Origin of the sequence: Arenibacter algicola (assembly GCF_018860365.1) — a bacterium.
Classification (GTDB): Bacteria; Bacteroidota; Bacteroidia; order Flavobacteriales; family Flavobacteriaceae; genus Arenibacter; species Arenibacter algicola_B.
In genome coordinates this window covers 1-115343 of record NZ_JAHKPO010000013.1, presented here as the reverse complement: position 1 = coordinate 115343, position 115343 = coordinate 1, and the positions used below count along the sequence as shown (strand labels likewise).

The 115343-nt window shown below is 38.1% G+C and carries 92 protein-coding genes (1 of these 92 running past the window's edge); 46 read left to right on the top strand and 46 right to left on the bottom strand.

Annotation, left to right across the window (positions count from 1 at the left end; genetic code table 11):
* From KO529_RS09190 to trhO, 5 genes are all read right to left on the bottom strand, one after another.
* Window positions 1-53 carry the 5' end (the start) of a CoA transferase subunit A gene (locus KO529_RS09190; protein ID WP_215947612.1) on the bottom strand. Its footprint begins 649 nt before the window's first position, so the window shows 53 of its 702 coding nt (coding positions 1-53); the start codon lies at window positions 51-53; its stop codon lies beyond the left edge, outside the window.
* A 120-nt stretch (window positions 54-173) separates the two neighbouring features.
* On the bottom strand, window positions 174-2516 hold the full coding sequence (locus tag KO529_RS09185) for a penicillin-binding protein 1A (protein ID WP_215947611.1): 2343 nt from the start codon (window positions 2514-2516) through the stop codon (window positions 174-176).
* 4 nt (window positions 2517-2520) lie between these two features.
* Complete coding sequence (locus KO529_RS09180; RefSeq protein WP_215947610.1) at window positions 2521-3006, bottom strand: gliding motility lipoprotein GldH; 486 nt, start codon at window positions 3004-3006, stop codon at window positions 2521-2523.
* Entirely contained in the window at window positions 2999-4168 is a 1170-nt protein-coding gene (locus KO529_RS09175) for a PSP1 domain-containing protein (RefSeq protein WP_215947609.1), read from the bottom strand. Before KO529_RS09175 ends, KO529_RS09180 begins: the two co-directional genes overlap by 8 nt.
* A 314-nt stretch (window positions 4169-4482) precedes the next feature.
* Window positions 4483-5514, bottom strand: coding sequence for an oxygen-dependent tRNA uridine(34) hydroxylase TrhO (gene trhO / locus KO529_RS09170; protein WP_215947608.1), 1032 nt, complete (start codon window positions 5512-5514; stop codon window positions 4483-4485).
* Window positions 5515-6082: 568 nt separating this feature from the next.
* Here trhO and recA point away from each other — a divergent pair.
* From recA to KO529_RS09150, 4 genes are all read left to right on the top strand, one after another.
* Window positions 6083-7090: a recombinase RecA gene (recA, locus tag KO529_RS09165; RefSeq protein ID WP_215947607.1), complete on the top strand. Its 1008-nt coding sequence runs from the start codon at window positions 6083-6085 to the stop codon at window positions 7088-7090.
* Window positions 7091-7276: 186 nt separating this feature from the next.
* Complete coding sequence (locus KO529_RS09160) at window positions 7277-7750, top strand: hypothetical protein (protein ID WP_215947606.1); 474 nt, start codon at window positions 7277-7279, stop codon at window positions 7748-7750.
* Between the two features lie 20 nt (window positions 7751-7770).
* A complete protein-coding gene (locus KO529_RS09155) occupies window positions 7771-8313 on the top strand; it encodes an RNA polymerase sigma factor (protein WP_031446191.1) in 543 nt (180 codons plus the stop codon).
* Between the two features lie 38 nt (window positions 8314-8351).
* Window positions 8352-9854 carry an outer membrane beta-barrel protein gene (locus KO529_RS09150; protein ID WP_215947605.1) on the top strand — a complete coding sequence of 501 codons (1503 nt, stop codon included), beginning with the start codon at window positions 8352-8354 and terminating at the stop codon, window positions 9852-9854.
* Window positions 9855-9892: 38 nt separating this feature from the next.
* Here the strand turns inward: KO529_RS09150 and KO529_RS09145 are convergent, their stop codons facing one another.
* Entirely contained in the window at window positions 9893-10633 is a 741-nt protein-coding gene (locus KO529_RS09145) for a lysophospholipid acyltransferase family protein (protein WP_215947604.1), read from the bottom strand.
* Between the two features lie 72 nt (window positions 10634-10705).
* Here KO529_RS09145 and trpS point away from each other — a divergent pair, with 72 nt between their 5' ends.
* Complete coding sequence (trpS, locus tag KO529_RS09140; RefSeq protein ID WP_215947603.1) at window positions 10706-11674, top strand: tryptophan--tRNA ligase; 969 nt, start codon at window positions 10706-10708, stop codon at window positions 11672-11674.
* 242 nt (window positions 11675-11916) lie between these two features.
* On the opposite strand, the gene dprA is transcribed toward trpS, so the two are convergent.
* Window positions 11917-13020, bottom strand: coding sequence for a DNA-processing protein DprA (dprA, locus tag KO529_RS09135; RefSeq protein WP_215947602.1), 1104 nt, complete (start codon window positions 13018-13020; stop codon window positions 11917-11919).
* 104 nt (window positions 13021-13124) lie between these two features.
* Between dprA and KO529_RS09130 the strand changes: the two genes are divergently transcribed.
* Window positions 13125-14072 carry an SPOR domain-containing protein gene (locus KO529_RS09130; RefSeq protein WP_215947601.1) on the top strand — a complete coding sequence of 316 codons (948 nt, stop codon included), beginning with the start codon at window positions 13125-13127 and terminating at the stop codon, window positions 14070-14072.
* Between the two features lie 57 nt (window positions 14073-14129).
* Entirely contained in the window at window positions 14130-14642 is a 513-nt protein-coding gene (locus tag KO529_RS09125; protein ID WP_215947600.1) for an acyl-CoA thioesterase, read from the top strand.
* On the opposite strand, the gene KO529_RS09120 is transcribed toward KO529_RS09125, so the two are convergent.
* From KO529_RS09120 to KO529_RS09035, 18 genes are all read right to left on the bottom strand, one after another.
* Window positions 14639-15475 (bottom strand): aldo/keto reductase, encoded by an 837-nt coding sequence (locus tag KO529_RS09120; RefSeq protein ID WP_289847759.1) that lies wholly within the window; start codon window positions 15473-15475, stop codon window positions 14639-14641. The two genes, KO529_RS09125 and KO529_RS09120, sit on opposite strands and share 4 nt — an antisense overlap.
* Before the next feature lie 12 nt (window positions 15476-15487).
* The gene (locus tag KO529_RS09115; protein WP_247094856.1) at window positions 15488-16690 is read right to left on the bottom strand and encodes a murein hydrolase activator EnvC family protein; all 1203 of its coding nucleotides are present in this window, start codon (window positions 16688-16690) and stop codon (window positions 15488-15490) included.
* A 43-nt stretch (window positions 16691-16733) separates the two neighbouring features.
* On the bottom strand, window positions 16734-17519 hold the full coding sequence (locus KO529_RS09110; protein ID WP_215947598.1) for a DUF4292 domain-containing protein: 786 nt from the start codon (window positions 17517-17519) through the stop codon (window positions 16734-16736).
* A gap of 4 nt (window positions 17520-17523) precedes the next feature.
* The gene (locus KO529_RS09105) at window positions 17524-18456 is read right to left on the bottom strand and encodes a tetratricopeptide repeat protein (RefSeq protein WP_215947597.1); all 933 of its coding nucleotides are present in this window, start codon (window positions 18454-18456) and stop codon (window positions 17524-17526) included.
* A gap of 180 nt (window positions 18457-18636) precedes the next feature.
* Window positions 18637-19071, bottom strand: coding sequence for a dUTP diphosphatase (gene dut / locus KO529_RS09100; protein ID WP_215947596.1), 435 nt, complete (start codon window positions 19069-19071; stop codon window positions 18637-18639).
* Window positions 19068-20531 carry a lipopolysaccharide biosynthesis protein gene (locus KO529_RS09095; RefSeq protein ID WP_215947595.1) on the bottom strand — a complete coding sequence of 488 codons (1464 nt, stop codon included), beginning with the start codon at window positions 20529-20531 and terminating at the stop codon, window positions 19068-19070. The genes dut and KO529_RS09095 overlap by 4 nt, the downstream gene beginning before the upstream one ends.
* Window positions 20532-20693: 162 nt before the next feature.
* The gene (atpG, locus tag KO529_RS09090; RefSeq protein WP_215947594.1) at window positions 20694-21554 is read right to left on the bottom strand and encodes an ATP synthase F1 subunit gamma; all 861 of its coding nucleotides are present in this window, start codon (window positions 21552-21554) and stop codon (window positions 20694-20696) included.
* 102 nt (window positions 21555-21656) lie between these two features.
* Window positions 21657-23231 carry a F0F1 ATP synthase subunit alpha gene (atpA, locus tag KO529_RS09085; RefSeq protein WP_215947593.1) on the bottom strand — a complete coding sequence of 525 codons (1575 nt, stop codon included), beginning with the start codon at window positions 23229-23231 and terminating at the stop codon, window positions 21657-21659.
* 58 nt (window positions 23232-23289) lie between these two features.
* Complete coding sequence (gene atpH, locus KO529_RS09080) at window positions 23290-23829, bottom strand: ATP synthase F1 subunit delta (RefSeq protein ID WP_215947592.1); 540 nt, start codon at window positions 23827-23829, stop codon at window positions 23290-23292.
* A gap of 10 nt (window positions 23830-23839) precedes the next feature.
* On the bottom strand, window positions 23840-24340 hold the full coding sequence (locus KO529_RS09075) for a F0F1 ATP synthase subunit B (protein WP_215947591.1): 501 nt from the start codon (window positions 24338-24340) through the stop codon (window positions 23840-23842).
* An 88-nt stretch (window positions 24341-24428) separates the two neighbouring features.
* Window positions 24429-24620 (bottom strand): ATP synthase F0 subunit C, encoded by a 192-nt coding sequence (atpE, locus tag KO529_RS09070; RefSeq protein WP_031446173.1) that lies wholly within the window; start codon window positions 24618-24620, stop codon window positions 24429-24431.
* A gap of 33 nt (window positions 24621-24653) precedes the next feature.
* Entirely contained in the window at window positions 24654-25730 is a 1077-nt protein-coding gene (gene atpB / locus KO529_RS09065) for a F0F1 ATP synthase subunit A (RefSeq protein WP_215947967.1), read from the bottom strand.
* A gap of 124 nt (window positions 25731-25854) precedes the next feature.
* The gene (locus tag KO529_RS09060) at window positions 25855-26241 is read right to left on the bottom strand and encodes a DUF6168 family protein (protein WP_215947590.1); all 387 of its coding nucleotides are present in this window, start codon (window positions 26239-26241) and stop codon (window positions 25855-25857) included.
* Window positions 26241-26471, bottom strand: coding sequence for an AtpZ/AtpI family protein (locus KO529_RS09055; protein WP_072860080.1), 231 nt, complete (start codon window positions 26469-26471; stop codon window positions 26241-26243). The genes KO529_RS09060 and KO529_RS09055 overlap by 1 nt, the downstream gene beginning before the upstream one ends.
* Window positions 26449-26880: a bactofilin family protein gene (locus tag KO529_RS09050; RefSeq protein ID WP_215947589.1), complete on the bottom strand. Its 432-nt coding sequence runs from the start codon at window positions 26878-26880 to the stop codon at window positions 26449-26451. The genes KO529_RS09055 and KO529_RS09050 overlap by 23 nt, the downstream gene beginning before the upstream one ends.
* A gap of 19 nt (window positions 26881-26899) precedes the next feature.
* Complete coding sequence (locus tag KO529_RS09045; RefSeq protein WP_215947588.1) at window positions 26900-29443, bottom strand: tetratricopeptide repeat protein; 2544 nt, start codon at window positions 29441-29443, stop codon at window positions 26900-26902.
* Window positions 29444-29691: 248 nt separating this feature from the next.
* Window positions 29692-30387, bottom strand: coding sequence for an ABC transporter ATP-binding protein (locus KO529_RS09040; RefSeq protein ID WP_215947587.1), 696 nt, complete (start codon window positions 30385-30387; stop codon window positions 29692-29694).
* 12 nt (window positions 30388-30399) lie between these two features.
* Window positions 30400-31872 carry a DUF5687 family protein gene (locus tag KO529_RS09035; RefSeq protein ID WP_215947586.1) on the bottom strand — a complete coding sequence of 491 codons (1473 nt, stop codon included), beginning with the start codon at window positions 31870-31872 and terminating at the stop codon, window positions 30400-30402.
* A gap of 128 nt (window positions 31873-32000) precedes the next feature.
* Here KO529_RS09035 and KO529_RS09030 point away from each other — a divergent pair, with 128 nt between their 5' ends.
* A complete protein-coding gene (locus KO529_RS09030; protein WP_215947585.1) occupies window positions 32001-33050 on the top strand; it encodes a ferredoxin--NADP reductase in 1050 nt (349 codons plus the stop codon).
* A 47-nt stretch (window positions 33051-33097) separates the two neighbouring features.
* Here the strand turns inward: KO529_RS09030 and KO529_RS09025 are convergent, their stop codons facing one another.
* From KO529_RS09025 to KO529_RS09015, 3 genes are all read right to left on the bottom strand, one after another.
* Complete coding sequence (locus tag KO529_RS09025) at window positions 33098-33883, bottom strand: patatin-like phospholipase family protein (RefSeq protein WP_215947584.1); 786 nt, start codon at window positions 33881-33883, stop codon at window positions 33098-33100.
* Window positions 33884-34288: 405 nt separating this feature from the next.
* Window positions 34289-34687 carry a DoxX family protein gene (locus KO529_RS09020; protein ID WP_215947583.1) on the bottom strand — a complete coding sequence of 133 codons (399 nt, stop codon included), beginning with the start codon at window positions 34685-34687 and terminating at the stop codon, window positions 34289-34291.
* Between the two features lie 29 nt (window positions 34688-34716).
* Window positions 34717-35868, bottom strand: coding sequence for an ATP-binding protein (locus tag KO529_RS09015; protein WP_215947582.1), 1152 nt, complete (start codon window positions 35866-35868; stop codon window positions 34717-34719).
* Between the two features lie 231 nt (window positions 35869-36099).
* Here KO529_RS09015 and KO529_RS09010 point away from each other — a divergent pair, with 231 nt between their 5' ends.
* The 3 genes from KO529_RS09010 to KO529_RS09000 all read left to right on the top strand — a co-directional run bounded on the left by KO529_RS09010 (window position 36100) and on the right by KO529_RS09000 (window position 40048).
* Entirely contained in the window at window positions 36100-37290 is a 1191-nt protein-coding gene (locus KO529_RS09010; RefSeq protein WP_215947581.1) for a phosphoglycerate kinase, read from the top strand.
* Window positions 37291-37405: 115 nt separating this feature from the next.
* Window positions 37406-39043, top strand: a complete 1638-nt coding sequence (locus KO529_RS09005) for a lytic transglycosylase domain-containing protein (RefSeq protein WP_252734358.1) — start codon at window positions 37406-37408, stop codon at window positions 39041-39043.
* Between the two features lie 12 nt (window positions 39044-39055).
* A complete protein-coding gene (locus tag KO529_RS09000; RefSeq protein ID WP_215947580.1) occupies window positions 39056-40048 on the top strand; it encodes a DUF4837 family protein in 993 nt (330 codons plus the stop codon).
* Window positions 40049-40274: 226 nt separating this feature from the next.
* Here the strand turns inward: KO529_RS09000 and KO529_RS23665 are convergent, their stop codons facing one another.
* The 3 genes from KO529_RS23665 to KO529_RS08990 all read right to left on the bottom strand — a co-directional run bounded on the left by KO529_RS23665 (window position 40275) and on the right by KO529_RS08990 (window position 44303).
* Window positions 40275-40445: a DUF6747 family protein gene (locus KO529_RS23665; protein ID WP_348646971.1), complete on the bottom strand. Its 171-nt coding sequence runs from the start codon at window positions 40443-40445 to the stop codon at window positions 40275-40277.
* A 442-nt stretch (window positions 40446-40887) separates the two neighbouring features.
* Window positions 40888-43536, bottom strand: coding sequence for an OmpA family protein (locus KO529_RS08995; protein WP_215947579.1), 2649 nt, complete (start codon window positions 43534-43536; stop codon window positions 40888-40890).
* A 581-nt stretch (window positions 43537-44117) separates the two neighbouring features.
* On the bottom strand, window positions 44118-44303 hold the full coding sequence (locus KO529_RS08990) for a Sec-independent protein translocase subunit TatA/TatB (RefSeq protein WP_031446154.1): 186 nt from the start codon (window positions 44301-44303) through the stop codon (window positions 44118-44120).
* A gap of 198 nt (window positions 44304-44501) precedes the next feature.
* On the opposite strand from KO529_RS08990, the gene KO529_RS08985 reads away from it, so the two are divergent.
* From KO529_RS08985 to purD, 26 genes are all read left to right on the top strand, one after another.
* A complete protein-coding gene (locus KO529_RS08985; RefSeq protein WP_215947578.1) occupies window positions 44502-45371 on the top strand; it encodes a M23 family metallopeptidase in 870 nt (289 codons plus the stop codon).
* A gap of 6 nt (window positions 45372-45377) precedes the next feature.
* On the top strand, window positions 45378-46886 hold the full coding sequence (locus KO529_RS08980; protein WP_215947577.1) for a GH3 auxin-responsive promoter family protein: 1509 nt from the start codon (window positions 45378-45380) through the stop codon (window positions 46884-46886).
* A gap of 148 nt (window positions 46887-47034) precedes the next feature.
* Window positions 47035-48720, top strand: coding sequence for a DUF6909 family protein (locus KO529_RS08975; RefSeq protein WP_215947576.1), 1686 nt, complete (start codon window positions 47035-47037; stop codon window positions 48718-48720).
* A gap of 3 nt (window positions 48721-48723) precedes the next feature.
* Window positions 48724-49782 (top strand): hypothetical protein, encoded by a 1059-nt coding sequence (locus KO529_RS08970; protein ID WP_215947575.1) that lies wholly within the window; start codon window positions 48724-48726, stop codon window positions 49780-49782.
* A gap of 3 nt (window positions 49783-49785) precedes the next feature.
* Window positions 49786-50829 carry a dTDP-glucose 4,6-dehydratase gene (rfbB, locus tag KO529_RS08965; protein WP_215947574.1) on the top strand — a complete coding sequence of 348 codons (1044 nt, stop codon included), beginning with the start codon at window positions 49786-49788 and terminating at the stop codon, window positions 50827-50829.
* A 123-nt stretch (window positions 50830-50952) separates the two neighbouring features.
* Window positions 50953-51816: a glucose-1-phosphate thymidylyltransferase RfbA gene (gene rfbA / locus KO529_RS08960; protein ID WP_215947573.1), complete on the top strand. Its 864-nt coding sequence runs from the start codon at window positions 50953-50955 to the stop codon at window positions 51814-51816.
* Between the two features lie 197 nt (window positions 51817-52013).
* On the top strand, window positions 52014-52559 hold the full coding sequence (rfbC, locus tag KO529_RS08955; protein WP_215947572.1) for a dTDP-4-dehydrorhamnose 3,5-epimerase: 546 nt from the start codon (window positions 52014-52016) through the stop codon (window positions 52557-52559).
* Window positions 52538-53344 carry a dTDP-4-dehydrorhamnose reductase gene (gene rfbD / locus KO529_RS08950; RefSeq protein WP_215947571.1) on the top strand — a complete coding sequence of 269 codons (807 nt, stop codon included), beginning with the start codon at window positions 52538-52540 and terminating at the stop codon, window positions 53342-53344. Before rfbC ends, rfbD begins: the two co-directional genes overlap by 22 nt.
* A gap of 15 nt (window positions 53345-53359) precedes the next feature.
* Window positions 53360-53995: a hypothetical protein gene (locus KO529_RS08945; RefSeq protein WP_215947570.1), complete on the top strand. Its 636-nt coding sequence runs from the start codon at window positions 53360-53362 to the stop codon at window positions 53993-53995.
* Window positions 53982-54617, top strand: a complete 636-nt coding sequence (locus KO529_RS08940) for an HAD family hydrolase (RefSeq protein WP_215947569.1) — start codon at window positions 53982-53984, stop codon at window positions 54615-54617. Before KO529_RS08945 ends, KO529_RS08940 begins: the two co-directional genes overlap by 14 nt.
* Window positions 54604-55335, top strand: coding sequence for a glycosyltransferase family 2 protein (locus tag KO529_RS08935; RefSeq protein ID WP_252734357.1), 732 nt, complete (start codon window positions 54604-54606; stop codon window positions 55333-55335). Before KO529_RS08940 ends, KO529_RS08935 begins: the two co-directional genes overlap by 14 nt.
* Entirely contained in the window at window positions 55322-55666 is a 345-nt protein-coding gene (locus KO529_RS08930; protein WP_215947568.1) for a nuclear transport factor 2 family protein, read from the top strand. The genes KO529_RS08935 and KO529_RS08930 overlap by 14 nt, the downstream gene beginning before the upstream one ends.
* A gap of 6 nt (window positions 55667-55672) precedes the next feature.
* The gene (locus tag KO529_RS08925) at window positions 55673-56005 is read left to right on the top strand and encodes a hypothetical protein (RefSeq protein WP_215947567.1); all 333 of its coding nucleotides are present in this window, start codon (window positions 55673-55675) and stop codon (window positions 56003-56005) included.
* Window positions 55995-56735 carry a glycosyltransferase family 2 protein gene (locus tag KO529_RS08920; RefSeq protein WP_215947566.1) on the top strand — a complete coding sequence of 247 codons (741 nt, stop codon included), beginning with the start codon at window positions 55995-55997 and terminating at the stop codon, window positions 56733-56735. Before KO529_RS08925 ends, KO529_RS08920 begins: the two co-directional genes overlap by 11 nt.
* 411 nt (window positions 56736-57146) lie before the next feature.
* The gene (locus tag KO529_RS08915) at window positions 57147-57527 is read left to right on the top strand and encodes a hypothetical protein (RefSeq protein WP_215947565.1); all 381 of its coding nucleotides are present in this window, start codon (window positions 57147-57149) and stop codon (window positions 57525-57527) included.
* A 1408-nt stretch (window positions 57528-58935) separates the two neighbouring features.
* The gene (locus KO529_RS08910) at window positions 58936-61392 is read left to right on the top strand and encodes an acyltransferase family protein (RefSeq protein WP_215947564.1); all 2457 of its coding nucleotides are present in this window, start codon (window positions 58936-58938) and stop codon (window positions 61390-61392) included.
* Between the two features lie 25 nt (window positions 61393-61417).
* The gene (locus KO529_RS08905) at window positions 61418-62500 is read left to right on the top strand and encodes a glycosyltransferase (RefSeq protein ID WP_215947563.1); all 1083 of its coding nucleotides are present in this window, start codon (window positions 61418-61420) and stop codon (window positions 62498-62500) included.
* A gap of 9 nt (window positions 62501-62509) precedes the next feature.
* On the top strand, window positions 62510-63814 hold the full coding sequence (locus KO529_RS08900; RefSeq protein ID WP_215947562.1) for an O-antigen ligase family protein: 1305 nt from the start codon (window positions 62510-62512) through the stop codon (window positions 63812-63814).
* Window positions 63804-65036, top strand: a complete 1233-nt coding sequence (locus KO529_RS08895) for an O-antigen ligase family protein (protein WP_215947561.1) — start codon at window positions 63804-63806, stop codon at window positions 65034-65036. The genes KO529_RS08900 and KO529_RS08895 overlap by 11 nt, the downstream gene beginning before the upstream one ends.
* Window positions 65033-66079, top strand: coding sequence for a glycosyltransferase family 4 protein (locus KO529_RS08890; protein WP_215947560.1), 1047 nt, complete (start codon window positions 65033-65035; stop codon window positions 66077-66079). The genes KO529_RS08895 and KO529_RS08890 overlap by 4 nt, the downstream gene beginning before the upstream one ends.
* The gene (locus tag KO529_RS08885) at window positions 66076-67224 is read left to right on the top strand and encodes a glycosyltransferase (RefSeq protein WP_215947559.1); all 1149 of its coding nucleotides are present in this window, start codon (window positions 66076-66078) and stop codon (window positions 67222-67224) included. The genes KO529_RS08890 and KO529_RS08885 overlap by 4 nt, the downstream gene beginning before the upstream one ends.
* A gap of 6 nt (window positions 67225-67230) precedes the next feature.
* Window positions 67231-68265, top strand: coding sequence for a GDP-mannose 4,6-dehydratase (gmd, locus tag KO529_RS08880; protein ID WP_215947558.1), 1035 nt, complete (start codon window positions 67231-67233; stop codon window positions 68263-68265).
* Window positions 68243-69148, top strand: coding sequence for a GDP-mannose 4,6-dehydratase (locus tag KO529_RS08875; RefSeq protein ID WP_252734356.1), 906 nt, complete (start codon window positions 68243-68245; stop codon window positions 69146-69148). Before gmd ends, KO529_RS08875 begins: the two co-directional genes overlap by 23 nt.
* Window positions 69149-69469: 321 nt before the next feature.
* The gene (locus KO529_RS08870) at window positions 69470-70822 is read left to right on the top strand and encodes an exopolysaccharide biosynthesis polyprenyl glycosylphosphotransferase (protein ID WP_215947557.1); all 1353 of its coding nucleotides are present in this window, start codon (window positions 69470-69472) and stop codon (window positions 70820-70822) included.
* Between the two features lie 183 nt (window positions 70823-71005).
* Complete coding sequence (locus tag KO529_RS08865; protein WP_215947556.1) at window positions 71006-71992, top strand: UDP-glucuronic acid decarboxylase family protein; 987 nt, start codon at window positions 71006-71008, stop codon at window positions 71990-71992.
* 122 nt (window positions 71993-72114) lie between these two features.
* Window positions 72115-73386, top strand: a complete 1272-nt coding sequence (gene purD / locus KO529_RS08860; RefSeq protein ID WP_215947555.1) for a phosphoribosylamine--glycine ligase — start codon at window positions 72115-72117, stop codon at window positions 73384-73386.
* Window positions 73387-73547: 161 nt separating this feature from the next.
* Here purD and KO529_RS08855 read toward each other — a convergent pair whose 3' ends face one another.
* The gene (locus tag KO529_RS08855; RefSeq protein ID WP_215947554.1) at window positions 73548-73769 is read right to left on the bottom strand and encodes a DUF6341 family protein; all 222 of its coding nucleotides are present in this window, start codon (window positions 73767-73769) and stop codon (window positions 73548-73550) included.
* A 39-nt stretch (window positions 73770-73808) separates the two neighbouring features.
* On the opposite strand from KO529_RS08855, the gene KO529_RS08850 reads away from it, so the two are divergent.
* The 3 genes from KO529_RS08850 to KO529_RS08840 all read left to right on the top strand — a co-directional run bounded on the left by KO529_RS08850 (window position 73809) and on the right by KO529_RS08840 (window position 76686).
* Window positions 73809-74747 (top strand): hypothetical protein, encoded by a 939-nt coding sequence (locus KO529_RS08850; protein WP_215947553.1) that lies wholly within the window; start codon window positions 73809-73811, stop codon window positions 74745-74747.
* Window positions 74748-74909: 162 nt separating this feature from the next.
* A complete protein-coding gene (locus tag KO529_RS08845) occupies window positions 74910-75512 on the top strand; it encodes a DUF4254 domain-containing protein (RefSeq protein WP_215947552.1) in 603 nt (200 codons plus the stop codon).
* A 46-nt stretch (window positions 75513-75558) separates the two neighbouring features.
* Entirely contained in the window at window positions 75559-76686 is a 1128-nt protein-coding gene (locus tag KO529_RS08840; protein ID WP_354667772.1) for a glycosyltransferase family 9 protein, read from the top strand.
* A 52-nt stretch (window positions 76687-76738) separates the two neighbouring features.
* Here the strand turns inward: KO529_RS08840 and KO529_RS08835 are convergent, their stop codons facing one another.
* The 5 genes from KO529_RS08835 to KO529_RS08815 form a co-directional block, all read right to left on the bottom strand.
* Window positions 76739-77353 (bottom strand): TetR/AcrR family transcriptional regulator, encoded by a 615-nt coding sequence (locus KO529_RS08835; RefSeq protein ID WP_215947551.1) that lies wholly within the window; start codon window positions 77351-77353, stop codon window positions 76739-76741.
* A 211-nt stretch (window positions 77354-77564) separates the two neighbouring features.
* Window positions 77565-78620, bottom strand: coding sequence for an arsenosugar biosynthesis radical SAM (seleno)protein ArsS (arsS, locus tag KO529_RS08830; RefSeq protein WP_215947550.1), 1056 nt, complete (start codon window positions 78618-78620; stop codon window positions 77565-77567).
* A gap of 131 nt (window positions 78621-78751) precedes the next feature.
* On the bottom strand, window positions 78752-79087 hold the full coding sequence (locus KO529_RS08825) for an arsenosugar biosynthesis-associated peroxidase-like protein (protein ID WP_072860116.1): 336 nt from the start codon (window positions 79085-79087) through the stop codon (window positions 78752-78754).
* A gap of 206 nt (window positions 79088-79293) precedes the next feature.
* Entirely contained in the window at window positions 79294-79992 is a 699-nt protein-coding gene (locus tag KO529_RS08820; protein WP_215947549.1) for a TIGR04282 family arsenosugar biosynthesis glycosyltransferase, read from the bottom strand.
* Window positions 79993-80224: 232 nt separating this feature from the next.
* Complete coding sequence (locus KO529_RS08815) at window positions 80225-82504, bottom strand: Ig-like domain-containing protein (protein WP_215947548.1); 2280 nt, start codon at window positions 82502-82504, stop codon at window positions 80225-80227.
* Window positions 82505-83443: 939 nt separating this feature from the next.
* On the opposite strand from KO529_RS08815, the gene KO529_RS08810 reads away from it, so the two are divergent.
* Window positions 83444-84604 carry an iron-containing alcohol dehydrogenase gene (locus tag KO529_RS08810; protein ID WP_215947547.1) on the top strand — a complete coding sequence of 387 codons (1161 nt, stop codon included), beginning with the start codon at window positions 83444-83446 and terminating at the stop codon, window positions 84602-84604.
* 121 nt (window positions 84605-84725) lie between these two features.
* Here the strand turns inward: KO529_RS08810 and KO529_RS08805 are convergent, their stop codons facing one another.
* The 5 genes from KO529_RS08805 to KO529_RS08785 all read right to left on the bottom strand — a co-directional run bounded on the left by KO529_RS08805 (window position 84726) and on the right by KO529_RS08785 (window position 92732).
* Complete coding sequence (locus KO529_RS08805; protein WP_215947546.1) at window positions 84726-85232, bottom strand: OmpH family outer membrane protein; 507 nt, start codon at window positions 85230-85232, stop codon at window positions 84726-84728.
* A gap of 275 nt (window positions 85233-85507) precedes the next feature.
* On the bottom strand, window positions 85508-86359 hold the full coding sequence (locus KO529_RS08800; RefSeq protein ID WP_215947545.1) for a class I SAM-dependent methyltransferase: 852 nt from the start codon (window positions 86357-86359) through the stop codon (window positions 85508-85510).
* A gap of 642 nt (window positions 86360-87001) precedes the next feature.
* Entirely contained in the window at window positions 87002-88870 is a 1869-nt protein-coding gene (gene mnmG, locus KO529_RS08795; protein WP_215947544.1) for a tRNA uridine-5-carboxymethylaminomethyl(34) synthesis enzyme MnmG, read from the bottom strand.
* A gap of 6 nt (window positions 88871-88876) precedes the next feature.
* Window positions 88877-89296 carry an rRNA maturation RNase YbeY gene (gene ybeY / locus KO529_RS08790; RefSeq protein ID WP_215947543.1) on the bottom strand — a complete coding sequence of 140 codons (420 nt, stop codon included), beginning with the start codon at window positions 89294-89296 and terminating at the stop codon, window positions 88877-88879.
* Window positions 89289-92732: a hypothetical protein gene (locus KO529_RS08785; protein WP_215947542.1), complete on the bottom strand. Its 3444-nt coding sequence runs from the start codon at window positions 92730-92732 to the stop codon at window positions 89289-89291. Before KO529_RS08785 ends, ybeY begins: the two co-directional genes overlap by 8 nt.
* Before the next feature lie 110 nt (window positions 92733-92842).
* Here KO529_RS08785 and gltX point away from each other — a divergent pair, with 110 nt between their 5' ends.
* Together gltX and KO529_RS08775 are read left to right on the top strand one after the other, a co-directional pair.
* A complete protein-coding gene (gene gltX / locus KO529_RS08780; protein ID WP_215947541.1) occupies window positions 92843-94354 on the top strand; it encodes a glutamate--tRNA ligase in 1512 nt (503 codons plus the stop codon).
* A 154-nt stretch (window positions 94355-94508) separates the two neighbouring features.
* Window positions 94509-95438, top strand: a complete 930-nt coding sequence (locus KO529_RS08775; RefSeq protein ID WP_215947540.1) for an SPFH domain-containing protein — start codon at window positions 94509-94511, stop codon at window positions 95436-95438.
* Between the two features lie 87 nt (window positions 95439-95525).
* Here the strand turns inward: KO529_RS08775 and KO529_RS08770 are convergent, their stop codons facing one another.
* The 4 genes from KO529_RS08770 to KO529_RS08755 form a co-directional block, all read right to left on the bottom strand.
* Window positions 95526-95741, bottom strand: a complete 216-nt coding sequence (locus tag KO529_RS08770; RefSeq protein ID WP_215947539.1) for a DUF6327 family protein — start codon at window positions 95739-95741, stop codon at window positions 95526-95528.
* 6 nt (window positions 95742-95747) lie between these two features.
* Window positions 95748-96092, bottom strand: coding sequence for a phage holin family protein (locus KO529_RS08765; protein ID WP_215947538.1), 345 nt, complete (start codon window positions 96090-96092; stop codon window positions 95748-95750).
* An 11-nt stretch (window positions 96093-96103) separates the two neighbouring features.
* On the bottom strand, window positions 96104-96433 hold the full coding sequence (locus KO529_RS08760; protein WP_215947537.1) for a YtxH domain-containing protein: 330 nt from the start codon (window positions 96431-96433) through the stop codon (window positions 96104-96106).
* Window positions 96434-96771: 338 nt separating this feature from the next.
* Complete coding sequence (locus KO529_RS08755) at window positions 96772-98457, bottom strand: glutamine--tRNA ligase/YqeY domain fusion protein (protein WP_215947536.1); 1686 nt, start codon at window positions 98455-98457, stop codon at window positions 96772-96774.
* Window positions 98458-98708: 251 nt separating this feature from the next.
* Between KO529_RS08755 and KO529_RS08750 the strand changes: the two genes are divergently transcribed.
* The 3 genes from KO529_RS08750 to KO529_RS08740 form a co-directional block, all read left to right on the top strand.
* Window positions 98709-100976, top strand: a complete 2268-nt coding sequence (locus tag KO529_RS08750; protein ID WP_215947535.1) for a gliding motility-associated C-terminal domain-containing protein — start codon at window positions 98709-98711, stop codon at window positions 100974-100976.
* A 6-nt stretch (window positions 100977-100982) separates the two neighbouring features.
* On the top strand, window positions 100983-103070 hold the full coding sequence (locus tag KO529_RS08745) for a PorP/SprF family type IX secretion system membrane protein (protein WP_215947534.1): 2088 nt from the start codon (window positions 100983-100985) through the stop codon (window positions 103068-103070).
* Between the two features lie 691 nt (window positions 103071-103761).
* Window positions 103762-115343: beta strand repeat-containing protein (locus tag KO529_RS08740; RefSeq protein ID WP_215947533.1), on the top strand; the 11582-nt coding region annotated here is incomplete at its 3' end.

The following is a 115343-nucleotide window of genomic DNA, read 5'->3' as shown; positions in this document are numbered from 1 at the left end:
TTCTTTACCCCCTGTAAGGCCTCCTCCACGTTGGCAACTGTTTTTTGTATCATATAAAACCGACTTAATTTAACTTATTTCCTTGCTCTCTCTAAAATACGGGTTTTTAACGAAAAATGCCCTTAACTTTTAGATAAAAGCAAGGGCATTTTTGGCATTAATTTTTTAGGGTACTAAAAATCCAAATCGTCTTCTAAATCTATTTTATTATCCTCCTCCATAGAGGTCTTGGAACAATCTACATTAATGGATAAATTTTCGGGCTTTTCAAATTCTCCATCGGAAATACCCAATTCCTTGTTGGCATAATTCTTTTTCATATACAAGCCCCAAATTGGCAAAGCCATGGAAGCTCCCTGTCCGTAAGTAATGGTCCTAAAATGAACCGCTTTATCATCTCCACCTACCCAAACTCCCGTTACCAAATTAGGAACCATTCCCATAAACCATCCATCACTTTGGTTCTGGGTAGTACCCGTTTTACCTGCAATAGGATTTTTAAATTCATAAGGATAACCAGTTATGATCTCCTTATATTCCGCTCTATATTTATCTGCTCCAGTGGTTCTTAATCTTGTCCCAGATCCTCCTTGGGTTACCCCAGACATAAGGTCTAACATAGCATAGGATACATCCTTGCTCAAAACATCTTTTGTTTCCGGTACATACTCGTACAATACCGTCCCATTCTTGTCCTCGATCCTGGTTACCATGACCGGTTTAACATATACGCCTTGATTGGCAAAGGTACCATAGGCCCCCACCATCTCATACACATTAAGGTCTGCCGTACCAAGGGCTATGGAAGGCACCTCTGGAATATCTCCAGTAATACCCAAATTTCTAGCAATGGAAACCACGGATTTGGGCCCCACCTTGTCTATTAATTGAGCGGTTACGGAATTTACGGAATTGGCCAAAGCGTTTTTAAGGGTTAGCATTTCCCCAGAATATTCTCCGTTAGAATTTTTTGGACACCATGGGTCTGGATTTCCGTGTTTATTGGCCTCTATACAATAGAGATTGTCCGGCAGCATGTCACAAGGCGACAAACGCAATTGGTCAATAGCTGCAGCATATACAAAAGGTTTAAATGTAGATCCCACCTGCCTGGCCCCTTGGATAACGTTGTCATATTGAAAATGCTTATAATCTATACCTCCTACCCAGGCTTTTACATGTCCTGTCTGTGGCTCCATGGACATCATAGCGGTCTTCAAAAAGGATTTATAATATTTAATGGAATCCATAGGAGTCATAACCGTATCCTTTTCCTTGGTCTCGCTATTCCAATCAAAAACCGTCATCTCTACCGGCTCGTTAAAGGAAGCCCTTATTTCCTTTTCATTCTTCCCTTGATCCTCAAGGTTGTGCCATCTTTGAGAGGATTTAATAGCTCTCTCCATAATTCGATCTATTTCCCCATCGACCTCTTCAATAAAGGGTGCCGTTTTATTGCGATCGGGAGTGTTTTGATGAAAAAACTCGGCTTGTAATCTTTTCATATGTTCCGCTACGGCATCCTCCGCATTTTTTTGCATGCGCGAATCTATAGTGGTGTAGATACGCAACCCGTCCAAATAAATATTCCATTTATCACTTTCTCCCTTCAATGCCGGCTTGGGGTTATCCTTAATCCATCTGTTCATAAACCCTTGAAGGTACATCCTAAAATAGGTAGCCAAGCCTTCTCTGTGCGATTCAGGACTAAAATTAATATCCATTTTCAAGGCCTGTAAGGAATCCTTTTGCTGTTCCGTTATAAAATCATATTTAGCCATCTGGGACAAGACCGTATTTCTACGGTTTAAAACCAATTCTTCACGCCGGATGGGGTTGTAATACGAAGAATTTTTAAGCATACCCACCAAAACTGCAGACTCTTCTATTTTTAGATTTTTGGGCTCTTTTCCAAAATAAATACGGGAGGCAGATCTAATACCATCGGCATTATAGTTAAAATCGTATATGTTAAGATACATCTTAACTATTTCCTCCTTGGTATAGCTGCGCTCCAATCTAATGGCAAGCACCCATTCCTTTATTTTTTGGGTAATAGTTTCAAAAATGTTTTTGGAACGCACCCCAACAAACAATTGCCTTGCCAATTGTTGGGATATGGTACTGGCTCCTCCCTTTTTGCCCAAATAGACAAAAGCCCTTAAAGTACCGCGGGCGTCTATTCCCGAATGTTCGTAATACCGTGCATCTTCAGTAGCTACCAAAGCCTGCACCAAAGTTTTGGGCAATTCTTCATAAGCAACATCAGTTCTATTATCGTCTAGATAAAACTTACCAAGGGTCTCACCATCGGAAGAAATAATTTCACTGGCCAAGTTGGTCTGTGGGTTCTCCAAACGCTCATATTCCGGCATGGCTCCGAAGGCTCCCCAAGAAGCCAAAAGGAAGATCAAAACTACGGATAGGGCGCCTAAAAAAAACAGTACCCAAAACCATTTAATGAATTTAAAAAAATTGTTGCTGCTTTTTTTCTTCTTCTTGGTAGCTGTTGCCATAAGCCTACTGATTACTTTTTTCGATTAGGTACCCCACATCGGTAATACCTTCCAATTCGACAATTCCATCTACTTGGCCATTTTTGCGCATGGCATGGGAAATTTCTAAGGTATATACGCCTGAAGACGGAAAAACGACGTTTTCCTTATACCATAATTTGTTTTCCTTTAAACTGCCATAGCCCGTTCCCAACCACTGTCCGTCAGGTTTGGCCATTTCATATTCCAAGGTATCCCTTACCATATCGCCATTGGGAAACTTTAACTCCGCAATTAAAAAAAGGTTGCTGTAAGGGTATGTCCCATCATTTCTCAGATTGATGAACATATTATACTTTTGAAGGGTATCCAGTTCCTGGAAGGAAAATTTTACTACACTATCCTTATTCCATCGTCCATTCTGTGTTGGACTATAATCGGACTTTATGGTTTGCTTATCGCAAGAAACCATAAAAATTACTAAAAAAAATACACCTAAACTCTTAAGCATTTTTGGTAGGCCTTTTTTTATAATTGCTTCGCTTCTTTTTCTTGTTATTCCTGTTGGACCTTCTTTTCTTGGGAGTGTCGAATCGCGTTAAGCTGTCCTGCCCTACTACATTTTCAAACACCTTTTCAACTTCTTGAACATTGTCCACCGCATATTCCTCCAAACTGGCTACTTTTTCCCTCTTTTTGTTTTTTTCCAACACCTCCAAAACCTGGTCTTTGGACAAGACATGCCAATTGGCCGGTTCGTCTTTATAGGAAAACCAAAGTGAAGCTTTGAAAATATCTACCTTCTGGCAAAAAGCCATCCCTTTTTCTGTAAATAGTTTGGTGTCCTGCCCAGGAAAATCCTTTAAGGCGTCCAAATAAACGTCCAATTCGTAATTAAGGCAACATTTGAGTTTACCACATTGTCCTGCCAATTTTTGAGGATTAAGCGACAGCTGCTGATAGCGGGCCGCCGAAGTGCTTACCGACCTAAAATCGGTTAACCATGTAGAGCAGCACAATTCCCTTCCGCAAGAACCTATTCCTCCCAAACGTTGGGCTTCTTGACGGTAGCCAATTTGCCTCATTTCAATTCGGATACCAAAAGCCTTGGCCATGTCCTTGATCAGCTGTCTAAAATCTACTCGTTCCTCTGCGGTGTAATAAAAAGTAGCCTTGGAACCATCTCCTTGAAATTCCACATCGGAGATTTTCATCTGCAACTTTAGTACAATGGCAATTTCCCTGGCCCTTTTCTTAATTTCTTCTTCCCTATCCCTACATTTTTGCCAAATGTCAATATCCTTTTGGGAAGCCTTTCGGTAAAGTTTGGGAAGTTCCGGATTATTATAATCTTCCTTCTTTTTTTTCATTTGCACCCTTACCAATTCTCCCGTAAGGGTAACCATACCTACATCATGACCGGAAGTGGCCTGTGTAGCCACTATGTCGCCAATGGAAAGTGAAAGATTTTCGGAATTTCTAAAGAATTCTTTTCTACTATTTTTAAAACGGACTTCCACACAATCAAATGGTTTTTCCCCATTTGGCAGTGACATATTGGAAAGCCAATCAAATACCGTCAATTTATTACAGCCATCGGTGCCACAAGTACCATTGTTCTTGCATCCTTTAGGCTGTCCGTCCTTACCGGTTGAACAACTGCTACAACCCATATTTCGTATCTTGGTTTAGTAAAAATGTAACACTTTTACTAAAAAAGGTTCATAAAATTATTAAACGTAAAGATAGTGTTTTTTTAATGCGATGAAAAGAAAGAGTTTCGTTCGAGGCCTAATGCTCCCTTAAAACAGGGAAAAATAGTCCCAAACAGGAGGTTTTTAACTTATTCTTTGTTGAATTACATTAAATAAACCACTGTTTTATTTGGGCTTATAATTCAGAAAAAATTATATCCGGCATAAAAAAAAGTAATCTCCCAGTTATTGATAAAAATAAACCTTTATGACCTAGCACCTCAACAAAAGGCTTACTTCTTATACTTTAGAACTTCAGATCTGCCCTTTTTAAAAATCTTGTTACTCACCACTTTTCCTTTCCTCAATTTTTTCTGTTCCTCAAAAGGTAGTTCATGAATTTCCTTGCAATCCACTGAACAGCAGTTGTTCATAGACTCCGCACAGGCGTCGCACTGAATAAAAAGAAGATGGCAGGCCTCATTGGCGCAATTTACATGGTTGTCACAAGGGCTGCCACATTGATGGCAATTAGCAATGACATCATCCGTAATCCGCTCCCCCCTACGGTGGTCAAAAACAAAATTCTTGCCTAAAAATTTATTCTCCAAATTAAGGTTATTCACTTGACGGGTATATTCTATAATACCGCCTTCCAGCTGATATACATTCTTAAAACCCTTGTGCTTATAATAGGCACTGGCCTTTTCGCACCTAATACCCCCCGTGCAATACATGACCAATTTTTTATCCTCCTTATGATCCGCGAGGTCCTTCTCTATAATATCCAATGAGTCCCTAAAGGTATCCACATCCGGGGTAATGGCATTTTTAAAATGTCCTATTTCACTTTCATAGTGATTGCGCATATCTACCAAAATGGTTTCGGAATCTTCAATAAGTTCGTTAAACTTAACGGCATCCACATGGATTCCCTTATTGGTGACATCAAAGGAGTCGTCATTTAAACCATCGGCAACAATCTTTTCCCGAACCTTCACCTTTAGTTTTAAAAATGATTTGTTATCCTGTTCAATAGCGATATTCAGCCTAACATTTTCCAAAAAGGTGATGCTATCCAAATGGGCCTTAAAGGCATTGAAATTTACGGCAGGAACAGATAATTGGGCATTGATGCCTTCATGGGCCACATAAATACGACCTAGAACATCAAGATCATTCCAATGAATAAATAAATGGTTTCGAAAAATTGACGGATTGCCAATACGTGCATATTGATAGAAAGAAATGGTTAGGCGTTCCAATCCCGCCTCCTCTATAAGGGCTTCTCTTTCCTTTGCACTTAAGGTATTGTACAGTTGCATGCTATACTAATATTTTAAGTTAAAGAATTATTTTACGAGTGCAAAAATAGGATTTATAGGTCGGGATTAAAAGGATTAACATCTGTTTTTTGATTTCTGGCAAAGCAGATTGTACAAAGTAATAAACAAGAAAATTTATGTATACAGCATTAACACTTGGTGGAAACTTAAAATAAAAAAGGATCTTGAAGTTATCAAGACCCTTTTTAAGGTCAATATTGTTTTTTCTTTTTCATAGAATAAAAATAAAATATTGACCCACAACCCTTATTGTTTTACCAGAACAATAAGCAACCTAATTTGAGTTAGTTAACTCTTAGATGCAACAAACAAAAAAAGGTTGCGTCCAAAGCCATAAATAATTGCTCACAATTAGAGCCATACTGCTAAAATTGGAGAAACATAGTCCGTTAACACTTGTAAATTAGGATATTGGACAATAAATGAGACCAAGAAATAATTTCAATTGAAATAAAATAATGTTCTAATTTCTTCATATAAAATCCGCACCATAGGTGGTTTAATGCAAAAAGAATTGGTATTTTAGCGTCCCTAATATGATATGAAAATGAGTTCCGAAAAAGACGCAAAATTAAAAGCACTTAAACTAACCCTGGATAAATTGGATAAAACTTACGGCAAGGGTGCCGTAATGAAGATGGGCGATAGTGTAGTACAGGACGTAGAAGTGATATCTTCGGGTTCTTTGGGATTGGATGTAGCACTAGGTGTTGGAGGATATCCACGAGGTAGGGTAATTGAAATTTATGGACCTGAATCCTCGGGTAAGACTACACTTACGCTCCACGCCATGGCAGAGGCCCAGAAAAATGGAGGTATCGCAGCTTTTATTGATGCGGAGCATGCCTTTGACCGTTTTTATGCCCAAAAGCTTGGGGTAGATATTGATAACCTTATCATTTCCCAACCAGATCACGGGGAACAGGCTTTAGAGATTGCCGATAATCTAATTCGCTCTGGTGCCATCGACATCGTTGTTATCGATTCTGTTGCTGCATTAACTCCAAAAAGTGAAATTGAAGGAGAAATGGGCGACTCAAAAATGGGACTTCACGCCCGATTAATGTCACAGGCATTGCGAAAACTTACCGGTTCTATCAGCAAAACAAATTGTACCGTAATCTTCATTAACCAATTACGTGAAAAAATTGGGGTAATGTTCGGTAATCCGGAAACGACCACTGGTGGTAACGCCCTTAAATTTTACGCTTCCGTACGTTTGGATATAAGAAGATCTACCCAAATTAAGGATACGGATGGTGGCGTTCAAGGAAACAAGACCCGCGTAAAAGTGGTTAAGAACAAGGTTGCCCCTCCATTCAGAACCGCTGAATTCGATATTATGTACGGGGAAGGTATTTCCAAAGTAGGGGAGATAATCGACCTGGGTGTTGAATTTGAAATTATTAAGAAAAGCGGATCCTGGTTTAGTTACGGCGACACCAAACTGGGCCAAGGTAGGGATGCTGTAAAAAGCTTGCTGCTGGACAATCCGGAACTACTCGAAGAACTGGAAGGCAAAATTAAAGAAGCCATCAAAACAGTAAAGTCATAAACTTAAAAATCCCGATTAAATCGGGATTTTTTATTTCTACACGCAACCTTTATTTCCACTTTACATCTTATAGCAAAAAGCAATTGTTATGAAACCGTCTTGCCGAATGGAATTCGAAAATGTAATTCCTCCATTTAGGGCCAAGGGTTTCCAAAACCATTATAAAACAAATTAAATATTAAGAACATGAAACGAGTATTCTTTTTGCTGCTTGTTGCCTCTTTTACATTATTCACATCTTGCGATATAGATGATGATGTTAACTATCATTTTGAAGCTTTACAGGTAAAATCTGTAGAAATGCCCGAGGCATTTGATTACGGTGAAATCTATAAAATAAAAGTTACTTACTTTAGGCCGAATAATTGTACCTTTTTCGAAGGTTTTGACGTAGTTAAAGAAGATTTAACAACTAGAAAGGTGGTTACCATTGGTACTGTTATTGAAGATGAAGAGGAATGCACCGGAACTGGGGAAGACCTTGTGGCAACATTTAATTTTGAGGTCTTATATGATGAGCCGTATTTATTCAGATATTGGACAGGTGAGGACGCCAATGGTGAGCCCACATATTTAGAAATTACTGTGCCTGTCAATGAAGATAGTTCGGCCACATTAGCACCCGAAAGTGATATGGGCACAACCAATTTAAAGAATTAGTAAATAACCCAATCCATATTTTGAGTAATCTGGTAGAGCTCATAAATAATTGCAAAAAGGGAAACAGACAAGCACAAGAACAGTTGTACCGGGACTATTCCCGGATACTGTTCGGAATTTGTCTCAAATACTCGCGCAATAAAACGGAGGCTGAAGACAATCTACATGATAGTTTTATGACTATCTACAGCAAAATTGAACAGTTTAAACACCAAGGTTCTTTTGAAGGCTGGATTAAGCGTATTACTGTAAATACGGTACTACAAAAATATAGGAAAGAGGAAACCTTAACACTGGTCACAGATAATATAGAGGATGAAATGCCAGAAGATTCGGGCTATTTAAACCTGGATTTGGCCACCTTGCTAAGTTATGTGCAAGAGCTTCCCAATAAATACCGCTTAACCTTCAACCTTTATGTGTTGGATGGCTATAGCCACAAAGAGATCAGTGAAATGTTGGGAACGTCCCTTGGGACTTCCAAATCCAATCTTGCCAGGGCAAGAATGATATTGAAAGAAAAAATTGAGGCAAATAAAGCCGGAATTATAATGGAAGGATAAAACTTCATGATTGTAATCCCCGCTGAACAATTAAAAACATGAGTGAAAATAATTTAGACAAATTATTTCAAGAGAAGTTGGCCAACTTCCAAGAAATTCCTGACGAAAAAGTCTGGAATTCCATAGCCGCTTCCTTGGATAATAAGAAACGATCCCGCAAGCTTGTACCCCTTTGGTGGAAAGTTGGCGGAGCGGCAGCAATACTTGCCATCCTATTTTTTGCTATTGATCCTTTTACCACTTCCGAACAGGTAGCACCGATAATTATTACGGATGTAGAAAATAAAACCCGAAGTGCCAAAGACCCCAATGGCTTTATGGAACCTTCCACGGAAGCTACCAGCATCACTAATAATGAAGGAAAAACTACGGAGGAAAATAAAATTGATACAAGACGCCAAACGGCTGAGGACAAAATTACCAATCCTCTGCCGAACAATGGAAGTATAGTTGCCGAAGGCAGCGAAAAAACCAATAACTCGCAAAAAGGTCGAAAGAATGCTATTACAACCCACCCAGTACCCAAGGAATTGGTAGCAAATGGTGGGGACACTAAGAGTCTTGATAATAAAACGGGCCAAAACCCGGCCTATTCAGTTCAACAAGGACAAGAAGACGACACATTAGCCCCCAAGAAGCTGTCTATCCCCGTTGAGGAAACCATTGTTCTTCAAGAAAACAATAATGCGAACAACCCTATTGGGAAAACTACGGAGGTGACCTATGAAGACCCTCCATCAAATAAAAAATCAATTTTAGAGGCCATAGAAGAAAATGAGATTGTTGAAGTTGAGGAAAGACACAATGGAAAGTGGTCCGCTGGTCCCAGTATAGCCCCTGTTTACTTTAACGGTTTGGGAGAGGGATCCCCAATCAACTCTATTCTTGCTTCCAATAGCAAAACGGGAGGTGTAACCCTAAGTTACGGTATTACGGTGGCCTATGAAATTTCTAAAAAACTAAGCGTGCGTTCCGGTATCCATAAGGTAGATTATGGTTATGATACCAACGACGTCTCCTTTACCTCCTCATTTAATGCTTCCACCGGGAACCAAATAAGTAATATTAATTATTCCAATGATTCCCAATCCATAATTTTGAATAATCCGAATAGCGAAAATGTAATACCCAAACCCGGATCCGTATTTGCTATGGACGTAACTGGCAAAAATCCCACCCGTTTGGGAACAATGGGGCAACAAATGGGATATTTGGAGGTACCCTTGGAACTAAATTATGCTCTCTTGGATCGTAAATTTGGCGTCAATATTATTGGGGGAGTAAGTTCCCTTTTTCTAACGGATAATTCCGTGGTGTTGGAATCCAGTGGACAAACTACAGAGTTTGGGGAGGCCAATAATGTCAATTCCGTTAATTTTAGCACTAACGTTGGTCTTGGGCTTGATTATAAGTTTACCCCGAAGCTTAAATTTAATGTAGAGCCGGTCTTTAAATATCAATTGAATACCTTTTCCAATACGTCGGGCAATTTTAACCCTTATTCCTTGGGTGTCTACAGTGGATTTACTTTGAAGTTTTAATCCCTTAAGCTGTTGATTAACCTAGCGGAATTGCAAGGCTAACAGGTATGCTCCAACTCATTCAATATTACCTCTCTGACAGATTCCCGAAGCTTGATCTTATCTGATTCATTAAGGTTATCGGTGGCAAAAAATTTATGTACCCTAACACGTAACTGCCCCGGACTACCACTATAAAAAGTAAAGGAAAACCGCTTTTTGTTGTCATAAAAGGTCATGGGAACGACCGGAATGTTATGCGCAATTGCCATTTTAAATGCGCCGTCCTTAAAGTCGTCCAAAATAATATGTTCATCGGGCACCCCGCCCTCTGGGAAAATACAAATACTCAAGCCCTGTTGTAATCTTTTTTGTGCTCTTCTATAAACCGCTGTCCTACTTTTAGCACTTTCCCTATCCACCAAAATACATACCTTTTTATAGAAGAACCCGAATAAGGGTATATTCACCAATTCCTTCTTCCCTATAAAAACAAAAGGATTTTTACTGACTTTCAACATCAACATAATGTCCAACATACTGGTGTGATTGGATACCAACATATAACTTTCACCCTTTTTAAGCCTTTGCTCCCATTTAACTACTGGAAAACACCCCATACCATAAAGAATAGTGTTGGCCCAAATATTACGTGCTATCCAAAAGAATTGTGGGTATGTTTTCTCGGAAAGGGTAAAAATCACCAAGAAAGGAAACATTATTAAAATGGGTAAAACCACTAAAATATAGAACCAAATTCTGTAGAGCGTATGGCCTATTTTTTTTAGAAATGATAGCATGTGGTCAAAAGTAATAATTTTAGTCCTTCTTTAGAATTTCTTTTACCTTTGTCCTTCTTTGAAAATAAAATAATGGCAAGAATCTTAACCGGTATACAAAGTACTGGAACCCCTCATCTAGGGAACATTTTGGGAGCGATCATCCCAGCAATAGAAATGGCAAATAATCCAGCAAATGACTCCTTTCTGTTTATTGCGGATATGCACTCACTTACCCAAATAAAGAATGGAGAGCAATTGCGGTACAACACTTATGCCGTAGCGGCTACCTGGTTGGCATTTGGCTTGGACATTAATAAAACGGCCTTTTATCGTCAGAGTGATATACCTCAAACTGCGGAACTAGCTTGGTACCTCAGCTGTTTTTTTCCATACCAAAGACTAACCCTTGCGCACTCTTTTAAAGATAAGGCGGACAGGCTGGATGATGTGAATGCTGGTTTGTTCTTCTATCCCATGCTAATGGCTGCGGATATACTTTTATACGATGCTGAGATAGTCCCTGTTGGCAAGGATCAAATGCAGCACTTGGAAATGACGCGGGACGTAGCCTCAAGGTTTCATGCCCAATTGGGAGAAACCTTTGTAATGCCGGAAGGAAAGGTACAGGAAGAGACCATGTATATCCCGGGCACCGATGGCGCCAAAATGAGCAAAAGCAAAGGAAATTTGATAAGCCTTTTTCAAACCGATAAACAATTGCGCAAACAGATTATGGGTATACAGACGGATAGCACCCCTATGGAAGATCCAAAAGACCCCGATACGGATAATGTGTTTGCCCTGTACAATATTCTGGCTACAGAAAATCAAGTTGCCGAAATGCGGTCCAATTATATAAACGGCAACTATGGCTACGGTCATGCCAAACAAGCGCTTTATGAAGTGGTATTGGAACGTTTTGGAGAGGCAAGGGAAAAGTTCGATTATTATATGAACAACCTAAATGAACTGGATGAAGCCTTGGCCTTTGGCGCCAAAAAAGCCAAGATAGTGGCCGATGGGGTGCTGGAAAGGGTAAGGTTGAAGGTGGGGTATTAATTTTTTTGAAAATATACCCATTGGTCGGTTTACTCCATTCCATGATATCTTCCCAAAAAGATAAATGGGTTGAAGGGTAGTTCATGGGCGATGTAATGCCCAAAAGTCATCATTATTAAATTAAAAATGCCTTATTACAAACTAGTTAGTCGGTAAATTTAAAAAAATATACCCTTAAATGAGGCTTGATAATTAGCATTGAACCATTGATTAACCTCAATATTAGCATATTAATGATGATTTTAAATGGCCTCGAACAATTTACCAGGAAGTGGTCTCACCACTCCCTTCATTTCCATATTCAATAGGGTAGAGGAAACCTTATATATGGGCAACTTACAATCGAGTGCAATATGGTCCAACATTTGTTTGCCCCCCTGTTGTAAATAATCATAAATTGCCTTCTCGGTATCGTCCAGCTCTACAAATAGTTGCTTTTGAATGGTAGTGGGCTCTTTTTCTTCCAATTCCCAACCCAACATATAGATCAAGTCAGCGGCCGATGTAAGCATTTGTGCTTTCTGCTGTTTAATGAGATTATTGCATCCGCTGCTATACTTATCCTGGGTTCTTCCGGGTACGGCAAAAACATCGCGATTATAGCCATTGGCGATATCTGCAGTAACCAGACTACCTCCTTTTTCAGCGGATTCCACTACAATGGTAGCTTCTCCCATACCTGCTATAATCCGATTTCGCTTTAAAAAATTTTCCCTATCGGGTTGGCTCGTACTCCAAAACTCAGTAAAAAAACCGCCGTTCCTGTTTACATCAGGCACATATTTTTCATGCATTTTTGGATAAATCTGATTCAAACCATGGGCCAAGCATCCAATGGTCTGTAAACCATGTTTTACCGCCGCCCTTTGTACACAGATATCCACCCCATAGGCAAACCCACTCACAATAATTGGATCCAGGGGTGCCAATTCCTCAATGAACTGCTCACAAAATGCAGTGCCATAACTGGTAATATTTCTAGTGCCTACAATACTTATGATCTTCTGGCGGTTCAAATCTATATTCCCTTGGCTAAAAAGTATAATAGGGCTATCTATACAGTGTTTTAAATAAGCGGGATAGCTTTCCTCCATAAAATAATGAAGGTTTATTTCCTGACTTCTAATAAATTCATACTCCAACTCAGCAGCCTCCAAGTGCTCCCTATCCAAAAGTCCTTTCAGGATCCCCGAACCAATACCGTCAACTTTTTTCAACCGAGTCATTTTTTCATCAAAAATTGCTGAAGGACTCCCACAACTGGAAATTAATTTTTTTGCTGTTATGTCACCAATATTCGGTACGTTCTGTAACCGAAGAATAGCAATTATTTCATCTCTAGACATTTATGGAAGCGGCTTAGTTGTTCACAAAATACACAAAATATAATGTTAATAAAAAGTTATGTGAAGAGTTTTGAACTTGTGTATTTTTTCCAATCTTTGTTCCTATGGGAACCGAACATTACATAGCGGAATTGCTTTATAGATACAATTGTGTAATGGTGCCTGAATTTGGCGCCTTTTTGACACAGATGAAATCTGCTGTTATCAATGATGCGACGAATTCGTTCTACCCTCCTTCGAAAGTAATATCTTTCAACGAACAACTGACTACCAATGACGGATTGTTGGTATCCTACATGGCCGATGCCGAAAAGATGTCCTATGAGGACATGCAGAAGCAAATAGCCGCAGTATCCCTAAAGTGGAAGAAACTTCTTAAGGAAGGAAATAGATTGAATCTTCCCAACATTGGTGAGTTATGGCTGAACAAAGAAGGAAAAACCCAGTTTCAGCCTTCATATCAGGTAAATTACCTAACCTCATCCTTTGGGCTATCCACTTTTGTATCCAACCCGATCTCTAGGGAAGTTTTAAAGGAGGAAGTAGTTGAACTGGAAGAAAAAATTCCATTTATGATTACCCCTGAGGCTAGGAAAGAATCTACCCTTAGGCCTTATTTAAAGTATGCAGCCGTAATACTATTGGCCATTGCCACAGGTTTTACCGGTTATCGACTTTATAATGAAAAAGTGTACGACCAAGAATTGGTGAGGCAGGAAGCGCATCAGCAAGTCTCCAAAAATATCCAGGAAGCTACATTTTTCAATACTGCTCCACTAGAATTACCAGCTGTATCCTTGAATGCCATCACCAACAAAAAAAGTGGTGTTCACCAAGTTATTGCCGGTGCTTTTAGAATTCAGGAAAATGCCGAAAAGAAAGTCCTTCAACTTAAAGAAAAAGGATACGATGCCTCTTATCTTGGTGTAAACCAATATGGATTGCACATGGTAGCCTATGGCAGTTTTGACGATGCCAAGGAAGCCTTAAATTACTTAAGGAAAATAAAACTGTCCGAATCGCCCGAGGCCTGGTTGCGTTCCGTAAAATAATTCTTACTCTCCTTTTTAGCTTAATATTACCAATGTATCTTTGTCCAAAAGAAATGTATGGAGTCAAAGACGCCCCGTGAATCGCGCACATTAATGACCGATATGGTCCTTCCAAGTGAAACTAACCCTTTAAACAACTTGTTTGGGGGAGAATTGTTGGCCCGAATGGACCGAGCCGCCAGTATTGCTGCCAGGCGCCACAGCAGACGAATAACCGTTACTGCTTCCGTAAACCATGTAGCCTTTAACCAAGCTGTCCCCGTAGGAAGCGTTGTTACGGTAGAGGCAGCTGTTTCCAGAGCCTTCAGGACCTCCATGGAGGTGTTTATAGATGTTTGGATGGAAGACCGGTTTAATGGCGAGAAATCCAAGGTAAACGAGGCTATCTACACTTTTGTGGCCGTAGACGATAGTGGAAAGCCTACATTGGTTCCCGAATTACGACCAGAGACTGACTTGGAGATACTACGATATGAGGCTGCCCTGCGCAGAAAGCAGCTCAGCTTGGTACTTGCAGGCAAGATGAAACCCAAAGATGCCACGGAACTGAAGGCCTTGTTTATGGATTAAAAATCGAAATTATCGGGGTCGGGGCCAAATCTTTTTCCGCGGTCCAATTGCTCTAATTTTTTAACATCCTCAGGAGCAAGTTCAAAGTCAAAAATATCTGCATTGGCCCTAATCCTATCCTTTTTGGAAGATTTTGGAATGGTGATCACCCCCTTTTGCAAATCCCAGCGAAGCACAATTTGGGCAATGGTCTTTTTATATTTTGCAGCTAGATCCTTCATAATATCCAATTCAAAGATATGCCCCTGCATTAAAGGGGACCAAGCTTCATACTGAATGGTATTTTTGTTGCAAAAATCGATCAACCCCTGCTGTACCAAATAAGGATGAAATTCCATTTGGTTCACCATTGGGACAATTTCTGAGGAAGTCATTAAGTCTTCTAGATGGTGTTGCATAAAATTACTTACTCCGATAGCCCTTACCCCTTTGTGCTTGTACAAATATTCCATTGCACGCCAAGTATCCTTATATTTTCCCTTTACAGGCCAATGTACCAGGTAAAGATCTAAATAGTCCAAATTCAACCGCTTTAAACTAGACTCGTAGGCTTTTATAGTGCTTTCATAGCCTTGATCGCTATTCCACACCTTACTCACCACAAATATATCCTTACGGTCAACACCACTTTCCCTGATACCTATACCCACACCCTCTTCATTCCCGTAGATCGAAGCCGTGTCTATATGTCGATATCCGTCCTGTAACGCCCATTTAACGGCATTGGTCACTTCTTTTCCATCCTCACTCAAATAAACCCCTAAACCAAAATAGGGCATCTCTACACCATTGTTTAAAGTAAATGCTCCTTTTAAATCGGTTATATTTTTCAATTTCAAATTATTTTATAGTTGATATATCCATTCCTCAGGATTAAGTCGGGTAGTATCCTTGTACAGATAAAATTTTAATTGGGTAGTGCCGCTGGACTTGCTGGTGTATATATCCCCCAAATCCGATTTAGTGTTTACCTTATCCCCTTTCTTTACGAAAACTCTGGAAAGATTGTAATAGGTACTTATATAGTTTCCATGCTTAATCTGTACACCCTTATTCCCCCCTGGAACGGACAGAATGGCGATAACTTCCCCTTCAAAGATAGCCCTTGCCTTGGATCCTTCATCAGTGGCAATAATTACCCCATTACTTTCGTGCTTTATGCCAGGATAAACGGCGTCATTATAAACACCAAAGCCCTGTCTTTTAATTCCCTTTTCAACCGGCCAGATCAATTTGCCCTTGTTGGCCGAAAAATTATTGGCCACAATGGTAGCCTCGGGAGTCAAAACAAACTTACTGCTACTTGTCGCCGTGGTGTTGGTAGACTTACTAGCCTCTCTATTGGAGGCTGCAATAGCGCTTCTAATTAATCTTTCTATTTGCTCATCGATCCTCTTGGCCTCCTTCTTTTTATTTTCAATGGCCTTGGCATATTTGCTTTCGTTCTTCCTTATACTCTTGAGCAAGTCTTTTTGAGACTGTATTTCCTTATACAACTGATTTTTGATCTGGGTATTTTCCGCCACAAGTTTGTCCTTCTCCTTACGCTGTTCGGAAAGATCCTTGTTCAATTGGGTCAGCTCGTCCGTTTTGGCTACAATTTGCTCCCCCTGTTCCTTTCTATATTGGGTATATTGCTTCATATACTGAAACCGCTTAAAAGCCTGTAGAAAATTCTCGGAGGACAAAAGAAACATTAACCTACTCTGTCTGGATTTATTCTGATAGGACTTTTGGATCATATTCCCGTATTCCTCTTTAAGAAAAGCCAGATCATTACGCAGTTTTCCAATGTTCCTTACATTCGTATTTATCTGCCTATTAAGCAGGTTGGATTGTTGATTGGTAACCCTGATCAATTGTTGGCGAACATTTATTTTTTGATCCATGGCCTCCATCTGCTCCAAGACATTTCCCTTTTCCTTTTTTTCCGCGAACAACAATCGGTTAATTTCCGATATTTCCTTTTGGAGTTGTTCCCGCTTGGATTCCAATGCCTTCTGTTCATTGGTCTGAGCCATTGTTATATTGCTCAAATGAATGAACATAACTAAAAGAAAATAAACTATATAAGAGTGCTTACTTCCCATATTAATTTAATACTATTTCTTTGAAACCATTTGGTATATTATACGGAAAATTCAATGCTCTATTGAACTCCATATTCCTAAATTCTACGGTAATATTATTGGTATTGTTCCCGTCAACGGCCAGAATATCTATCTCCCCGGGCAAAATCCATTTATTCACTTTTTGATAGTTCTTATAGTTGATTTCAAGTAGTCGTTTCTCCCATGGTTGCGACAACTGCTGTATAGCCATTCTATAATTCAAGGGCTCTATTTGAAACAGTGTTTTAAATAGCTCTCCAGCCTTTTTTGGTTTCAACTGATAGTTGTCGTTAGCAATATCCACCGTATACTTTTCTTCCCGTAAATCAATAAGGGGCTCTCCCAAAAGAAGGTTCTGTACTTTTTGAAAATTAAGGTCGGTTCCCAATAATTGAGTCAAATAGGAGAAATTCCCATCAAAATATTCGTTGTCCAACTTATTATAAAACGACACCCTATCCGGAGTAATGTATGCTTTTACGATTCCTAAGGGCGCACTTAACCAAATGGCCTTATCTTTTTCCATCCTAAAACTTACACTTACACTTTGTGTGCTCTCCCCGTCAGAATAATCTATCTTCATCTTTCCACTTAGGGTTTTAAAATTAAAATGGGTGTAGTAGTGGTTTCTAATGACCGCCTTCGCGGTTAAATTCTCATCCACTGTACCGCCTTTAATTACGCTTGTAGACTTACATGAAAACACCAATACTACAAAAATGCCAAGTATAGCCCATTTTTGATGTCTTTTAAAACTGTATACCATAGATTTACGACCCGGATTTTAATTTACTAAGATACATATTTGCTTTGGAAGAATTTCCCAAAGCATTGTTAGCATCCACTAATTCTTTGTACATTTTATTGGCAAGATCAACATCATCCAATAAATAATCCAATCCCGATTCCAAAATAGCAACGGCCTCCTTATGTTTATTGAGTTTATTTAAACTAAGTCCGTAAGTGTAATAAAAATAGGGTTGTGCAGGGAAATTTTCCAACGCCTCCTCACTTACGGATGCCGCATTTTTAAAGTCGCTCTTTACCAAAAAGCCGGAAATATTGGATACATAATTTTCCATAGGGCTTTCCTTTTGAACTTCTACAATAATCGTATCCTTCTGAACTTCAGTGTTTTCCCTGTTCTTGATGGAATTGTTTATTCTTGAGGTAAGATCCTTGGAAAATACAGAGCTTTTCATACCGTTAAGTATTTTCAGGGCGCTTTCAAAATTTTCCTGTTTAAAATAGATTACGGCCAGATTTTCCTGGAGTTTGGTATTATTGTAAGGGATCTTATCCTTTACCACCTCTAGGCCCAACCCTTGGCGCTGGGTAATATCTACCAAGGTATTTAATACCCAAAAATTATCCGGTCTGGCATTCAAAGCTGAAATGCCGTATTGCTGTGCCAAAACCACTTGTTTGGAAGCCAAATAGGCCTTGGCCAGTTCATGGTCCAAAACGGAATTATTAGGGTCTAACTGTTTACATTCCAAAAGGAGATTAACGGCCCTATCGTAGTTTTCAATTCCCTTTTGCTTTAATGCCTCAAAGAATTTCTCCTGAAACTCATCGGTATATTCCTCCAAAAAAACCTCCGCACTCTCTTCTTCCCTAATTTCATTTTCTTGGGCACAACTAGGTCTTGGAATTAAAAATAACCCCAGGGCAAAAATAAATATATAGACCCTCCCTCTCATATTACAATTTTACTCTTATAGGAAAACAGACCTTAAGCCCTAAACAACTTAAAATTCAACATTGGATTGCCTTAAAATCACTTTTATTCCGATAGATTCCTATCTTAAAATAAAAAGACCATTAAAAACCTCCATAAAATTAGTGATTATGCCAGAGTCCTCCCTGTTTATCCCGGGGTTTTATTTTACACCGGTACTACCAAATCCCCCTGCGCCCCTAGAGGTTTCGGAAAGCTGTTCAACCAAGTCCCACTCCGCCCTTTCGTGCTTGGCAATGACCAATTGGGCAATACGTTCACCATTTTCTATAGTGAAAGCTTCGGTGGAAAGATTTATCAATATTACCCCTACTTCCCCCCTGTAATCAGCATCAACCGTGCCAGGAGCATTTAAAACGGTAATTCCTTTTTTCGCCGCCAACCCGCTTCGTGGTCTAACCTGCGCCTCAAAACCAATTGGAAGCTCCAGGAAAAGTCCAGTCTTTACAATGGTTCTATCCATGGGTTGCAATACAATAGATTCTGTAAGATTGGCCCTTAGATCCATCCCGGCAGAAGCCAAGGTTTCGTAGCTAGGTAAGGGATGTACCGATTTATTGATGATTTTTATAGTCATTTTCGTAGAAATATTTGTTTTAGTTTATCACTTTCAAGCCTATATACCATGCCCAAAAATATAATGAAAAATATACTGCCAATAATCAAATTACGATCGAAAACGTAAAAAGATAGCATGGAAAACGAGATGGAAACCACTAGGTAGAAAATTATTTTTCTGTGGTTGTATGGTATAGGGTAATACATTCTGCCAAAAAAGAAGGACAGTATTACCATAGATGCATAGGCTACCAAAGTTGCTACGGCAGAGGCCACATATCCAAAATAGGGAATAAAGGCAAAATTGATAATTATTGTAAGCGTGGCACCGATCAAAGAAATATATGCTCCAAACTTGGTACGGTCGGTTACTTTGTACCATACCGATAGGTTGTGGTAGATTCCCAAACAAAAACTGGCCAAAATAATTATGGGTACTACAGACATGGCCTCCCAATAATCCGAATTGGGGACAATGAATAGTTTAAGGACATCTGCATAGACCACAACGGAAAGTAAAATAACGCTTCCAAGGATTACAAAATAGTTGGTAATCTGCGCATAGGCCCTTTGTGGGTTATCACTTTTGGAGTGACTAAAGAAAAAGGGTTCTATACCCATCCTAAAGGCCGTGGCAAATAGCGTCATGAATAAGGTAAGTTTGTAGCAGGCAGAATATTTACCAATCTCACTCTCGGCAATATCGTTTGGCAAGAGCCAATCCAACATAATTCGATCAAACACTTCATTGATGGTAAATGCAATACCCGCTACTAAAACAGGAGCAGCGTATTTCATCATGTTGGTCCATATAAACCTATCGAATACGTAGGGTCTTCTTAAATAGAGACGCAACATCAAAAGGAGGGTTGTGCCACTAGCAATCAACATAGAGATAAATATGTAGGAGATTTCAAAGTTAGGCTTGTAAAGACCACTTAAAAACGCATTTGGATTGCTTTCTGCAAGAATTGGAAGAATCAATAAGAAAAAACAATTCAAGCCTAGGTTAATTACCACATTTGCAATCTTGACCAAGGCATAGCGCATAGGCTTTTCATTGGCCCTTAGCCAGGAAAATGGAATGATCACCAAAGCATCCAGTACAAGAATCAATATCGCATAAGAGATAAATTGTGGATCAATATCACTTATTGATGAAATAGACCCCTTAAACATAAAAGCTAGGAGCATGAAAATAAAGGAAGAGGCCCCAATAGAAATTAAAGAAGTGGTAACAACTGTTTTCTTATTTAGGGATGTATCGTTGTAAAAACGAAAAAAGGCCGTTTCCATGCCATAAGCCAATAACACATTAAAAATAGCAAACCAGGCAAAAATAATGGAAACCTCCCCGTATTCATCCGTGGGTAGAACAGTGACATATAAAGGCGTTAAAAGAAACGATAGCATCCGGGGCAAGACCGTAGCTAAGCCATAGATAAACGTCTGTTTAAATAGTTTTTTAAGTGGATTCAAAGAAATCTATGAATTAGCTTTAAAATTAGGCATTTAATCGATGCGGGCAAAGTTAGTAAATTAGCTTATGCGACAAATAACTCCATAAATATAAAAACCCCACAATAATGTGGGGTTCTATATTCTGAAACCTATCAATAATGATAGGACTAATAATAACATTTAGTTGTTCAACGCTTCCGCTCCACCAACAATTTCTAAAATTTCGCCAGTGATGGCAGCTTGTCTTGCTTTGTTATATGTAAGTTTCAGCTGATTTCTTAAGTCAGTTGCGTTGTCCGTTGCCTTGTGCATAGCGGTCATACGAGCACCATGTTCACTAGCAAAGGAATCGCGCACCCCTTTGTACAACTGGGTTTTTAATGATTTTGGGATCAATTGTTCCACAATCTCCGCCTTGGAAGGTTCAAAAATATAATCAGCCACCGAATTGGCATCACCTTCTATAGGAACGATTGGCAAAAATTGCTCTGTCATTACTATTTGTGTAGCAGCATTCTTGAATTTGTTATATACAATTTCAATCTTATCGTATGCCCCTGTGGTAAACAGATCCATTAAATCCTCGGCAATGGCCGCCACATTATCAAAGGTCAAATCATCAAAAACCGCACTGTGGTTTGCAATAACCTTGTTCTTTTTCTTTAAAATATCATTGGCCTTTTTACCAATGGCAACAAAATCTACCTGTTTACCAGCATAGGTACTGTTGGCCAAAAGAACGCTTTGTTTTAAAATGTTCGTATTAAAGGCACCACATAAACCCCGGTTAGAGGTTATGGCAACGATCAAAACCTTTTTTACTTCACGATTATCGGCAAACTTGCTTCCGGAATCGGCATCTAGACTTGCGCTAAGACTTTGCAAAAGCTCCGACAATTTATCGGAATATGGACGCATTGCGGTAATGGCATCCTGAGCCTTCTTCAACTTAGCGGCAGAAACCATTTTCATGGCACTGGTAATCTGCATCGTTGAAGATACCGAAGCAATTCTATTACGTATTTCTTTTAAATTGGCCATAGGCTCCACTTAAGCTCCCCAAGTAGAGGAATACTGTGTTAGACATTTATTTATTCAATTTTCTCTGTCTTCTTGCATCAAGAAGACAGAGAAAATACTTTATTAATATTTAGCGGATAGATCTTTGGCTACAGAGCTCAAAACATCTATTACCTCATCTGTTAACTTTCCTGCCTTAAGCTGATCCAAAATTCCTCTATGCTTGGCGTTCAAAAACTCTAGATAGTCCCTTTCAAACTCCTTTATTTTCTCTACAGGAACCTTGTTCAACAAGTTCTTGGAACCTGCATAAATAATAGCCACCTGATCTTCAACAGTAAAAGGATCGTTCTGTGCCTGTTTAAGAATTTCAACGTTTCTACGTCCTTTTTCAATAACATTCAATGTAGCGGCATCCAAATCTGAGCCGAACTTGGCAAAAGCTTCCAATTCACGGAATTGTGCCTGATCCAATTTTAAGGTACCTGCTACCTTTTTCATTGACTTTATCTGGGCATTACCCCCAACACGAGATACTGAAATACCTACGTTGATCGCAGGACGAACCCCTTGGTTGAAAAGATCTTGGGTCAAGAAAATCTGACCATCCGTAATAGAAATTACGTTGGTAGGAATATAAGCGGAAACATCCCCAGCCTGAGTTTCGATAATAGGCAAAGCCGTTAAAGATCCACCACCTTTTACCATTGGTTTCAATACCTCTGGCAAATCGTTCATATTCTTTGCTATAGTATCATCTGCAATAACTTTTGCAGCACGCTCCAACAATCTGGAGTGAAGGTAAAATACATCCCCAGGATAAGCCTCACGTCCCGGTGGGCGTCTTAACAATAAAGATATCTCACGATAGGCAACTGCTTGTTTTGACAAATCATCATAGATAATCAAAGCTGGTCTACCAGTATCCCTAAAATATTCACCGATGGCAGCTCCTGCAAAGGGAGCATATACCTGCATGGAAGCAGGGTCGGAAGCATTTGCAGCTACAATGGTAGTATAGGCCAAAGCCCCTGCATCTTCCAAAGTTTTTGCAATGTTCGCTACCGTAGAGGCCTTTTGGCCAATGGCAACATATATACAATATACAGGTTCCCCTGCATCGTAAAATTCTTTTTGATTCAAAATGGTATCCACACAAACGGTAGTCTTACCCGTCTGACGGTCACCAATGACCAACTCACGCTGACCCCTACCAACAGGAATCATGGCATCGATAGCCTTTATTCCAGTTTGCAATGGCTCTGTCACCGGCTGACGGAAAATAACCCCAGGTGCCTTACGCTCCAATGGCAATTCATATAAATCCCCAGTTATTGGTCCCTTACCATCTATTGGCGCTCCCAATGTATCCACAACACGACCTATAATTCCTTCACCAACTTTAATGGAGGCAATGGTCTGGGTACGTTTTACAACAGAACCTTCCTTAATATTTCTGGATGGGCTCAACAATACCACACCAACGTTATCCTCTTCCAAGTTTAGAACGATCCCCTGAAGTCCACCTTCAAATTCTACCAATTCTCCGTATTGGACGTTAGATAATCCATAAACCCTAGCGATACCATCACCTACTTGTAGAACGGTACCTACCTCGTTTAATGAAGCTGATGCTTCAAACCCCGATAACTGCTTCTTTAATATTGCTGATACTTCAGCGGCTTTTACTCCTGCCATTTGTTATAGATATAAGATTAGGACCACATTGAAACCCAACATCGTCCAAAAAAATTATTTATAGACTATTTGTAAACTCTCTTTTCAAATTACTTAATTTGTTGGCTATGCTTGCATCATACTGCAAATCCCCAACACGCAAAATAAACCCTCCGATAATGCTGTCATCCACTTTGTTCTCAATAGTAGATTCATTTCCGGTAAGTTCAACAACCTTGCCCAATATCTTTTTCTCCAGATCGGCGCTTAAAGGAACCGCGGTGGTTACCAAAGCTACACCCTGACCTTTACGAGCCTCATTCAAAATGATGAACTTCTCGGCAACATCGTTCAGAATTGAAATTCTCTTGTTATCCACCAATGTGGAAATAAGTCCCTCAGTAACGCTATTGCTTCCACTGAAAATTTCGGATAAGGCCTTCTTTTTAAGTTCGCCTTTTAAAACAGGGCTCCCCAACATTTCCTGAAGTTCATTGCTATCAGCAATAGTAGATAGTATACTTCGGAAATCCTTCTCCACCTGTTCGGTAGCTTTATTATCTACCGCCAGATCCAATATTGCCTTTGCGTAACGTACGGCTGCTCTAGCTTCGTTCATATCCCTATTCCTAATTTAGCTTAATGTCCCCGATCATTTCTTCGACCAACTTCATTTGTTTGGCCTTATCGGAAAACTGTCCTTTAATGACTTTTTCCGCAATCTCCAAGGATAGGGTAGCCACTTCGTTCTTTATATCGGCTACGGCTGCTTTCTTTTCACTTTCAATGGCAAGTTGCGCCTGCTTGATCATTTTATCGGCCTCGGCCTGCGCCAAGTCCTTTGCATCCGTAACGATTTTCTCCTTCATTTCACGGGCCTCTTTGATCATAGCCTCACGTTCTACCCTTGCCTCCTGTAAAAGACGTTCGCTATCGGCAGTAACATTTTGCATTTCCTTTTTGGCGTTTTCTGCTGCAGCCAATGCGTCTTTAATACCAGACTCACGATCCTCAACGGCATCAAGAATAGGTTTCCACGCAAACTTACGCAACAATAAAAGCACTGCTATAAATAATAACAATTGCCAAAAAAACAATCCAAATGAAAACTGCTCTATTAATTTTTCCATGTCCTAATATATGAAATGTAAACGTTTAATTTTTAATTGTAAGGAACAGCTATAACCAACCGTTATAGCCGTTCCTTATTTTGTTTGACTAAGATGCGAAAAGCGCAGCAAAACCAATACCTTCGATAAGTGCAGCAGCAATCAACATTGCTGTTTGAATCTTACCTGAAGCCTCTGGCTGACGTGCAATGGCATCCATAGCAGAACCACCAATTTTACCAATACCTAAACCAGCACCGATAACGATCAAACCAGCTCCTACAATAGTTGGGATTTCCATAATATATATAATTAATTATTAAACATTCTACTCTTAGTGATCGTGATGTTCTTCAACGGCCGAACCAAAATACAGGGCGGACAACATCGTAAATATATAGGCCTGTAAGGCCGCTACCAACAACTCCAACAAAGAAAGTGCAAATGCCAAACCAAATGACAATGGACTTCCGATCCAGTTTTTGAAGATAAACATCATTCCCAAAATACTCATTAAGACCACGTGACCCGCCGTAATGTTCGCATACAAACGAATCATAAGGGAGAAGGGCTTTATAAAAGTTCCCAAAAGCTCAATCGGTGCCAAAACAACCTTCATAAAAACAGGTACATCCGGCATCCAGAAAATATGCTTCCAGTAATTCTTATTAGCGGTAAAGGTGGTAATCAAATAAGTAAGGATGGCCAAAGCAAAGGTTACCGCAATATTGTTGGTAACGTTTACACCAAGTGGGGTAAGCCCCAAAAGGTTAATGATCCAGATAAAGAAAAACACAGTCAACAAATAACTCATGTATTTCTTATAGTGTTTCTTCCCAATGTTTGGAATAGCAATATCATCACGTATATAAAGAATAATAGGCTCCAACATACGGCCTATGCCTTTGGGCATAGCATTGGTTTTGTATGACTTGGCCATTCTGCCGAACATAAACAACATTAAGGCCGAAACCAAAAATATAAAAACAACATTCTTTGTAATGGAAAAATCCAACGGTTTTACATTGGTTGCATGATGATCTTCATCGTAGTTGATGGTTCCTTCTGCATCGGTCTTCACTATTTTGCCGTGGTATAGGGCATAATAATTCCCATCCACTTCCGCCACGGATTCCCCATGGTGAAATTTGGCAGATGAGAACACCTTTAGACCGTTATCCCATAAAATTACGGGTAGCGGAAAACCTACGTGTTCATTTTTTTCCTCATCTATGGTAAAAAGAGTGAAATCATGGGAATCCAACAAGTGATGTCCAATAAATTCCTTGATTTCGGTTTTTAGGCTTCCTTTTTCCTCGCTGGACGAATGGTCCTTTTCTTGTGCGAAAGCATTGATACCCAGAAGAAGTGTAACAACTAAAAGAACTTTGACGTAAAATGGTTTTTGCATATCGCTTAAAATATCGGTCTCAAAAAATCCGTGCAAATGTACGCTTTTATCTCAAAAAGAAAAAAGCATTAATCGGTTTATTTTGGACCATAACTTAAAAGTAATATGGAAAACAAAATTGAAGCTAACTATTTAGCATTCTGGCAGTAAAGAATGTCTCCAAAAGAAGGCACACCAAATAGGGAACAAAAAAAGTGGTAAACTCCAAAGATTCCATGTTCCCATCTGCATTATAGAAGGGATAAAAAACGAGAAAGAAAAATAAAAACTTGAGCATGCTTCCCCCTAAAAAAAGAAATCCTATCTGATCTCTCCATTTCTCCCGAAACCAGTACAGTACCGAAAATATGATCAAGGCCAGAACCACATTGAGCAAATAGGCCAAAACGATCATATGGTCCAATAAAGGAAATCCGAACAAATAAAGTATAAAGAGGTGAAGGCAGAAAACCAACAGGCTCAAAAGTACCAAGGAAAAGTAAAAGGAAAAAAGGAATTTATTCTTGGACATTAATACTTTATGCGTTTCAATTGCTGCAAAACCAAATAAATAGCAACGGCCACTCCTAGTAGAGTAAGCACTATAACAAAGGTCTTGGACTCCATTTCAAAATATTCATCCAACCACTTTCCTCCCTGGGCAGCCAAAAAAATTATTCCGCCCATTTCAATGGCAACACCTGTAAGGATTGCCGCATTTTTTAAACCATTATTATTTTTAGGAGGCTTTTGCTGGCTCATTGGTGGTTGCTGAATGTTTTGTTGGGCTATTTACAGCCCCTTTTCCTTCCTTGCCCTTCATGGTACAGGACGCGTTGAAGGTGGCACCGGGCTCAACCGCCAATTTGGATACTATGACAGTGCCCTCAATTACAGCAGAAGACTTTAAGGATAAGAGGTCGGCTACGATTAACTCTCCATTAAAATTACCTTCAATATCAGCATTGACACACTCCACTTTACCATGAATATAACCATCGATTCCAATGACCACTTTTCCTGAAGTTTTTACGTTACCATCCAATTTTCCATCAATTCGAAAATCGGCTTCGGAGACAATGTCACCTTTGATTTTGGTGTTTTTTTCAATTCTGTTGGGTTGTCCGCCTAATTCTGTCATAACACGAGGTTTTTTGTTATCTGAAAACATTTTGCTAAGGTTTTGGGGTTTACTGTTGCGCTTTATAATCTGCTATATTCTTATGTACTTGAATTATTTTATAGTTGTTGGATAAAATTACGAAATTCTCATCATCGATACGGTAATCCTTATTGTTTTTTATCAATTCTGCATAGCCTAGAGCGAAGTCCTTGGATTTAAAGCCATGAACCACTACAAATTGATCCTCCAGATTATAGATATCCTTGGAGACCACATTCTTATACCTTAGATCCTCAATGGATTTTTCTAAAAGTTCCTTGAGCCTAAGGGCCTTTTTATCGTCCCTAATTTTAAGTGGAAACACCACCTTCCAATTTCCTGTACCTGTAGATTCAGTTTCAGTAGAAAACACCTTGGGTTCCAACTTTGGCAATTGTTCCGCCACCATGCTCTGCGCCTTTTTTCCTTCGGGATTATTGGGATAGTTCAAGGCCACATAATTCAATGCCTCCTTAAAATCCTCAAACCCTTGTAACCTACCAATGGCATTGGCCTTCAACATTTCAAATTTTGGAACAATGGGGTCACCGGTATATTTACTGATGTTTTCTTCGGCCCCTGTAATTACTTGTAAAAATTCCTGATTTTGGAACATCTTGTACAGGCGTTGGTACTTGGCATCCGGACTATCGGCACTTCCCGTTAAAACGGCCTGTGGGTTTAAAAGGATTTCTGCATATCTGGATTCGGGATGGTTTCTAATAATGTCATATTTCATATCGGTTGCCAACGAACTTCCAGACTCTTCGTATATCTTGTACAGGTTGTATTTTGATGGAATTATTAGTCTTTCCTCCGGATTAGATTTAAGGACACTCTCCAATTTACCGGCAGCCAAAAGGTTTTCCTTAAATTTTTCCTTATAGATCAAGCCCAATTGATAATTGGCGAAGTTACGCTCGGTCCTTAAGCTGTCTATCAGCAATGGGTCTGTAGGTATTTGACCAAGGTAGAACTCTACGCTGTATTTTTCCTCTTCCCCAACTGCAGCAACATTATTGGCTGCCGTATTGGACGGATTTTCACCATTTACCTCCAGATTTTGCGCTTTGGATTTGTTAGACCAGCGCCAGTCATCTTCCAGGGTTCTCTTCCCCCATCTGGTCTTAAAATCGTTCTTGCCATAACCCAATGTGGTTATGTTATAAAAATAAAACTTGCCCTTGTTCTCCTTTCCTCCCTTTGTTTTACTGAAGGCGGCAAAGCCGGCATTGGCCATAGTTTCCTCTTTCTTTCTTTCTTTTTCAGCAACTGACTTTAATTCGGCTATATACTTCTCAAAATAGGATATCCTATCATCAATTGAAAACTCATATAAGGTAATTACACTATCCGTGTACTGTACTACCTCCTCATATTTAATAACATCTTCCAGATTATCCAGTTTCTTTTTAACCTCCCTGTACTTTTTGGTATTTTCATTTAAATTTTGCAATACACTGTCATAATAAGCCCCGGAAGGTTTGTATTCATTCTGGTCAAAATTATAAATTGCCAAATTCTCATAGTTCAGGGCGTTCAATTGGGGCATATTCTGGGTGGCCCTCAAGGATTTGTTATAATACACCAAGGCCAGGCTATCGGATTTATTTGCCAAATGGAATTCTGCTACCTGACGGTATATTTTATTCAGGAAGGGCCTATTTTCCCGGTCTTCCTCCAATTCTGTAAGATACTCGTACATCTCCTCCCTATTGTCATCGGTAAGTTCGGTGTTCTGAATTTTTTGTAAATGGGCATTGATCATATATACCCTGGGCGATTTTCTATTTAGATCGATGACCTTATCGAAGGCATAATTGGCACTGTCCTTATACCCCAATTCATTGTACAATTGACCAATAATATACAAGTAGCGGCCTTTTTCTGGATTTTTTTTGGTGTATACCGATGCAATCTTTAACTGCTGAATGGCGGTATCCTGAATTTTAAGGTTGATGTAAGCCTGACCCATCATGGCACGGGCATCTGCATATTCTTGGTCACTTAAATATTCCTGCTTAATTAAACGCTTTAAATTCTTCAGGGCAAGCTCTTCATTTTCTAAACGAATATTAACCTTTTCCCTCCAAATGGTTGCCTCGTTAAGCTTATCGCTCTGTGTATATTTATTTAGGATATAATTGAAGGATTCCAAGGCGGGCATATAACGCTGGTCAAAATACCTGGCCTTGCCCAAAAGCAAAAAAGCCTCATCGGTCTGGGGATTGCGCTCCTCATCCTTAATGTCCATACTGTGTTTTTGTATGGCTTTGGTGGCCTTTTCCTCTGCAATCAGGAAATTTGGATTGTTGTCTTCGGAATCCAGCTTTATATCTTCAGTGACCTCCAGTCTTTCCACGGGCAAAATTTCCCAATAATTATCCTGATAAACGGCATTGAGACCCTCTCGCCCTTCCTCAAAGGCAATGTTACCATTGTACAAGGTATTATACTTGGTATTTAGGGCGTGCCAATTACGGTTTAAAAAGGCATCTTTCTTGGTGGAACAGGCATTAAAAACCAATCCTCCAAAAACAACTGAAAATATAAGTCTATTGCGAAGCTTCAAAATTCTATGTATTCGTACGTATCCTTAACTTAAAAACGACCGGATTATTATGTAGTTGGTCGACAAAAGCTGCATTATTTTTAGTTATTGGATAATTCCTAACCTAGCCAATGAAATGATCAAGGGCAAAATTCTTGGCAAAAACAACAACTTCTTTTTGCCAATCATAAAACGAGCACGAAACCATATTAAATAAAAATAGGGAAAATAGCCTTGATCCATAACACCGTCATGGACTCCAAGACAATTTATCCTCCAAAAAAAACTTCCAACTCTTTAAGGGTTTCCGTAGAAGTCTGTATATCCCTTACCAACTCTCCCTTATTAAGCACAACAATCCGCTCGCAAACCTCGGTAACATGAATAAGGTCATGACTGGAAACCAAAACGGTAACTTCATTGCTTGCCGCCAAATCCTTAATAATACCTTTTAGCTTAATCTGGGTGGTTGGATCCAAGTTGGCAAAAGGTTCGTCCAATATAATTACTTCGGGATCACCAATGAAAGAGGCAACAATACCGGCCTTCTTCTGATTTCCCTTGGACAAGTCCCTCAAGTATTTTTTCTGACCTAAAATTTCATCGTGAAAAAAATCCTTGAACCTCTCCAGAAGCGCATCTACATCGGCCTTGTTCCGGCCTCTTAGTTCCCCGATAAAATAGAAATATTCCTCTGGGGTCAAATATCCAATCAAAAATGTTTCATCAATAAAAGCTGATGTAAAAGGTTTCCATTCCTCACTGGAATCTACCTGCACCCCGTTATTAACGATATGTCCGGTAGTCGGCTGAATTAAATCGAGCATTAAACTAAAAAAAGTAGTCTTCCCAGCTCCATTATTTCCAACCAAACCAAAGCTTTGCCCTTTTGGAATTTCCAAATTTTCAATATTTAGAACAATGGATTCCCCGTACTTTTTAGTTAAACTTTGGACTGAAATCATAGATATATCCTTTTATGCTTTTTGTTTGTATGCCGCTATGGTCTTATATTTTTCTTTTTTGTAGATGCCTTCTATCAGAGCAAATACTCTATTTTTAAATCCAAATCCGATAATCCCCGCCATCCCAACAAAAATATAGCCCGCAGTTGGACTAATTAGATAATGGCCCAATGCATAAACTCCCAAAGGCAATATTAGCTTAGGTAATGTCAACAACAAGGTTTTTGAATTAAAAGCCTGCTTGTCCCCAAACGCTTTTTTATTGGATGTTAAATCTATGGGTGTTTTAATATAGGCGCCACCCCATAGAACCAAATAGGAATTAACGCCAATATTGTAAATGGCCCCTACAATCACGGCCAAATAGGCATCCCACCCAAAATATAAATAGAAGGAGGCTAGAATAGTACTTGCCGCGGTAGCTATGATTATCAAATACCATTTGGAAGTTAAATACTCCCTATAACTAATATTCTGACTCATCATTAAAGGATAGTAGGCGCTGTCCCAACTAGGCACGAACTGACCAAAACTGAATAAGAACCCTCCGGAAATAAAAATACCTGCAAATATCTTCCAAACTGGACCATCGTAAGCCTCTACGGCACCGGTAAAAAAGAACAGTCCATAAAAAATAAAGAAAAAACTCATGATTACTGAGGTTTTGGACCGCTTGTTCCTCCTGATCAATTTTATATCGTTTTTTAGAAAAGTACCCAAGTTCCCAAAACGGTTCAACCAGGCATAGTCCTCCGTTTTGGCCATAGATTTCTTTCCTGCCAACCCGGCATCCAGATACATATGCCTTTTAAAATAGGTAAAAGCGGAAGTTGCCAGTGCTATTAGCAATCCCCAAGTTAAAAAGGCCATCCAAGGTAGGTCATAGAGTGTGTTAAAAAATGGCGAGGTGTAGTCCGTTATATTAAACAGTTCATAATACTGACAAACTCCCAGGAGCGAAAAAATGCCCAGCAGCATGTAAAAAACATTGTCTTTATTATTGACCAGTACGTTTAAAAAATTATTGCATAAAAACAGCGCCATGATTGCCAAATGCCAACCAACGACTCCTATGGGCGAGTAACCCTCAACCAATAATACAACAGAAAAGGGCACAAAGAAAAAAGCATGTGACCAATTAAAAAATGAAACTACCGTTTTCCCCAAGGAATACGCCACTATCTTACTTTTGTTGATAGGAAGGTAGAGTAAGGGCTTAATATTGGTAATCGGCATTTTCTGCAGCATATACCTAATGTACAGATCCCCCACCAAATAATAAATCATGAACCTATTGACTACCAAAAGGGGATCTCCCCAACCTTGCCTTTCTATGATATAAAAAGCACCTATTCCTAGGCCCAGGAATACGGCCATAAAATAGAGAGCCCCAAAAACCATAAAAATCTTTATGGCAAGATTGGACTTAAAAGAGGCGGATCTAAAAAAGGATTTCCATTCAAGCGTAAGAAAGTGCTTTAGCATTCTTTTGGATAGTTAAACCTGATAGATTAGTGCCTAATTTAGGGTATTTGTTACAAACAGCTGGTATTTTTTTAATTTCCCGTTTTAAATCCTCCCTGCTTTGCTTAATTTTGCATCAAAGATTTAATATGGCCCACTTTCATTCGCTTACCGTTCAAAAAATTAAACCGCTTACCCCAAACTCAGTTGCAATAACTTTTGCTATTCCTAAAGAACTGATTCAGACCTTTGCCTTTACGGCAGGTCAGTACATCACCATTAAAAAGGAAATAAAGGGCAAGGAATTGCGAAGGGCCTATTCTATTAGTTCCTCTCCCAAGTGTGAGGGCATTACGATTGGTGTAAAGAAAGTGGACAAGGGCGGATTTTCAGATTTTGCACACAACAAACTTAAGGTAGGGGATGTATTGGAGGTAATGCCACCGGAAGGCCGATTTGTTTTTAAACCCTCTCCGAATCCAAAAAACATCGTGGCCTTTGCCGCGGGTAGCGGTATTACTCCGATAATGAGTATTGCCAGAACCGTATTGGAATCCAATTCCAAAAACAATTTTGTGTTGGTCTATGGGAATAAATCCTATAAGGAAACCATGTTCTATACTGATTTGGTTAAGCTTCAGTTGGAATATACCAATAGGTTTCATGTCTATTTTATTTTGAGTCAAACCCAAGAGGACGAATCCATTTTTGGACGTATAGAAGCCTCCACGGTGAATTACGTGCTTAAAAACAAGCATAAAAATCTAGAGTTTAACGATTACTATCTGTGTGGTCCGGAGGCAATGATACAGTTGGTGACCGAAAATTTAAAGGAAAAGGGCATCTCTGAGGATAAGATTCATTTTGAATTGTTTACCTCCACTGAAATAAAGGATGAGCTTCCTGAAAAATTGGAAGGGAAAACCCAACTTACCGTTATTGTGGACGATGAGGAATTCTCCATATCCATGGATAAAGGTACCTTGGTACTGGATGCCGTTTTAAAAGAGAATATAGATGCTCCATATTCCTGTCAAGGGGGAGTATGTAGTAGTTGCATTGCCCGTATCAAGGAAGGAAAGGCCGACATGGTAAAAAACCAAATTTTAACGGATAGTGAAATTGCCGAAGGATTGATCCTGACTTGTCAGGCGCACCCCACAACCCCTACTCTAACAGTAGATTATGACGATGTGTAAATACTTAGGGTTGTTTGCTAAATTCCAGGTCCGCACTAAATAGTCGACTAAGACTGCTTAAATACCTGTTCCATTACTCTTGAGGCATGTTCGTAACCAATGGTATAGGCTTTTTCAATACCTTTTTTGTCCAATATTCCAATCAGTTCCAAGGCTTTGGGCTCAAATAATAGGTCACATTTATTCACTTTATTCCTGTTAATGGCATAAATCATTAAAGAGGTGGTCCTATTGGCCAACTGCAAGGACGATTTTATTCCATCTTTGGGAATTTCCTTGATCCCGGAAACATTACTCCCAATCACAAAATCTGATGTAACGGCAACCTCATCATAGGGGAAATTGTTCATTATACCTCCATCGGCATATAAGCGGCCATTGATAGCCACTGGACTAAAAACAGGTGGCAATGCCGCAGAAGCCAACAAAGGTTTAATTAATTCCCCTTCAGAAAATATTTTTTCATCCCCTTTTTGCAAGTCGGTAGCCACTACATAAAGCTTGCGCTGCAAGGACTCAAAGGCATTTCCGGGAAAATATCTCGCCAAAAGATCAAAATACCTTTCTGTATCCAGAAGGCCGGGCTTTAAAATCGTCATAAAATGATAGCGGAAAAGAGGTGTTTCCTTAAAGAACTGTAGCATTTCCGAAACAGAATTGCCGTTGGCATACAAGGCCCCGACCAAGGCCCCAACACTGGTGCCAGAAACGGCCCGGGTGCTAATGCCAAATTCTTTTAGGGCTTGGATCATCCCTATATGGGCCATACCCTTTACACCCCCTCCGGACAATACCAGTCCAACCGATTTTGATTTAATTTCCGATAAATCCATTTCAGTCCCAGTTTATCATAGCCGTTTTATAACAGGAATTCCCTGCCAAACATTAGCTCAAAATTACCTATAACAGCCCAAACTATAAAAAATTCAATTAGAAATAAATACTGTTCTACAAACTAGCCAGTTGGTAAGCCGGCTCTGGCCAGGCCGATTTTGATAAATTTCCACTTTTAATCGACCCATTAGTTCCATAAATCGGATTTTTAATTTCATTACCACATCGTTTTGGCGCAAAAAACCGACCGTACAGTATGTTCGGCTCAATCATTATAATTATTTACTTTTCCGGATATGAAAGGAAACTGTAGCCCAAATGAAAGAAATAAACCCAGCTTATTGGTATAGCTTTGTATTCTGTGTTGGCATAGGCAAGACAAGAAACCCTTGGCCCTTAATTTTTTAGGAATGCAACAAAAACACCAGGAAAATAGCCGGCATAAAATATATGGCTATGGTTCTAGCCCCATCGTAATCCTTTGCCATACGCTGACCCAATAGCAACATCAACAAGGCCAGACATGCAAGAATAGCACCGGCCAAGGCAATAGAGCCATCCCCTTGAGCCATGAGCAAATAAAATCCTACTGTACACAGAATCCCTGCCACAATTTCCGTTACCATTACCGTACCTAATAATAAGGGTACCATATTCTTAAAAGGCGTTTGGGAAAAATGACTTTTTAACCATGATAAATTGCCCTTCCAGTCCAGGATTTTATCCAATGCACTTTGAAGAAAAGTTATAATTAGAAAAAGAAGAAGAAGTAATTCTGTAGGATAGGTCAATACGTTGTCCATGTTAATGTCTTTAAGATTATACAATTCCTTTACGCGGCTTTTTTGTGTAATAATCGCGTTAATTTTATAGATAAATCCATCAATATTAGTTTGGAATTACCATTCCTTTCAATGTGATAAATAGCGTCCTCCAATTCCTTCACAATGGGAACTATATTATTTTCATGTATAAATGGCGCAAATTTTTCCAATTGAAATCCCTCTACATGAATCCTCATAAATGCCAATTCGTGGGTATTGTAATTGATCAAAAGGGCCTGCCTCATGACGGACATGCAATAATTCAAGAACTTTTTCTGGGTCTCCCTACCGGTCTTTGCCACCACATCGCTCCAAGAAATAAGATCGTGGATCGCGGCCTTGTTGCCCTTGGCCTTAAAGGCGCTTCTGACCCATTGCACAAACCACTTCTCAAATACCAAATCTTCGGAATCGTTGTTCATGAAATCGAGGGCCTTATTAAAATTGCCGTTGGCTTCATGCGATATTCTATGGGCATCCTCCTTGGAAACCCCCCTGTCTATCAGGGCCTGTGAAATGGCTTCTTCCGCCAGCCGGGGAAAATGCAATATTTGGCACCTAGATCGTATCGTCTGAATAATTTGTTCTTCATCTTCAGCAATTAAAATCAATACCGTTTTGTCCGGTGGTTCCTCAATCAATTTCAGAAGTTTGTTGGCGGTAGAGGTATTCATTTTTTCGGCCATCCAAATAATGAGGGCCTTATATCCACCTTCGTATGATTTCAGGGAAAGTTTCTTTACCACATCCTGAGCCTCATCCACACCGATCTGTCCCTGTTTATTTTCAATCCCTATTAATTTATACCAATCAAAAAGATTTCCATAGGGCTGCTCCTTTATAAATTGGCGCCATTCCTCCAAATAATGATCACTAACGGCATGACTTTTTACTTTGTCCGAATTGGATACCGGAAAAGCAAAATGCACATCCGGATGGGCCAAGGAGTTAAATTTGGTGTTGCAGGCGCTATTGCCGTTAATATTTTCGCCCTCACTGTTGCCACAAAGCAAGTACTGCACATAACACAAAGCCATGGGCAAAGTACCACAGCCCTCTGGGCCAACGAATAATTGGGCATGGGGTATACGACCTGCATCGGCACTGGATACCAGATGATTCTTTATATGGGAAAGTCCTAAAATATCCTTGAATAGCATGGCCCAAATATAGCGGTTTTTATCCGAAATTTACTTGCTGCACGGTCTTTGGAAATTATAGGAATAAACGCCATGACATTTCTAAATACCACTTCACATTTTGCCTGACGTGCAACTATTTACAATTCTAAAATCAACATTGTGCCATAAGACATGCAAATAAATGGAATAGTCTCTTTAAACACTACCTATAAATCTTTACATTTGTCACTCTCTAAAAAAAAGTGGCAAATGAAAACCATCAACGATTTTAATTTTAAAGGTAAAAAAGCATTAATAAGGGTAGATTTTAATGTTCCATTGGATGCGGATTTTAATGTAACCGACGACAATAGAATTGAAGCTGCAAAGCCTACTATCATTAAAGTACTGGAAGATGGCGGAAGTGCCGTACTAATGAGTCATTTAGGAAGACCCGACGGAAAAGTAAATCCTGATTTATCACTAAAGCATATCTGTAACAAGGTATCCGAAGTACTTGGGGTAAAGGTTAAATTTGCAACTGAAAGCATCGGTCCAGTAGCAGAAAAGGCTGTGGCCGAATTAAAGAGTGGTGAAGTTCTTTTGTTGGAAAACCTAAGGTTTCACGCCGAAGAGGAAAAAGGAGATAAAAACTTCGCTGAACAATTATCCAAACTAGGGGACATTTATGTAAATGACGCCTTTGGAACTGCACATAGAGCACATGCCTCTACTACCATAGTTGCCCAATTTTTTCCAGAAAAGAAATGTTTTGGGTTCTTGTTGGCCAAAGAAATAGAAGCCATAGAAAAAGTAATGCGAACAGGAGAAAAACCTGTGACCGCAATTTTGGGAGGTGCAAAGGTGTCTTCAAAAATTACGATCATCGAAAACATTTTGGATAAGGTAGACCATCTTATTATTGGTGGTGGAATGACTTATACCTTTGTTAAGGCCAAAGGAGGAAAGGTTGGAAATTCTATCTGTGAAGATGATAAAATGGAATTGGCCTTGGAAATTCTTGACAAAGCCAAGAAAAAAGGAGTAGAAGTGCATATTCCAGTAGATGTTTTGGCAGCGGACGACTTTAACAACAATGCCAACACCAAAGTGGTCAACTCCAACGAGATTCCAGATGGTTGGCAAGGTTTGGACGCAGGGCCCAAAACCTTGGAAATATTTAAGGAGGTAATCTTAAAATCGAAAACCATTTTATGGAATGGTCCTATTGGAGTTTTTGAAATGGAAAGCTTTGCCAAGGGTACTATTGCCATTGGTAATTATATTGATGAAGCAACAAAAAAAGGTGCCTTTTCATTAGTGGGTGGCGGAGATTCTGTTGCCGCGGTCAAGCAATTTGGTTTTGAAAACAAGGTAAGCTATGTTTCCACTGGCGGAGGAGCCATGTTGGAAAGCCTTGAAGGCAAAACCCTTCCGGGAATAGCAGCAATATTGGCATAAATAAGACGTTATTTAATATGGGTTATCTGTTTTTTGGTCAGCTTTTAAAAATTAAATTTTAAAGTTTAGAAAAAAATCACGATTTTAGTCTGCCCCGCTTAAAAAAACAAACCTTATGAATACATCCAGATATATATTATTGGGAGTCTTGTCTATGGGTTTCTTTGTTACAGGCGTAGCACAGGAATTTGACTCAATACCCGCTGCGAAGCAAGGCCTTAATGTCTTGAAGACACAAGAAATTACAGTGGATACTACGGCCATGGAAATGGAAGGTGTTGAGCAGATGGAAACAATGGAAGCCAAGGATGATATTCAGGACAATCCGTTGCTTTTGGTGAAAGGTCAGAAAAAATATGATTTAAAGGACCGTCCAGAAACTGCCAAGTTCGATAGCCTATGGATGAAGGAATTGTACGACAGTTCCTCTTTATTCGATTCCATTTATCAGGACATAACTGCCCTGGAAATAGATTCTGTTTATCATTTCAATGTAGATACGGACACCTTAAAGGCCAGACTGAAGCTCCTAAATCAAAAAACACCCTTTAACATTGTTTACAATCCCTCGTTGGAAAATGTAATACGATACTTTCTTACCCGTAAAAGGGATATGATGAGCAGAATGTTGACTATTAGCCAGTTTTATTTCCCCTTGTTCGAACAGGAGTTGGACAATCAAAATGTACCCTTGGAACTTAAATATTTGGCCATTGTTGAATCTGCACTAAATCCGAGAGCCCGTTCGCGGGTCGGCGCCACCGGTTTGTGGCAATTTATGTACGGTACCGGGAAAATGTACGATTTGGATGTAAGCAGTTATGTGGATGAACGCAGCGATCCCATTAATTCTACCAAGGCAGCCAGTTTATATCTTAAAAAACTACATGGTATTTTTAACGATTGGGATTTGGCTCTAGCGGCATATAATTCTGGGCCTGGTAACGTAAACAAGGCTATAAGAAGATCTGGGGGCTACAAGAATTACTGGAATATAAGAAGAAACCTTCCCAGGGAGACAGCGGGATATGTACCGGCATTTTTGGCTACCATGTATATTTTTGAATATGCGGAAGAACATGGATTTACAAGACAAGTCACTGATCGTCCTTATTTTGAGACCGATACCATACATGTGAAGAGCACTATTACCTTTAATCAAATTTCGGAATTGGTAGATGTTAGCGAAGAGGAATTGATGTTTTTGAATCCTGCTTACAAGTTAAAGGTAATTCCCTATGTCAAGGATAAGAATTATGCCCTGCGGCTCCCAGTGGATGCATTGGGGAAATTTGTCGCCAATGAGGAGGCAATCTATGCCCATGTACAGAATCAACTAAAATCCAAAGAAGAGCCCTTACCACAAATAGTACAGTCTAAAGACCAAATTACATACAAGGTTCGCAGTGGCGACTTCTTGGGAAAGATTGCAGAAAGGTACGGAGTAGGTGTTAGCCAAATTAAAAATTGGAACGGTCTACGAAGCAACAACCTTAGAATAGGTCAAAGATTAACTATTTATCCAAGAAAAATTCCATCATCGATAAGCTCAACAAATACCAGCAAAAGCTCAACAAATTCAGTGGCTGCGGCAGGTAATAAGGTACATACGGTTAAAAGTGGGGACTCCCTTTGGACCATTTCTAAAAAATATCCTGGAATTAGTATAGATAATTTACGAAAATGGAACGGTATTAGTGGTAATGACATAAAACCGGGCACAAAGTTAAAATTGTGCGATTGTTCTTCGTAAATAAATAACTATATGAAAAAAATTACCGCAGTAGTATTATTACTTTCTTTGATCATTGTCTCTTGTGAAGAAAAAGAGAAAAAGAAATATCTGCCAGAGTCCATCGGTGCCATAAATTCCTTGGCGGTTGTAATGGACAATGAACTATGGGAAGGGAAAGTTGGGGACCGGGTAAGACAGCATTTTGCAGCGCCTGTTCTGGGCCTTTCTTGGGAGGAGCCCCTGTTCACTATAAATCAAATGCCCCAAAAAGTCTTCTCTGGCACCATTTTACAAACCCGTTCGGTGCTTTTTGTTGAAAAAGATACATTGAGCCTTGCCCACATTAAAACCGATGTTTATGCCACTCCCCAAAAAGTTGGTGTCATCAAGGGAAGAACGGATGAAGAAATTATTTCAAATTTGGATGCTAAAGCCGATGAGATTATCAAAGCTTTTAAGGAGGTAGAAATCCAGGAGTCACAAAAGCGTTTCTTAAAATCACTTAGTAAAGAAACAGTATTGAACGATAAGTTGGGCATAACCCTGTCCCTACCCTCTATTTATAAGGTAGGAAAGCAGGAGAACAATTTTATATGGATCGATAGACAGATTCAAAAAGGGAGTATGAATATTATAGCATATGATATTCCCAATGATTATTTTAAAAACGACTCCACCTTTGTTAAGGATATTGTGGCCATGCGGGATTCTATAGGAAAACAATATATTCCGGGGCCCGATGTACCTGGAAAAATAACCTATATGATGACCGAAAAAGCCTTTGCTCCTTATGTTTTCCCCGTGGAAGTTGCCAATAGAAAGGCTGCCGAAGTTAAGGGCATATGGGAGATAAACGGATATCCCATGGCGGGACCTTTTCTTACCTATATCATCAACGACGACAAAAACAATAGGAAAGTGGTCATTGAAGGTTTTGTTTTTGCTCCAGCTACTGAAAAAAGGGACGATATGTTCCAGCTTGAAGCCATTTTAAAAACAGTGAAGTTCTCGGACAGTAAATAATGACATTGTAAAAAATAAATATACTGTATAGGGCCCTTTTACGGGCCCTATTTTTTTTGACATAAACTTGCACCGCATAATAATACAAACACCGATAAAACGCATCAAAATAGCTTTGAACCCCGCTCCTCAAATTGGTCTAAGCCAAAGCAAGGGATAAGAAGGCCTATAGGAAACAAAAAAACGCCCTTGAGGGCGTTTTCTGGTTTGGTTGGTTTTTATGGTTTTAATCAAATGCAAAGCCCGTAGTAATTCTGAATATAAAGGCATAGAGTACGATTAAGAAACTAGCAAAACAAAACCAGCTCATCACCTTAAAAAAGGATTTAACAAAAGCGTGACCTAGGTTTCTAAATGCCTCTAAATAAATTTCTCTAACTAATAGAACGTTTTTCATAATATTTGGTTTGGTTATATGGTTGGTTATTAGACTTATATAACTCAAAATATAACGATTAGGTATTTCATCGGACTTTTTTGTTGTAAATAGACCCTTAAACGTTGTGAAAACGGATTTGACTATTTATTATAACTTCTACGTTGGCTGCCATACCCACTAAGCACAACCTTAGAACCAAAGGGATACAACTATATACAGCAATAGATTTCTACATGTTCAAAAAAAAGTCTAAATATGGCAAACACTTACATTATGATAAGTCCTCCGTATAATATTAAAAACATCTACTAAATGGACTCCGCACGGTCTAGCTCGGGAATTTGGTTAAGTCAAAAATAATACTCAACAGTATATTTGTTGAATTGAAAGTATAAAAAAACCGCCTTATCCATAAAGGAAAGGCGGCTATAACCCTATTGATTTAGGGTATGTCTTGAAATTACATCTTTACAATTATAAATTCTGAACGCCTATTAAGTTCGTGTTTCTCCCTGCTACAACGAACTCCATTTCCACATTCGTTGATCAAACGCTCCTCACCATAACCAATGGCACTTTCAATACGGTCTGCAGAAATGCCTTTGGAAATAAGATAGGCCTTCGTAGACTTGGCTCTTTTGTCCGATAGATATTTATTGTAGACATCAGGACCTCGGGAATCGGTATGGGATTCAATCTTTATTACCATATCCTTATACTCGGTCATCACTTCCACCAATTTATCAAGTTCCAACGATGCGTCCTTTCTTATGTAGGATTTATCAAAATCGAAGAAAATCATATCGGTCTTAAGCTTTTTAATCCCGTCTTCAATTACAATGAGCTCTTTTAGCTTTTTCATGGTAATATCCACATTTACCACCTCATTTTTCTTGGTTTCGGCTGTAACTACATTTTCAAAGAATTCGCTCCTAGTTGTTTTGATCGTGTATTTGGTATTGGAATCCAAATCTTCAAAGACAAAGGAACCGTCATCTTCCGTAACCATTTCCTTTAATTTAATATTATTCTCATCCAAGAGGGTGACCAGGGCCTTGGGCATTAAATCGCCGGTAATCAACTCGGTAACTACACCCGAAATGGCATTCTTAACTACTTCTTCAAGTACGAGTCTTTCAAAGGAATAAATATCATCATCCCCTTTACCTCCACGTCTATTGGAGGCAAAATATCCTTTTTGGTTTTCTTCATTTACGATATAGGAAAAATCATCCTTATTACTGTTAATTGGCTGACCCATATTGGTTACCTCTTTAAAACCTTCCTCATCATAAGCCACTTCAAAAACATCCAATCCTCCTAGTCCAACATGGCCATTGGAAGCGAAGTATAACTTCTTATCGTTGATAAATGGAAACATTTCCTTCTGCTCCGTATTAATACCAGGACCTAAATTTTTGGGCTCCGAGTAACTTCCATTATCCAAAACATCTACCACAAAAATATCGGTATCCCCAATGGTTCCCGGCATATCCGAAACAAAATAGAGTTTTTTCCCATCCGGACTTAATGCTGGATGCCCGGTAGAATAATCATCGCTGTTAAAGGGCACTTCTTCAGCTTCGGTCCATTCTCCATCAACTTTATTGGAAACATATATTTTTAAATGATTGACCCCATTTTTGTCCCTTTTTAGTTTTTTACCATAATTATTTCTTGTGAAATACATGGTTGAATTATCCGGGGTAAAGGTTACTGAAGCTTCGTGATACTTGGAATTTATTTTTTTCGAAAACCTAATTGCTTCCTTAAGGTCTTGGGATTCCTTATTTACTTTGGAGACGTATAGATCCAAATAAGGTTGATTATTCCATTTATACCGTCTGGTATTAAAAATGGAGGAGTCTTTAGCGGATGCAAATACGATTTCGTCATCATTGTAAAACATAGGCGAAAACTCTGAATACTTAGTATTTACTGCCAAGTTTTTAAGTCCAAATTTAAGTTCCATATTAAGAATATTGTCTAGGACGGCTTCCTTTTGGCTTGCATTAAAATCCATTTTAGAACCTACATTACCTTTTTGAACCTCCTTGTCATAGAGACGCATCATTCTCTTGGATTTGGAATATTTACCGGTCCCCTTTAAGGTATGGGCATATTTAAAAATTTGGTCGGGCGACACTTCTTCTTCATATCTTTCAAATATGATATTGTAATAATAATAGGCCCTTTCCATATTCGTATTGTAATAATGGGAATCTCCTGCCTTTTGAAGTATTTCAAGGGAATAATTATTGGAGTCTTTTTTAAGTGCTTCCTCGTATAGTTCGGCAGCTTCAGCATACCACATTTTATCAAAATATTGATCAGCTTTATTTATAAGCCTTGCAGCATTGGGGTTTAAATTTTCATTTAAACTGTTTCCCCTTTCTTTATTCTTTACCATTGGTTCCTCCGCAATAGGACTTAGCATTTCATAAGTAACCTCTTCAACGGATAATTCCTCCTTGGGCGCAGTATTATTGGTCTTTGGCTCGGGTTTTTCATCTTGATCCAGAGCTCTAACCCCTTTCGGATAATCCTTTACCGCTTGATCTGAATTCTTGTCCAAAGCTATATTAGGTAAAGGCAAATTTGAAACAGTACCATTGCCGTTTATCCCTATCTTTTTTGATGTACCACCATTATCCACATTCATTAGCCAAAATGGATCAGTATAGGTACCATTCAACTTGGAATTGCAAGCAGCTATAGCGCTATCCAATGTATCATACCTACTTAAATAGACGTAGTTAAGACCATTACTGGGGTTACTAATATAACCTGCTGCAAAACCTTTTCTTTTTAAATTTTGAGCCAAATTTTGAGCATTTCCTAAATCGGAAAATACACCAGAGACAATATAAAAGCCTTCAACTGCCCCTTTAATATTTTTAAAAGTCCTGCTTTTTATACGATTTGCAGCAGCCCTCTTTCTAAAAAATTCAGGGGTAACCCTAATGTTGGAAGAATTGGATCCATTACCGGCGCTTATATCTATATTGGAATACCGTTTATCCATAACGGAGGCAACGTTATTCCTTATTCCTTGGGCACTGCCAATAATAGCAAAAAGGAGCAAGCAGGCTGTTAGAAGTTGTTTCATGTTTATTCTATTAAAAAATCTTGGGGGTCCAATATTCAAATAATATAGCGGCATTTGTAAAATTCATAATTAACTTCCCTAGTGAATTACAAATACCTTATATTTTATTACCAACGCTAAAACTAGAGCGGTTAGTGCCGTGAAAAAATAATTTGTTGTGAATCCTCTGTTTTCAATGGTGTAATAGCCATTTACAGAGATTTATTTAGCTTTCAACGGGAAAAACCACAGCATATTAAACACGAATAAACAGAAGAAAATTATAAATTGGTTCCGTTTCCATCTATTGTTGACCAATTTTTTAAGACTAAAGATATGGTAATCAAGCGCTACAAATATAGTTGGGAAGTATAACCAAAATTCCAATTGGTATTTTTCCTTTTTATGAAGAAATAAAATGGGACATCCCTTACACGATAGATCAGCTATATATTTTACAAGAAATTTCGGGCATTAAATTATCCACTTATCAAGTCCTTCAAGCGGCATTGATTGAAAAGAAATGTGAATTTGGTCAGTTGTATAAACAAAAAAACACCTGCACTATGGCAGATGTTCTTTGTAAATATTTAAAATATGAACTATTTTTCCTTTTTCTCTTCCAATTTATCATCTTCCTTGGAAGCATCTTTAAATTCTTTAATGCCGCTTCCCAATCCACGCATTAATTCCGGAATTTTTTTACCTCCAAATAATAGTAGGACGATGGCCACAACCAAGGCGATTTGCATTGGCCCAATGGCTAAGAATGTATTTAAAGTTATCATGGTATAATAATTTAAGAATAACAAAGGTACTAAAAAAGATGTTAGAATGCTGTTAATTTTAACGTCTATAATATATTTTAATTATTCTAATTTAGAATATATTTTCCTAATAGATACTTTTGCAGTGAAAAAATTGTGGGAAATCAAAATCTACAATAAAGGAATTAAAGTTAAATACTAACCCTATCTTTGTTCATTATGGCCAAAAAGGTAAAGAAAAGAAAGGAAATTAAGCAGAAACTTTTACACAAGTATCGTCTGGTGATTTTGAATGAAAGTACCTTTGAGGAAAAAATTTCATTTAAGCTGAGCAGGATGAATGTTTTTGTAACTGGATCTCTGTTCATTATTGGGTTGATTGGATTCACCATATTGCTAATAGCCTTTACACCATTGCGGGAATATATTCCGGGATACTCTTCCACTAAATTAAAGCGACAAGCCACCGAACTTACCTATAGGACTGATTCTTTGGTTGCTACACTAAATTATACCAACAGGTATTTAGAAAATATAAGAAAAGTACTAAGGGGTGATGTCGAAAATAATGAAATTAATAGGGACTCCCTATTCGACCAGTATAAACTGGATCCTTCTACTATAGATCTAACTCCGATCAAGGAAGATTCCTTATTGAGGGAACAGGTAGCTTTGGAGGATAAATACAATTTGTTTGAAAGAAACATTAACAATCCCGGGCAGGTACTTTTTTCTCCCCTATCCGGAACAATATCCCAAGAATTTAATACCGAAAACAAGCATTTTGCCGTAGATGTGGTTGCTCCCATGGACAGTCCCATAAAGGCAGTAGCCAACGGTACCGTAATTTTTGCCGAATGGACAGCGGAAACCGGTTATGTAATTATCTTGGAGCATATGGACGGACTATTAAGCGTTTACAAGCACAATGGATCCTTAAACAAGGGGCAGGGTGATGTAGTGAGATCTGGAGAGGTCATTGCTTCGGTAGGAAATACAGGGGAGTTGACCACAGGACCACACCTACACTTTGAGCTATGGAGCAACGGTAGCCCGATAGACCCATTAAATTTTATAGATTTTAAATAATTTCAAATGAGTTTAAAATCATTTGCAGCAAAAATATTTGCCAAGAAAATCGCGAAAAAAACTGCCGAATGGGTAAATAATCCCATTCAAACCCAGGAAAAGATATTCCAATCGCTCATAGCTACAGCCAACAATACCGACTTTGGTAAGGATCACAATTTTTCGCAGATAAAAACCCATTCCCAATTTGTTGAAAACGTCCCCATTAGGGACTATGAAGAATTAAAGGGATATGTGGAGAAGGTGGTAGCTGGTCAGAGAGATGTATTATGGCCGGATAAACCTGCCTATTTCGCAAAAACCTCCGGGACCACTTCTGGGGTTAAATACATTCCCATTACCCATGAATCCATTAAGTACCAAGTTGAAGCATCGCGAAATGCCATTCTAAATTATATTCATGAAACGGGCAATGCAGATTTTGTGGATGGAAAAATGATTTTTCTTCAGGGAAGTCCCGAAATGAACGAAAAAAATGGGATTAAAATCGGAAGATTATCGGGGATATCTGCCCATTATGTTCCCAATTATCTCCAAAAAAACAGATTGCCCAGCTGGGAAACCAATTGCTTGGAAGATTGGGACACTAAAGTAAATAAAATTGTAGAGGAAACGGTCAACCAGGATATGACGGTTATTGCGGGAATACCCTCTTGGGTTCAAATGTATTTTGAAAAGCTGAACAAGAAAACGGACAAAAAAATAGGAGATCTATTCAAAAATTTTCAGCTATTCATTTATGGAGGGGTTAACTACGAGCCCTATCGTGCAAAATTTGAGAACCTCATCGGGCGACGCGTAGACAGTATAGAACTATTCCCCGCCAGTGAAGGATTTTTCGCCTACCAAAATTCCCAAAAGGAAAATGGAATGCTTTTGTTATTGAATTCGGGCATCTTCTATGAGTTTGTCAAGGCCGATGAATTCTTTGTGGAAAACCCCAAACGTATTACCCTCAACGATGTTGAACTGGGAGTAAATTACGTAATGATCATATCTACCAACGCCGGTTTATGGGCTTACAATCTTGGGGATACCGTTCAGTTTATTTCATTGAAGCCCTTTAAAATCATCGTTTCCGGAAGAATTAAACATTTTATCTCCGCCTTTGGGGAACATGTTATTGGTAAGGAAGTGGAAGAAGCAATGAAACAGGCTATAGAGGGAACAGATGCCAGCATAAACGAATTTACAGTAGCCCCACAAATTAATCCGGAAGAAAAAGAACTTCCATATCACGAATGGCTGATCGAATTTGAACATCCCCCATCAGACATTAAAAAATTCATCAGCATCTTGGATAAGGCTTTGCAGCAGCAAAACACTTATTATTTCGATTTAATTGAAGGTAAAATTCTCCAAACTTTAAAAATTACCGAAATAAAAAAAGATGGATTTCAAGAATTTATGAAGTCTATTGGAAAGTTGGGAGGTCAGAACAAAGTACAGCGCTTATCCAATGACCGAAAAGTAGCCGATGGATTAAGAAGCTGGTCTAAAATAAAGAACTCATAATAAAACCAGCCATTATTTTTTAATATTTACAATTATTGATTACCTAAAAGTCTAAATTTATAATTTTAGCGTTAGGAAGAAATCTGAGAAAAGCTCTACCGGAAATAAAATAAACAATATAAATTGTAGTTTTGCACGAAATCTGCTTATGAGTAAATCCGTTAACACTACTAGGGCACAAGATTCCACCAATGCCATTGAACGCTTGTACATAACAATGCGGCATCTTTTCAACCGTGGATTTTACAAGCCGTCAGGTGTTTCCGGAGCAACCTTAAGACAATCTCTTTTACAACTACGCCCAGAAATATACGGTTCCATTGCTGAGGAAAAAGCAGAACTTAATGGGCTGTTGTATGTTTTGGAAAGATTGCCGGAAGGCATAGAACAATGCCGGTTTATAAACCTCACCTCGGATGAAGGCTATGCCGGTTCCCAATTTAAGCCTATTATTCCACCCAAAAGACGGAGAAACTGTTACAGGATAGATGATGAACAGATGAACATTGAGATTACCCGTGGCAGATCGGATATTTACGATATACTAACCCATCTTACCTTTTTGTTCATCGAATCCGAGAAACTTAGCAAAAAGGTCCTTATAGAAGACACGGACAAAACTATAAGGGATTGGGTAAAATTGGAACAGGCTGCTAACAAAGAGGAACTTAGCCAAAGGGAAAGGGAAGTCGCCCTAATACATATGGCCAATGTTTTGGGAAGACCGTTTATTGAGGTAATGGGGATTCACAAAAAACTCTCAACAGCTTCAGATCCGGAACGTTTTTTAAAGATTATCTATTGGTTGGGCAAACTGGCCATTGAGGAAGAAACCACAGGGAACAAAAGAGCTATTACCTTTAGTCCCATGTTACGGGAGCGCTTGGGACATCACATTCATGGGGAACGTTGGGCCAACAGGATTAAAGAGGCATTAAAGGAAAACGGACTTATAGAACGTCCCATCCATATCATAAGTGCCAATATGCACAGCGTAATGAATTCATTGTTCGCCAAAAAAGCATTGTCCAAAACCTTGGCAGGAAAGACAAAATTGGAGATATATGAGGCTTTGAGCATTCCCAAAAATTCCGGTTTAAGGGAAAAGGTAATTGCCCAAGCGAAAAAGAACGGGATGATCGCCATTGATGACGTTTCTGGCACCAATATAGATGTACAAATTTTTGACATGGCCAAATTGGGCAAAGACGCCTGTTGTTACCAATTGCCAACAAACTGTCCAGAAAATGAAAAACCTGTTATCTTTGTTATGGATTACGCTTTTGGGGAGCAAGCTTATGAAACCATTGATGAATTGCTGAAACCATACAAGATTAAAAAAAACCAAAAGGTATTTTTAAATGTGACCTCCATTACCATTATGGGAAAAGCAGGAATTCTGGAAGGCGGAAAAGGGGATATAATGATTCCCGATGCCCATATTTTTGAAGGAACCGCAGACAATTACCCCTTCGTAAATGAATTACGAAAAGAGGATTTTGAAGGCAACGGACTAAAAGTTTTACAAGGAGCCATGGTGACTGTATTGGGAACCTCTTTGCAAAATAGGGACATCCTAAAATTCTTTCATGAATCCACTTGGAACGTAATTGGGTTGGAAATGGAAGGGGTGCATTATCAGAAGGCAATACAATCCGCATCCAAAATTAGAAAGAGCATTAGGGAAGATGTTAAAGTACGTTATGCCTATTATGCTTCCGATAACCCTTTGGAAACAGGGAGCACCTTGGCATCCGGTGGTTTGGGGACCACAGGGGTAAAACCCACCTATTTAATAACCGATAAAATACTAACACAAATATTTAATTCCTAGTTTATGGCTAATCAACAACCGACAAATAGCAGCTCCTCTTCTTCGGATGAAGTAGATTTGGGGCAACTGTTTCAATTAATTGGAAATGGTTTTAAGAAATTTTTCCGTTTTATAGGTAATATTTTTAGAGGTATTTTCCATACGATTATCCTGTTCCTGCTTTTTTTACAAAAACATTTTATAAAATTTGTGGTTGCAGCTGTAGTTGGATTAGCCTTAGGCATATACCTAGACATGATAAAAGAGCCTAAATTTATTTCCACAATGGTGGTAGAACCCAATTTTAATAGTGTGCAACAATTGTACAACAATGTAAATTTTTACAATGAGTTGGCGCGTGCAGAAGATTCAACGGCTTTGGCCGAAGCCATGGATATAAGTGTTTCCGAAGCTTCAAAATTAAAAAAGTTTGTAGTGGAGTCCTATTCGGATGAAAACCAAAAGGTGCAATTATTCGATAAATTTGTACGCAGTTTGGATTCCACCACCAAAAAGGCCATCGACATGGAGAATTATTTGAAAAATTTCAACTCCATGGATGCAAGATTCCACACCATATCTGTTACGGCAACAAATAGCACCGTTGCCAAAGCTATACAGCCGCCAATTATCAAATCGATTTCCCGAAATGAATATTTTCAGTTGCAACAAAGTATTAGTGACCAAAATATAAGCCTACAAGACAGCCTATACAAAAAGCAATTAATGGAGGTAGATTCCTTACAACATCTTTACAAGCGTGTGATGGAAAAGGAAGCTGAAAAACCACAGCAGGGTACCAATATTAGTTTAGGGGAAAACGGAGGACAAGAAAATAAAGAATTAGCCTTGATCAACCAAGTGGATAAGTTAAAGGAAAACTTGGTGTTGCTTAATGAAGAACGGGCTAATAAGTCGAGCATCTTAAACGTTATTTCAGCCTTCCCTAGAAGGGGAGTAGAGGTAAAAGGAATATTAAATAGTTATAAATTTTGGATCCCCCTAGGGTTTATTGGGATTACCTTGCTATTATTAAGTCTATTGGACTTGAACACTTATTTAAAGAACTATAAAAAAGAATAGTCCATGAACATTTTGGTTACCGGTGGGGCCGGTTTTATTGGTTCCCATGTGGTTAGAAGATTGGTAACCACCTATCCAAATTATCATATCTATAATTTGGATGCGCTAACCTATGCCGGTAATCTTGAAAACTTAAAGGATATTGAGTCTGCCCCCAATTATACCTTTATAAAAGGGGATATTACGGAGTCTAATTTTATTAATACTGTTTTTAATCAACATGCATTTGATGCGGTTATTCATTTAGCAGCAGAGTCGCATGTGGATAGATCAATAACCGGCCCCTTGGCCTTTGTAAAAACGAACGTCCTGGGAACGGTAAATCTTTTGAATGCAGCAAAATCCATCTGGGAAAAAGATTTTCGAGGCAAACGATTCTACCATATAAGTACGGACGAAGTCTATGGTTCTTTAGGCAACACTGGATTGTTTTCGGAAACCACGGCCTACAATCCTAGTTCTCCTTATTCAGCCTCAAAAGCGAGCTCGGATCATTTTGTTAGGGCCTATGGGGAAACCTATGGACTACCTTATTTAATCAGCAATTGTTCCAACAATTATGGCCCAAATCAGTTTCCGGAAAAATTGATTCCATTATTTTTAAACAATATCATCATAAAACAACCCTTACCCGTGTATGGGGATGGTAATTACACAAGGGATTGGTTATATGTGTTGGACCATGCAAGAGCAATCGACTTAATATTTCACAACGGGAAAAATACCGAAACGTATAATATCGGCGGTTTTAATGAATGGAAGAATATCGATTTGGTAAAATTGCTATGCAAGCAAATGGACCAAAAATTGGGAAGGCCTGCTGGAGAAAGTGAAAAACTCATCACTTATGTCAAGGACAGGCCAGGTCACGATCTACGGTATGCTATTGATGCATCTAAAATAAAGAAGGAATTAGGATGGGAACCTTCCGTTACCTTTGAAGAAGGTCTAGCAAAAACAATTGATTGGTATTTGACCAATGGACCGTGGTTAAATAGCGTAACTTCGGGCAAGTATCAAGAATATTATGAAAAACAGTATAAATAATGTGATAAAGTTTTGGGGTGATGGAGTTACGCTGTTATGAAGTAGAAAACACTGAACTCGATAACCTTTTCACAAGATAATTCCATATCATTTTAACAGCATAACTTATATAACCACAAAATCATGAAAGGCATTATATTGGCAGGAGGCTCAGGAACTAGATTATATCCCATTACCTTGGCAATGAGCAAGCAGCTAATGCCCATATATGACAAACCCATGATCTATTACCCTTTGGCCACCCTAATGTCAGCTGGTATCAGGGAAATATTGATTATAACCACTTCCCAAGACCAGGACCAATTTAAAATCCTTTTGGGTGATGGGTCCCAATTGGGCTGTTCTTTTAAATTTGCTACCCAAGAGAATCCCAATGGATTGGCAGAGGCCTTTATCATTGGAGAAGATTTCATTGGAACCGACAAGGTTGCCTTGATTTTGGGTGATAATATTTTTTACGGTTCCGGCCTAGCAACTTTACTGCAGGCCAACAACGATCCAGATGGGGGTATTATTTACGGTTACCATGTACAGGATCCGGAACGTTATGGAGTAGTAGAGTTTAATGAGGAAGGAAAGGCCATAAGTATAGAGGAAAAACCGACTAATCCAAAATCCAATTATGCTGTTCCTGGCATATATTTTTACGATAATGAGGTAGTCGCCATTGCCAAAAAAATAAAACCCAGCAAAAGAGGGGAACTGGAAATAACCGATATCAATAAGGCCTATTTGGAAAAAGGCAAATTACAAGTGAGCATTTTGGATCGGGGTACGGCTTGGCTGGATACAGGGACCTTCGCCTCCCTTATGCAGGCCTCACAATTCGTTGAGGTCATAGAGGACAGACAGGGGCTTAAAATAGGATCTATTGAAGAGGTAGCTTATACCATGGGTTATATTTCTAAAGAGCAACTTCGGGAGTTGGCAAAACCCTTATTAAAAAGTGGTTATGGCGAATATCTGATTGGTCTGATTAGAGAATAGCTGGATGTTGAGCTATCATGTTAAGAAGTTACGCTGTTATGAAACCCAAAACATTGTAAATTTTAATTCCCCTCTTGAAGGACTATTCTGGTCGTAGACGAAGCAGGGATTAAGTGCGGGGTGTAAAAGCAGATTCATGGAAAATAGAAATTAACTTGTCAACAACATTACAAGATAACTTAATAACAACAGAAAAATTGAAAATTACAGAGACGAAGCTAAAAGGTTGTTTTATTTTGGAGCCTAAGATTCATGTGGATGATAGAGGGGTATTTTTTGAATCCTATCATAAAACCATTCTAGACCAAGCCATTGGCGAGTCAATAAATTTTATTCAAGATAATATTTCAGTTTCCAAAAAACGAGTTTTGAGAGGCTTGCACTATCAAACTGGAGTACATTCCCAAGCAAAATTAGTGCAGGTATTAAAAGGGGCGGTGTTGGATGTTGTTGTAGATCTTAGAAAGGAAAGCATCACATTTGGCCAGCATTTTACACTAAAATTATCATCGGAAAACAAGAAATCAATTTTTATACCAAAAGGTATGGCACATGGATTCTTGGCCATGACCGATGATGTAATTTTTTCCTATAAATGTGACTCCCATTACTGCAAAGATGCTGAAAGGGGTATTAAATACAACGACCCCGATTTAAAAATAGATTGGGAAACAAAGGGAATGGATTTGATTATTTCCCCAAAAGACCTACAATTGCCCCTATGGAAAGATTTACACCTATAAAACGGATTCTGGTTACCGGAGCATCCGGACAATTGGGACTTAGTATTCAGGACATAGCTATGGAGTATCCACAATTAGTATTTGTGTTTGCCAATTCCGAAGCCCTGGATATTACGGACTATGTGCAAGTGGATAAAATAATAGAAAACGGCAATTTTGACTACTGTATAAATTGTGCGGCCTATACCAACGTTGAACATGCGGAGAAAAGCCCGGAAATGGCCTTTAAAGTGAACGCTGAAGCCGTTAAGCACCTAGCGCTTGCCTGCAAACAGTATGGGGTGACCTTAATCCACATATCCACCGATTATGTCTTTGATGGGGAAAAAGGATCGCCCTACACGGTTGATGACCAACCCAACCCCATCAACATGTATGGAAAATCTAAATGGGAGGGAGAAAAGTACATACAGGAAATATTGGATAAGTATTTTATTGTCCGTACTTCTTGGTTGTATCATAAAAAACATGGCAACAACTTTTATAAGACCATATTGAAAAAGGCAAAGAAGGGGGAAGTGTTGCGAATTACAGATGAACAAATTGGTTGTCCAACTAATGCTGCAAACCTTGCCAAATTTCTATTGAAACATATATTAACTGAAAATCAGGAGTATGGCATTTACCATTTTACGGACGGACAAGTTATGAGCTGGTACGGTTTTGCACAAAACATTTTGAAAGAAAACGGGCTGAAAAGTACTACAAATATTGTGAAGGAGAATAATTATCGTAGTTTTGCGAAGAGGCCGAAAAACTCTATATTGAAAAAGATTCTTATTTAATAATAATTTAGCTTAATGATATTGTCACATAGAGGATTCTGGGAGATTGAATCTGAAAAAAATACGGTTAAAGCTTTCAAAAAGTCTTTTTCATTAGGTTTTGGGACAGAAACTGACATCCGGGATTATAAAGGAAAACTTGTAATATCACATGATATTGCCAACGAAGACAGTATTCTGGCCGAAGATTTTTTACAGATCTACAATCAGTATGACAAAAATTTACCTCTAGCTTTGAATATCAAAGCTGATGGATTGCAAAACAAATTGGAAAATTTATTGACTAGATTTGAAATAAGAAATTATTTCGTTTTCGATATGTCAATCCCAGACACCATAGGCTACTTAAAGAATAAATTGAATTTTTTCACCAGGGAGAGTGAGTATGAAGTCAATCCATCGTTCTATCAAGAATCTAAAGGTGTCTGGTTGGATGAATTCAATAAACATTGGATAACCCCCCAAGTAATCAAAAATCATCTTAACAACGACAAGCAGGTTTGTATCGTTTCTCCCGAATTACACAAAAGAAGTTATGATAAAGAATGGAGAGGGTATAGAGAAAACTTCGACTTTAATAATAGTTTAAGTGTTCATATCTGTACAGATTTACCTTTAACAGCAAAAAACTTTTTTAATGAAAAAAATTAAAGCCGTTATTTTTGATATGGATGGCGTATTGATCGACGCTAAAGAATGGCACTACCAAGCTTTAAACAAGGCCTTGGCTCTTTTTGGCTTAGAAATTAGCAGATATGATCATTTAGTAACCTATGATGGGTTGCCAACCAAAAAAAAATTGGAAATGCTCTCAGCTGAAAATGGCCTCCCAAAAAAACTACATGCATTCATAAATAACATGAAGCAGGCTTACACTATGGAAATAGTCCATGCTCACTGCAAACCCACCTTTTATCATGAATTTGCACTTTCCAAACTGAAGTCGGAAAATTACAAAATGGCCGTCTGTTCCAATTCAGTGAGAAATACAGTGAAAGTTATGATGGAAAAGTCAGCTCTGAATCAATATCTTGAATTTTTTATTTCTAATCAGGATGTGGTCAATGGAAAACCGGACCCTGAAATGTATTTGAAGGCTATGCAGAGGTTAGGGTTAAAACCTAAGGAATGTTTAATTGTGGAAGATAATGAAAATGGAATAAAAGCAGCAAAAGCGAGTGGAGCCCATATTATGAAAGTAGAAACAGTGGAAGATGTTTACTACATTAATATTTTAAAACACATAAGACAAATAGAGAATGAGCAAAATTGACATTTTAGTTCCGTTAGCTGGGAAAAGTCTATTTTTCGATGACAAAAGTTATCCATTTCCCAAACCGTTGATTGAGGTAAATTCTATACCAATGATACAGTTGGTTATTGAAAAACTATCAAAAATTAAAAATGTAAACAAGTTCATTTTTATTGTCAATAATGTAGATTGTAAAAAGTATCATATCGATAATATATTGCGGCTATTAACAGATGATAATTGTGAAATCGTAAGATTGGATAATGAAACAAAAGGGGCCGTGTGCAGTGCCCTAATGGCTATTGATTATATTGATAAGGAACGGGAACTTGTTATTTGCAATGGAGATCAAATAATTGAGGAAGACCACAATACAATAATTGATTATTTTAGAAGCAATAAGTACGATAGCGGGGTAATTACCTTCGAATCTATCCACCCACGTTGGTCATATGTTCGCCTAGACGAAAATAATTTAATTATTGAAACGGCAGAAAAAAGACCCATTAGCAAATCTGCAATTGCTGGATTTTATTATTTTAACAATGGATATCTTTTTGTGGAATCTGCTATGAGTATGATTGAAAAAGATGCCAATGTCAATGGATTATACTATATAGCTCCGTGTCTAAACGAACTCGTCTTATTGAATAAAAAACTAGGTATCTTCAAAATTGAAAATAATCAGTATTTTTCTTTTTACTCCCCTCAAAAAATAAAAACTTATGAGTCTAGATAATCTTAAAAACCTGACCAAAAAATATATACAGGCATTCGACAATAAAGACATTAACTCCATAAAGGCATTACTAACCGAGGACTTCATTCTCGAAGACCCCGTGGTTAAGAAAGTTAGGGGGAGAGATAATGCTCTTAAAAAAATATTGGAAATTTTCAATGGCGCTGAAGTGTTATCTTTTAAAGCCATAAGTGTTTTCCAACAAGACAATACAACCCTTATCGAATTTAATCTCATCTTGGACGACGTTACCTTGAAAGGAGTTGATATATTGGACTGGGAAAACAACAAGATTAAGGAATTACGAGCATATTTAGACATCCCTAAGTAACCTAAGATGAAAAAAGGTAATTTAGATTCAATGGTAAAAGGATGGTTTGTAGGAAATTTTGAACCTACCATATATCAATCCACTGAAGTGGAAGTAGGCATAAAAGAATATAAAAAAGGTGATTATGAAGAAACCCATTATCACAAAATTGCCACTGAAATCACAACAATTATTTCTGGAAAAGTTTTGATGAACAATATAGAATATAATAAAGGTGATATAATTGTCATTGAACCAAAAGAAGAAACCGATTTTAAAGTTTTAGAGGATACTATTACCGCCGTTGTTAAAATACCTGGAGTAAATAACGATAAATATTTAGGAAAATATGAGCATTAATGTTGTAATTCCCATGGCTGGTGCCGGAAGTAGGTTCGCGAAGCAGGGTTACCTTAAACCCAAACCTTTTATAGATGTAATGGGTAAGCCAATGATTGTGCGGGTAATGGAAAACTTAGCCTTTAAAAATGCTAAGTTTATCCTCATTGCGAGAAAAGACCATTTGGATCAGGAAATCGCCATTATTGAGGAGATAAAAGAAAAATTTAACGTTGTGTTCATTCCAATCGACAAACTAACGGAAGGAGCTGCCTGTACTATCCTTTTTGCCAGGAAATACATTAATAACGATACACCCTTGTTATTAGCGAACTCCGACCAAATAGTTCAATTTGATCTTGAAAAATATCTTTCTGAAAATGATGAAAAAGAGGCAGACGGTTCCATTTTAACATTTATTGATAAAGAAAAGAATCCAAAATGGTCTTTTGCAAAGCTGAATTCCGAGGGATACGTTAGTAAAGTTAAAGAAAAAGAAGCCATTTCCGAATATGCAACTGTTGGCCTATATTATTTTAAAAGAGGTTTAGATTATGTTAACTACGCCATAGATATGATTATTGAAAATGATAGAGCCAATAATGAATTTTATACTTGCCCCGTTTATAATTATGCCATTAAAGATGGAAAAAAAATTGTTGTGCACAATATAGATTATGCAAACATGCATGGCATTGGAACCCCAGAGGATCTAAATATTTTCCTACAAAAGAACCCTTTAAATTATTAGGCCTTGAGAATTGCACTTTGTTATCATGGAATCGCTAAAGGTAAAAACTTTAAAAACGGTGGCTTAGGCGTAGGATACGAGCAGGAATTAAACTTAATCAAGAATAATTTAATCAAGGCAAATCCAAATTGCAAATTCGACATTTATTTGCATTCTTGGTCCTATGAATTTAAAGAAGAAATCCTTAAGAATATGCAGCCTAAAGCCTACTTATTTGAACGGCCAAAAATCTTTCATAGGCCCTCCAAGCTAAAACTGCTCAAGGAAAATATTAAAAGATTTCTAGGTAGGGATTATGAATACAAAAGAATTAACAATATATACTCAAGGTGGTATAGTTATTATAAGGTTTGCCAGTTAGTTAAAGAAAATGAATCAAATTATGACTATATAATTGTAACCAGGTTTGATATGGCCTTACTAAAAAGCTTAGACATCGGCCAATTGGATAAAAACTGCTTTTATTCGGGAGATTGGAAAGGTTATACCAATGACAATATAATTGTTGAAGACCCTGATTTGGTATATTATGATCTAAATAAATTGCAAGAAGTGTCCAGAGGGTTTCCATATAATGACGAAGGTCTCCAAGACTTTTTTTTCATAGCATCTAGTGAATATATGCTCAATGGTTTTTCCAATATTTTTTTGGAATTACCAAATTTGATAAAAAAATACGAAGCGAGCAATCATTTAATAGCTTTAGGCAAGTTAAAAGAGGATAAAAAAATAAATGAACACCAAAGGGTATTGAAATTTAGGGAGGATTATTATTTAACCAGATGGCTTTAAAACTAGACTTTCTAACACAAGAGATTTTAGTTAAAATAGCAACAAAAATTTTTGGGATATTACGCACCTTATATCTCCTATATATTTTTGGAATCTCGAGCTATCTGGATGAATTCTATTATTCTAATTCTATTATCGGTCTAATAGTTTTAATCAACATACTATTTGAAACAACCTACTCCAAGAAAATAAAGGTATTTAGAAATAAACTGTCCTTCCATAAAAAATTTTTAAAAAGTTTAAATATTTTAGTTCTGGTTCTGATTTCAATTGTTTTGATTTTCTCATTCCTCTTCATTAAAAATGGAAATATTCTAATTCATATTTCCATTTTGGCACTTTGGTCTATAATTAACATTAATTCTTATTATTTCTTACTGGTATACAGATATTCATTAAAAAACAAACCAATCCTTAAATATTATTTTTGGATATCGTTTATAAATGTTTTCTCCATTATTCTAATTATTTATGCCGATTTAATTGACTCCAACTATATTTTTATTATAATATCAGGATCCATTTTATTTTCCGAATTAATAACTTTCACAATCATTTTTGGCAATTATTTTATTAAGGTTTTAAAATCAAAATTTGTAAGAAACGAAAAAATGAGATGGTCAGAGATCAAAGTAATTTCCAAGGTTCTTATAATTTTAATACTAGTGTCACTTATCGACGTGACCGACAAAACATTCCTGACCATTTTTGATGAGGGAGCTATAACGTATTATACCTATGGGTTTTATGCCCCTCTAATTATTAGACAAGCATTGGACATAAAGTCTAATTTTTTTGCTCAAATAAATATCTTGCGGAGTTCAAAAGAAATCAATAGGATCTTTTTTTCCACAGTGAAGAAACTTTTGTTTTTTTTTACTTTAGCTTCAATGTTACTGGTATTTATTGTAGAGTTTTTTGAACCTCAAATATTAGGGCTTAGGTTATTTACATCGAAAGATTTCAATATTATTAGAAACATCCTATTTATTGGACTTGTTATAACCCCATTTTATATGATTTGGGATTTATTTTACAGGTTCTATTACAGAAAAAATATTATTGATTTACTACTTAAAGTCACACTAGTTGGGTTTATTTTAAATATTGTAATGAATTACATATTTTCAATAATTATGAATTACGAAATTTATGGTGTTCTATATTCAACATTATTGATTTTTCTTTTTTATAATATCATTAGCTATTTCATTTTTTTTGTAAAAACGAAACCTTATTAATAGGAGTTAAATAATATTTTTATTCTTGTGGTTAATTTGTAGTCCATAAAAAGCCTATAAGACTATTATGACTAATGCGTTTGAAACAATATTATTAGAATGGTGGTTAATAGCAATATGTACTAACACGTATTTTACCCTATTAGAGTTTTTTAAAATTGAATGAAATGAAAAATAAATTAGAATATTTAGACCATATTGACTTTTTAAGAGCCGTTGCGGTTGCTCTCGTTATTCTATTTCATTTAGATATTACATTGCTCAAGGGGGGGTTTCTTGGTGTAGATGTCTTTTTCGTAATCAGTGGGTTTCTAATTACAAGAAACTTGAACTATGAGTTTAAAAATACTGGAAAAGTAGACTTTAGAAAATTTTATATTCGTCGTATTCGCAGATTAATTCCCACATTACTGCTAACGTTGTTTCTAACTTTTATTTTAAGTTTTTTGTTTTTTCCGCCATCTCTGTTCACCGGATTTATAAAATCGATGTTTTTTTCGTCCATTGCACTTTCAAATTTTCACTTTTTAAGCGAAACTAGTTATTTTGATGTCAGTTCTAATTTAAAACCGCTCCTCCATACTTGGTCACTGGGCATTGAAGAACAGTTTTATCTATTATTTCCTATCTCTCTTTTTCTAATAATGAAATTATTTTCGAAGAAATGGAGTAAATTTTCATTAATAACTACTCTAATTCTCCTAAGTATACTGTTGAATATTATAGTTTCCCAGGGCCATATTTCGGAAGCATTTATTAGTTATTTTATTTCAGAAGACAATGTGGCAGAAAGTATTTCATCAATACAATTTTTTTTATTACCATTTAGGGTATTTGAGTTTTTGTTAGGTGCTATTTTAATTTATCTTCCCAAAAACAAAACCATTAATAAATCGTATGCCTCTTTGCTAAATTTAATTGGGTTAGGGTTAATTATTTTCTCATCAATTTATTTCGACGCCGAAACTAAATATATGAGCACCTTAAACATTATACCTTGCATAGGAGCATCATTATTCATTTTTAATACACCTAAGCAATCCATTTTTTCATTTTATAACTTATCATCTTTTAAAACAATAGGCCGGATTAGCTATACGCTATATTTATTTCATTGGCCTATAATTGTATTTTATAAGTTTTTATATGGAAACGAAACCAATTTTATAGAGAAAATCATTCTTGTCTTCCTTACTTATCTCATTTCGTTGGCCGTATACAAATATTATGAAGACCCCCTAAGAAACAATAATTTACAATCTCGTATTATATCTAATCACGGTATGATTAGTTTAGTCCTTTTTTCTTTAATCATTATATCAAACATAAAAATAGATGTACTTAATAATGAAGGTTGGTTATGGAGAGTTGATTTAAAAACACTTGAAAGTATTAAAGAATTTGAAAATCCTGTTGAATACAATAGAAAGAATTGGGGTGCTGCTGGATATAATGATTTTGCTTTTATTGGAAAAAAAGGACAGAACACTTCCCCAGATATTATTTGGATAGGCGATAGTCATGCGGGTCATTACAGTTACGGTCTAGATTCTATTTTGGTAAAAAAGAATAACAAATCGGTATTTATGAGTTATGCAATATCTACGCTTCATTTACCGGATATTATCCACAAAACCATAGATAGTACTGCGAGCAAAAATCACTTAAATAAGTTATTGCAATTGATTAACAGTAATCCCAAAACCCCACTAGTGATAAGTCATTTTTGGATTGGAGAAATGTCAATGACTAAAATTAAAAATCCCGATACCGGACTTTATGAAAATTTTAAAAGTGACAGTTTAGGTTATAACCAACTATGCCAAAAAATAGTAAAATTTTCCGAATTGGTAGGCAATAGAAATATTATTGTAATTGGAGAGAGCCCATTTAAAGGGAAGAATGATCTAAGTTTTGTTGACAATTTGCTAATACCCAAATATTCTGGGAATGTCAAGTCCTCATCAGTTTTTGAACCTTCTGATCGCCTATTTCAAATTAATAACTATTTTAACAATTATTTTGAAAAAAATAAAAACATCCATTTTATAAACCCTTCAGATATTTTTTGTGAAGACAAAAAATGTTTGGAACAAGAAATGGGAATGATCTACTTTTCTGACAAAGATCACCTATCCAAGACTGGTTCTTTGAAAGTAATTGAGACGATTGAGCAAGAACTACTAAATTATATGGTTTTAACAGATAAGAGCATTGTCCAGTCCACTGAAATTCAAGACCTTGTCGGTCCCGCAGAAAAGGTTAATCATAAATCAACCAAACTAATATTCACCAACTGGCATAATCCAGAACATGAGCACAGATGGAGTTCAGGAAATAGTTCAGAAATAGAATTTAACATAAATAACCCAAAACAATTTAAAGGTTTAATAAAACTAAATGTTGGGATATGGGACCAACAAATAATCAAAATGTTTATCAATGGTCACCTCATTGAATCCAGTAAATTAAGTGGCTGGCAAAATACTTTATCGTATTCATTTGACCCAAAAATCCTTAAAGAGAAGAATACTATAAGATTTGAATTTTCTGATGCCAAATCCCCAAATGAAAAGGATAAAAGAATATTGGCTCTGGCATTTAGAACAATTCAAATAGAGTAGTCGATATTAATACTGAAATTAGAATATGAAAAGGGTTTTTTTTATAATGCCAAACTTGGGCGGCGGCGGCGGCGAGAGAATTATATCTATTTTATTAAATAATCTAGATAGAAGAAAATTTGAACCCCATTTGGTTATTATAAAAAAAAATGGGTCCAATGTTTTTGTCAGCGATTTATATGAAGATGTAGTTGTTCATAGACTGGAAATAAAACAGCGTATTAAAATATCCTTTCCTATTTTAATCTATAAATTGCTCAAACTTTCCAAGAGTGAAAAACCAAATGTACTGTTCTTTGGATCAGGTCAGATCAACGCGTTAATAGCACCTTTTTTGTTTTTGTTTCCCAAGCATATAAAAACAATAGCCAGGGAATCCAATATCCCAAGTATCTTTGAAAAATATTATATCATTAAATTATTTTACAGACACTTTTATAAAAACTATAATAAAATTATCGTACAATCCAACGATATGTTCAAGGACTTGCATAACAATTTTAAAATATCAAAATCCAAATTAGTTAAAATCAATAATCCCGTTGATGTTTCCTATGTAAAAAAAAAATTGAGTTTAGGAGAAGATATACAGCTCCCAAGAGCCAAGATTAATCTTTTGGCTGTTGGAAGGTTAACCTACCAAAAAGGTTTTGATGAGCTAATCCTTCAACTGGCAAAGGTCAAGGAGAAGAACTTTTTTTTAACTATATTGGGAGAGGGCGAAGAAAGGGAAACTTTGGAACAGCTAGTTTTAGAAAATGATTTGCAAGATCATGTTTGTTTAAAAGGAAATGTTGAAAACCCATATAAATACATGCAACAAGCTAATGCCCTAATTTTGAGTTCGCGCTTTGAAGGGTTTCCGAACGTTATCTTAGAAGCCTTGGTATGCGGTACACCGGTATTAGCAAATTATTGTTTAGGGGGAATAGATGAAATAATTAACCCTGGATTTAATGGAGATATTTTCTCTTTTCAAAAGGGAGACTTTCAATCTAAATTCGATAGTTTTTTCAATACGAAATTTAATAATCTTGACATTAAAAATGATGCCATAAAAAGGTTTAGGGTCGAAAACAAAATTAAAGAATTTGAAACCCTCCTCTAAATAAGGAATATGTTGAAATTAAAAATCCTCTCCTTTTTTAACTATTTTTTATTTTTTCTGCCCTTTACACAGGCATTGACCATTAATTTATTTTTTCCACTTAAAATTTCAGAGTTATTATTATTTGTGTTGATATTTCTATTTCTTCAATACAAGTGGGGTTATAATTATGTCAGTACCCTAAAAAGCATCCAAGCCCTGTTCTTTTTCTTAGTAATCGCAACCCTTTCCTTTTCTGTCAATGCTTTTTGGACATACGACTATTCACTAAAACCCATTCCTTTCAGAATTGGTAGAATACCTGATAGTTTTTTAAGATTAGTTTATATTTACTTAAATGTTATCGCATTTTTAATTTCAATTTATTTTATTGGGAGGAATAAAATTCAAAGTCTAAATTTTTGGGTAAAGGGAGCACTTTGGGCGGCAATCTACGCCTGGTACCTTTTTATTTCATCGGCATTAAATATTCCTTATTTAAAACTTTTTGGCATGGATGAAAATCCTCAAACACTTATGGGTATTGTTCGTACGGGTACGTTTAAAGAAGGTAATTTTTTCGGATTATTCCTCTTGCTATCGGGTACCATTGCATTATTTCTTAAAAAAAATCGAACAGCAATCTTTCTATTGCTTTCCATATTAACAACCTTTTCTACAATATCAATTGTAAGTGCCCTATTATTTCTGTTCTTTTATTTCAAAAGTGTAATTTTTAGAAAAAAGGTTTTAAAAATTATACTTCTGATTTTTCCATTTATTCTAATAGCCACCCTTGCTTTTTCTAAAACCGAATTTTGCCAGAAATATGTATATGCCAAAATATTTACCCCTGTAAGTACTTTAACACAATCCAATATGTCTAAGGTCGACAGATATCTAACAGGGCATATTGCATACAAAGCTGGACTAAACAATCCAGTTTTAGGAGTAGGACCATATAACTATGGCCTACATTACGACCAATATAACAACATCAATGAGATTGTGAAGAATCATAGCGACTGGTCACGGGAATACTTCAAAAGAAACAATTTGAGAGCAATCCCTAACAACGTATACATGGAGGTTTGGGCAGAATATGGTATTATAGGTTTTTTGTTTTTTATAATGTTCCTAGCAATGACCCTATGGATTTCTATAAAACTTAAAAATACTATTCTAACTGGAGGGTTATTGGCCATGTATCTTTCCCTAAACGCATTTCCATCCTTCATTATGCTATTCTTATGGGTATATTTAGCTATTCCATATGCCTTGTTATATAATAAAAAATTACAAGAAGCTAACTTAACAATTGCAGATGAAAATTAAAATTTTGCGTTTTGTGCCATTATACGTTTTGGCCTTTTTGCCCCTATTTAGTCTGGCAATGACAAGTATGGCAATAGGTTTATTGCTTTTATACGCAATTTGGGATTTTATAAAAACAGATGCAGCGAAACCAAATTTAATACGGTTCAGGACAAGTTTAATTTATGCATTACCATTTTTCTTATACATAATAGCCCTGTTATGGACCCAGGATATGAAAAAGGGGCTAGAAATAGTAGGAAGAATGGCCTCGATTCTAATAATTCCAATATCAATTATTGGATTAAAACCTTTCAAAAATGTAGAGAGTATTTATCTTTTTTTTAAACTTTATATTATATCCTCTTTTGTCTATGTTGTTATAACAATGTTATTTATACTTCTAAATATAGATCATATCCTAAATCAACCCAATTCCTATTTTTCGGTTTTAACATTAAGAAATTCCATAGATAATATACCTTTAATAGGAGAACACGCCATTTATTTTTCTTTATTTGTTGGCGTAGCTTTATTGATACTTTATTACCATAGGTTTAAAAGTAAGTATGTTAATGTCCTTTTTGGGCTTACTTTTTTGAGTGCCATTGCAATAGCAAGCTCCAGAGGAGTAATAGCAGGATTGGTAATTGTATCTATTATTATAGTCTTTCAAGAAGTCAAAAGTCGTAAAAAAGCTATATTTATAATGGTTTCCTTGGTTTTAGGTATTTCGGCCATCTCTTTTTTAACACCTATCAAGAGTAGAATAGATGAGATTTTAAACACTAAGAACATATATCCAGTAGGGCTACAATACAATTCTTTCAACCTTAGAGTGGCAATTTATGATTGTTCACTAAATATTATTAATAGGAGTCCTTTGATTGGATATGGCCCAGGAGATGTTCAAAATGAATTAAATGAATGCTATAAAAAATTCGATACTGAAGCCTTTACCAAGATTACGTATAACTCACATAATCAATATTTCGATTATCTTGCATCTTTTGGCATTTTCGGAACATTTATTATTTTGTTTGCCTTTTATTATTATTTTAAAATTGCTCTCAACGGGAAAAATAGGTTATATCTAAACTTTCTAATACTGTTCTATATTATTTTTTTAACAGAAAACATTTTATATCGAAATTCTGGAATGGTATTATTTGTCACCTTTAATTGTTTATTTGCCAACTTAATTTTATTTGAAGAAAATTTGAAAAACTTGACTAATATATGATCGTCATAAATGCACGGTTTTTAACCCAAAAAATTACGGGTGTTCAAAGATATGCCCTTGAAATATGCAAAAGACTTCCCAAAGAAATTGGCGGTGAGAAAGTACTATTTGTCTCTCCAAAAGTTAGAAGTAGCAAGAATTTTAATACCGAATTAAACTTAATACAAATAGGTCAATTTAGTGGTCAGTTGTGGGAGCAACTAGATTTACCCATATTCCTAAAAAAAAATAAAAATCCCCTACTTGTAAATTTAGTTGGAATAGCTCCCATATTTTATAAGAATAAAATAATGGCCTTATATGATCTGGCATTTAAACATTATCCAGAATGGTTTTCCTATAAGTTTCAAAAATCGTATAACCTACTTATACCCTTAAGTTTGAAAAACACTAAAACCGTAGTCACGGATAGTTTCTATGTAAAGGAGGATATCCATAAAACTTATAAAATAAAAAAAAGTAATATCCATGTTGTTTATGCAGCCCCATCCAAAATATTTCATCAGATGGATTTTAAAAGAGAAAACTTTTTTTTAACTGTATCTTCCATAGACCCAAGGAAAAATTTGAAACGAATTATAGAAGCATTTAATTTAATAAAAAGTGATTACAAGCTTGTAATAGTTGGATCTAAACATAAAACCTTTTCAGGACTTAGCTTAGAGGAAAATCTATTAAATGAAAGAATTATCTTTACTGGTTATTTAGAGGATGATGAATTAATTGAATTGTATAACAAAGCAGAAATATTTATTTATGCATCGCTATTTGAAGGCTTTGGAATTCCACCACTTGAAGCTCAAGCCTGTGGTTGCCCATGTATAGTATCAAACACTACTTCACTCCCTGAGGTATATGCCGATTCTGTTGAATATTGTGATCCGCATTCCGTGGAAAGCATAAAAGAAAAAATGAATTATTTATTAAACGATCATCCAAGAAGAATTCAACTAAAGAAAATGGGGCAATTAAACATTAAAAGGTTTGATTGGGATTTCTCCGCCAAGAAGTTTGAAAACATAATAGCCGAACATATTTTATGAAAAAAGCATTAATTCATGACTGGTACACCGTATATGGAGGTGCTGAAAGATGTATCGAAAGTTTTACTAATATCTGGGATGATTTTGATCATTATTCCTTAATTGATGATTTAAATGAGGAGGATAGAAAAGTTATTCTTAAGGGTAAACAAACCGTAAATTCTTTTATTCAAAGATTACCTTTTGGAAAAAAGAAATATCGAAGTTATCTGCCACTATTTCCATTGGCCATTGAACAATTTGATTTAAATGAATACGAATTAGTTATCTCATCTTCTTCGTCTGTCGCAAAAGGTGTTTTAACTAGACCGGACCAATTACATATTACATATGTTTACTCACCTGTTCGCTATGCTTGGGATTTGTATGCCCAATATTTAAGGGAATCAAAGCTGGAAAAAGGCTTAAAAGGCTTTTTAGCCAGATATTTTCTTTTCAGACTTCGTTCTTGGGATTATTCAACTGCAAATCGTCCAGACCATTACATTGCAATTTCAAAATATGTGGCTAAAAGAATTAAAAAAATATATAACAAAGAGGCTATAGTAATATATCCACCTGTTGATACAAATTCCTTCAACATATCCAAAACTACAGAAGATTACTATATTACTTGTTCTAGGATGGTGCCTTATAAAAAAATAGATTTAATTGTTGAAGCATTTTCAAAAACGGAAAAAAAATTAATCGTTATTGGCGAGGGACCTGATTATAAGAAAATAAAGCATCTTGCTGGGCCCAATGTTCAGCTTTTAGGTTTTCTTGAAAAGAATAGGGTGCTAAACTTAATAAAAAGAGCTAAAGCCTTTATCTTTGCAGCCGAAGAGGATTTTGGTATAGCTCCGATTGAGGCACAAGCGGCAGGAGTACCTGTAATTGCTTTTGGTAAAGGAGGTATTTTAGAAACGGTAAATGGACAGTTCCCTGATAATCCTGTGTTGATGGAAAATATGACAGGAGTATTTTTTAAAGAACAAACCTCAGGCTCTGTACTTGAAGCATTAAGTTTCTTTGAAGAGAATGAAAAAATGTTTGATAAAAATATTATTAGAAAAAATGCTCAACAATTCAGTATTGAAAGATTTGAGAAAGAATTTAAAGACACAGTAGAAAGCCTATATAAGAATTGGAAAGAAGCACAATAGACTAACATGAAAAAAGCAATTATCACAGGTATTACCGGTCAAGATGCAGCATATTTGGCCGAACTTTTATTACAAAAGGGTTATAAGGTTTATGGAACCTATAGACGAACTAGTTCTACCAACTTTTGGCGCATAGAGGAATTGGGAATCGAAAACCATCCCAATTTAATTCTCTTGGAATATGATTTAATTGACCTTTCTAGTGCCTATAGAATTATTTCCGAAGTAGAACCAGATGAAATATACAATTTAGCGGCTCAAAGTTTCGTTGGTGTATCTTTTACGCAGCCCATTGCAACTGCGCAAATAACGGGAATTGGCGCTATGAATCTATTGGAGGCCATTAGGACCATTAATCCAAAAATCCGATTTTATCAGGCATCCACATCTGAGATGTTCGGAAAAGTTCATGCCATTCCGCAAAATGAAGAAACCCCATTTCATCCAAGAAGTCCATATGGGGTTGCAAAAGTATTTGCTCATTGGGCTACCTTAAATTACCAAGAATCATACAATTTATTTGCTACAAGTGGTATCTTATTCAATCATGAGTCTCCGCTTAGGGGAAAAGAATTTGTTACCCGAAAAATTACAGATGCCGTAGCCAAAATACATCTTGGTAAGCAAGATGTTTTGGAATTAGGAAACATGGACGCCAAAAGAGATTGGGGATATGCCAAGGAATATGTAGAAGGAATGTACAAAATGCTGCAAATAGATGAACCAGGGACCTTTGTTCTAGCCACAAACCAGACGCAAACTGTTCGCGACTTTGTTTCTTTGGCATTTAATGCCATTGATATAGATCTTGTTTGGGAAGGAAAAGAGGATAAGGAAATTGGAAAGGACAGTAGATCCGGTAAAACTTTAATCAAAGTAAATCCTCAATTTTACCGTCCAGCTGAGGTGGATCTATTAATTGGTGATGCCTCCAAAGCCAATGAAAAATTAAATTGGAAACCGAAAACCACACTTAAGGAATTGTGTAATATGATGGTTAAAAAGGACTTGGAAAGAAATGAAAATGGAGGTACATTCTAAAAAGATTATTTTCATTACTGGCATAACAGGTTTTACTGGTAAACACCTAGAAGAGTACTATTCTAAACGTGGATTTGGTGTTTATGGAACTACCTTTACTGAACCATCTTCATCAAATCATTTTAAATGTGATATATTAGAAGAGGAGGAATTATTTAAGATACTTAATAAGTTAAAGCCCGAATATATAATTCATTTGGCAGCAATTTCGTTTGTGGCCGCCAAAGACCAAAAGAATATTTATAACGTCAATATTTTCGGTACTTTAAGTCTTTTAAATGCACTTACAAAGTTGGACTATTTGCCCACGAAGATTTTGATCGCTAGTAGTGCAGCTGTTTATGGAAATATTGAAGGTGAACTGGGCGAAGAACTGTGTCCGGAACCAGTTAATCATTACGGCAATAGTAAACTTGTAATGGAAAATATGGTAAAAGGATATTATGATCAGTTAAATATTATTATCGCAAGGCCATTTAACTATACAGGAACTGGCCAGGAAAACCACTTTTTAATTCCAAAAATTGTTTCCCACTATAAAGAAAACAAAAAAGAAATAGAATTAGGAAATATTGACGTTTATAGGGAGTTCAATGATGTTCACTACGTTGTAAGATGCTACAACGAATTACTTTTTTCTAGATTTAAATCTGACATTTTTAATGTTTGTTCGGGAAATGCCATAAATATCAACTATATACTTAGCGTGATGAATCAATTGGCAGATTATGCCATTAAGGTCAACGTCAACCCTAAATTTGTAAGAAAAAATGAAATTGATATTTTAAAAGGAAACCCTCAAAAATTATTTGCGCATATAGGAAATTTCACGGAGGAATATACCTTGCAAAGCACTTTAGCGAACATGTATAATGAAGAATAATATTTAGTGGCGAATTGGAAAAACTTGAAATAGGTTCAGCATATCAAATTAGTTAGATTTATCCAAATAGAACCTCTAAAATTAAAAATACTTCCATCCTGAACTTAAATCTTCACTGTTTTTTTGACCAAAACCCATTAAAGGTGTCTTATTTTCAATATTGAGACTATTTTATTCCTAGTTCCAAAAATGATTGATTTTGCAATTAATAGTACCGGAATAGGTGAAAAAGCTTACATAGGGCATTATTAGCTTAACTATTCTCATATTTAAATTTATCTTTGTCCATAGTTGATAACTTAATCGTACGGCTTAAAATTAATGTTTTCCAAAAGACACCGTTATTCCAGCCTCATTACCCCCATATCGTATGGGGTGGATTTATTGGTAATTAATGTCTTTGCGTACATTCTGCCGATAAACTTTGAGTATCCCATTCTATTTCACAGCTATCTGACCTTGGCTTGGATTATACTGTCTTTTAAAAATAACTTTTACGTGGTTTATAGATACACTAAAGTATCATACCTTCTAAAACTTTTGTTCAACCAATTCGTCTTTTTCTTTCTAATATTATATGCCTTTATTGGCTTCTTTAAGCAACCCAATATGAGCCGATTGGCTCTAGGGGAATATTTTGTTTTTGTTGGGCTGGCCATATTTACCATTAAGTTCCTAAACTATGTCCTTTTAATGAAATACCGGGAAAGGATAAAAGGGAACATGAGAAATGTGGTGGTCATTGGAAAGAACAAAAAAACCGATCAATTAATCGACGTTTTTAAAGATCGTCGGGAGTACGGGTATCATTTTATGAAACAGTTCTGCCCTTCAGATCCCAGTTTTGATATCTATAAGACTTTCGTTTATATAGTGGAGAATAATATCGACGAAATTTATTGCTCAGTTTCAGAACTAAAGAACAATCAGATAACCGAATTCATCAACTTTGCCGATAATAATTTAAAAACCCTGAAATTTATACCGGACAATAAGAACATTTTCTCCAAAAAACTCACCTTTGAATACTACGATTATATACCAATCCTATCGTTACGGGACATTCCCCTTCATAATCCCTTAAATTCTGCCCTTAAAAGAGGTTTCGATATTGTATTTTCATTAATAGTAGTTGTTGGTATTCTTTCGTGGTTAGCCCCTATTATAGCGCTAATCATTAGATTGGAAACCAAAGGGCCAATATATTTTAGACAAAAAAGAAACGGTATAGACAACAAGGAATTCTATTGCTATAAATTTCGCTCCATGGCACCCAATGAACACGCCGATAGTCTAATGGCCGTTAAAAATGATATGCGAACTACTAAAGTGGGCAAATTTATCCGCAGAACAAGTATAGATGAACTTCCACAGTTCTACAATGTACTATTTGGTAATATGTCGGTGGTTGGTCCTAGACCCCATATGGTTAAGCACACCAATGAATTCGCCAATAAAGTAGATAAATATATGCTACGGCACTTCGTTAAACCTGGAATCACCGGTTTGGCTCAGGTTCGTGGATACAGGGGAGAAATCGAAACGGATATTGATATTTTGAACCGTACCAAATTTGATATTTTCTATATCGAAAACTGGTCCTTATTCATGGATCTCAAAATAATTGTGCAAACTGTCCTGAATGCAATTTCTGGAGAGAAAAAGGCATATTGAGAAATAAAACAATACTGTAAAATTAATCTTGTGTGGTTAAGTTAATTGGTCGTATCTGTAATGCTTTAATGGTATTACCACACTTTACCCCAATATTTTGGTTATTAAACCATAATTATTTTTAACATTGCCTTATTCCTCTAAATTTGTCTGTTGTCAATCTTACCATAAAATAACTGTTAGATGAAAAAAGTACTTATAACGGGCGCTGCCGGATTTCTAGGATCACACCTTTGCGACAGGATGATTAAAGAAGGTTTCCATGTTATTGGCATGGATAACCTGATCACTGGCGACCTAAAGAATATTGAACATCTATTCCCTTTAGAGCAATTCGAATTTCAACATCATGATGTTACGAAATTCGTCCATATACCGGGAGAGTTGGATTACATTTTGCATTTTGCCTCCCCAGCAAGTCCAATCGACTATTTAAAAATCCCTATTCAAACCCTTAAGGTAGGAGCCTTAGGAACCCACAATTTATTGGGATTGGCCAAGGAAAAACAGGCTAGGATTCTTATTGCCTCTACCTCTGAAATATACGGTGATCCCTTGGTTCATCCCCAGACAGAAGAGTACTATGGTAATGTAAATACCATCGGACCTCGTGGAGTTTATGACGAAGCCAAACGATTTCAAGAATCCATAACCATGGCATACCATAGATTTCATGGTGTAGAAACCCGAATTGTTAGGATTTTCAACACCTATGGACCTAGAATGAGATTGAATGACGGTAGGGTTATTCCCGCTTTCATGGGACAGGCTCTACGTGGTGAAGATTTAACGGTATTTGGGGATGGTTCCCAAACCCGTTCTTTCTGTTTTGTCGATGATGAAATTGAAGGTATTTATAGACTATTGATGAGCGACTATTCACTTCCAGTGAACATTGGCAATCCACATGAAATTACCATCAAGGAGTTTGCGGAAGAAATCATCAATTTAACTGGAACGGACCAAAAAATAATATACAAGCCTTTACCTCAGGATGACCCAATGCAGCGTCAACCCGATATTTCAAAAGCAAAAGAAATTTTAGGATGGGAGCCTAAAGTTAGTAGAAAGGAAGGCATGAAGAAAACATGGGATTTCTTTAAGACACTCACTGCTGAAGAACTCAGAAAAACTGAACATCGTGATTTCTCGGATCGTAATAAAAAATAGAACAAGCCCACCCTTTTAGGTGGGTTTTTTTAGGCCTTTATATTACTGATAGTGCCATATATTTTAATAGAAGTATACCCTATATCCATTTCAAACCGTATTTTTGGGGAAATTTTTCAAGAATGAACATCCTGATCCTTGGTGCCGGAGGGCGCGAACATACCTTAGCTTGGAAGCTAAAACAAAGTCCGAAACTTAAAAATCTTTATGTGGCTCCCGGAAATGCAGGAACCGCCGCCATTGCTAAAAATGTCCCCATTGGGGTGAACGATTTTGAGGCCATTAAGAAATGTGTGCTTTCGGAAAATATCGAAATGGTCATAGTAGGCCCCGAGGATCCCTTAGTGAACGGGGTGCACGATTTTTTCCTCAACGATACCGACTTACAAAATATCCCTGTCATAGGTCCACAAAAAGCAGCAGCTACCCTGGAAGGAAGCAAGCAGTTTGCCAAGGAGTTTATGATGCGCCATAACATCCCTACCGCGGCCTACGAAAGTTTCACCGCCGCAACCTTGAAAAAAGGATACGCTTTTTTGGAAACCCTTAAACCACCGTATGTTTTAAAAGCAGACGGACTTGCTGCAGGGAAAGGAGTATTGATTTTAAATGACCTACAGGAAGCCAAGGATGAACTGAAAACCATGTTGATCGACTCCAAATTTGGTGCTGCAAGCACCACTGTGGTCATCGAGGAGTTTTTGGACGGCATTGAACTAAGTTGTTTTGTGCTGACTGATGGAAAAGGATTTAAGGTCCTGCCTACCGCAAAAGATTATAAAAGAATTGGAGAAGGCGATACTGGATTGAATACAGGTGGTATGGGGGCCATTTCCCCAGTTCCTTTCGCAGATAAGGTTTTCATGGATAAAGTACTTGAGCGAATCGTAAAACCAACCGTAGAGGGCTTTAAATTGGATAATCTGCCTTATAAGGGATTTGTGTTCATTGGTTTGATAAAAGTAGGGGACAAACCAAAAGTAATTGAATACAACGTGCGAATGGGCGATCCTGAAACTGAAGTGGTAATACCAAGAATAAAAAATGATTTGGTCGAAGTTTTTGAAGCCGTTGCAAACCAAAGCTTGGATAGCATCGCCCTGGAAATAGATGAGCGCGCCGCTACTACAGTAATGGCGGTATCCGGGGGTTATCCGGAAGCTTATGGGAAGGGAATGGAAATAACAGGTTTTGACAATATAGAAGATGCCGTGGTATTCCATGCCGGAACCGAATTAAAAGAAGGTAAGGTTTTGACCAATGGGGGTAGGGTTTTGGCGGTTACCGCCTATGGTTCAAATTACAAGGAAGCACTGAAGAAATCCTATAAAAACATGGAGAAGCTACATTTCAACAAAATGTACTATCGGAAAGACTTGGGATTCGATCTTTAGTAATAAATTTTATAAAAATATCTGGTCTTAGGACAAAAACACAAAAAAGGGATAGCAAATGCTATCCCTTTTTTATAGTTATTATAATCCTTAAATAAAGCTTAGGTAAAACCACAGCTTCAAAAAAGAAGCCTTATTCCAAACAGAAATCCGAAAAAGGATTAAAGGTAGGAGTGTGCGGTTGCGTCCTTATTTTCTTCGCCGCTATCATTGTATTTTTTCAACTCCAACATCCAATAAACGAAGGCGGCAGCGCCGATAAGCATAAAAATCCAATTTAGTGTATTTGCCCCCCACCAATTCTCCATAGCTCGCAAAGCGTCGAACGGAGCAAAAAGCACATTTACAAATAAATCCTCGATACCGTAAAAAAATGAATCCATCTTAATTATATTTACCATGCAAAAATATAAAAACCTAGGATGATTTCAAGCATTTTTGGAAGAACAAAACCAATAAATTATATAATACTTCTGGTATTCCTATTTTTTTTCTACTGGTTTGTCCATTTTTTTATATTCCAAAAATCCTATTCACCAGAACAATTATTGGGTCAAACAGCGATTCTGGGGTTCTTATCGTTCAGTATTTTTGTAGTCAATTTTATTGCCTTAAGAAATAAGATCACTGGAGGAAATTCCTTGGCGATCCTATTTTACACCCTGTTAATTGTACTTTTCCCGGAAGTGCTTATAGACCCCAATGCCATTCTCTGTAGTTTTTTTTTATTGCTCTCCATCCGTAGAATCCTGAGTTTCCGTAGTCTCAAAAACATTAAATTAAAAATTTTCGATGCCACTTTTTGGATAATGATAGCTAGTTTATTCTATGACTGGGCTCTATTGTATCTCGTGGTCGTCATTGTTGCCATATACTTTTATGAACCAAAAAATATTAAAAATTGGTTGGTCCCATTCGCTGCAATAATTGCTATGGTTCTAATTATGTTGGCAGTTCTGGCTTTGAGCAACAATATGGATTTTTTATGGAATCATTATTATTTCGATTTTCAGTTCAATGCCGTTTATTTCTATGACTGGAGTAATAGTACTCTTTTATTTCTTTATGTATCCATAGTTTTGCTTTGCGGTTTCTTAGCTTTTTTAAAACTGGGTAGTGTAGGAGTAGGGAAAATAGTGACAATGCGCCTTATAGTCCTTTTATTTTTTATTGGCTTGCTGGTGAAAGTTTTGAAATCCGCCCCAGACACCCACCCTATTTTAATTACTTTTTTCCCCGCAGTGGTTTTTATAACCACTTATGTCCAGTCTATAAAAAAGGATAGTGTCCGTGAAATTGTGTTAATGGCATCCGTTATAGTTCCCTTTATAGTATTCCTGACCAATGCCCTAATGGAGTAAAATAACACTTGGCAGAGGTCTTTTGCCAATCTGTAATTAGTACCCAATAAAGTATCTTCCTTAACAAAAATAAATAGGTAAAAGGAATAGCAAGAAATAGCCCTTAATAAATAAAATCCGTTTTTTAAATAAACGGTATCTTTGCCGTAAAATATTGTCATTATGTTCAGCGATTTTGCCTTTAGAATATTTGAAGAAAGCATCGAAAAATATCATCAAAAAGATGATGTATCCCAAGAGTTCCACAACCCCTACCCAAAGGACGATATATCCCATCTCCTATACCGTAAAAATTGGATAGATACTGTGCAATGGCATTATGAAGACATTATACGTGACCCCAATATTGAACCGGTGGCCGCGTTAAAATTAAAAAGGCAGATTGATGCCAGTAATCAGGATAGGACGGACCTGGTAGAATTTATTGATAGTTACTTCCTAAATAAATACCAATCGGTAGAAAAAGATAAAAATGCCACAATAAATACGGAAAGTCCCGCTTGGGCCATAGACCGACTTTCCATTTTGGCCCTGAAAATATATCATATGCAGGAAGAAGTTAATAGAACGGATGCCACCCAAGATCATGTCCAAAAATGCCAAAATAAACTGAATGTCCTTTTGGAACAAAAGAAAGACCTTTGCTCTGCTATAGATCAATTATTAGCGGATATTGAATCTGGCAAAAAATACATGAAAGTGTACAAGCAGATGAAAATGTACAATGATAATGAACTAAATCCTGTTCTCCGAAAAACCCCCTAACGCCAAAATTTGCCATCCCTTTTTTAAGGGATCATCGAATATATAAATGGAAATAGCGCCCGAAATTCCAATTACCTCTACGGAGACCTCTAAAAATAGTATAGGAAAACCCGCCTTTTCGGATGGGGAAGGAATACATATTCTGGTAATTCGATTGTCAGCCATGGGAGACGTAGCCATGACCGTTCCTGTAATATCGGCCTTGTTGAAACAATATCCCAACGTTAAAGTTACCGTGCTTACCAGAGCGTTTTTTAGCCCTCTTTTTTCTGAAGTCAAAAATGTAACCGTATATGAAGCGGATGTAAAAAGCAAGCACAAAGGCATATTTGGTCTTTGGAAGCTCTATAAGGAACTTAAATGTCTAAACACAGATATGGTTGCCGATCTGCACAATGTGCTGCGCAGCAACATCCTTAGACAGTATTTTAGGCTGGGATCTATTCCGTTTGTCCAAATGGATAAGGGCAGAGCAGAAAAGAAAGCATTGACCTCCTTGTCCCATAAGGTTTTTGAACCCTTAAAAACTACCCACCAACGCTATGCAGATGTTTTTGGGAAACTGGGCATGCCCATAGATTTGGAAAATGCAAGTCCACTGCCTAAAAGGGCCATAGCCCCTTCCACAATGGAATTGGTGAAGGGCAAAGAACGAAAATGGCTAGGCATTGCTCCTTTTGCAGCCTTTGACGGCAAAATGTATCCTTTGGATTTGATGGAAAAGGTAGTTCATATCCTTAACGAAACCGGTGGCTACAAAATTTTGTTATTTGGTGGAGGGGAAAGGGAAAAAATCATATTGGATAAATGGGATAGTATTTACGAGAATAGTATCAATCTGGTGGGTAAATTGACCTTCAAGGAGGAGTTGGCATTAATCTCACAGTTAAATCTAATGTTGGCCATGGATAGTGGCAATGCCCATTTAGCAGCATTATTTGGAGTCCCTACCCTAACTTTATGGGGTGTTACCCATCCGTATGCGGGATTCTATCCATTTAAACAAGATCCACAAAATGCATTGTTGGCGGATAGGGAGCAATTTCCATTGATCCCCACCTCGGTCTATGGAAACAAATACCCCCCTGGGTATGAAAATGTAATGCGCACCATTGTACCGGAGGATGTTCTTTCCAAAATTGAGGAAATTATAAATGGTCAATTATCACGATAATTAGTCGGGTGATTTTGAGCAGCGGGATCTAGTCGCTTCTGAAAACAACAAACTATGCCGGCTCTTTGTACTCTATTAATTTAAAGTATTGACGAAGCTGTTGAATATACTTATATCGCAACATTTTACTATTACCTTCAACCATTAAGGTCCTTATCCCGATATAGGACGAAATTAGGTAAGTAGCCACGGCTTCACTATCTATATGCCGGTCTACATATCCATCCGTTTTTCCCTTTTGAAGGGCAGTTACCAAATTAACTTCCCACACTTTCAAAATGTCCTGAAGGTAATTCATTATATCAGGGTTCTTCCCGTTAAATTCGGTAATAAAATTACTCAAAACAAATCCGTAATCCAGAAAGTTATGCTCTGCAGTTTCCAATGCATCATCAAAACAGGCTACAATCTTATTCAAGGGATCTTCCTGACCTTCAATGGGTTCTATCAGACTGCTATAAACCTTTCTAAATAATAGGTTTTGCACAATACTAATGAAAAATTCTTCCTTGGATTGAAAATGGTAGTAAAACGCACCTTTAGAGAGGGAGAGTTCCTTTAAAATATCGTCAATACTGGTATTATGATAGCCCTTTTGGTAAAAAATTTCCAAGCCGGTAGTTTGTATGCGTTGCATGGTAGCCATGCGTTTCAATTGTTTGTCCATAAGATTTGGTTTTCTATAAACAGACCTATAAGTCTGTTACCCTAACTCTAATTATGGACTTTTATTTAAAAAATAAAGCTGAAAATAACTTTAAATCGATAAAATACACAAAAAAAGCAATCTTAAGGACAATCTTTAACCTGTACAAACCGAATGGTCCATTTATATTTAATTTATAAATTGACTTTTAAGCATAAAAATGGGATGGATTCTAAGTAACAGACCCTTGACAACTACTCCCCGCCCCTGCCGTACACCCAAAACAGTGCTGCGAAACTATGATGTTCCTATCTGTAAGAACCTCTTCGTTATAGTCCTTAATGTGTTTAATTTTGCTAGCCACTTTAAGGCCTAACATCTGATTGAAGTCGCAATCGTACAACCATCCATCCCAACTCACTGAAATGGTATTGGTGCACATTACATTGGCAACGGCCGAAGGATTATAGGCGTCTACTAGGGAATACATATAATCTTCATAATTCCCAGAAGCGATCAAATAATCCAAAAAACGAGCTATAGGTAGATTTGTAATGGCAAAGAGATTATGGAACTGAATTTCAAAATCCTCGATAAGCGCCTTTTTAAAGTCGCGCTCCATAGCTACCTGATCTCCAGGTAAAAAAGCACCGGACGGATTATAGACGAGATCCAATCTCAACGAACTATCCGGCATACCATATCCTACCGCATTCAATTCCTGAAGTGCTTTGATCGACTTGTCGAACACTCCTTCTCCCCGCTGTTTGTCTGTCTTTCCACGAGTGTAATGTGGCATAGAGGAAATCACGTGGATATTGTGTTTCTTAAAAAATTGGGGAAGGTCATAATATTTCTTGTTCGCCCTAATTATGGTAAGATTGGAGCGTACAATAAAATCCTTTATCCCCGCTTTGGCGGCCTCTTCCACAAACCACCTAAAGTTTGGATTCATTTCCGGGGCACCACCTGTTAGATCCAAGGTATGGGCACCTGTATTGCGAATAACCTCCAAACATTGCTCCATGGTTTCCCTGGTCATTATTTCCTTTCTATCAGGACCTGCATCCACATGACAGTGTTCACAAACCTGGTTGCACATATAACCAACATTGATCTGAAGGATTTCCAATTTTTTTGGGCGCAATGGAAACTGCCCTATTTGTGCAATTTTATCCTTAAAAAAGGGCAATTCCCCATTTTCGAAAATACCGCCTTCAAGGATTTCCAATTGTTTATTATCTGTGACAAGGGCATTGTGCCTTGCCTTTAAAGATTTTGTTGCCATTTTTACTGAGTATTCATTTGTTAATAGGGCATCACCTCAAAAGATTACAAAACTTGTGGCATTTTAGCCCAAAAGCCTGCAAAATTCTCGCTAGAAAAAAACTTAAGAGATTAGTAGCAATGCCACTTAAATTACATGGATAGCTTATTGTATTTATTCATCATTTGAACTCCATGTACTAATGTAGCGCCACTTTCTATAGCCGCACCTGCGTGTACCGCTTCCATCATCTCCTCCTTGGTTATTCCTTTTTGCAAACCGTCTTTGGTATAGGCATCAATGCAATAGGGACACTTTACCACATGGGCCACTGCCAAAGCGATTAGAGATTTTTCCCTAGCACTAAGGGCTCCTTCCTCAAATACTTTTCCGTAGTAATCGAAGAATTTGGTCCCAAGTTCCTCGCTCCATTCGGTTATATTTCCAAACTTGCGTAAATCTGCCGGGTCATAATAAGAATCTGCCATTATATATTTTTTATTATAGTTATTTTTTTGGAAACCACTCGTTGTTAGGATTTCCGTTGTTAGTGATTAAAAACGTTTTAGGCCCACTTCTATTACAGCAATATTATATTGCAATAGTAAGTAACAATACAAATGTAGAGTCCCGTTATATAAATTATGAACGATAAGGTCGAAAGTGATTTGGAAATTGATTTCCTTAACCAATACTAGTTAATGAAGTGGAAAGGGGAGCCCTTATTAAAATAAGTGCTGTTAAGTCTAAAGCTTAATGGAATATAAGCCTGAAGAATAATTTTTTGGGTCGATGTAACTAATGAAAGGATTATTTGAAAGATCTTTCCTCTACTATTATTTAGTCCTTTTAGAATCCTCTTTAAATCTGCATTAGTATCCAAGTCCAACAAGACTCGAAGTTGAATTACACGTACGTTGGAAGATTCAATTACCGTTGTTATTTTTTTGGCAAGTGTATTGGTTTTCCAAGGCAATTCAACAAAAGCCTTGGTATCAAACTGAGATTTATGTAGTCCCATTAAATAAAATCCCCCGTCACTTGATGGTCCCAAAACAAACTTATTTGCACTCAGGTTTCCCGAAGCTTTCACGATATCGGAAACCTTTAATTGGGGGGTATCGTTGCCTATGGTAATGACATTATCAAATCCCTTATCGAAAATGGATTTGATGGCATTTACAAACCTCTCTCCAAAAGAGTTTCCGTATTGCTCCTTTTCGGTTAGAAGAAAATAAGGAAGTCCTGTTTTTTTTGCAGTACTTATTGCATGTTCCGTTAACCCTTGAAATAATACACTACCCTTGGGGATGGCCTTATGTTTCAATTCCTCCTCGGAAGAATTGGCAAACACCAAAATTGCAGTTGTAAATATTTTTAAGGTTTCGGGCATTGCTCTTGTTATTTCATAAACATACAATAAAATCCTAGAATTGCTTGGTCGATTGCCGAACCATTTCATTACAAGAATTGGCCATAACAATATCTGTTTATTGCAAATTAAACTAATTGGTTGGTTATCCTGAGGAAGGGACTCTGCATATTGCAATACAGAAGTACTGAAATCAAAAAAAAAATCAGCTTCAAATTGAAGCTGATTTTATAAGTTAACTTATGTCTATTTTTTACTCCCGTACTATGGGAATAGTCTGTTTTGAAACTGAAGAAACAAGTGTCAAGTAATAAACTCCTGGTATTTGTCTTCCCAAATTGGAAAGTTGCAAGTCAACATCGGTTTGTGATTGCGATGTTGTAAACTCTCCCTGTTCCAATTGAATACCAATCGCATTGGTCACATAATAGGTATATTCTCCTGAAGTACCTGCAGGTAATTTAAGACTAATTCTGCCATCACTTTTAACAGGGTTAGGATAGGCAATAGTTTTAGCTGTAAGCCCAGAGCTAGCAGCTATTGAAAAATTAATTGTTGTATTGGCAATAATACTTCCAGAGCCATTACTGCCCGAATATGCAACAGCTTTCAAACTATAGGATCCGTTGGGCAGGTTAGCAGAAACGTAATCGCCATTTGTATCACCAAATAAAGCATAAGGCGCGGCAGATTCTGTCCAGCTTCTAGACAATGCACCCGAAAGGGTAAAGACAACACTTTGAGTATTTGTTGGTGCATTAGCCCTAACATTAACCCCTTGGGCATCATTTGAGCTCAGGGAGGTACCGTTGGAAAGCGGACCAATACTTGCATTAGAGGAGGCATTGATTAAATTAAAGCTTATAGCAGAAGGTGTGGGTGTTGGATTGGTGGGTGTTGTTGGTGTCCCTGAACCCGCTACTATAACTATTGTACTCGAAGCTGTAGCTCCAGAATTATCTGTTACAATTACTTTTATCTCATGATTACCGGCTGAAATACCAACAATTGGATGCGGTGTATAATTGGACCCATCCGTATCTACCAATATACCATCTACATAAATTTGATATTTAACAATACTTCCATCCGTATCGCTAGCATTTACTCCAACAGAAACGGTGCTTCCTATTGCTACTTGTTGACCATTGCTTAAGTTGGAAAAGTTAACTATTGGATTATTACTACCTCCAGTTGGTGGGGTCGGAGGGGTAGGTGAACCACTTCCAACAGTAATGTTTGCTGTTGTAGAAGTACTAGTGCCACTGTTATCTGTAACAGTAGCCTTTATTGAATAACTTCCTGAACTTGTCAAGGCAAGCGGATGAGGCGTGTAAGATGTTCCGTCTGTATCTACCAATACATTGTTCACAAAAATTTCATGTTTGGATATACTGCCATCTGTATCATTTGCATTTAGTCCTATGGCCAAAGTTCCTCCAACTGAAAAATTCTGTCCGTTACTGAAATTGGTAAAATTAACAGTTGGCGGATTATTGCCTGTAGGCGGGGTAGGAACTGGAGGAGGTGTTGTGCTACCACCTACGGTGAAGTTAACCGTTGCCGAAGTACTTGCACCACTGTTATCTGTAACCGTGGCTTTTACGGCATAGCTTCCTGCTGTTAACTGGCTAAGCAAATAGGGCGAGTAACTTGCCCCATCCGTATCTACTAGGGTGTTATTCACAAAAATTTGATACTTGGAAATACTTCCATCAGAATCATTTGCAGATAACCCAACGGTTACCGAACTGCCAATAGCAAAGTTCTGACCATTGGTAATATTGGAAAAACTAACGGTTGGGGGAACATTATTAGCTGGAGGTGTTGGGGGGGTAGGAGTTGTTGGAGGGGTAGAACCTCCACTACAATTCGTCTGAGCAGTGGATAAGTTTTGGGCACTGGATGCAGAATAGCTACTCTCTTTGTACAGAACCATTCTATCAATGGTATGTCCGGAAGATCTTCCGGATACTTGAATAGTATAAATACCTGCTTGGTTAAAATCCGCATAAATCTCATGATAATCTCCATCACTGGTTCGAGTAACCCAACTCCAGTTTACGGTATTGGTGTAAACTTTTAAATAGCCTCCGGAAGTGGAACCATTGGCTACAGGAGATTTACCTGAACCTCCGGGATACACCCTATGTGATCCCTTCTTACCATAAAAATCGGATCCATTAATCTTCAACCAGGAATCATTGTGTTCGCTAGAAGGGTTTTGGCTTGCAATGATGCTTATCTTACTTCTCCAAATAAACCTATATGATCCTGGGGAATTAATTTTAATCGCATAGGTAATTAAAGATCCCCCTGGTGTATGAAAGGCATTCCCACCCCTATAGGTCAATGCTGAACCAGCTGAAGCACCAGTAACCGATTCCTTTTGCCAGCTACCCGCCAATTTTGATTCCATTTCCAAAATGGCAATCCCATTTCTTTCTTCAAAATCGACACCTGTACACTGGGCGTAGGCCTGATAGAAAAAAATAATGTTAATTAATAAAAATAGAGTAATTTTTGTTTTCATAATTCATAAATGTTTGTGGGGTTAATATTGAATAATTTGTTAAAAAATCCTACTAAAACGTAAACGCTTCAGTAAGTACCTGAAAGCCAAATCAAAGCAAAAAACTCGCTTCAACATTGCTCTTAAAAAAATGTTAAGGGGGATTGGACGCGAAAATACGATGAACCTACCGAAATATCAGGTAATACGACAAAATTTAACATAAATTTCATAGCGCAAACCAAATTGTCAGATAATTACTTCAATTAGCAAGCTTTTTATGCTAAAAACCTACCCTATAATTATATTTAAGAACAACTCAACGGTCTACTCATTCAATACAGGCCATTAAAAAACATCAAATTATAATATCACCTTAGTACATCAACAAATAAAACCTGAACAATATTGAATCGATTATTTAAACCCACACATATTTCAATTCAGATGATAATATTTCCAAAAGCATACTTACTATAGATTTGACAAACTCAATAGCCAAATGAACTTTCAATTTTCCATTGAATTTATCAACGGTACTTCCCACTTACACAAAAGCCTTAATAAATCGGTTAAGGACAGAAAAAGGTCGGCTGATAATGGTTGAATTGTTGATGACCGACTCCTCAGTTTAAAGAAAATTAAAATTAATGGGGCACCAAACACCAAAGGAGGGTTTCCTAAGGCGGTTCCAATTGATATTTATGGCTTAATCAATTGAAAAATATAGGCCTGGACTTACCTATTTTGCAATTATTGAACAAATGGATTCTTTACCCATAAACCTTGATCATCTTAAGCAATTTTTGGAAAATGAAATTCAACATTCCGTTTTTGTAAAGAACCTAAAGTCCTTAATCTTATAGTTTTGTTAAAGTCAATCAAAAAGTGAATGAACATTCATTTTCTTGTATCTTTGCATTCTATTTAAATAAATGTTAAACATTATACGCTATCAATATGAATAATTTCAAATATAAAAATCCGACTAAAATCTTGTTCGGAAAAGGACAAATAGAAAATTTGACCGAAGAGATTCCCACCAATGCCAAAATATTAATGCTATATGGGGGAGGAAGCATTAAAAAAAATGGTGTTTACGACCAGGTAAAAAAAACATTGCAAAATTTTGAGGTGATCGAATTTGGGGGTATTCCCGCAAATCCGGAATATGAAACTCTATTGCGTGCCCTGCAGTTAATAAAATCCGAGAATATTACTTTTATGCTTGCGGTAGGTGGCGGTTCTGTTATAGATGGCACCAAATTTTTATCCGCAGCTGCACTTTATAAAGGTGACACTCCTTGGGATCTATTAACACAAAAAACACCAACATTGGAAGGTCTACCTTTTGGAACTGTCCTGACCTTACCTGCAACCGGTTCTGAAATGAATTCAGGAGCGGTGATTACCAGGGCAGAAACCAAGGAAAAGTTGGCCATGGGCGGACCTGGATTGTTCCCTGTATTTTCCATTCTAGATCCACAAGTAATAGCCTCAATTCCAGAGCGCCAATTAGCAAATGGAATAGCAGATGCCTTTACCCATGTACTGGAGCAATATATGACCTATCCCATAGGAGCCTCGCTTCAAGATCGCATGGCAGAGAGTGTTTTACAGACCTTGATAGAGGTGGCACCCATTATAATTAAAAATCCCAAGGATTATACAGCGGCATCCAATTTCATGTGGAGCTGCACCATGGCCCTTAACGGTCTATTGCCCTTGGGTGTACCTACCGACTGGGCAGTGCATGCCATTGGGCATGAATTAACGGCGCTCTACGGTATAGATCATGCCAGAACTTTGGCCGTGATTGCCCCAAGTCATTATCGCTATAATTTTGACGGTAAAAAGGAAAAATTGGCCCAATATGCAGAGCGAGTTTGGAATATCACAGAAGGAACTTTGGAGGAAAAAGCCAATTTGGGTATTGAAAAAACGGAGTCCTTTTTTCATGAATTGGGAATAAAAACCAAGCTTTCCGATTATACGAAGGAATTTGATGGAAGCGCAAAAGTCATTTCAAATAGATTTACAGATAGAGGTTGGTTGGGCCTAGGTGAGCATAAAGCTCTGTCCCCCTCCGATGTAGCTAAAATTGTAGAAATGGCTTATTAGGCCTTAGGAAACAAAAATAATTAGGTACTAAGCACATTCTAGCTGGAATAAAAAACCCTTCGGAATTAATTCCGAAGGGTTTTTTATGAAATATAGTCCTTAAGGACAATTGAATGATATATTACTTCTTGTAGTTATCGTTCAATATTTTAACGATGGCGTCGGTAACGTTATGTGCCTCTTTACCGTAAAGAACACTACCCCCGTCTCCTCCGGTCAGAATAAAGGAATAGCCATTTGATTCCCCATAAGCTTTGATTTCCTTTTTTACCCTAGATACCAAGCTATCCATCTCCGTTTGACCCTGCATCTGCAATTGCTGCTCTTCCTGTTGCAACTGTTGACCTATAAACTGACTACGTTGTTGCAACTGACCATACTCTTCTTGCGCCTTGGCTTGTGCCATTTTTTGAGCCTTAGCCTGGAATGCTTGGGCCTCCACTTGAAAAGCTTGGGAAATGCTATCCCTCTTTTTACCAAAAGTTTCAGTTCTCGTTTTAAATTTAGCTTCAATATCAATTTTCTCTTGATAAGTATCCATCAACTTTACATTATCAACGAAAGCTATCTTTTCTTGTTGGCAAGATATTGTTCCGATAAACACCAGCGCCAAAACTAATTTTTTCATTTTCTCTTTAATTTAAATTTGGGCAAAAATAGAAAAGGTTTTTTAGAATAAGTCAAAAATTGTTGTCAAACATTATAACACAAGATTTTAGGTGAACACCTCCCTTGATCTTAGAATAGTGAACTCGAAAACCATTTTTTATTATCTATAAACAAAACCTATATCACATTACATACTTATAAATATTGTCTATCATAAATGAAGCGGTCAATAAGACTATCAGCGCCTTTCTAAAAAAGGCAATACTAGGCGAAGGCAACACGGGTTAAACCTGCTCAGAACCTCTTAAAACCAGTATTAGGCCTTTTAATTATATATATCAGGGAAGAATACTCTTTGGACTTAAATGCAAACAAATTAGACTTAAATCCAGACCAAAGCGCCTTTACAAAATTCTGTCTCCCCGTCTTATACTTTTCAGAAAGCAGAGAAACATAAAAAGCATCAAACATCATTGGCTTAATATTTACCACTTTCATACCATGATTCCCAAAGATCCTCTGAACACTATTTCTAGAAAAATGCCAAAGGTGTCTCGGTACATCGAACGCTGCCCAAAATTGTTTGTAGTAAGCCGCATCATAAGATTTGAAATTAGGAACAGCAACAATAAGCGTTCCCGAATCAGATAGGAGTCCTACCAACTTGCTAATCTGTTCATCCAGATTTGGCAAATGCTCCAAAACATGCCAAAGGGTTATAACATCAAATTTCTGACCCGCAGGAAGAGAGTTCATATCCTCCAATAGCTCTACACCTTTTTCCTTTGCTTTAAGCCTTGCCAATTCATTGGGTTCAACCCCTGTAACTTCCCAGCCACATTTCTTAGCTACGGCCAAAAAATCACCAGTACCTGCTCCTACATCAAGCAATGTTTTTTCAACAGAAACATAGCAATCAATAAGTGAAAGCTTACTTTTTAGATTATAACCCTTTACTGTTTGATAAATTTTATCCACCAAGGATTTCTTAGAATCCGTATGGGAAATATAATCTTCACTTTCATAATATTTCTCAAGATTTTCCGGTTGAGGTTCAGTAACCAACATATCCAGCACAGGATCATGCAATAGTTTAAACGACTCACCTGTGAGTGTATGGTCCTTGGTTTCTAAATAAAATTTCATGGTTTTGATAAGCGAATAATTACAATTTTCATAAACTACGAAGATACTTTAAAACAGTAGTCCATGAAAGTGAAATCATAGGAAGATTTTAGTTTTAATGACTGCCCTACCCTAGTCCGAAAAACATGATAAGACTCTAAATTATAAGTAACCTCCAAATTCAACCAATCTATATTTATCAGTTAAATAAAATTGCAAATAATTACAGAATAATTCTAACCGATTAAAATTCCCATGATCTAAAAAAACAATCTCATATTTAATCTTCTCCATTAATTTAAAGCTAACTTGAAGTCAGAATTTAATTTTAATACATAGAAAATAATACACCATAAGATCAAAATCAATAAAAATTCACAAATCCTCATGCGCTATTTTATTCCACAAATAAGAACTAGGCAGCCCAAGAATCCGCATAACAAGGCTTTGAATTATTAAGCACAAAATTCCTTTGCCCGTTTAAAAATCTATGAAACTTTGTAACCCGACTACAACATAAACCAGGAAATAAAAAAGGTGTTTGCCTAAATCAATCGGCAAACACCTTCTCTCTAAATCCAAAATTCGAAGCTTTAAAATAGTCCTAAAGCAGACTGTACATTACAAATGTTCCACGTGGAACATTTAGATTCCAGTAGAAATTTATCGGCCCATATAGACCAGTAAAACGCTTATATCGCTAGGAGAAACTCCACTAATTCTAGAGGCTTGGGATATAGTAACTGGCTGTATTGCCTTCAGCTTTTCCCGAGCCTCATAGGAAAGTGATTTTAACTTACTATAATCAAACCCCTTTGGAATTTTGATATTTTCCAGTCGCTGCAATTTATCCGCATTGTTCTTTTCCTTGGCAATATACCCAGAATATTTAACCTGAATTTCTGCCTGTTCCAGTACCTCCCTATCCAAATTGTTATCTGAAACAAATTCAGAAACGCCTTCCAATTGCATCATGTGCTCCATGGTTACTTTGGGTCTTGAAAACACTTTAAACATCTTATCCGGTTGCTTTACAGTTGACGAATCCAACTCCTCTAAAATAGGATTAATCTCTTCTGGCTTAAAACTGGTTTCCCTAAAAAATTCTACAAAAGCAGTTGATTTACGCTCCTTCTCCTCCATCTTTTCCAACCTATCCTTCTTAGCCAATCCCATTTCAAAACTTCTAGGTGTAAGTCTTAAATCAGCATTATCCTGTCGCAAAAGCGTCCTATATTCTGCCCTAGAAGTAAACATACGATATGGCTCCTCCGTACCCTTTGTAATAAGATCATCTACCAATACCCCAATGTAAGCTTCATCCCTATTCAGTATAAAAGCCTCCTTTTCATTTATTTTTAAATGAGCATTTATCCCAGCCATTAATCCTTGGGAAGCAGCCTCCTCATACCCTGTAGTTCCATTAATTTGACCTGCAAAATAAAGATTCTCAATAAGCTTGGTTTCTAAGGTATGCTTCAATTGTGTTGGTGGAAAATAATCATATTCGATGGCATATCCAGGCCTAAAGAATTTTACATTCTCAAACCCTTTTACAGATTTTAAAGCTTTATACTGAACATCCTCAGGAAGCGAAGTTGAAAAACCATTTACATAAACCTCTACCGTATTCCAGCCCTCAGGTTCAACAAAAAGCTGATGACTATCCTTATCTGCAAACCTATTGATCTTATCTTCAATAGAGGGACAATATCTTGGCCCCAAACTCTTAATCCTACCGTTGAACATCGGAGAACGATCAAAACCTTCCCGTAGTAAATCGTGTACCAAAAGACTTGTATGGGTCATATAACAATCCCGTTGATGGGACAATGCCTTGGTATCGGAATAGGAAAATTTTTCAGGGATTAGATCACCAGGTTGCGGAATCATAACCGAATAATCCAAAGATCTCCCGTCCACCCTAGGGGGTGTTCCAGTCTTCATTCTTCCACTTTCAAATCCTAACTCCACCAATTGTTCAGTAATTCCAGTTGCTGCTTTTTCCCCGGCTCTACCACCACCAAATTGTTTGTCTCCTATATGAATTAAGCCATTCAAGAAAGTACCATTAGTAAGAACAACGGACTTGGACCTAATGTCAATTCCTAAAGAGGTCTTCACCCCAACAGCACGACCATTTTCTACTAAAAGACCAGAAACCATTTCCTGATAAAAATCAACATTTGGAGTATTCTCCAAGGCCATACGCCATTCCTCAGCAAACCGCATTCTGTCATTTTGAGTCCTAGGACTCCACATGGCTGGACCTTTGCTTTTATTAAGCATTTTAAACTGTATGGCACTCTTGTCGCTAACAATACCACTATATCCGCCAAGAGCATCTATCTCCCGAACAATTTGTCCCTTAGCAATTCCACCCATGGCAGGATTACAAGACATCTGTCCAATAGTCTGCAAGTTCATAGTAACCAACAAGGTTTTAGAACCCAAATTGGCGGCAGCAGCAGCAGCTTCCGCTCCAGCATGACCTGCACCAACCACTATAACATCATATTCCTTTTCAAACATAACTTTTCAATGTTCCACGTGGAACAATTTAATTTTTTCGTCTTCCTTTAACCTCATTTGCGAGGCCTCCTCTTCACTCTTGTCACCAAACCCTATAAGATGCAACACCCCATGAGCCATGACTCGTTTTAATTCAGTATCAAAATCAACACCATACTCAGAAGCATTATCCCTGACACGTTCAACAGAAATAAAGATGTCACCTGCTATTCCATTACTATCCTCATAAGGAAAAGTAATAATATCAGTATAGGTGTCATGATTAAGATAGTCTTGGTTTATCTTTAGAAGATATTCATCATCGCAAAAAATAAAATCCAATTGACTATAACTTTCGTCCTCAGAAAGCACTATCCTACTAATCCAATCGGCAAACTTGGTTTCAGCATCTATGCTAAAATCCGTCTCATAGTGAAAATCAATCATCAATTTTAAAATATTCCTTAACCCTTATCTGAAAATTTTGCTGCAAAGGTAATGCTTGTCTATTTAAAATCTCCACATCATTGCGATAATTATCTAATATTGAGGGCCTAGTAAGAATAGGGTTCTCAAAGGAATCATAACTATTGTTGCTTTCCCTTTCCTTGGTCTTCCCCTGCTTCATGGCCGCATTGTCCAATTTCAACATTTCACGATTAATGTTGTTCATCTTATTCACTGTTTGCTGGGTAACCCCATTTCTCAATAAATCGTTCTGAAAATCCTCCATTTGTTGAACCAATTTTTCTCCTAACCTACGATCGTCACTATTAATAAGATTCTTCAATTGACTCTCCAATTGTTCACGTATATATTGTTGTTCCTTGTAAATTTCATAGATTTCCTTCAATTCCTCCTCACTAGGTCCGCTTTGGTTACCTCCTGGGCCACCTTGGGTTCCCATTCCATCTCCACCGGATTTAGAACCACCAGATCCTTTACCCTTTCCATCCTCACCTTTACTGCCTTCCTCACCACCTTGACCATCACCATCACTACCCTTACTACCATCCTTTCCCTGCTTTTCCCCACTCCCTTTACCTTCCTTACCTTCACCTTGACTACCTCCTTCTTTTCCCTTCTTACCCATTTCCCCCATTTTCTCACCTAACTTTTCCTGTCCCATAATAATATCGGGCAATTGAAAGCCTTCTCCCTGCCCCTTCCCAGAACTTGGACTCATGCTTTCTTGCAAATTTTCCAGGACATTGGCCAAAAACTCACTAAGGCTATTAGAAGCGTTCAGAACATACTTTTGATAAGAAGCACCTTGATACATTTCACTTTCTGCCATACTCTCCAAGGCCTTATCCAAATTATAATACACTTCGGTAATTTGCTCATTAACAAATTCAGAAAGTTCCGCCTGCCTCAAGGATAGAGCAAACAAACTATCGTCCACATGCCCAAACAATTCCCTTAATTCCTGCTGCTTTTTAATACTAGCGGTATTTACAGAACCGGACATTTCAGATTGACCCAAGCTCTTATACAATCCCTCCTGCTTAAAAGAGAAAGTAATTAAATTATCCAACAATTGCCTTAACATCTCAGCATCCTCAGCAGTAGAAGAAACACCTCCACCACCGGAAGCAGCAGACATCAAATCTTCAGAAAGTTCTTTCATTTTTTTGGCAGCAGACTTTTGTTTGGATTTAACCTTATCAGAAGAGGACTTATCGCCACTAGACTGTTTGGAAAGCTCCTCCATAGCATCCTTTTGATCCTTCTTTACCTCTTCCACCTTGCCCATATCCACCTTTAAATCCATAGGTTTCCTTAAACGAGCAATATCCTTCGTCAATTCCTCCACCTCCTTACTAATTTCTTCAAATTTGGAACTTAAACTATCCTGTTTCCTTTGCTCCAATTCCAATCCCAAATCCTTCTCAACCAAAGCTTTCTGCTCCTTGGACAACCTATCCAATTCATCACCCAACTGTTCTGCCTTCTGTTGCACATAATACCTCTTGGTGAGTTCTAACAACTGTTCCAAATTACGATCTGCATTCCTCTGCTTTTTTCCAAGCTCTTCCAACCGTTTGGCCAATTCATCTTTGTCCAATTTTTCCGCCAACTTATTCAACTCCTCTAATAACTTTTCATTCTTCCTCGCCTCCAGTTCCTGCCTTTCCAACCTCTCCTCCAACAACTTTTTCAATTTAGTATCTTCTTCAGCCTTCTTAAGATTATCCTTCAATTGACCACTAAATTTCTTCATTAAATCCTCCTGGATCTCCTGCTGCTTTAGGAAATCTTTAATGCGATTCTGATCTGAAAAGCTTAGCACACTATTTTCCCTTTCCTGCCTGTTAATCTCCTTTAAGCTCTTCTGTTGCTCTTTTGACATTTCCAAAGACCTATCCAAATTTTTTAAAATTGATTTTTGGAAGTCCAACTCCCTCTCTTTCAACTGATTAGCATTTAACAAGGAGGAACTAAACACCTGACTTTTAGTGACTTTACCCTGGTGGATAGCGTCATTATCCTCTACTTCAAAATAGAAATCATAAGTCTTACCTTCCACCAAATCCAAGCCCGAAGGAAAGGTGTAATAAAACTTATTATAATTGGTATTAGGGTTGGACAGGACCAAAACCCTTTTATTATCCTGCCCTTTATTATAATAAACCAACCTCACAGTTCTCAATTGGTAATCATCCGTTGCCTCCCCTACGTAATAGGACAAATTAGGATTTAAGGAATCCAGAACCTGATCTACCCGTACACTGGGATAAGCATCCCTGACCACCGTGAAGCGATATCCCAAACTCTCGTAGTTATCAATGTTAGCATTGGAAATAGACAATTCATAATCTAAATCGGAAAAAATACGTTTATCAAAACTAAACGTATCCCCCGCCCTATCAAAATTCTCAACACTATCCCCCACATGAAAAAGTACCTCATCGGTCGTTCTAGTCTTCATCCTCCAAGAAACACGTGTACCTTCAGGAAAAACAGCATTGCCAGTACTTCTTATCACTTCATCATTCTTTTTGGTATATTCAGGATAATCCAGAATCATATCAAAATCTACTATACTAGGAGCAGCGAGTACATTTAAAAAATACTCCCTAGACCTAAAACCATTCGCCACAAAATAAAATGCAGTACTCTCCAAGGGCGGCGTAAATACATATTGGTAAAACCCATCCTTAACCTGCAGGAGAAACTCTTCGCCATTAACTACTATAGACACACCTTCGGGCTTGATACGTCCTTCTGTAGTCACTGAAACCATTAAAGACTCGCCCTCCAGAACATCCAAATTAGAAGAAAGAAGTTTAAATGTAAAAGGTGCCGGCGGTTCATAGGCAAGATCATAGTTAACCACTCTTTTATAGGAACTGAAATACGAAACTACATCACCAGAAACCCAGATTATACCAAAAACAAAAAGAGGAAGCAATAAATATTTGGCGTATCCTATATTATCTTTAAGATCAATAGCCTTAACAAAAGGAACTACACTCAAATCCGTGGATCGCTGTTGTATACTTGCCAACAACAACTCAGACTTAGAATTACTATCCGCCAAATCCAAAAGGTTAAAAAGCTTATCGTCCACCTCAGGAAAATGCCTTCCAATTAGAAGCGAAGCCTCCTTATTACTTAAACCTCGTTTCCATCTTAATAAGAAGGATAATGGAGTGATAATAAATTTCCAAACAAGGTACAATTCAACCCCGACAAACAGCACCAAAAGCACCAACCTCCCAACGGAATTCAACCACAAAAAATATTCTATTCCCAATATTACCAAAAAGAAAAGCACTCCAAAGGCCAAAAAAAGAAGCACACCCTTAAGCAACATCTTGGTATAGAACTTTGCAATAAAGGCATTAAGCTTTTCTAAAATATTACTATAATTATCCAAAATAGATCATTTTATAACCAAGGTACAAAAAAGCCACCTAGTCCCAAAGGACCTTAAACCGAATCCCCAAATAGAACGCTTTATGTATCTTTGCGCAAAAATAATACTTCATGACCAAAAAAGTAAGAGTTCGCTTTGCTCCCAGTCCAACAGGACCTTTACATATTGGCGGTGTTAGAACCGCTTTATTCAATTATTTATTCGCCAAAAAGCATAAAGGCGACTTTATTCTAAGAATTGAGGACACAGACCAAAATCGTTATGTTGAAGGGGCAGAACAATATATTATAGATGCCTTAAATTGGTGTAATATACCTTACGATGAAGGCCCGGGTAAAGATGGTGGATACGGGCCCTACAGACAAAGCGATAGAAAAGATCTATATAAAAAATATGCCGATATTCTTATTGAAAAAGGCCATGCCTATTACGCCTTCGATACCAGCGAAAAATTGGATTTTCACAGAAAGGACCATGAAGAAAAAGGTAAAACATTTATATACAATTATCACAACAGACTAAAGCTTTCCAACTCTTTGGCCCTGAGCCCAGAGGAAACAAATGCAAAAATACAAGCTGGGGAAGATTATGTTATACGCTTTAAAACACCTCAAGATGCCGAATTACATTTAACCGATATAATAAGGGGCGATATTAAAATAGATACCAATACATTGGACGATAAGGTATTGTTTAAGAGTGATGGCATGCCCACCTACCATTTGGCCAATATTGTAGATGACCATTTAATGGACATTACACATGTTATTCGCGGTGAAGAATGGTTGCCATCTTTGGCACTCCACCAGCAACTATACGATGCCTTTGGATGGGAAGCGCCCCAATTTGCCCATTTACCTCTAATAATGAAACCTGTGGGCAAAGGAAAACTTAGCAAACGTGATGGGGAGAAAATGGGTTTTCCCGTTTTTCCACTTACATGGAACGATTCTGTCGGATACAGAGAGGCAGGGTATTTTTCGGAAGCCGTCACCAACTTCTTGGCCTTATTGGGCTGGAATCCCGGTACGGAACAGGAGATATTCTCCCTTGAGGAACTAGTTTCCGCCTTCAGCTTGGAAAGAGTAAACAAATCGGGAGCACGCTTTGACCCAGACAAAACCAAATGGTATAATCAGCACTACATGCAAACCCAGGACGATGCTGATCTAGCCAATGCATTTATGTTGAACCTTAGAAATAAGGAATTGAATTTGCCTGAGGACAAGAATAACGCAGACTATGTAAAGCAAGTAGTTTCCTTGATTAAGGAACGCGCTACTTTTGTTAACGATTTTTGGGAATTGGGAAACTACTTCTTTTTGGCTCCCACTCAATATGATGAAAAAGCCGTTAAAAAGCAGTGGAAAGAAGATACCGCTGCCATTATGACCCAATTGCTATCCCTATTGGAAGGTACATATAACTTTGAATCGGAAAATCTTGAAACCCAAGTAAAACAATGGATTTCTGAAAATGACCTATCCTTTGGAAAAGTGATGCCACCACTACGCTTGGTTATTGTTGGTGAAATGAAGGGGCCACATATTTTCGACATTATGGCCCTAATAGGAAAAACGGATTGTATTAATAGAATTAAAACGGCCATAGCAGCGCTTTAAAATAGCGAGTTTAGTAGACTGCCCAATATCTATTTAGTAAATAAGTAGAGCACTATTTTAGTGTATATCATCAGATTTGTAACATATTTACCAAAATTGTCACATATCTACAAAGTCTTTTGTAAATTCATTAGCTAATCTTAAACACTAAATCATGGGTTCATTTTTACTTATACCGTTATTACTTTTCAGTTTTGTAGTTCTTTTTTCTTCTTTCTTTACTGTTAAGCAACAAACCGCAGTTATTATTGAGCGCTTTGGGAAATTCAATAGCGTGAGAACTTCCGGTTTAGGAATGAAAATTCCGCTGGTAGACCGCATTGTAGCCCGTGTTGGGCTTAAAATTCAACAATTGGATGTCATTGTTGAGACCAAAACTTTGGACGATGTATTTGTAAAACTTAAAATATCCGTCCAATATGTTGTTCTTAAGAACAAAGTATATGAAGCCTTTTATCAATTGGAATATCCACATGATCAAATAACCTCCTACGTGTTCGATGTTGTCCGTGCCGAAGTTCCTAAAATGAAATTGGATGATGTTTTCGTAAAAAAGGACGACATCGCCATAGCTGTAAAAACAGAGCTTCAAGATGCCATGTTGGATTATGGCTATGATATTATAAAGACCTTGGTAACGGATATTGACCCGGATGCACAGGTAAAAGAAGCCATGAACCGTATTAATGCCTCCGAAAGGGAAAAAATTGCAGCACAGTTTGAAGGTGATGCGGCACGTATACTAATCGTTGAAAAGGCCAAGGCAGAAGCTGAAAGCAAAAGATTGCAAGGACAAGGAATTGCCGATCAACGTAGGGAAATTGCACGTGGATTGGAGGAATCTGTAGAGGTATTGAACAAAGTGGGTATAAACTCCCAAGAAGCCTCTGCCCTCATTGTAGTTACCCAACATTATGATACCCTACAATCTATTGGGGAAGCTACCAACACCAATTTAATACTGTTGCCGAATTCGCCACAGGCCGGAAGCGACATGCTCAACAATATGGTGGCCTCCTTTACCGCCAGTAACATGATAGGCGAATCCATGAAAACGCAAAATAAAAAGAAAGACCCCAAATAGTCTAAATAGCACATTATATAAAAATCCTTTTACGATTTGTTTAAAGCAAATGGTAAAAGGATTTTCTAATTAGCCTAAAAAAGGGAATTAGCTAAATCTTTTTAATATTTTCTTTGCCACAAAGGAGATAATTAATTTCTGGGCAATTCCACTAAGCCCACCCAACAAATTTGTGGGATAAAAATTAGCCTTTGTCCTATTGACGTGCAGTCGTAACTGCTCCTTGTCAATTTCCCTCTGTAATTTTAAAATAGTCAACCTTTGATCTATTTCCTCAAAAGAAGTAAAAACCTGCTTTGTCATAACTCATCAATCAAAATAATATTCTGAAAACTTCTTTAACATAGGTTTGTCCAATATATCTCTATACAAATAAAATATAATTGCAATAAAAATATAAAACAGACCCACGAACAAAAATCCCAAAAAAGTGTTTTCCAACCACAGCCCAATGCCATATGCCGCGGCGAAAGACAGCATAAATAAAGCAAGCAAGGCAATACTTCCCAACATCAACATCTTGGCAAAGGAGGTCATAGTCCGCATACCTATTTTAAACCCCTGGAGTTTATAATACTCCCCGGTATTTTCTAAATAGGACCGAATATCACTATCAACTTCAGAAAGATTTTCCCTAATTTCCTCTAAGGCCATATAATGCTCTCTTATTTTTGCAGTTGTGCATTCTTATTCTTAAGATCGGCCAACTTCTTTTCCAAGGCAGTTATTATGTCATCTGCTTTGTAGCTCATATTGGAAATCGTCTCTTCCAACTTTTGCTCAAAATCCACTTTCTTGGCCTCCGCCGTTTTGGTAAGCTCTTCCTTGGCATGGGATATTCTACTAGTTAGATCATCGGTTGTCTCCATGGCCTTCTTCTTGATCTTTTTTCTAGTTTTGGTCCCTTTATCGGGTGCATACAAAATTCCAATTCCTGCACCTATGGCAGCACCTGTTAATAATGCTAATAAAGTATTTCCACTATCGTTTGACATAAATATTTTTTTTATTGTTATTAATATAAATTAAGATGCCCTTTGGAAATTTCTAAAATTGAAATTCTCAGCACTGAAATTTTCCTAAGGACGTAAAACTCAAAATTAAAGGAAAGAAAGATCACTGATTGACGCTATCCATCAAACTTTTGATTCAAACTGCCCAAATCGATAATATTCCAACCAAAAACTAATTAAAGGCCCTACAGCAACACAAAATACCAATTGTTATGGAATTACCTTGGTCCAAAAAAAAACCACAGCATTCGCAAGCTGTGGCCTTCAATTTTTATAGAAAATACCAATTGTTATATCAAAATGTATAAACTTAATTTATACTAGTTTTTCTCTTGAATTTTGGCCCAAGTATCCCTTAGACCTACCGTTCTATTAAAAACCAATTTCTCAGGTTTGCTATCCGGATCAATATTAAAATAACCCATGCGTTGAAATTGAAACCTCTCCCCAATTTTAGCATCGGCCAAACTTGGTTCAACAAAAGCCGAAATAATCTGCAAGGAATCAGGGTTAATAAAATCCAAGAAATTCTTGTCCTTGTGTGCATCCGGTGTTTCATCCGTAAAAAGACGATCATACAACCTCACTTCGGCCTTAAGGGCATGCTTGGCAGAAACCCAATGCAAAGTTCCCTTAACTTTTCTTAGGCTTTCTTCCGAACCGCTTCCACTCTTACTCTTAGGGTCATAAGTACATTGTACCTCAATAATATTCCCATCGGTATCTTTAGTGCAGGAATCGGCCTTTATAATATAGCCATTCTTTAAACGCACCTCGCCACCGAGCTTTAGTCTAAAGAATTTTCTATTTGCCTCTTCCTTAAAATCTTCCTGTTCAATATACAATTCCCTTGAAAATGGTAGTTGTCTATACCCCGCTTCCTCATCCTCAGGGTTATTTTCCGCTTCCAGCCATTCCTCCTCCCCTTCGGGGTAATTGGTCAAAACAACCTTCAAAGGATTTAAAACGCCCATAACCCTAGGAGCAATTTTATTCAAATGTTCCCGTACATGAAATTCCAACAAGGAAACATCCACAACGTTGTCCCTTTTAGCAATACCAATGGTATCTGCAAAATTTCTAATGGATTCCGGAGTATAGCCCCTTCTTCTCAGTCCTGAAATTGTAGGCATTCTGGGATCGTCCCAACCTTTCACGAAGCCTTGTTCTACCAATTGAAGCAACTTGCGCTTACTTACAACGGTATGGCTAAAATTTCTCCTGGCGAACTCCCTTTGTTTGGGCCGTACCAAATTTTTATCTACCACTTGGTCCAAAAACCAATCATATAGCTCCCGGTGCATAGCAAATTCCAGCGTACACAACGAATGGGAAACCTGCTCAATATAGTCGCTCTCCCCATGTGTCCAATCGTACATAGGATAAATACACCAATCGGTATTTGTTCTGTGGTGAGCCCTGTACAAAATACGGTACATAATAGGATCGCGCATCAACATATTTGAAGAAGACATATCCACTTTTGCTCTTAGGACATGCTCCCCTTCCTTAAACTTGCCATCCTTCATCCCTTGAAACAACTGTAGATTCTCCTCTACGGAACGGTTCCGGTACGGGCTTGGTGTTCCCGCCTCCGTGGGAGTTCCCTTTTGGACGGCAATATCCTCAGAAGTTTGGCTATCTACATAAGCCTTACCCGTTTTTATTAACTCAATCGCCCAGTCATGAAGCTGTTGAAAGTAATCCGAAGCAAAACATTCCGTGTCCCATTCATAACCAAGCCATTTTACATCCTCCTTAATGGCATCAACATACTCTTGTTCCTCCTTGGCCGGGTTAGTATCATCAAAACGTAAATTAACCGGAGCCCCATACCTCAACCCTAAACCGAAATTAAGGCAAATTGAGCTCGCATGTCCAATATGAAGATACCCATTGGGCTCGGGTGGAAATCTAAATCTTAGTTTATCCTTGGGAAAGCCGTTTCCTAAATCCTCCTCAACGATATGCTCAATAAAATTTAGCGATTTTAATGCTTCACTCATATTCTCCTTTTTGATGCGCAAATGTAGGGAAAATGCAGGTAAGGCCGACGATAAAATACGTATACCATACAATAAAGTGGGTTTCACAACAGATTTAAATACCCTTACAACTTTAAATTTCCAGTATTATAATTATATAACATATTTGTAGTTGAATACTTTGTAACTCAATGTATTGCCAAATCTTGAAAAAAGTTATCTGACAATTATCAACAATAAAAGCTGGTAGTAACCCCTAACTACAACATCTCATGAACCCGAACAAAAAAAATAACCTACTAATTTTCGTTCTAACATTGATGCTGTTGGGTGCAAGCTCAATTTCAGCACAGACTCTGAACAAACCTACTCCTGCTGACAACCCAAATTTAGCGGGCAACTCAGTTTGGACCGCTGCCTGTGCATCTGCAACATTTAACGAATACTACATAAATTTCACCTGGCTTCCTACTGTAAACAGTGACAATGAATTTGTATTGGAATTATCCGATGCCACTGGTTCCTTTGGGAGTCCCAAGGAATTGGCCAGGGTAGCGGACAAGAATTCGGACTTCGACTTTGAATTTTCATTTGCACTGCCCACGGATACAAGGGGAGATGCCTACAGATTTAGGGTAAGAAGTACCAGTCCTGCCAAAACAAGCCCTGTTTCAGATGCCTTTGAAATGTACTATATAGATTTCAACTCTACGCTCGCCATTAGAGAAGTGGGCGACTCAGGAGCTCCTCCTGCACAGAAAATACAACTATGCAACGGGGGAACTACTACCTTGGAAGTATACAATGTACCCAACCCAGAAACTTATCGGTATAATTGGTATAAAAATACATCACCCTTCACCAGCAGCGGAAGCGGATCATCCATTGAAGTTTCGGAAAGTGGTTATTACGTTGTAGAACTGGATTACGGTTCCACCTGTTCAGGATCCGCCAATACACAGTCGCTCTCCATTGAGGTTGAAATTGGTACAAGCGTAGGCTTGGCACTGAACCCACCGGCCGAAACTGCATTGTGTTCAGGTCAAAGTTATGCGCCACTTGAGGCCAATATGAACTATCCGGACCTTGCCTACACCTGGTACAAGGGAACAACAATTATTCAACCAAGCACCCTAGGTGCCTATACCTATTCCATAGATACAAATGACGCCAATTTTCCAGGTGACTATTCTGTAAAGATACAGGGAGATGGTATTTGTACAGAAACCTCCAACAGCGTAAGCATTACCAATGCCGGTCTTTTTACTGTCTCTAGGGACAACCCGGCCAATATGGTCATCTTACCGGGAGCAACTGCCAATTTAACTGCTTCTTCCGATGCCGCATCCGTAACCTACCAATGGTATAAGGATAACACCATAATTGCGGGGGCAACAAATAGTTCCTATGTAGCAAATGCTGTCGGCAATTACTACGCAGAAGTAACATTAAGTGGTGGTGCCTGTACCTCTGCCATCAAGAACACGGAAACTACAACAGTGGTAAACCCTGATTCCTTTGAGCTAATTACCAACTATACTACAGAATATACCGATTGTATTAATACAAGCGTAGCTATTGAAATAAGTACTATTAACGCCGTACTATCGGATGGTTCCAAAACCAATGTAACCGCAGATTTAAAAAGCAATTTCTCCTACCAGTGGACTAGGGACGGAGCCAACATTGCCTCTGCCAATGGAAGTAATATCAGCTTAACGAATACTAGTGAAAACGGGGAATATAAAGTTATAGGAACCTTGGACAGTTTTACTTCTACTTCCAATGCACTACCTGTACGTTTGTTGACCAACGAAACATTAACCGTATCATCCACTGGTACAGTAATATGTAATTCCAGTGAGACAATAGACATTTCAACAACCACAACACTAACGGGTGAAAGCTTTGATTGGTTTAAAGATGGCGTAAATTTAAATACCTTGAGCGAATCATTATCGGTTACCGCACCAGGCACCTATCAACTAATAGTACAGAAAAACGGTTGTGATCTTAGATCCAATGAGATCATTGTTTCTCCTTTGGACGACTCCTTGATAGCCCTTAGCATAACCAATAACGAGGTGGTATTTCCCGAAGGCGGCAGCAAAATAATTTCTGCCAGTGGGGCCACAAGCTATAAATGGTACGACCAAAACAGTGTTATGTTGAGTGATACGGACACCGTTTCCATTACTCAGGAAGGAAGTTATATGGTAACTGCAACCGTTAACAATTGCGAGGTTTCCAAAACATTTTCCGCCTCCTATCAAGACACTTTTGGTATCCCAAATGTAATCACTGCAAATGGCGACGGCTACAACGACCAATGGATTATTCCGAATACATATACTAAAGACCCCAATATTTCAGTTATTATCTATAACGACAAAGGAGAGGAAGTACTTAGCCAGAACCAATACAAGAATAACTGGCCGGAAGCTTCCATGAAATTCCCGAAACAAAATATGGTATTTTATTATACCATTAAAAATGCCAAGGAAACTTTAAAGAAAGGTACTATTACAGTAATACGATAATGCACCATGTTTAAGAAAAACTATTTATATATCATCTTTCTATTACTCTGCCTAACCAAGGTTACAGGGCAGGAAGAGAGTCCGTTTGTTTCTTACGATGTTCCCTCACAGAACCTCCTAAAATTCAATAGATTTCTAATTAACCCCACCTTTTCTACGGTAAGGGAAGACAAATCATATATAAATCTATTACACAGAAACCAATCGGTATCTTTTAACGATAACAACCAAGACTATTTCTTAAGTTACAGTGGTCGTGTCAATGACCGCAGTGGTTTGGGACTAAGCCTATATACACAAAGGGAAGGACTAATATCCAACTACGGCGTTATGGCCAACTATGCCTATGGCATTAAATTAAGTGATAAGAGCAATTTTACCTTTGGGGCAAACCTAGCTTATTACAACAGTGGATTTGATAGGAACAGAGCCAATGCCTTGGATCCCAATGACCCCGCTTTAAACGGGCTACAGGATTCCAATCTTTTGTCCTTTCAACCAGGATTCAATATTTCTTTTGGCCAGTTTGATTTTGGAGTATTCGCTGAAAACCTATTTGACTATAATTTAAAGACCAGTGAGACAATAACCGAATTTGGCGATAAAACCTTCTCCGGACATTTACAATATACCCATCAGTTTGAAAACGGTACCGGCATTTTTGAAGCAGGTCGTTTAATGCCCCTGGCACGAGTACGTAAAATTGGAACCGAAGAGATAGTCCTAGGTGGTAGTCTTATCCTGGACTTGCCCAAATTAGGTTGGCTACAAGGTGGATATGATAGTTTCTATGGCGCTTCTGCCGGTATTGGATTTAACATAAACCGCAGGCTCTCTTTAGGGTATACCATGGAAAAAGGCCTGTCCAACAATTTTGACAATTTTGGATTAACACATGAGATATCCTTTGCCTACTCCATAACCCCAAATCTTACAGAAGATCGTGTAATGTTGGAAGAAGGTTATGAGGAACTTGCGGAAAATGAAGAAGAACAGGAAGATACCCTTACCGCACAACAACTGGAAATAGAAAAACTAAAGAAAGCTTTGGCGGAAAATGATGAAATTTTGGCCGAGTTAATGTTCCGTCAAGATTCATCAGAAACCAACCGTCAGAAAGATTTGGAACGCAGGTTTGAAATGGTAATGAAAATGGTACGCGAAGAAACGCAGGGCAAGCGTCCGGACATTGAGGAAAAAGCCAAGAAAATGTATCTCGTTAATAATGAAAACGGAGGTTTGGTCAATAATTCCAAGCCCAACCCAACAGAAAATAAACCGAACGTTATAAATCCTGTGGCCAAACCCAAGGATGCTATAGCCACTAGGACTGTTGAAACCAAAATTACCCCAAAAGTAAAAAGTGAAGACACCGAACAGGACGAGTTTACAAGGGTAGCCCAACAAAATAATATTAAGAGTAGAATATTCAGGAATTTGGATGGGGTAGCCGACGGCTACTATGTTGTAGCCAATGTCTATAAAGGTGAAAAATATCTCAATAAATTTGTAACGGAACTTGCCAATAACGGAGTTAGGGCAGACTATTTCGAAAATGCCAACAATGGTCTTAAATATGTTTATCTAGAAAGGTATGATACCTGGCAAGAGGCACTGGCCGCCCATAAATCCAACATCAATGGTACCTATTCCAAGGATATGTGGATTATGAATGTGGACAACACCCGCTACACCGATGCCGATAAGGCCTATGTGGATAACGTAAACAAGATCAAGGAAAAATCAACACAATATGCCCTGGACAAACTTCAGAAAAATGTTGTGGTTAAAGACAATGTAACCTCCAATGATCCTACGGCCAAAGTGTACAAGATAAATGGTCTGGGAACTGGTTATTACATCATTGCCAATGTATTTGCCAATGCAAATAATGCCAATAAATTTGTGAAAATGTTGAATGCCCAAGGATTAAGTGCCAGTTATTTTATCAACCCCGAAAATAACTATAGATATGTATATCTTAAGAGACACGAATCCTGGAACAATGCATTGGTTTCCTATTACTCTAAGATAAACGATACTTACACCGATAAAATGTGGATCATGCGGGTAACACCAAATCAAATGACCTAATTCAACTTTCTCTTAAAAAATATATTAACCGGTCAATTCAGGTAACTATCAGATTAAACTTCGGATTGCGAACAATGCCCTAAAAACGATTAGTAAGTTTCGGAAAAAATACAATGCCAAGTTACTTGATGAACCTTCCCGAAAAAGCCTAGCTTACACGGCTAAATGATTGATAAGGTAGTGCCCTTTTTATTCCGGGCTATTGAATTCCATTCCCAATCATTTTCAATAATTACCAAATTCCCTAGCTTATTTGGGTGAATGCGATGAAATAATGTTTGTTGCGTTTGACAACAAACTAATTCTTAAAAATTTACCTCCCCAAGGTATAGCTATCACTACTGTGATATACTACAGTATCCATTATGTCATTTTTGATCCCAGCTACGCTAGGCATTAACTAGTAATAATAGATAGTTCCTTCATAACTACATTCTTAAAAGCTGCTTTTATAAAGATGGCTAACCATACTATAAAAGAGTTTCACAACAGAATATAGCGCTGCTACAACATTAAATTTCCCAGCTCAGTATTAAGATTAATATTTGTTATGAATGTCAGGTTTTCAGAAACTTATCAAGAAGTTTTTCAACAACTAAAATTTAATTTCCAAAAACCTCCCATTCAAAGTAAACATTATTAATGGCTTGAGAACCTAAATAATGAATACCATACCAAACTAATTTACCTGATGGGATCAAAAAATATTAAAAAATTACTGTTAACTTGTTTTTTACTATTAGGCGTCATCTCTGCCTATTCACAGGTAAAAAACACTTTTGACGTTCGTTATGAAAATGAACTCCGTGGTGATATAACCTTTATAGCAAACAATATCGTCAATAGGCAAGCCAATGGATATTGGGACTACCAATGTGTTAAAGTAAATAAAAAGGGGGAATGTAGAGAATGGAAATATGTTTGGGTAAATTCTTTTGTTTCCCCAAATGACCCCTACAATGAAACAGGAAATTCCTCTGAATATAATGACGACCTCGATATGCAATACATTGATATCGATGGCGATGCGTCCACCTTTAGTTCAAGTAGCGCAATTCTAACGGTTCCCAATCCTGATTGTGCCAAAGTCCGCTATGCTGGTCTATATTGGTCTGCTGTTTTCAGTTCAAACAACAGGACAGGCTTTAACTCACTTAAATTTAAAATCCCTGGTGGTGCTTATCAAGACTTAACTGCAGATGAAATATTATTTGACGGCGCAGGGGATGCCGATTTTGGCTATTACAGCCCATACGCCTGTTATAAAGATGTTACATCTATTGTTGCCGGGATGGCAAACCCCAATGGGGAATATTTTGCCGCCAACATAAGGGCCAGCTCGGGAAGCAGTATTTCCGGAGGTGTTTCCGGAGGTTGGAAAATGGTCGTAGTTTTTGAAGATCCCAATTTACCAGGAAAATATATTACCACTTTTGACGGATATGCCGGCATTAAATCAGGGGAAACTGTAGATATTCCGGTAAACGGATTTACCACGCTCCCAGCACCATTTCCCGTAATTGCACAATTGGGTGTTGGTACCTTGGAAGGGGATAACAGAATAGGTGGTGACGGACTTTCCATAAAGGCCAACTCTAACTTAACATATACCCCATTAGGGAACACGGTAAACCCTACCAATAACTTCTTTAATAGTAATATTACCAGGGCGAATGCCATAGTGATGGACAGAACCCCCAACTCCATAAATACACTGGGTTGGGATGTAGACTTTTTTAACATCAACAATCCACTTAACGGCGTTATTCCCAACAACGAAACAGGGGCAACCTTAAGGGCGAGTTCTTCACAAGACAAATACGATATCTTCTTCACCTCTTTTGATGTTGAAATTATTGAGCCCATAATGAATTTGATAAAAAGGGTTGAAGATATTGCCGGAAATGATATAACCGGGCAAGGGGTAAATCTAGGACAGACCCTAGATTATGTATTGGAATTCCAAAATGTGGGAAATGATGATGGAGACAGCTATACGATCAAGGATATCCTACCTATAAATGTAACCTTGATTGAATCAGGATTTACCTTACCGGCGGGTGTTACCTATACCTATGACGAACCTACCCGTACGGTTCTGTTTTCCATTCCAAACAACTTGGTGGAGAAAAACGATCCACAGTATGCTATCCGTATGCGCGTTAAGGTTGCAGAAAACTGTTACGACTTTATAGATGCCTGTTCAGATCTTATCCAAAACCTAGCTTATTCTACTTATCGAGGGGTATTAAATAACAATGTTATAAGTGATGATCCCAGTGTTACGGATTTTGATAATTGTGGATTTGTAACTCCTGGTGCCACCAACTTTTTATTGGATGATTTGGACGATTGTAACTTTGCCAGAACAGTTCAACTTTGTGGGGATCAAGTACTCTTGGATGCCGGAAATGGTTTTGACGATTATATATGGTACAAGGATGAAAACGGAAATCAACAATTGGATGCCTCCGATACCGTAATAACCGATGGAGATTCGGATAATGACCCCAGTACATTTATGGTCAATGCCGTTGGCACCTATATTGTAGACAAAATTGTTGCCGATCCCTGTAAGGGCTTTAAGGAAATATTGACTGTGGAACGTTTTGGTACCACCCAAACAAACCCTATAGTTGATTTTTTCAATAACAGTAACAATGATGCCGATCCTACCAATGATGTACAGGGCGAAATTGTTAACTGTTCCGTTGATGGAAGTCCGTTACCCAAGATATTCTTATGTGGCGTAAACGACACTCAGTTAATCCAAGTCAATATTACAGATGCCCAGAGCATGGTTTGGGAACAGTTGGTAGAAGGCAGTTGTACAGATGCCGGGGACGATTGTGGCAACAAAAATGCCACCTGTACTTGGAATCAAGTAGCACAAGGATCAAGCTTTACAGCCAATAGTGCAGGCAAATTCCGATTGGTAATCAATTACCAAAATGGCTGTTTTAGCCGCTTCTATTTTAACGTCTTCCAGAACAATTTGGACGTACAATACAATGCCAATGATATTATTTGTACTACTCCGGGAAATATTACCATTACCAATCTAGGTTTGGGGTATGGTTATCAACTTTATGATGTTGCCAATAATACCATAGTAGTCCCTTACAGTGCCAACAACGGTCCAAGCTTTACTATTAACACCAATGGTGCCTACAGAGTTGGAATTATGCAGTTGGATAACCTTACAGGGGAACCAATAGATGGTTCCTGTGAATTCAGCACCCCGGACATAGGTATCAGGGATAGGGATTTTCAGGTCGATATTACTTCCACCCCTGCCAACTGTAATGACCTGGGAAGTATCAATATACAGGCATTGAATGCAGAAGCCAATTATGAGTATGAAATTCGTATTGATGACGGTTCAAATGGGGGACAAGGTACCCTACTGGACAATGAAACCGCCCAGCCGGACAACAATTATTCTTTTGAAAACTTAAATCCTGGAGATTATATCATAATCACCAGAACCGATGATGGTTGTTTGGATTCCCAAAACGTAACAGTGGCAAGAATTCCAGACCCCGTATTAACCGCGGCTACCACCGCTAATATTGGTTGTGAAGATGGAATAATTACCCTGACCACTACAGGCGGATTTCCCAATCCTGCCTATAACTACGCCATTTGGAGTAAGAACGGTGTTCCACTTTATGCAAGTGTTGCAGCAATTCCTCCATCCGCTTATCAAAATGACGCCGATTTTACCTTCAGTGTAGGGGAAGAAGGTGATTATGGATTCGTTGTTGTAGATGGCAATAACTGTATTGCCTTTTCCAACATAGCTACCATAACCATAGCTCCGTCCGTAGAATATACAACTACAGTAATGGATGAAAGTTGTTTTGGCGCCAATGATGGATCTTTTTCAGTAAATGTCAGTAATAGCAATGGCTATACAATTTCCTATAAACTAACTTACCCCGATAACACAATAGTATCCAACGCTTCGGGTACCTTTACCGATTTACCCCAGGGCGATTATACGGTAACCTTGACACAGACAAAAGGAGCCGTTAGTTGTGACTATATAGAAAATTTCACTATAAGCGGTCCTACCGACGGTATTTCGGGGAATGCGACCTTAATACAGGACTATACCTGTTTGCAGGAAGGTATCATTGAAGTACAAAATGTTACTGGAGGAACGGCTCCCTACGCTTATAGTATTGATGGGGTGAACTTTGTTTCGGGCCCAGGTGCGGAAACTTTTTCCAATCTTACGAGTGGAAGCTATAGTATTACCATAAGGGATGCAACGCTTTGTACTTTTGTTACCAATACCATAGTAATTGACCCGCTTGATGAGCCAACAGACCTCACCTTTACCTCAACAGCACCAAACTGCCCTACACAAACATCCAATGTTACTGTAACCGCAGTAAATGGTATTGACCCATTGACCATAGAGATCATTGCCCCTTCGGCCATTACATCAAATTCCATAGCTGGTAAGACTGCAACCTTTAATAACCTTAATCCGGACACCTACACCTTTAGGGTTACAGATAGTAAGGGTTGTTCCTATGACGAAACCTACACCATTACTCCAGTTGATCCTATTACCGCTGTTGGTACTTTGATCAACAACGTAAGTTGTATAGGAAATGCCGATGGAGCCATAGACTTTGAAATAACCGATTTTAGCACTACCTATAGCTATTCCGTTAATGGTGCAACCGCCATTACGGGACAGTCTGCCAGCACAATTAATTTAACTGGTCTGGTAGCTGGCGATTATACCATAGTAGTTACCGATGAAACTACTAACTGTACCGACACCAACACGATTACTGTAAGTGAACCGGCAACTGCCTTAGGAATTACCTTTAGCACAACTCCTTTAACTTGTAGCGCCAATGGATCGGTTACCATTACTGCAACCAATGGGTGGGGAGGATACTCCTATGAACTTGAACAGCCCGATAATAGCAATTTAGGCCCTCAGGGAAGCAATGTATTTTCAGGTCTTAATCAAACAGGCACCTATACCATTAGTGTTACCGATGCCGGAGGATGTACGGTTACCGACACCTTTGATCTTTTAGCCCCGGCAAATCCTACTGCAACTTTAGATGCCACAACAGACCTATGTTATGTTCCTGGTACGGGAGTTAGCCTTACTGCAACAGCAGCAGGTGGGATTGCACCCTATACCTATAGCCTTAACGGCGCACCGGCACAAAATGGAAATGTCTTTAACAATCTTACGCCAGGGGCCTATTCCGTTGAAGTACGTGATGCCTATGGTTGTAATGTTACTACAAATACAATAACCATAGAGCCACAGCTGACAGTGTCCAATGTTATTACTAAAGAATTGGATTGTTCTGCCTCTCCTGAAGCAATAATTGATATTACCATAAATGGTGGATATGCCTCATATAGCTATCAAATAAACGGTGGAACAAGTACCGCTATAGTTGGTAATACCATAACTTATAACACGGCCGTTGATGGCAGCTTCACCTTCCTAATTTCAGATAGTGAAGGCTGTACAGCACAAACCACTGTTGTTGTGGATCCCATTACCAATCCTGTAGCAACAAATAATATTACGGATCCAAATTGTGATGGTGCCGGGAACGGTAGTGTGGAAATTGTTATAGATCCCAACTTTGGAACTGCGCCTTATCAGGTAAACTTCAATGGTGCAGGGCTTAGCAATCAGACCACATACTCCGGACTTGCTTCGGGAACATATAATTATATAGTTCGGGACAGTAAAGGTTGTACTTTTAACGGTAGCGCAACCTTAACGGCGCCCAATGCCATTACTGCGGATGCCGTACTAACACAACCATATACCTGTCTGCAAACTGCCAGTATACAAGCCCAAAATATAACTGGGGGAACACCTGGATATACTTTTAGTATAGACGGAATAAATTTTGTTGCTGGGGATACCTTTACCGGACTTACCGATGGAGATTATACGATCACCGTTCGTGACGCCAGTGGATGTACTTTTGCGGCCATTCCCGTAAATGTTCCAGCCTTAGATCCACCAACCGATATTACTTTTAGTAGTACCGCGGCCAACTGTCCGTCCGAGACATCAAATGTCACCTTAACCGCAATAGGAGGAAGTGGAGCTATCACCTATGAAATCATTGCCCCTGCAGCCTCTATAGCAACAAATGCAACCGGAGTATTTAATAATCTTATTCCGGACACTTATACCTTTAGGGTTACAGATGCCAAAGGATGCTCGTACGACGAAAACTATACGGTTAACCCAGTAATAAAAATAGATGCATTGGGCACTTTGACCCAGAATGTATCCTGCCAGGGAAGTGCCGATGGAGCCATACAATACAATATATCCGGATTTAGTGGCAATTATAGCTTTACCGTAACAGGACCAACAGCCATTGCCCCACAATCTGGAATAAATACCAACCCATTAAACTTTAGCGGTCTTTTGGCAGGGGATTATACCATTACCGTTACTGACGATACCACCAATTGTACCGATACGGCCACTGTGACCGTAAACGAGCCTGCAGACCCCTTGGCGTTTACCTTTGTTTTAACACCAAAGACATGTGACGCAGATGGATCGGTAACCATTACCGCAACAGACGGATGGGGAGGATATACATATCAAATTGAGCAACCGGATACCGCTGTTTTGGGACCACAGGGAAGCAATTCATTTGGCAGCTTAAGTCAGAATGGCACTTATATTATCAGCGTTACCGATGCCGGTGGATGTACCGTAACAGATACCTTTGATATAGTTGCACCCACAAGTCCTACAGCAACTTTGGCTGCAACCACAGACCTTTGTTACGTTCCCGGAACAGGAGTTAGCCTTACCGCAACCGCTGCTGGGGGAATTGCTCCTTATACTTATAGTCTTAACGGGGCTCCGGCACAAAATGGAAATGTATTTAACAATCTTGCGCCAGGGGCTTATTCCGTTGAAGTTCGTGATGCCTATGGTTGTAATGTTACTACAAATATTATAACTATTGCGCCACAGCTTAGTGTATCAAGCGCTGTCACAAAAGAATTGGATTGTACCACTTCTCCTGATGCGATAATAGATATTATCATAAATGGAGGTTACCCAGATTATAGTTACAAAGTAGATGTTGATGCTGCGGGATATGGAGCTTCAACTGCCTTGGGCGCCGGAGTGACCACCTTTAACTACACCGCAACCACAGCCGGAATCTATGTCTTCGAAATTACGGACAACGAAGGCTGTACTGTCCAAACAACAGAGATTACGATAGATCCTACCAGCAGCCCACAGGCCTCTGAAACAGTGACCGATGTAAGCTGTAATGGAGGTATTGATGGCGTTGTGGAAATTGTATTGGACACCAATTTTGGAACGGCACCTTATCAGGTAAATTTTAATGGAGGAGGACTTAGCAATAATACTACTTATTCCGGCCTGGCCGCAGGAACTTATTCCTATACTGTTCAGGACGCCAAGGAATGTACCGTAACCAATTTGGTTACCGTGGGAGAGCCAGCAGCTATCACTTTTGATGCAGCTATAATCCAAGAATATACCTGTCTACAGGATGCCAGTGTGGAGGCCCAAAACGTAATTGGCGGCACTTCTCCATATACGTATAGTATAGACGGCATTAATTTTGGAGCTAATAGTTTTTCCGGACTTAAGGACGGAAATTATACGCTTACCGTTAAGGATGCCAATGGATGTACCGCCACTAGGCCTATAACCATTGATCCGTTAACGCCACCAACAAACATTTCATTCAGTGCCACGGCTGCCAACTGTCCAGCAGAGACTTCTGATATCACCCTAACTCCAACCGGAGGTAGCGGTGCAATCACTTATGAAATTATTGCACCGGCAGTCGCAGTCGCTTCCAATGCAACAGGTATATTTACAGGACTTGCTCCCGACACCTATACGTTTAGAATTACTGACGCCAAAGGATGTTCATATGACGAAAACTACACCCTAAACCCTGTTGCCAAGATAAATGTGCTGGGTACTTTGACACAGAACGTATCCTGTCAGGGAAGTTCGGATGGAGCCATACAATACAATATAACCGGATTTAGTGGCAATTATAGCTTTACCGTAACAGGACCAACAGCCATTGCCCCACAATCCGGAATAAACACCAACCCATTGAACTTTAGCGGTCTTTTGGCCGGGGATTATACCATTACCGTTACGGACGATACCACCAATTGTACCGATACGGCCATTGTGACCGTAAACGAACCTGCAGACCCCTTGGCATTTACCTTTGTTTTAACACCAAAGACATGTGACGCAGATGGATCGGTAACCATTACCGCAACAGACGGATGGGGAGGATATACATATCAAATTGAGCAACCAGATACTGTTGTTTTGGGACCACAGGGAGGAAATACATTTGGCGGCTTAAGTCAGGATGGCACTTACATTATCAGCGTTACCGATGCCGGTGGATGTACCGTAACAGATACCTTTGATATTGTTACCCCTACCAATCCAGTAGCCAGTATTGATACTGCTGCGTCCACTTTATGCTATACCTCCACGGGCTTAGCAACTATTGTTGTTGGTGCTTCAGGTGGGCTGGCTCCTTATTATTACAGTTTGAACGCAGGTCCTACCCAAACCTCAAATACGTTTGTGGACTTAACACCTGCTACCTATGACTTTAATGTAATTGATAGTAATGGGTGTACAGATACCGTTCAATTTACCATTGAACCGGAGCTTACAGCTAATGCAGTTTTAACCAAAGACCTGGATTGTTCCGTTAGTACAAATGCTGAAATCAATGTGAGCGTTAACGGAGGTTATCCTGCCTATACCTATGAAGTAGCCTTTAACGGTGGAGCTTATGCGGCCTATGCAGGTGGATTTCCTTATACTACATCCAATGCAGGTACGTATAGATTTAGAATAACCGATTCCCAGGGTTGTATTACAGAGAGTAATGTAGTAACCGTTACTCCGGCCGAAACGCCAGTTATTACAAGTGTAACCCCAACTCATGTTCTTTGTAATGGAGATAACTCCGGATCCTTGGATATCGTTGTGGATACCAGTGTAGGGGTTGCTCCATATACTATTACAATAGTAGAAACTGGTTCGGGCACCAATTATGGTAGTCAGGCCACAGGATTACCGGCCGGGAATTATGAAATAACATTGACCGATGACAAAGGATGTTTTGTTACAACTACTGAAACTATAACAGAACCCACTGCCATAAATGCCAATGTAAGCCATACCAATTTATCCTGTTCGGCTTCTACAAATGTAATGGGTACAATAACAGTAGATGCCAGTGGAGGCACATCTACCTATATTTATCAAATAAACAACAATGATTATTCCTTTACGGATACTTATGATACCTCATCAGGTACGAATGACCATACCTTCACTGGTTTAAACTTTGGGGATTATACCGTTAGGGTAATTGACAATAACGGTTGTGAAAGTATCTCCACCGTTACCATCACTACTGGACCTGACGTCCTTATTACAACTTCACCTGTGGCTGGATGTGCTCCTGGAACTGGTGAAATGCTGGTGGAAGCTGCGGCCAGTACTGGACCATTAGGTAATGGAACATTCTATTTTGCCCAATACCCTGCAACACCATGGTTCTTAGGAAACACTGATTGGTATATACAAGATGGAGGTGCCGGATCACCCCCTTATACCCACAATTTTACAGGCTTAAACCCAGGCGTTACTTATACCTTCATCGTATATGATTCAGATACAGGGTGTCAATTTATACAGGAGGCAACCGCTCCTGTAGCAACAAATTCAACTTTAACATCATCGGTAGACACAACCACCAACGTAAGTTGTTTTGGTGAAGTGGACGGTTCAGTTGACTTTACCATTAGCGGATATACTGCTACCGAAGTAAATTACGAGATTTTTACTTTTGTCACCAACAATACCACCGGTGTTACTGGAGGCGCCACTGGACTTTCAGGAACTGGAACTCCTTATTCCGATACCTTGGCCGGTTTGGTACCAGGTGAATATTACATACTCTTTACGGAAATAGACGGAAGCAATCCTGGATGTGTCAACGCATCGGATCCCTTTGTAATAGAACAGTCCCCAGCCTTATTGGAGATAACGGCTACTTCAACCAATGATAATTGTGCCCTGAATGCAGGTACCATAACCGCCAATGCACGTTACGGTAAGGCCCCTTATTTATTCCAGTTGGAACTGGCCTCAGCAGCGGCCCCTGATGTGTCCACATGGACCGGAACCAATACCTCAGGATTCTTCAATGCCGATGCCGAGGATTATAGAGTTTATGTAAAGGACGCCAATGATTGTATAAGATTTTTTGATGTCACTGTAGGGCAAGATCCTACACCGTTAATTAGTCTTACTGTACCAGATCAATGTGCTACAACCGAAGGTAATTTTACCATCCAAGTTACCTTGGACACCCCTGGCATGCAACCTTATTTCCTAAGTTTGGATGGAGGAGCATTTCAGGCAGTGACCTTTACAGGTGCCCCGGCAACTTATGATTTCACAGGACTAAGTTCAGGAAATCATACCGTAGAAATAAAGGATGCCAATGGCTGTGGTAACAGCGAAAGTATTGAAATATATACTCCAACCTCCCTGTCGGCCGAAGTTGTGGTAACCCCATCATGTAAATTTCTATTACAAGATGATGGTGAGATTAAGGTAAAAGCATATGGCGGATCACTATTCAATTACAGATATGAGCTTAGGGATACCTCGGACAATATCATTAGACCAAAACAGATTCCAGATACTTTCTCTAACCTTACCCCAGGAACTTATAGAATTTACGTTTATGACAATTTAGCTACCGGTTGTGATTCATTTATCGATATCACCTTGGAGGTACCTACAGCCGTAGTTGCTGCCATTGGGGAAATAAATGACATAAGTTGCCATGGTGCCAGTGATGGCTCCATAGTGGTAACACTGGATCCGGGCATGGATAATCCACCCTATACCTATCAATTATTCGATAGTACAGGAACTATTCCAATGACATTGTTACCACAATCCTCCAATGTCTTTACCGGATTGGATCAAGGCGATTATATTGTAAGGATCACATCTGCTAGATTATGTAAAACAGATATTCCATTTACTATCAATGAGCCTAGTGCATTAGTGGCCAACGCAACTGCCACCAGTTTTGCCTGTGCCGCAGATAATTCTGTAGCCCAAGCTGTAATAACAGCAGATATTCCAACAACTGGAACAGCACCTTATACATACAGCATAAATGGGGTAAACTTCTTTACTACCAATACCTTTAACATCAACGATACCGGTGCAGTTCAAAATTTCACCGTAACAGTACGTGATGCCAACGGTTGTACAGATACCGATACTATAACCATAAACCCTTTACCCACTATTACAGCCGTTACCGTTGGTCAACAGACTGCCATTACCTGTAACAATGACGAGGTGGCCAGGGTGACCGTAACAGGAGGTTCGGGCGACTTTACCTTTGAGCTTTTGCCTACGGGAAGTGCCCCGAAACAGAGCTTGGTGAGCCAAACGGCCGACTTTACATTGACCACACCAGGGGACTATACCTTCAGGGTAACCGATAATGTGACCGGTTGTTATTTCACCACAGCTCCTTATAATGTGGCGCCTTACGACCTCATAGAAGTGGTGGCCACGGCCATTAACCCGGTGACCTGTTTCGGAGATACCGACGGGGAGCTAGAGATCCAGGTAAACAACTATTTGGGCAATTACGATTATCAGGTATTCAACAGTAGCGGAACCAACGTTACAGCAGTTATAAGTTCGGATACCTCATTCAACCCAAGGACCATTTCAGGATTGCCTGCAGGGAACTTCTATGTGGTAATTACCGCTACGGATACCCCCTTCTGCGATGATACCACGAACACCGTGACCATTGTATCGCCAGCGGCGGACCTAGACCTGACAGTTACCAAAAATATCAATGCCAACTGTAACATCGGCGCACAGGTGACCGTACAAGCCACTGGCGGGAACGGTGGGTATACCTATGCCTTTGTACAGGACGGTGCGGTTGTGAACCCAGGTGATTATTCCGCTAATGCCAGTGATGTCCTTGATCCTGCCACCAACCTCAATTGGGACGTTTGGGTGAAGGATGCCATGGACTGTACCTATAAGATCGATGTGGTTATAGCCGAAGATCCTATGCCGACGGTAAGCCTTCCGACCTATGCCGACGACCAGTGTACCTCCAACGGGAACTCATATACCTTTACCGCAACAAGTAC

Excerpts from the sequence above, each read along its gene's own strand:
- KO529_RS09185 (WP_215947611.1), bottom strand. The coding sequence starts at position 2,516 with ATGGCAACAGCTACCAAGAAGAAGAAAAAAAGCAGCAACAATTTTTTT.
- KO529_RS09180 (WP_215947610.1), bottom strand. The coding sequence starts at position 3,006 with ATGCTTAAGAGTTTAGGTGTATTTTTTTTAGTAATTTTTATGGTTTCT.
- KO529_RS09175 (WP_215947609.1), bottom strand. The coding sequence starts at position 4,168 with ATGGGTTGTAGCAGTTGTTCAACCGGTAAGGACGGACAGCCTAAAGGA.
- trhO (WP_215947608.1), bottom strand. The coding sequence starts at position 5,514 with ATGCAACTGTACAATACCTTAAGTGCAAAGGAAAGAGAAGCCCTTATA.
- recA (WP_215947607.1), top strand. The coding sequence starts at position 6,083 with ATGAGTTCCGAAAAAGACGCAAAATTAAAAGCACTTAAACTAACCCTG.
- KO529_RS09160 (WP_215947606.1), top strand. The coding sequence starts at position 7,277 with ATGAAACGAGTATTCTTTTTGCTGCTTGTTGCCTCTTTTACATTATTC.
- KO529_RS09150 (WP_215947605.1), top strand. The coding sequence starts at position 8,352 with ATGAGTGAAAATAATTTAGACAAATTATTTCAAGAGAAGTTGGCCAAC.
- KO529_RS09145 (WP_215947604.1), bottom strand. The coding sequence starts at position 10,633 with ATGCTATCATTTCTAAAAAAAATAGGCCATACGCTCTACAGAATTTGG.
- trpS (WP_215947603.1), top strand. The coding sequence starts at position 10,706 with ATGGCAAGAATCTTAACCGGTATACAAAGTACTGGAACCCCTCATCTA.
- dprA (WP_215947602.1), bottom strand. The coding sequence starts at position 13,020 with ATGTCTAGAGATGAAATAATTGCTATTCTTCGGTTACAGAACGTACCG.
- KO529_RS09130 (WP_215947601.1), top strand. The coding sequence starts at position 13,125 with ATGGGAACCGAACATTACATAGCGGAATTGCTTTATAGATACAATTGT.
- KO529_RS09125 (WP_215947600.1), top strand. The coding sequence starts at position 14,130 with ATGGAGTCAAAGACGCCCCGTGAATCGCGCACATTAATGACCGATATG.
- KO529_RS09115 (WP_247094856.1), bottom strand. The coding sequence starts at position 16,690 with ATGTTCATTCATTTGAGCAATATAACAATGGCTCAGACCAATGAACAG.
- KO529_RS09110 (WP_215947598.1), bottom strand. The coding sequence starts at position 17,519 with ATGGTATACAGTTTTAAAAGACATCAAAAATGGGCTATACTTGGCATT.
- KO529_RS09105 (WP_215947597.1), bottom strand. The coding sequence starts at position 18,456 with ATGAGAGGGAGGGTCTATATATTTATTTTTGCCCTGGGGTTATTTTTA.
- dut (WP_215947596.1), bottom strand. The coding sequence starts at position 19,071 with ATGACTATAAAAATCATCAATAAATCGGTACATCCCTTACCTAGCTAC.
- atpG (WP_215947594.1), bottom strand. The coding sequence starts at position 21,554 with ATGGCCAATTTAAAAGAAATACGTAATAGAATTGCTTCGGTATCTTCA.
- atpA (WP_215947593.1), bottom strand. The coding sequence starts at position 23,231 with ATGGCAGGAGTAAAAGCCGCTGAAGTATCAGCAATATTAAAGAAGCAG.
- atpH (WP_215947592.1), bottom strand. The coding sequence starts at position 23,829 with ATGAACGAAGCTAGAGCAGCCGTACGTTACGCAAAGGCAATATTGGAT.
- KO529_RS09075 (WP_215947591.1), bottom strand. The coding sequence starts at position 24,340 with ATGGAAAAATTAATAGAGCAGTTTTCATTTGGATTGTTTTTTTGGCAA.
- atpE (WP_031446173.1), bottom strand. The coding sequence starts at position 24,620 with ATGGAAATCCCAACTATTGTAGGAGCTGGTTTGATCGTTATCGGTGCT.
- atpB (WP_215947967.1), bottom strand. The coding sequence starts at position 25,730 with ATGCAAAAACCATTTTACGTCAAAGTTCTTTTAGTTGTTACACTTCTT.
- KO529_RS09060 (WP_215947590.1), bottom strand. The coding sequence starts at position 26,241 with ATGTCCAAGAATAAATTCCTTTTTTCCTTTTACTTTTCCTTGGTACTT.
- KO529_RS09055 (WP_072860080.1), bottom strand. The coding sequence starts at position 26,471 with ATGAGCCAGCAAAAGCCTCCTAAAAATAATAATGGTTTAAAAAATGCG.
- KO529_RS09050 (WP_215947589.1), bottom strand. The coding sequence starts at position 26,880 with ATGTTTTCAGATAACAAAAAACCTCGTGTTATGACAGAATTAGGCGGA.
- KO529_RS09040 (WP_215947587.1), bottom strand. The coding sequence starts at position 30,387 with ATGATTTCAGTCCAAAGTTTAACTAAAAAGTACGGGGAATCCATTGTT.
- KO529_RS09035 (WP_215947586.1), bottom strand. The coding sequence starts at position 31,872 with ATGCTAAAGCACTTTCTTACGCTTGAATGGAAATCCTTTTTTAGATCC.
- KO529_RS09030 (WP_215947585.1), top strand. The coding sequence starts at position 32,001 with ATGGCCCACTTTCATTCGCTTACCGTTCAAAAAATTAAACCGCTTACC.
- KO529_RS09025 (WP_215947584.1), bottom strand. The coding sequence starts at position 33,883 with ATGGATTTATCGGAAATTAAATCAAAATCGGTTGGACTGGTATTGTCC.
- KO529_RS09020 (WP_215947583.1), bottom strand. The coding sequence starts at position 34,687 with ATGGACAACGTATTGACCTATCCTACAGAATTACTTCTTCTTCTTTTT.
- KO529_RS09015 (WP_215947582.1), bottom strand. The coding sequence starts at position 35,868 with ATGCTATTCAAGGATATTTTAGGACTTTCCCATATAAAGAATCATCTG.
- KO529_RS09010 (WP_215947581.1), top strand. The coding sequence starts at position 36,100 with ATGAAAACCATCAACGATTTTAATTTTAAAGGTAAAAAAGCATTAATA.
- KO529_RS09005 (WP_252734358.1), top strand. The coding sequence starts at position 37,406 with ATGAATACATCCAGATATATATTATTGGGAGTCTTGTCTATGGGTTTC.
- KO529_RS09000 (WP_215947580.1), top strand. The coding sequence starts at position 39,056 with ATGAAAAAAATTACCGCAGTAGTATTATTACTTTCTTTGATCATTGTC.
- KO529_RS23665 (WP_348646971.1), bottom strand. The coding sequence starts at position 40,445 with ATGAAAAACGTTCTATTAGTTAGAGAAATTTATTTAGAGGCATTTAGA.
- KO529_RS08995 (WP_215947579.1), bottom strand. The coding sequence starts at position 43,536 with ATGAAACAACTTCTAACAGCCTGCTTGCTCCTTTTTGCTATTATTGGC.
- KO529_RS08990 (WP_031446154.1), bottom strand. The coding sequence starts at position 44,303 with ATGATAACTTTAAATACATTCTTAGCCATTGGGCCAATGCAAATCGCC.
- KO529_RS08985 (WP_215947578.1), top strand. The coding sequence starts at position 44,502 with ATGGCCAAAAAGGTAAAGAAAAGAAAGGAAATTAAGCAGAAACTTTTA.
- KO529_RS08980 (WP_215947577.1), top strand. The coding sequence starts at position 45,378 with ATGAGTTTAAAATCATTTGCAGCAAAAATATTTGCCAAGAAAATCGCG.
- KO529_RS08975 (WP_215947576.1), top strand. The coding sequence starts at position 47,035 with ATGAGTAAATCCGTTAACACTACTAGGGCACAAGATTCCACCAATGCC.
- KO529_RS08970 (WP_215947575.1), top strand. The coding sequence starts at position 48,724 with ATGGCTAATCAACAACCGACAAATAGCAGCTCCTCTTCTTCGGATGAA.
- rfbB (WP_215947574.1), top strand. The coding sequence starts at position 49,786 with ATGAACATTTTGGTTACCGGTGGGGCCGGTTTTATTGGTTCCCATGTG.
- rfbA (WP_215947573.1), top strand. The coding sequence starts at position 50,953 with ATGAAAGGCATTATATTGGCAGGAGGCTCAGGAACTAGATTATATCCC.
- rfbD (WP_215947571.1), top strand. The coding sequence starts at position 52,538 with ATGGAAAGATTTACACCTATAAAACGGATTCTGGTTACCGGAGCATCC.
- KO529_RS08945 (WP_215947570.1), top strand. The coding sequence starts at position 53,360 with ATGATATTGTCACATAGAGGATTCTGGGAGATTGAATCTGAAAAAAAT.
- KO529_RS08940 (WP_215947569.1), top strand. The coding sequence starts at position 53,982 with ATGAAAAAAATTAAAGCCGTTATTTTTGATATGGATGGCGTATTGATC.
- KO529_RS08935 (WP_252734357.1), top strand. The coding sequence starts at position 54,604 with ATGAGCAAAATTGACATTTTAGTTCCGTTAGCTGGGAAAAGTCTATTT.
- KO529_RS08930 (WP_215947568.1), top strand. The coding sequence starts at position 55,322 with ATGAGTCTAGATAATCTTAAAAACCTGACCAAAAAATATATACAGGCA.
- KO529_RS08925 (WP_215947567.1), top strand. The coding sequence starts at position 55,673 with ATGAAAAAAGGTAATTTAGATTCAATGGTAAAAGGATGGTTTGTAGGA.
- KO529_RS08920 (WP_215947566.1), top strand. The coding sequence starts at position 55,995 with ATGAGCATTAATGTTGTAATTCCCATGGCTGGTGCCGGAAGTAGGTTC.
- KO529_RS08915 (WP_215947565.1), top strand. The coding sequence starts at position 57,147 with ATGGCCTTACTAAAAAGCTTAGACATCGGCCAATTGGATAAAAACTGC.
- KO529_RS08910 (WP_215947564.1), top strand. The coding sequence starts at position 58,936 with ATGAAAAATAAATTAGAATATTTAGACCATATTGACTTTTTAAGAGCC.
- KO529_RS08905 (WP_215947563.1), top strand. The coding sequence starts at position 61,418 with ATGAAAAGGGTTTTTTTTATAATGCCAAACTTGGGCGGCGGCGGCGGC.
- KO529_RS08900 (WP_215947562.1), top strand. The coding sequence starts at position 62,510 with ATGTTGAAATTAAAAATCCTCTCCTTTTTTAACTATTTTTTATTTTTT.
- KO529_RS08895 (WP_215947561.1), top strand. The coding sequence starts at position 63,804 with ATGAAAATTAAAATTTTGCGTTTTGTGCCATTATACGTTTTGGCCTTT.
- KO529_RS08890 (WP_215947560.1), top strand. The coding sequence starts at position 65,033 with ATGATCGTCATAAATGCACGGTTTTTAACCCAAAAAATTACGGGTGTT.
- KO529_RS08885 (WP_215947559.1), top strand. The coding sequence starts at position 66,076 with ATGAAAAAAGCATTAATTCATGACTGGTACACCGTATATGGAGGTGCT.
- gmd (WP_215947558.1), top strand. The coding sequence starts at position 67,231 with ATGAAAAAAGCAATTATCACAGGTATTACCGGTCAAGATGCAGCATAT.
- KO529_RS08875 (WP_252734356.1), top strand. The coding sequence starts at position 68,243 with ATGAAAATGGAGGTACATTCTAAAAAGATTATTTTCATTACTGGCATA.
- KO529_RS08870 (WP_215947557.1), top strand. The coding sequence starts at position 69,470 with ATGTTTTCCAAAAGACACCGTTATTCCAGCCTCATTACCCCCATATCG.
- KO529_RS08865 (WP_215947556.1), top strand. The coding sequence starts at position 71,006 with ATGAAAAAAGTACTTATAACGGGCGCTGCCGGATTTCTAGGATCACAC.
- purD (WP_215947555.1), top strand. The coding sequence starts at position 72,115 with ATGAACATCCTGATCCTTGGTGCCGGAGGGCGCGAACATACCTTAGCT.
- KO529_RS08855 (WP_215947554.1), bottom strand. The coding sequence starts at position 73,769 with ATGGATTCATTTTTTTACGGTATCGAGGATTTATTTGTAAATGTGCTT.
- KO529_RS08850 (WP_215947553.1), top strand. The coding sequence starts at position 73,809 with ATGATTTCAAGCATTTTTGGAAGAACAAAACCAATAAATTATATAATA.
- KO529_RS08845 (WP_215947552.1), top strand. The coding sequence starts at position 74,910 with ATGTTCAGCGATTTTGCCTTTAGAATATTTGAAGAAAGCATCGAAAAA.
- KO529_RS08840 (WP_354667772.1), top strand. The coding sequence starts at position 75,559 with ATGGAAATAGCGCCCGAAATTCCAATTACCTCTACGGAGACCTCTAAA.
- KO529_RS08835 (WP_215947551.1), bottom strand. The coding sequence starts at position 77,353 with ATGGACAAACAATTGAAACGCATGGCTACCATGCAACGCATACAAACT.
- arsS (WP_215947550.1), bottom strand. The coding sequence starts at position 78,620 with ATGGCAACAAAATCTTTAAAGGCAAGGCACAATGCCCTTGTCACAGAT.
- KO529_RS08825 (WP_072860116.1), bottom strand. The coding sequence starts at position 79,087 with ATGGCAGATTCTTATTATGACCCGGCAGATTTACGCAAGTTTGGAAAT.
- KO529_RS08820 (WP_215947549.1), bottom strand. The coding sequence starts at position 79,992 with ATGCCCGAAACCTTAAAAATATTTACAACTGCAATTTTGGTGTTTGCC.
- KO529_RS08815 (WP_215947548.1), bottom strand. The coding sequence starts at position 82,504 with ATGAAAACAAAAATTACTCTATTTTTATTAATTAACATTATTTTTTTC.
- KO529_RS08810 (WP_215947547.1), top strand. The coding sequence starts at position 83,444 with ATGAATAATTTCAAATATAAAAATCCGACTAAAATCTTGTTCGGAAAA.
- KO529_RS08805 (WP_215947546.1), bottom strand. The coding sequence starts at position 85,232 with ATGAAAAAATTAGTTTTGGCGCTGGTGTTTATCGGAACAATATCTTGC.
- KO529_RS08800 (WP_215947545.1), bottom strand. The coding sequence starts at position 86,359 with ATGAAATTTTATTTAGAAACCAAGGACCATACACTCACAGGTGAGTCG.
- mnmG (WP_215947544.1), bottom strand. The coding sequence starts at position 88,870 with ATGTTTGAAAAGGAATATGATGTTATAGTGGTTGGTGCAGGTCATGCT.
- ybeY (WP_215947543.1), bottom strand. The coding sequence starts at position 89,296 with ATGATTGATTTTCACTATGAGACGGATTTTAGCATAGATGCTGAAACC.
- gltX (WP_215947541.1), top strand. The coding sequence starts at position 92,843 with ATGACCAAAAAAGTAAGAGTTCGCTTTGCTCCCAGTCCAACAGGACCT.
- KO529_RS08775 (WP_215947540.1), top strand. The coding sequence starts at position 94,509 with ATGGGTTCATTTTTACTTATACCGTTATTACTTTTCAGTTTTGTAGTT.
- KO529_RS08770 (WP_215947539.1), bottom strand. The coding sequence starts at position 95,741 with ATGACAAAGCAGGTTTTTACTTCTTTTGAGGAAATAGATCAAAGGTTG.
- KO529_RS08765 (WP_215947538.1), bottom strand. The coding sequence starts at position 96,092 with ATGGCCTTAGAGGAAATTAGGGAAAATCTTTCTGAAGTTGATAGTGAT.
- KO529_RS08760 (WP_215947537.1), bottom strand. The coding sequence starts at position 96,433 with ATGTCAAACGATAGTGGAAATACTTTATTAGCATTATTAACAGGTGCT.
- KO529_RS08755 (WP_215947536.1), bottom strand. The coding sequence starts at position 98,457 with ATGAGTGAAGCATTAAAATCGCTAAATTTTATTGAGCATATCGTTGAG.
- KO529_RS08750 (WP_215947535.1), top strand. The coding sequence starts at position 98,709 with ATGAACCCGAACAAAAAAAATAACCTACTAATTTTCGTTCTAACATTG.
- KO529_RS08745 (WP_215947534.1), top strand. The coding sequence starts at position 100,983 with ATGTTTAAGAAAAACTATTTATATATCATCTTTCTATTACTCTGCCTA.